At 70.8% G+C, this 84,497-nt stretch carries 81 protein-coding genes and 2 pseudogenes (1 of these 83 running past the window's edge); 42 read left to right on the top strand and 41 right to left on the bottom strand.

What is annotated here, in order from left to right; translation table 11 throughout:
- The 5 genes from AWQ71_RS30390 to dnaE form a co-directional block, all read right to left on the bottom strand.
- On the bottom strand, window positions 1-1,014 hold a 1,014-nt coding region (locus AWQ71_RS30390; RefSeq protein WP_157570667.1), incomplete at its 3' end, for a DUF222 domain-containing protein.
- A gap of 841 nt (window positions 1,015-1,855) precedes the next feature.
- Window positions 1,856-3,322 carry an MFS transporter gene (locus AWQ71_RS30385; RefSeq protein ID WP_067139392.1) on the bottom strand — a complete coding sequence of 489 codons (1,467 nt, stop codon included), beginning with the start codon at window positions 3,320-3,322 and terminating at the stop codon, window positions 1,856-1,858.
- Window positions 3,319-3,942: a TetR/AcrR family transcriptional regulator gene (locus tag AWQ71_RS30380; protein ID WP_067139389.1), complete on the bottom strand. Its 624-nt coding sequence runs from the start codon at window positions 3,940-3,942 to the stop codon at window positions 3,319-3,321. The genes AWQ71_RS30385 and AWQ71_RS30380 overlap by 4 nt, the downstream gene beginning before the upstream one ends.
- A 278-nt stretch (window positions 3,943-4,220) precedes the next feature.
- A complete protein-coding gene (locus AWQ71_RS30375; RefSeq protein WP_067139386.1) occupies window positions 4,221-4,541 on the bottom strand; it encodes a DUF6300 family protein in 321 nt (106 codons plus the stop codon).
- Entirely contained in the window at window positions 4,538-8,068 is a 3,531-nt protein-coding gene (dnaE, locus tag AWQ71_RS30370; RefSeq protein ID WP_281196319.1) for a DNA polymerase III subunit alpha, read from the bottom strand. The genes AWQ71_RS30375 and dnaE overlap by 4 nt, the downstream gene beginning before the upstream one ends.
- Window positions 8,069-8,196: 128 nt before the next feature.
- On the opposite strand from dnaE, the gene AWQ71_RS30365 reads away from it, so the two are divergent.
- A complete protein-coding gene (locus AWQ71_RS30365; RefSeq protein ID WP_067139381.1) occupies window positions 8,197-9,171 on the top strand; it encodes a LysR family transcriptional regulator in 975 nt (324 codons plus the stop codon).
- Between the two features lie 51 nt (window positions 9,172-9,222).
- Here the strand turns inward: AWQ71_RS30365 and AWQ71_RS30360 are convergent, their stop codons facing one another.
- The 3 genes from AWQ71_RS30360 to AWQ71_RS30350 all read right to left on the bottom strand — a co-directional run bounded on the left by AWQ71_RS30360 (window position 9,223) and on the right by AWQ71_RS30350 (window position 11,558).
- Entirely contained in the window at window positions 9,223-9,873 is a 651-nt protein-coding gene (locus AWQ71_RS30360; protein WP_067139378.1) for a response regulator, read from the bottom strand.
- Entirely contained in the window at window positions 9,870-11,135 is a 1,266-nt protein-coding gene (locus AWQ71_RS30355) for a sensor histidine kinase (RefSeq protein ID WP_245658604.1), read from the bottom strand. The genes AWQ71_RS30360 and AWQ71_RS30355 overlap by 4 nt, the downstream gene beginning before the upstream one ends.
- Window positions 11,136-11,198: 63 nt before the next feature.
- On the bottom strand, window positions 11,199-11,558 hold the full coding sequence (locus tag AWQ71_RS30350; RefSeq protein WP_067139373.1) for a hypothetical protein: 360 nt from the start codon (window positions 11,556-11,558) through the stop codon (window positions 11,199-11,201).
- A 534-nt stretch (window positions 11,559-12,092) separates the two neighbouring features.
- Here AWQ71_RS30350 and AWQ71_RS30345 point away from each other — a divergent pair.
- From AWQ71_RS30345 to bla, 3 genes are all read left to right on the top strand, one after another.
- The gene (locus AWQ71_RS30345; protein WP_084259451.1) at window positions 12,093-13,337 is read left to right on the top strand and encodes a glycosyltransferase; all 1,245 of its coding nucleotides are present in this window, start codon (window positions 12,093-12,095) and stop codon (window positions 13,335-13,337) included.
- Window positions 13,338-13,524: 187 nt separating this feature from the next.
- Window positions 13,525-15,675 carry an RNA polymerase recycling motor ATPase HelR gene (gene helR / locus AWQ71_RS30340; RefSeq protein WP_067139371.1) on the top strand — a complete coding sequence of 717 codons (2,151 nt, stop codon included), beginning with the start codon at window positions 13,525-13,527 and terminating at the stop codon, window positions 15,673-15,675.
- Window positions 15,672-16,544 (top strand): class A beta-lactamase, encoded by an 873-nt coding sequence (bla, locus tag AWQ71_RS30335; RefSeq protein WP_084259456.1) that lies wholly within the window; start codon window positions 15,672-15,674, stop codon window positions 16,542-16,544. Before helR ends, bla begins: the two co-directional genes overlap by 4 nt.
- 197 nt (window positions 16,545-16,741) lie before the next feature.
- Here bla and AWQ71_RS30330 read toward each other — a convergent pair whose 3' ends face one another.
- From AWQ71_RS30330 to AWQ71_RS30315, 4 genes are read right to left on the bottom strand one after another with little or no spacing between them, the layout of a single operon-like run.
- Window positions 16,742-17,380, bottom strand: a complete 639-nt coding sequence (locus tag AWQ71_RS30330) for an NAD(P)-dependent oxidoreductase (RefSeq protein WP_067139365.1) — start codon at window positions 17,378-17,380, stop codon at window positions 16,742-16,744.
- Window positions 17,377-17,739, bottom strand: coding sequence for a nuclear transport factor 2 family protein (locus AWQ71_RS30325; RefSeq protein WP_067139362.1), 363 nt, complete (start codon window positions 17,737-17,739; stop codon window positions 17,377-17,379). Before AWQ71_RS30325 ends, AWQ71_RS30330 begins: the two co-directional genes overlap by 4 nt.
- Window positions 17,739-19,199 carry a multicopper oxidase family protein gene (locus tag AWQ71_RS30320; protein ID WP_067139359.1) on the bottom strand — a complete coding sequence of 487 codons (1,461 nt, stop codon included), beginning with the start codon at window positions 19,197-19,199 and terminating at the stop codon, window positions 17,739-17,741. The genes AWQ71_RS30325 and AWQ71_RS30320 overlap by 1 nt, the downstream gene beginning before the upstream one ends.
- Window positions 19,196-19,543: a hypothetical protein gene (locus AWQ71_RS30315; protein WP_067139356.1), complete on the bottom strand. Its 348-nt coding sequence runs from the start codon at window positions 19,541-19,543 to the stop codon at window positions 19,196-19,198. The genes AWQ71_RS30320 and AWQ71_RS30315 overlap by 4 nt, the downstream gene beginning before the upstream one ends.
- A 275-nt stretch (window positions 19,544-19,818) precedes the next feature.
- Here AWQ71_RS30315 and AWQ71_RS30310 point away from each other — a divergent pair, with 275 nt between their 5' ends.
- From AWQ71_RS30310 to AWQ71_RS30280, 8 genes and pseudogenes are all read left to right on the top strand, one after another.
- Entirely contained in the window at window positions 19,819-20,964 is a 1,146-nt protein-coding gene (locus AWQ71_RS30310) for a sensor histidine kinase (protein ID WP_067139352.1), read from the top strand.
- Window positions 20,961-21,635 (top strand): response regulator, encoded by a 675-nt coding sequence (locus AWQ71_RS30305; protein WP_067139349.1) that lies wholly within the window; start codon window positions 20,961-20,963, stop codon window positions 21,633-21,635. Before AWQ71_RS30310 ends, AWQ71_RS30305 begins: the two co-directional genes overlap by 4 nt.
- 76 nt (window positions 21,636-21,711) lie before the next feature.
- Window positions 21,712-22,284, top strand: coding sequence for a TetR/AcrR family transcriptional regulator (locus AWQ71_RS30300; RefSeq protein ID WP_067139348.1), 573 nt, complete (start codon window positions 21,712-21,714; stop codon window positions 22,282-22,284).
- A 113-nt stretch (window positions 22,285-22,397) separates the two neighbouring features.
- Window positions 22,398-23,573, top strand: a complete 1,176-nt coding sequence (locus AWQ71_RS30295) for an acyl-CoA dehydrogenase family protein (protein ID WP_067139345.1) — start codon at window positions 22,398-22,400, stop codon at window positions 23,571-23,573.
- A 622-nt stretch (window positions 23,574-24,195) separates the two neighbouring features.
- Window positions 24,196-25,158, top strand: coding sequence for an alpha/beta hydrolase (locus AWQ71_RS30290; protein WP_067139343.1), 963 nt, complete (start codon window positions 24,196-24,198; stop codon window positions 25,156-25,158).
- A gap of 174 nt (window positions 25,159-25,332) precedes the next feature.
- Window positions 25,333-26,145 (top strand): AAC(3) family N-acetyltransferase, encoded by an 813-nt coding sequence (locus AWQ71_RS30285; protein ID WP_067139340.1) that lies wholly within the window; start codon window positions 25,333-25,335, stop codon window positions 26,143-26,145.
- Window positions 26,146-26,197: 52 nt separating this feature from the next.
- Window positions 26,198-26,365: pseudogene (locus AWQ71_RS44930) on the top strand (transposase); the annotation flags it as partial.
- Between the two features lie 168 nt (window positions 26,366-26,533).
- A complete protein-coding gene (locus AWQ71_RS30280; protein WP_067139337.1) occupies window positions 26,534-26,911 on the top strand; it encodes a nuclear transport factor 2 family protein in 378 nt (125 codons plus the stop codon).
- Window positions 26,912-27,056: 145 nt separating this feature from the next.
- On the opposite strand, the gene AWQ71_RS30275 is transcribed toward AWQ71_RS30280, so the two are convergent.
- Entirely contained in the window at window positions 27,057-27,602 is a 546-nt protein-coding gene (locus AWQ71_RS30275) for a MarR family winged helix-turn-helix transcriptional regulator (protein ID WP_084259449.1), read from the bottom strand.
- Window positions 27,603-27,651: 49 nt separating this feature from the next.
- On the opposite strand from AWQ71_RS30275, the gene AWQ71_RS30270 reads away from it, so the two are divergent.
- The 3 genes and pseudogenes from AWQ71_RS30270 (at window position 27,652) to AWQ71_RS30260 (ending at window position 29,956) form a co-directional block, all read left to right on the top strand.
- A complete protein-coding gene (locus tag AWQ71_RS30270) occupies window positions 27,652-28,524 on the top strand; it encodes a pirin family protein (protein WP_369407225.1) in 873 nt (290 codons plus the stop codon).
- Window positions 28,482-28,958, top strand: a pseudogene (locus AWQ71_RS30265) (GNAT family N-acetyltransferase); the annotation flags it as partial. The gene AWQ71_RS30270 and the pseudogene AWQ71_RS30265, both read left to right, overlap by 43 nt.
- Window positions 28,955-29,956 (top strand): pirin family protein, encoded by a 1,002-nt coding sequence (locus tag AWQ71_RS30260; RefSeq protein ID WP_067139328.1) that lies wholly within the window; start codon window positions 28,955-28,957, stop codon window positions 29,954-29,956. The pseudogene AWQ71_RS30265 and the gene AWQ71_RS30260, both read left to right, overlap by 4 nt.
- 30 nt (window positions 29,957-29,986) lie before the next feature.
- Here AWQ71_RS30260 and AWQ71_RS30255 read toward each other — a convergent pair whose 3' ends face one another.
- Both AWQ71_RS30255 and AWQ71_RS30250 read right to left on the bottom strand, forming a co-directional pair.
- The gene (locus AWQ71_RS30255) at window positions 29,987-31,078 is read right to left on the bottom strand and encodes a sensor histidine kinase (RefSeq protein WP_169806671.1); all 1,092 of its coding nucleotides are present in this window, start codon (window positions 31,076-31,078) and stop codon (window positions 29,987-29,989) included.
- 172 nt (window positions 31,079-31,250) lie between these two features.
- On the bottom strand, window positions 31,251-31,919 hold the full coding sequence (locus AWQ71_RS30250) for a TetR/AcrR family transcriptional regulator (protein ID WP_067139322.1): 669 nt from the start codon (window positions 31,917-31,919) through the stop codon (window positions 31,251-31,253).
- A gap of 94 nt (window positions 31,920-32,013) precedes the next feature.
- On the opposite strand from AWQ71_RS30250, the gene AWQ71_RS30245 reads away from it, so the two are divergent.
- The gene (locus AWQ71_RS30245; protein ID WP_084259447.1) at window positions 32,014-33,531 is read left to right on the top strand and encodes an FAD-dependent monooxygenase; all 1,518 of its coding nucleotides are present in this window, start codon (window positions 32,014-32,016) and stop codon (window positions 33,529-33,531) included.
- Window positions 33,532-33,755: 224 nt separating this feature from the next.
- Here AWQ71_RS30245 and AWQ71_RS30240 read toward each other — a convergent pair whose 3' ends face one another.
- The 6 genes from AWQ71_RS30240 to AWQ71_RS30215 all read right to left on the bottom strand — a co-directional run bounded on the left by AWQ71_RS30240 (window position 33,756) and on the right by AWQ71_RS30215 (window position 40,511).
- Entirely contained in the window at window positions 33,756-35,123 is a 1,368-nt protein-coding gene (locus tag AWQ71_RS30240; protein ID WP_067139319.1) for an aldehyde dehydrogenase family protein, read from the bottom strand.
- Entirely contained in the window at window positions 35,123-36,214 is a 1,092-nt protein-coding gene (locus tag AWQ71_RS30235; RefSeq protein ID WP_067139316.1) for an AMP-binding protein, read from the bottom strand. Before AWQ71_RS30235 ends, AWQ71_RS30240 begins: the two co-directional genes overlap by 1 nt.
- Window positions 36,215-36,510: 296 nt before the next feature.
- Window positions 36,511-37,305, bottom strand: coding sequence for an inositol monophosphatase family protein (locus tag AWQ71_RS30230; RefSeq protein ID WP_067139313.1), 795 nt, complete (start codon window positions 37,303-37,305; stop codon window positions 36,511-36,513).
- 58 nt (window positions 37,306-37,363) lie between these two features.
- Window positions 37,364-38,566, bottom strand: a complete 1,203-nt coding sequence (locus AWQ71_RS30225) for an alpha/beta hydrolase family protein (protein WP_169806670.1) — start codon at window positions 38,564-38,566, stop codon at window positions 37,364-37,366.
- A 123-nt stretch (window positions 38,567-38,689) separates the two neighbouring features.
- Window positions 38,690-39,328, bottom strand: coding sequence for a response regulator (locus AWQ71_RS30220; protein WP_067139308.1), 639 nt, complete (start codon window positions 39,326-39,328; stop codon window positions 38,690-38,692).
- 43 nt (window positions 39,329-39,371) lie between these two features.
- Complete coding sequence (locus AWQ71_RS30215) at window positions 39,372-40,511, bottom strand: sensor histidine kinase (RefSeq protein WP_067139305.1); 1,140 nt, start codon at window positions 40,509-40,511, stop codon at window positions 39,372-39,374.
- A 141-nt stretch (window positions 40,512-40,652) separates the two neighbouring features.
- On the opposite strand from AWQ71_RS30215, the gene AWQ71_RS30210 reads away from it, so the two are divergent.
- On the top strand, window positions 40,653-41,195 hold the full coding sequence (locus tag AWQ71_RS30210) for a L,D-transpeptidase (protein ID WP_067139302.1): 543 nt from the start codon (window positions 40,653-40,655) through the stop codon (window positions 41,193-41,195).
- 40 nt (window positions 41,196-41,235) lie between these two features.
- Here the strand turns inward: AWQ71_RS30210 and AWQ71_RS30205 are convergent, their stop codons facing one another.
- Entirely contained in the window at window positions 41,236-41,772 is a 537-nt protein-coding gene (locus AWQ71_RS30205) for a TetR/AcrR family transcriptional regulator (protein WP_067139298.1), read from the bottom strand.
- Window positions 41,773-41,857: 85 nt separating this feature from the next.
- On the opposite strand from AWQ71_RS30205, the gene AWQ71_RS30200 reads away from it, so the two are divergent.
- The 3 genes from AWQ71_RS30200 (at window position 41,858) to AWQ71_RS30190 (ending at window position 44,957) form a co-directional block, all read left to right on the top strand.
- Complete coding sequence (locus AWQ71_RS30200; protein WP_067139295.1) at window positions 41,858-43,003, top strand: FAD-dependent monooxygenase; 1,146 nt, start codon at window positions 41,858-41,860, stop codon at window positions 43,001-43,003.
- 176 nt (window positions 43,004-43,179) lie between these two features.
- A complete protein-coding gene (locus tag AWQ71_RS30195; RefSeq protein WP_245658602.1) occupies window positions 43,180-43,698 on the top strand; it encodes a MarR family winged helix-turn-helix transcriptional regulator in 519 nt (172 codons plus the stop codon).
- On the top strand, window positions 43,695-44,957 hold the full coding sequence (locus AWQ71_RS30190) for an epoxide hydrolase family protein (RefSeq protein WP_157570664.1): 1,263 nt from the start codon (window positions 43,695-43,697) through the stop codon (window positions 44,955-44,957). Before AWQ71_RS30195 ends, AWQ71_RS30190 begins: the two co-directional genes overlap by 4 nt.
- Before the next feature lie 69 nt (window positions 44,958-45,026).
- Here AWQ71_RS30190 and AWQ71_RS30185 read toward each other — a convergent pair whose 3' ends face one another.
- Window positions 45,027-45,845 (bottom strand): dienelactone hydrolase family protein, encoded by an 819-nt coding sequence (locus AWQ71_RS30185; RefSeq protein ID WP_245658600.1) that lies wholly within the window; start codon window positions 45,843-45,845, stop codon window positions 45,027-45,029.
- A gap of 96 nt (window positions 45,846-45,941) precedes the next feature.
- Between AWQ71_RS30185 and AWQ71_RS30180 the strand changes: the two genes are divergently transcribed.
- Window positions 45,942-46,949 (top strand): GlxA family transcriptional regulator, encoded by a 1,008-nt coding sequence (locus AWQ71_RS30180; RefSeq protein WP_067139287.1) that lies wholly within the window; start codon window positions 45,942-45,944, stop codon window positions 46,947-46,949.
- Here the strand turns inward: AWQ71_RS30180 and AWQ71_RS30175 are convergent.
- The 3 genes from AWQ71_RS30175 to AWQ71_RS30165 form a co-directional block, all read right to left on the bottom strand.
- Entirely contained in the window at window positions 46,939-47,916 is a 978-nt protein-coding gene (locus AWQ71_RS30175; protein WP_067139282.1) for a zinc-binding dehydrogenase, read from the bottom strand. The genes AWQ71_RS30180 and AWQ71_RS30175 overlap by 11 nt on opposite strands.
- Before the next feature lie 62 nt (window positions 47,917-47,978).
- Entirely contained in the window at window positions 47,979-49,475 is a 1,497-nt protein-coding gene (locus AWQ71_RS30170; protein WP_067139279.1) for a DHA2 family efflux MFS transporter permease subunit, read from the bottom strand.
- Window positions 49,476-49,481: 6 nt separating this feature from the next.
- Entirely contained in the window at window positions 49,482-50,099 is a 618-nt protein-coding gene (locus tag AWQ71_RS30165) for an NADPH-dependent FMN reductase (RefSeq protein WP_067139433.1), read from the bottom strand.
- Window positions 50,100-50,203: 104 nt separating this feature from the next.
- Between AWQ71_RS30165 and AWQ71_RS30160 the strand changes: the two genes are divergently transcribed.
- Entirely contained in the window at window positions 50,204-50,911 is a 708-nt protein-coding gene (locus AWQ71_RS30160) for a TetR/AcrR family transcriptional regulator (protein ID WP_218002023.1), read from the top strand.
- A gap of 25 nt (window positions 50,912-50,936) precedes the next feature.
- Here the strand turns inward: AWQ71_RS30160 and AWQ71_RS30155 are convergent, their stop codons facing one another.
- Together AWQ71_RS30155 and AWQ71_RS30150 are read right to left on the bottom strand one after the other, a co-directional pair.
- Complete coding sequence (locus AWQ71_RS30155; protein ID WP_067139272.1) at window positions 50,937-51,380, bottom strand: glutaredoxin domain-containing protein; 444 nt, start codon at window positions 51,378-51,380, stop codon at window positions 50,937-50,939.
- A gap of 131 nt (window positions 51,381-51,511) precedes the next feature.
- Window positions 51,512-52,039, bottom strand: coding sequence for a hypothetical protein (locus AWQ71_RS30150; RefSeq protein ID WP_067139269.1), 528 nt, complete (start codon window positions 52,037-52,039; stop codon window positions 51,512-51,514).
- 111 nt (window positions 52,040-52,150) lie between these two features.
- Here AWQ71_RS30150 and AWQ71_RS30145 point away from each other — a divergent pair, with 111 nt between their 5' ends.
- Entirely contained in the window at window positions 52,151-55,471 is a 3,321-nt protein-coding gene (locus AWQ71_RS30145) for a WD40 repeat domain-containing serine/threonine protein kinase (protein ID WP_169806669.1), read from the top strand.
- Between the two features lie 19 nt (window positions 55,472-55,490).
- Here the strand turns inward: AWQ71_RS30145 and AWQ71_RS30140 are convergent, their stop codons facing one another.
- Window positions 55,491-56,447, bottom strand: a complete 957-nt coding sequence (locus AWQ71_RS30140) for a helix-turn-helix transcriptional regulator (RefSeq protein ID WP_067139263.1) — start codon at window positions 56,445-56,447, stop codon at window positions 55,491-55,493.
- 63 nt (window positions 56,448-56,510) lie between these two features.
- On the opposite strand from AWQ71_RS30140, the gene AWQ71_RS30135 reads away from it, so the two are divergent.
- A complete protein-coding gene (locus AWQ71_RS30135; RefSeq protein WP_067139260.1) occupies window positions 56,511-57,659 on the top strand; it encodes an epoxide hydrolase family protein in 1,149 nt (382 codons plus the stop codon).
- 70 nt (window positions 57,660-57,729) lie between these two features.
- Window positions 57,730-58,254, top strand: coding sequence for a zinc-binding dehydrogenase (locus tag AWQ71_RS30130; RefSeq protein ID WP_281196320.1), 525 nt, complete (start codon window positions 57,730-57,732; stop codon window positions 58,252-58,254).
- Between the two features lie 16 nt (window positions 58,255-58,270).
- Here the strand turns inward: AWQ71_RS30130 and AWQ71_RS30125 are convergent, their stop codons facing one another.
- Window positions 58,271-59,533 carry an MFS transporter gene (locus tag AWQ71_RS30125; RefSeq protein ID WP_084259445.1) on the bottom strand — a complete coding sequence of 421 codons (1,263 nt, stop codon included), beginning with the start codon at window positions 59,531-59,533 and terminating at the stop codon, window positions 58,271-58,273.
- 297 nt (window positions 59,534-59,830) lie between these two features.
- Between AWQ71_RS30125 and AWQ71_RS30120 the strand changes: the two genes are divergently transcribed.
- Together AWQ71_RS30120 and AWQ71_RS30115 are read left to right on the top strand one after the other, a co-directional pair.
- On the top strand, window positions 59,831-62,152 hold the full coding sequence (locus tag AWQ71_RS30120; protein ID WP_067139257.1) for an HAD-IC family P-type ATPase: 2,322 nt from the start codon (window positions 59,831-59,833) through the stop codon (window positions 62,150-62,152).
- A 49-nt stretch (window positions 62,153-62,201) separates the two neighbouring features.
- A complete protein-coding gene (locus AWQ71_RS30115) occupies window positions 62,202-62,948 on the top strand; it encodes an MBL fold metallo-hydrolase (RefSeq protein ID WP_067139254.1) in 747 nt (248 codons plus the stop codon).
- A gap of 31 nt (window positions 62,949-62,979) precedes the next feature.
- Here AWQ71_RS30115 and AWQ71_RS30110 read toward each other — a convergent pair whose 3' ends face one another.
- Window positions 62,980-63,606, bottom strand: a complete 627-nt coding sequence (locus AWQ71_RS30110; protein WP_067139251.1) for a TetR/AcrR family transcriptional regulator — start codon at window positions 63,604-63,606, stop codon at window positions 62,980-62,982.
- Window positions 63,607-63,791: 185 nt separating this feature from the next.
- Between AWQ71_RS30110 and AWQ71_RS30105 the strand changes: the two genes are divergently transcribed.
- The 3 genes from AWQ71_RS30105 to AWQ71_RS30095 all read left to right on the top strand — a co-directional run bounded on the left by AWQ71_RS30105 (window position 63,792) and on the right by AWQ71_RS30095 (window position 66,124).
- Window positions 63,792-65,000: a cytochrome P450 gene (locus AWQ71_RS30105; RefSeq protein ID WP_067139248.1), complete on the top strand. Its 1,209-nt coding sequence runs from the start codon at window positions 63,792-63,794 to the stop codon at window positions 64,998-65,000.
- A 37-nt stretch (window positions 65,001-65,037) separates the two neighbouring features.
- Complete coding sequence (locus AWQ71_RS30100) at window positions 65,038-65,232, top strand: ferredoxin (RefSeq protein ID WP_067139245.1); 195 nt, start codon at window positions 65,038-65,040, stop codon at window positions 65,230-65,232.
- A 277-nt stretch (window positions 65,233-65,509) separates the two neighbouring features.
- Complete coding sequence (locus AWQ71_RS30095; protein WP_067139243.1) at window positions 65,510-66,124, top strand: MBL fold metallo-hydrolase; 615 nt, start codon at window positions 65,510-65,512, stop codon at window positions 66,122-66,124.
- Window positions 66,125-66,151: 27 nt separating this feature from the next.
- On the opposite strand, the gene AWQ71_RS30090 is transcribed toward AWQ71_RS30095, so the two are convergent.
- The 4 genes from AWQ71_RS30090 to AWQ71_RS30075 all read right to left on the bottom strand — a co-directional run bounded on the left by AWQ71_RS30090 (window position 66,152) and on the right by AWQ71_RS30075 (window position 68,589).
- Window positions 66,152-66,532, bottom strand: coding sequence for a hypothetical protein (locus tag AWQ71_RS30090; RefSeq protein WP_218002022.1), 381 nt, complete (start codon window positions 66,530-66,532; stop codon window positions 66,152-66,154).
- A complete protein-coding gene (locus AWQ71_RS30085) occupies window positions 66,529-67,083 on the bottom strand; it encodes a MarR family winged helix-turn-helix transcriptional regulator (RefSeq protein WP_067139240.1) in 555 nt (184 codons plus the stop codon). The genes AWQ71_RS30090 and AWQ71_RS30085 overlap by 4 nt, the downstream gene beginning before the upstream one ends.
- 244 nt (window positions 67,084-67,327) lie before the next feature.
- Window positions 67,328-67,984, bottom strand: a complete 657-nt coding sequence (locus AWQ71_RS30080; protein ID WP_067139236.1) for a TetR/AcrR family transcriptional regulator — start codon at window positions 67,982-67,984, stop codon at window positions 67,328-67,330.
- Window positions 67,981-68,589, bottom strand: a complete 609-nt coding sequence (locus AWQ71_RS30075) for an NADPH-dependent FMN reductase (protein ID WP_067139233.1) — start codon at window positions 68,587-68,589, stop codon at window positions 67,981-67,983. The genes AWQ71_RS30080 and AWQ71_RS30075 overlap by 4 nt, the downstream gene beginning before the upstream one ends.
- Before the next feature lie 107 nt (window positions 68,590-68,696).
- Here AWQ71_RS30075 and AWQ71_RS30070 point away from each other — a divergent pair, with 107 nt between their 5' ends.
- On the top strand, window positions 68,697-69,878 hold the full coding sequence (locus AWQ71_RS30070) for an MFS transporter (protein ID WP_067139230.1): 1,182 nt from the start codon (window positions 68,697-68,699) through the stop codon (window positions 69,876-69,878).
- A gap of 298 nt (window positions 69,879-70,176) precedes the next feature.
- Here AWQ71_RS30070 and AWQ71_RS30065 read toward each other — a convergent pair whose 3' ends face one another.
- Both AWQ71_RS30065 and AWQ71_RS30060 read right to left on the bottom strand, forming a co-directional pair.
- Window positions 70,177-70,620 (bottom strand): YybH family protein, encoded by a 444-nt coding sequence (locus tag AWQ71_RS30065; protein WP_067139227.1) that lies wholly within the window; start codon window positions 70,618-70,620, stop codon window positions 70,177-70,179.
- Window positions 70,621-70,824: 204 nt separating this feature from the next.
- Window positions 70,825-71,370 (bottom strand): TetR/AcrR family transcriptional regulator, encoded by a 546-nt coding sequence (locus AWQ71_RS30060; protein ID WP_067139225.1) that lies wholly within the window; start codon window positions 71,368-71,370, stop codon window positions 70,825-70,827.
- A gap of 86 nt (window positions 71,371-71,456) precedes the next feature.
- Between AWQ71_RS30060 and AWQ71_RS30055 the strand changes: the two genes are divergently transcribed.
- Together AWQ71_RS30055 and AWQ71_RS30050 are read left to right on the top strand one after the other, a co-directional pair.
- Window positions 71,457-71,861, top strand: coding sequence for a nuclear transport factor 2 family protein (locus AWQ71_RS30055; RefSeq protein WP_218002021.1), 405 nt, complete (start codon window positions 71,457-71,459; stop codon window positions 71,859-71,861).
- 178 nt (window positions 71,862-72,039) lie between these two features.
- Window positions 72,040-72,276, top strand: a complete 237-nt coding sequence (locus AWQ71_RS30050) for a hypothetical protein (RefSeq protein WP_067139222.1) — start codon at window positions 72,040-72,042, stop codon at window positions 72,274-72,276.
- Between the two features lie 60 nt (window positions 72,277-72,336).
- Here AWQ71_RS30050 and AWQ71_RS30045 read toward each other — a convergent pair whose 3' ends face one another.
- The gene (locus AWQ71_RS30045) at window positions 72,337-73,170 is read right to left on the bottom strand and encodes a class I SAM-dependent methyltransferase (protein ID WP_067139220.1); all 834 of its coding nucleotides are present in this window, start codon (window positions 73,168-73,170) and stop codon (window positions 72,337-72,339) included.
- Between the two features lie 47 nt (window positions 73,171-73,217).
- On the opposite strand from AWQ71_RS30045, the gene AWQ71_RS30040 reads away from it, so the two are divergent.
- A complete protein-coding gene (locus tag AWQ71_RS30040) occupies window positions 73,218-73,808 on the top strand; it encodes a helix-turn-helix domain-containing protein (RefSeq protein ID WP_067139217.1) in 591 nt (196 codons plus the stop codon).
- A 100-nt stretch (window positions 73,809-73,908) separates the two neighbouring features.
- Here AWQ71_RS30040 and AWQ71_RS30035 read toward each other — a convergent pair whose 3' ends face one another.
- Window positions 73,909-74,646, bottom strand: coding sequence for a FadR/GntR family transcriptional regulator (locus tag AWQ71_RS30035; RefSeq protein WP_067139214.1), 738 nt, complete (start codon window positions 74,644-74,646; stop codon window positions 73,909-73,911).
- A gap of 141 nt (window positions 74,647-74,787) precedes the next feature.
- On the opposite strand from AWQ71_RS30035, the gene AWQ71_RS30030 reads away from it, so the two are divergent.
- The 6 genes from AWQ71_RS30030 to AWQ71_RS30005 are packed head-to-tail and all read left to right on the top strand — an operon-like array spanning window position 74,788 to window position 81,069.
- Window positions 74,788-75,291 carry a gluconokinase gene (locus AWQ71_RS30030; RefSeq protein WP_067139211.1) on the top strand — a complete coding sequence of 168 codons (504 nt, stop codon included), beginning with the start codon at window positions 74,788-74,790 and terminating at the stop codon, window positions 75,289-75,291.
- Window positions 75,288-76,466, top strand: coding sequence for an ABC transporter ATP-binding protein (locus AWQ71_RS30025; protein WP_067139208.1), 1,179 nt, complete (start codon window positions 75,288-75,290; stop codon window positions 76,464-76,466). Before AWQ71_RS30030 ends, AWQ71_RS30025 begins: the two co-directional genes overlap by 4 nt.
- Window positions 76,463-77,620 (top strand): polyamine ABC transporter substrate-binding protein, encoded by a 1,158-nt coding sequence (locus tag AWQ71_RS30020; protein ID WP_067139205.1) that lies wholly within the window; start codon window positions 76,463-76,465, stop codon window positions 77,618-77,620. Before AWQ71_RS30025 ends, AWQ71_RS30020 begins: the two co-directional genes overlap by 4 nt.
- Complete coding sequence (locus AWQ71_RS30015) at window positions 77,617-78,552, top strand: ABC transporter permease (protein WP_084259443.1); 936 nt, start codon at window positions 77,617-77,619, stop codon at window positions 78,550-78,552. The genes AWQ71_RS30020 and AWQ71_RS30015 overlap by 4 nt, the downstream gene beginning before the upstream one ends.
- Window positions 78,549-79,394 carry an ABC transporter permease gene (locus AWQ71_RS30010; protein WP_067139203.1) on the top strand — a complete coding sequence of 282 codons (846 nt, stop codon included), beginning with the start codon at window positions 78,549-78,551 and terminating at the stop codon, window positions 79,392-79,394. The genes AWQ71_RS30015 and AWQ71_RS30010 overlap by 4 nt, the downstream gene beginning before the upstream one ends.
- Before the next feature lie 46 nt (window positions 79,395-79,440).
- On the top strand, window positions 79,441-81,069 hold the full coding sequence (locus tag AWQ71_RS30005) for an amidohydrolase (protein WP_067139200.1): 1,629 nt from the start codon (window positions 79,441-79,443) through the stop codon (window positions 81,067-81,069).
- Window positions 81,070-81,085: 16 nt separating this feature from the next.
- On the opposite strand, the gene AWQ71_RS30000 is transcribed toward AWQ71_RS30005, so the two are convergent.
- The gene (locus AWQ71_RS30000; RefSeq protein ID WP_067139197.1) at window positions 81,086-82,543 is read right to left on the bottom strand and encodes an aminotransferase-like domain-containing protein; all 1,458 of its coding nucleotides are present in this window, start codon (window positions 82,541-82,543) and stop codon (window positions 81,086-81,088) included.
- An 85-nt stretch (window positions 82,544-82,628) separates the two neighbouring features.
- Between AWQ71_RS30000 and AWQ71_RS29995 the strand changes: the two genes are divergently transcribed.
- Both AWQ71_RS29995 and AWQ71_RS29990 read left to right on the top strand, forming a co-directional pair.
- Entirely contained in the window at window positions 82,629-83,489 is an 861-nt protein-coding gene (locus AWQ71_RS29995) for an SCO6745 family protein (protein ID WP_067139194.1), read from the top strand.
- Window positions 83,486-84,277, top strand: a complete 792-nt coding sequence (locus tag AWQ71_RS29990; RefSeq protein WP_067139192.1) for a crotonase/enoyl-CoA hydratase family protein — start codon at window positions 83,486-83,488, stop codon at window positions 84,275-84,277. The genes AWQ71_RS29995 and AWQ71_RS29990 overlap by 4 nt, the downstream gene beginning before the upstream one ends.
- Window positions 84,278-84,347: 70 nt before the next feature.
- On the opposite strand, the gene AWQ71_RS29985 is transcribed toward AWQ71_RS29990, so the two are convergent.
- Window positions 84,348-84,497, bottom strand: the 3' portion of a protein-coding gene (locus AWQ71_RS29985) for a hypothetical protein (RefSeq protein ID WP_067139189.1). The gene runs 93 nt beyond the window's last position; only the last 150 of its 243 coding nucleotides appear in the window; its start codon lies off the right edge, out of view; it ends in the stop codon at window positions 84,348-84,350.

Below are 84,497 nucleotides of genomic sequence, written 5' to 3'. Positions count from 1 at the left end.
GTCCAGCACCGCACGCAGATACCGCCCCGCACGCGCGATCTCCGCAGGAGTCGCCTGATCCGCCAGCCCCACCAGAATCGGCTCCGCCAACGCCGCCTGCGCATCCGTCAACCGCGCGGTCGCCGAACAGATCGCCGTCACCGCACCCTCAGCCAGGCTCCCCTGCGCGAACCGCGCCCGCACCGTCGGCAGGCGGGCAAGCTCGGTCGCCAACGCCAGCACCCGGCCCGCCCCGGCCACACTCATCCCCGCCGCACCCCGCAACCACGACCGCGTCGAGGCATGACCAGCCCGCCTGGCCTCACCCGCGGCATGCACCCGCTCCACCCGCACCGCGATCGCCGAAATCAGCCGGTCCCGCGCGAACAGCAGATCCTCCGCCTCCGCCAGACACACCCCCGGCGCGTCCGGCACCACCCCCACCGCCAACGCCGACGCGACCTGCCGCACCTGCGCCACCAACGGCCACGACACCCGACCCACGTGGAAAGCGTCATCGCCAGGAGTGGACCCTTCCCGCTCGAAGGTTCCATCCCCGGCCATGGACGCAGACCCGGCAGAGAACGGGTCCGCGTCGGACGGGTCGGCGTCGGACGGGTCGGGGCCGGACGGGTCCGCGTCAGACGGGTCGGGGTCGGAAGCTGCACGGGGAGATTCGTCACCGTCGCCTGACACGGTCGGGGGGTGAGCCTCGGACACCGGAACCGACTCACCCACCGGCGATTCCGCCTCAGCTGGCGGTTTTACCGAAGCCGCGTCCGGACCCAGGTGGCCGAGGAACGGCGGCACGGTTTTTGTCGAGGTCGCGCTATTCGCCGTTGAATTGCTTCCTTTTGCCGCATTGGGGAGAAAGTCGTCAATCGTAAATATGGCGGCGCTACGGGGCGTTTCGCCTGTTTGGGCTGGTCCGGGGGTTGTGGCGCGCTCCCACCAGTCGGCATCACAAGGGCGGGACTCGTCGCGACCCGACAACCCCTCCGGAAAGAACCCGGCGGGCTCGAACAGCTGAGTCATGCCCACCCCCGATCGCGATTAGAACGCCTGTATGAATAATGCCAAAGGCGGCCGCGTTAATCAAGTCGAATTCGCAAAGAATTTCGAGGAAAATATCGAGCTATATGTCAGGAAAAATCGGACAGCGATGCCGCCTCCGCGCCTAGTTGGTGCCCAGTTGATGCCTATTTGGTACTTATTGAGTGCCTATCTAGAGCATTTATCTGGCGTCCAGTTATGGTATTTATCTGTATCCAGTTCCGCGCCAGCGCGGGTTTGCCCTATTTCGTAAGGGTGTGTCGAAATCGAGCTCTCACCACGGCCGGCATGATCGCCGCAGTCCCTGCGCGTGACTGAACGGGTTCGCGTACGCGAGACGGATGACGACGAAGGCAACCGGCTGCCGCGCATCGTCACACCGTACGGCGACGGCATCGGCGTTGGTGGTGACCTGGCAGCGAGCGCAAATAGTGCCGTTGTCAGCCCAGGGCATGGCCACCAGCCGGACCGCCAAGGCCGCCTTCACCGGCGAAGATCGGGCCGCGATTTCGCCGGCGAAGACCAGGTCCGCGATCGGGGTCCGCGATGTTGTCCATAACTTCAACACCGCCGGATTCGACTCGCAAAGATGCCGGCCGCTACCCCGGCCACGGCAGCGAGGCCTGTTCGAACAGGAGTGGCCCACTTGCCGCGAGCCGGTAATCGCATGGCCGGGAGACGGATTCCAACACTGCTCGCCGCAGGTGCCGGAATCCACCACTCCGGCACCGGCGGCTGGGGCGGGCCGAGGTCAAAGGAAGTATGTGCGGCATGACAGATCGGCTCATCCCGGCGCGGATGGCGCACAGCTTCCGACAGCCGGCTACGGCTCGGCGGCCACGCCCGGGCTCGTCGCCGCGGTCTGCTCGGGGTGCCGCGCATTGGGCGTCTGCTGAGCGGGCAGCAGCAGGGCGGGCAGCAGTCCGAGGACGGCGACCGCGGCCGATGCCAGCAGTGCGGGTTGGGCCGTGAGGGCGGTCGCGGCCAGAGCCCTGAGCGGTGGGGAGCTCGCGGCCTCGAGCGTGTCCGCCTGCATCAGGCCGGCGGCGACGGCGATACCGAGGGTGGGGCCGATGTTCATGGCGGTCTGCTTGAGCCCGCCGACGACTCCGGCGTACCCGGGAGGCGCGTCACCGACCACGGTCCCGGTGGCGGTGACCATGACAACGGCGAAGCCGACGCCCAGCAGGGCGAAGGCCACGCTACTCCCCGTCCAGGCGGTCGCCGAGGTGAGGCCGGGCAGAGCCACGATGCCGAGCGTGACCAGGACGGAGCCGACCACGGCGGTGCGGCGCGGCCCGTACCGCCGGAGTGCCGCACTGGCCAGGGGCGCCCCGAGGATCATGAGCACGGTCATCGGGAGGACCCGCAGGCCTGTCGCGAGCGGATCCAGCCCGAGCACGTCCTGGAACAGGAAGGTGGCGACGAACAGGGCTCCGAACATGCCGCCGGCGGTGAGGAGAAGGATCGCCATCGCGGCCGTCACCGGGACCGATCGTGCCACCTCGGGCGGCACGATCGGATGGGCGGCGCGGCGTTCGTGGGCGATCAGGAGCGCCGCGCCGACCGCGGTGCAGGCCAGGCCCGCCAGCGTCGGTCCGCCGGTCCAGCCGTGCGCGGGTACTCCGACGAGGGTGTACACCCCGATGGCGAGAACACCTGCGACCAGCGCCGCGCCTACGACATCGAGCCGCTGCGTGTGCTCGCGCGTCGCTTCACGGTGCTCCGGTGCTGCTGCTCGAACGGCGAGAGCGGCCGCGGCGATCGCCAGCGCGAAGGGAACGTTGATCACAAACACGCTGCGCCAGCCCAGGTGTGCCACCAGGACGCCGCCGAGGACCGGTCCGGCCGCGCTGGCCACGCCGATGGCGCTGGTACGGATGGCGACGGCGCCGCCGAGCCGCTCCGGCGGATAGGTCAGGCGCAGTATCGCCAGCGTCGCCGGTTGAAGGAGGGCGCCGAACACGCCCTGTGCGACGCGCAGGCCGATCATCCACCCGATGTTCGGCGCGAGCGCGATCCAGGCCGAGGTCCCCGCGAAGCCGAGCAGGCCGCACAGCAGCAGCCGCCGATGGCCGTACCGGTCGCCGAGGCGCCCGGCGATGACCAGCAGCGCGGCCACGGCGAGCAGGTAGCCGGTGCTGGTCCACTGCATCTGCGCCACGCTCGCGCCGAGGTCGCGTTGCGCGCTGGGCTGGGTCAGGATCAGGACGGTGCCGTCGAGAGCGACCAACATCGCGCCCCCGGCGCTGACCATCAGGGCCAGGCGCCGCCGTACGGTGCTGTTCACGTGTCCGCTCCGCCCAGATGGGCGTCGATGATCGCGGTGACGAGCTCGTCGAGCCGGTCGTCGGCCTGCGCCGAGTCGTCGCCCAGCGCGAGTCCGACGCTGCCCCACCCCCACAGCTGGGCGAGGCCGTGCACATTCGTCCACAGCGCGACCGCGGTCACCTCCGCCGGCACGTCCCCGGGCCCGCTCTCCCGCTTCCGGGACCGGGAGATGAGATCCACGATCCGGCCGAACAGAGGCATGCTCGCCTCCCGCAGCTGCGGCTGACCGGCCGCGAGCGCCTGTCCGCGCAGGAGGTCGTGCCGGAACATCAGCTCGAACATGCCGGGACGTTCCTGCGCGTATCGCACGTACGCACCGGCCAGCGCCCGCAGCTGTGCCACCGGTGACGGCGCGTCGCCGGCTGCCTTCGCGAACCGCTCCGCGAGGTCGGCGAACCCGCGGCGGGCGATCGCCGAAAGCAACGCCTGATGGGTGGGAAAGTACCGGCGCGGAGCCCCGTGGGACACTCCCGCCCGGCGAGCGATCTCTCGCAATCCCACCGACGAAACACCCTCGGTCAGCACGATTTCCACGCCGACATCGACAAGCCGCTTCTGAAGAGAGCCCTCCGATTGCATAGACAGTGTCTACCACCGTCGGTAGACACTGTCTACCGCACGGCAGGGGCGGCAGGCGTGCACATCGGCACCAGTGATGGATCGACGAACAGGCCCGGCACCAGGGCGGAGACCACCGGGGCTGGGACGGCGACGATGTGGCGGCCGCACACGCACTCGCCGACGAACCTGAAGATCAGGAGCCTGCCGGATGAGCGGGCATGGCGAGGGAGGAATCCGGCCCTTCATCTCGCACGTCCCGCAGCTGGAGCTGGACGACTTGGCCGCGAAGCTGAGGGTCACAGCTCGCCGCGGTACCAGGCCTCTGCCTCGGCGTCCAGCGCGTCCTCGTCCGGTTTGGGCGGCCTTGCCCGGTCGATCCAGCGGAGCAGGCCTGGCGCGAGCTGGGCGAGGTTCTCCGGCCGCACGGTTCCGTGGACGGCGAAGTACGCGACGATCGGGCCGGCGAGGGGATCGGCCGCGTCGCAGCGGGCGCACAGGAGGACGTCGCTGACGCCCCGGACCTGGATTCCCCACGCGTTCGTCCAGGTGTGGGGCAGGCGGAGGACGGCGAGGACGCTGTCGGTACGGCAGCGCGGGCAGGCCCAGTCGCGGGTCATGCGCCACCGATCGCGTCCGCGCCGAGCAGCGCCTTGACGTCGCCGTAGAACGCCGGTTCCGGAGCGACCCGGAAGGGCTGGAGGTTCACCAGCACGCTCGCGGCGCCGTGGCGCAGCAGCCGCACGTGTACGGGCGCCCGGCCGGGGTGGGTGGTGAGGATGTGCCGGAACTCCCGGACGAGCCGCAGGTTCAGCCGGGTCTCCTGGATCGAGATCACCACGGCGGGCTCGGTGTCGGCCCGGGAGGCGTCGAGGACGGTGATCTCCTCGCCGTAGACGCTCATCGTCTCGTCGCGTACGTTGATCCGGCCCCGTACGGAGATCACCCGGTCCTGGGCCAGCGTGTCGCCGTAGAGGATGTAGGTCTTGGGGAAGATCAGGCACTCGACGGCGGCGTCGTGGTCCTCGAGGGTGACGATCGCCCACGGGTTGCCCTGCTTGGTGACCTTGCGTTGCAGGCCGGAGACGATGCCGCTGACCCGGGTCACTCCGTCCTGCCGACCGGAGGCCAGCAGGTCGGCGATCGTGGTGTCGCGGTTGGCGCCCAGGACGTGTTCGGCGCCGTCGAGCGGGTGGCTGGAGACGTACAGGCCGAGCATCTCGCGCTCGAAGGCGAGAAGGGTGGCCTTGTCCCACTCGCCCTGCGGGATCGCGATCGAGAAGGCGCCTCGCTGGCTCGGCCCGCCGAACAGCGAGTCCTGGCCGTGGGCCTCGTTCCGTTTGACGTCGATGACCGCGTCGACGGCCTGCTCGTGCACCGCGACCAGGGCCTTGCGGTGATGCCCCAGGCTGTCGAACGCGCCGGCCTTGGACAGTGACTCGATGACGCGTTTGTTGCAGACGGCGGCGGGGACCTTGGCGAGGAAGTCGTTGAAGTCCGCGTACGAGCCCTCGGCCTCGCGGGTGGCGACGACGGCGTCCACGACTCCGGCTCCGACGTTGCGCACCGCGCCCAGGCCGAACCGGATGTCGGAGCCGACAGCGGCGAAGTCCAGCTGGCTGGCGTTGACGTCCGGGGGCAGCACCCGGATGCCCAGGCGCCGGCAGTCGGACAGGTAGACGGCCATCTTGTCCTTGTCGTCGCCGACCGACGTGAGCAGCGCGGCCAGGTACTCCTGGGGATGGTTGGCCTTCAGGTACGCGGTCCAGTAGGAGACCAGGCCGTACCCGGCGGTGTGCGACTTGTTGAAGCCGTAGCCGCTGAAGGGCACCAGTACGTCCCAGACCGCCTTGATCGCCTCGTCGGAGTAGCCGTGTTCGCGCATCCCGGCGGAGAAACGGCCCCACTCGGCGTCCAGGACCTCCTTCTTCTTCTTGCCCATGGCGCGACGCAGCATGTCGGCGGCGCCGAGGGAGTACCCGGCGAGCTGCTGGGCGATGGCCATGACCTGCTCCTGGAAGACGACCAGGTGGTAGGTGTCGCCCAGGATGGGGTCGAGCGCCTCCGCGAGTTCGGGGTGGATCGGTTCGACCGGCTGCTTGCCGGTCTTGCGCAGGGCGTAGTTGGTGTGGGCGTTCATCTCCATCGGTCCGGGCCGGTACAGCGCGTTCACCGCGGCGATGTCGGTGAACGTGGTGGGTTGCATGAGTTTCAGCAGGACCCGCATGCCGCCGCCGTCCAGCTGGAAGACCCCGAGCGTGTCGCCGCGCGCCAGCAGCTCGTACGTCGTGGCGTCGTCGAGCGGAACGTCGAGGATGTCGATGTCGACGCCTTTGTTGGCGCGGACGTTGGCGATCGCGTCGCCGATGACGGTGAGGTTGCGCAGACCGAGGAAGTCCATCTTCAGCAGGCCCATGTCCTCGGCCTGGGTGAAGGGGAAGCCGGTGATGATCGGGCCGTCGACTTTGGGCCTGGCCAGCGGGATCACGTCGATCAGGGGCTCACTGGAGAGGATCACGCCGGCGGCGTGGACGCCGGTGCCGCGAGTGAGGCCCTCGAGGCCAGCCGCGGTGTCGACCACCCGCCGGCTGTCCGGGTCCTGCTCGTACATCTGGCGCAGCTCGGCCGCCTCGCCGTGGCGGGGGTGGCGCTCGTCGTGGATGGCGGCGAGCGGGATCTCCTTGCCGCCGACCGCGGCGGGGAAGGCTTTGGTGATGCGGTCCCCCACGGCGTACGGCAGGCCCAGGACGCGGCAGGAGTCCTTGATCGCGGCCTTGGCCTTGATGGTGCTGAAGGTGACGATCTGGCAGACGCGGTCCGCGCCGTATTTACGGGTGACGTAGTCGATCATCTCGTCGCGCCGCCGGTCGTCGAAGTCGAGGTCGACGTCCGGCATGGTGACGCGTTCGGGGTTGAGGAAGCGTTCGAAGATCAGCTTGTGCTCGATCGGGTCGAGCTGGGTGATCCCCGTGCAGTAGGCGACGATCGAGCCGGTGGCCGAGCCGCGCCCCGGGCCCAGGCCGATGCCCTGCTCGCGGGCGTGCCGGCAGATGTCGGCGACCACCAGGAAGTAGCCGGGAAAACCCATGGCGTCGATGACCGACAGTTCGTAGTCGATGCGGTCGAGCACCTCCTGGGACAGCCCGCCGCCGTAGCGGCGGCGGGCCCCCTCGAGGGTCTGCTCGCGCAGCCAGCTCGACTCGCTCTCCCCTTCGGGGACGGGGAAGCGGGGCGTCAGATCCCGATGGGCGAAGACCTCGCCGTAGTCGCCGATCCGCTCGGCGATCAGCAGCGTGTTGTCGCAGGCGCCCGGCACCTCGCCGTCCCACAGCGCGCGCATCTCCTCGGCGGGCTTGATGTAGTAGCCGCTGCCGCCGAACCGGAAGCGGTCGGCGTCGGCGATCCGCTTGCCGGTGCCGACGCACAGCAGCGCGTCGTGCGCCTGGGCCTGGCTCTCGGTGACGTAGTGCGAGTCGTTGGTGGCCAGGGGCGGCAGGCCGAGCTCCTTGCCGAGCCTGAGCAACTCGTCGCGCACCCGGCGCTCGATGGCGAGGCCGTGATCCATCAGCTCCAGGAAGTAGTTGTCCTTCCCGAAGATGTCGCGGTAGCGCGCGGCGGCCTCGACCGCCTTGCCGTACTGGCCGAGCCGCAGCCGGGTCTGCACCTCCCCCGACGGGCAGCCGGTCGTGGCGATGATGCCCCGGCCGTGCTCGGCGAGCAGTTCGTCGTCCATACGCGGATATTTCTGGACATGGCCTTCCAGCCAGGCCCGGGACTGGAGACGGAACAGGTTGCGCAGGCCCTCGGCGTCGGCGGCCCACATCGTCATGTGCGTATAGAGGCCTCGCCCGGAGACGTCCCCGCCTTCGCCGGTCTCGTCGTTCGACCGGCGCAACGCGAGGTTGTCGCTGTAGTACACCGGCTGCCGATGGTGGCGCGAGGCCGGAGCGACATAGCTCTCGATGCCGATGATCGGTTTGATCCCCGCCGTGCGCGCCGCCTGATAGAACTCGTACGCGCCGTGCACGTTGCCGTGGTCGCTCATCGCCACGGCGGGCATCCCCTGCCGGGACACCTCGTCCATCAGCAGGCCGACCTTGGCGGCGCCGTCGAGCATGCTGTACTCGGTGTGCACGTGGAGATGCACGAAGGATCCCACCGAAATCCACGCCTCCTGGTTGTAGGCTCGCCCGCGACCCGAGCGTTCAATCCGAGCATTCGACCCGAGAGCAGGAGCGGTTGTCCAACAATCGACACGCCGACAATCCCCAACCGTTGGTTGTAGATGAGGCGGGGACGGATCTCGATCTCGGCACCGTCCGGGCGTTCGTCGCCGTCACCGAGGACCGATACTTCGGCGAGGTCGCGGCCCGGCTGGGCATCAGCCAACAGGCCGTTTCCAAGCGGATCGCGAAGCTTGAGGCCGACCTCGGCGTGAGGTTGCTCGTCCGCTCACGCAACGGAGCCGATCTCACCGAGGACGGCAGGGCTTTCCTCGCACACGCGCGCGCCCTCGTCGGCATCGCCGACCAGGCACTTGACGCGCTGCGGAGCCGGCGCCGCGCGCTCCGGGTGGACGTACTGGACACCCGGCTGTCCTCCGTCGATCTGATCCGGGCGTTCCACCAGACCGTCAAGGACGCGGACATCGAGGTCATCACGTCCAACGGGCTCAGATCCGCGCGCCGCGCGCTCGTTCACGGGTCCGTAGACGCCGCCGTCGCCCGCGTCACCGGGCCCCTGGAGGACGACCTCCGGCACGTGCCGGCGTGCCTTGAGCCGCTGCATCTGCTGGTCGGCCGCGACCACCCCCTCGCCGACCGGCGGGCGGTGGAGATGGCACAACTGTCCGGATCGACCGTGTGGATGCCCGGCAACGTCCCCGGCAGTGAGTGGGCCGAGTTCTACTGCTCCCTGGGGGCCGAGTTCGACATCCGGCTCGACACCTCAGGGCCGGATTTCGGCTGGGAGTACTACGTCGAGGGGATCGGCTCCGGCGAACACATAGGTTTCGTGGGTGAACGGATGCGGGTTCCCTGGCATCCGCGGACCGTTCAGATCCCGATCGTCGACCCCGCGCCGGCGTACCCGTCCTCGCTGGTCTACCACCGGCAGAACCGGCACCCCGCGCTGGCCCCGTTCATCAGCTTCGTCGTGAACGATTTCCGGCCGTTCGACCCGCGACGCCAGTGGCTGCCCGAGCCCGACCGTGCCGCCTTCGCCGCGGCTTCCGCGCCCCGACAGGGCTGACAACGCACCCGATCAAACGATGATCGAATCGATCAGATCTGCCCGGATGATTCACGGACGCTCGGGAGCACCGAGCAGGCCGCGGTTGTACCCCTCCGCAACCGCGGCCGCACGGTCGTTCACGCCGAGCTTCGCGTAGATGTTGAGCAGGTGTGTCTTGACCGTGGCCTCGGTGATGAACAGCCGGGCGGCGGCCTCCCGGTTGGTGTGGCCGGCCGCGACCAGGCGCAGCACCTCCAGCTCGCGCTGACTCAACGGGCCGGTCGAGGGCGCCGGGGCGCGCAGCCGGCTCATCAGGCGGGCGGCGACCGATGGCGAGAGCGCGACCTCGCCGCGGGCGGCCGAGCGCACGGCGCGCAGCAGCTCGTCCCGCGGCGCGTCCTTGAGCAGGTAACCGGTGGCGCCGGCCTCGATCGCGGGCAGCACGTGGCTGTCCGTGTCGTAGGTGGTCAGCACCAGCACCCGGGCCGGTACACCGCGCCGGGTCAGCTCGCCGATCGCGGTGACGCCGTCCATGCCGGCCATCCGCAGGTCCATCAGGATCACGTCCGGCCCGAGCGCCTCGGCCAGCCGGACCGCCTCGGCCCCGTCCGCCGCCTCGCCGACCACGGTGAACTCGGGGTCGCGGGCGAACATGCTGATCAGCCCGTCCCGTACCACCGGGTGGTCGTCGGCGATGAGCAGCTTGATCGGGTCACTCACGAACGCACCTCCGGCGCCTCGGCGGGCAGGCAGGCCGAGATCCCGGTCCCACCCCCCACCTCCGATTCGATCTGCAAGGTCCCCGACAACGCCGCGATCCGCTGCCGCATCGCCACCAACCCGAAGCCTCCGTCGCCCTCGCCCCGGGCGGTCGGGTCGAAGCCGCGGCCGTCATCGCGGACGTCGAGGGCCACCTGCCGGTCCATGTAGGAAAGCGTGAGACCGACGCGGGTGACGGTGCCGGCATGCTTGGCGACGTTGGCCAAGGCCTCTTGGGCGGTCCGCAACAGGGCGACCTCGGCGTCCGGGCGCATCGTGCGGGTTTCGCCGGTGACGGTGACCTGGGCCGGGATGCTGTGGCGGGCCGACCACTTGACCGCCACCTCGGTGATGGCGTCGGCCAGGCGGCCGGTCTCCAGTGGCTCCGGGCGCAACTCGTTCACCGAGCGCCGCGCCTCGGTCAGGCTCTCCCGCGCCAGCGCGGTCGCCGCCGCGTGGTGCCGGCGCCACGCGGCCGGGTCGTCGGCCGCGTGCTCGGCCGCCTGCAACTGGGTGACGATGCCGGTCAGGCCCTGGGCCAGCGTGTCGTGGATCTCCCGAGCCATCCGAGCCCGCTCGTCCAGGACGCCGGCCGCGCGGGCCTGCTCGATCAACCGTTCCTGCAGCGTCGTGTTTTCGGCCAGCGCCGCGGCCAACCGCGCGTTGGCCTCGCGGGCCTCGCGCAGCGCCGCCTCCCGGGAGTCGTAGTACCGCGCGCCGATCTCGCCCATCCAGGCCAGCAGGCACATCGGCGCGATGTTGACGACCAGGACCGCCAGGTACTCGACGCGGCCGACCCAGGAGCCGGTGTCCAGGCCGGCCGACTGAGCCGTGCCGGCCACCACCGCGGCGCCGGCGATGAAGTACAGCTCGCGCGGCCAGCCGATGATCCAGAACGCGTAGACGTACAGCGCCGGCGTGTAGAAGCCGAACCACGGGTCACGCAGGACCATGACCAGCCCGAACAGGATCAGGCCGGCCAGGAAGACGCCCATCACGCCGATCCGGCCGCGCCACTCCGGGCGCAGTGTGAAGAGCACCAGGCTCCACAGCGCGGCCGCCGCGCAGAGCGCGAGGTCGACGGCGAGGGAGCCCGGCCGGTTGTGCTTGAAGGCGATGGTCAGGGCGGCCATGACGGCCAGCAGCACGTACGGGGCCACGGTGACCACGGGCTGGAACCGCTGGTTCCAGCCCGCCGACCCGGCCATCCGCCAATTCTGCATCGCGCACCTACTTCCGGCGGAACAATCTAGCCGCCACCACGGCCGCCCCGGCCGGCACCGCACTCACGGCCGGACCGCCGGGCGCCGGTTGATCTGCACGACCACGGGCAGCAGGAGCAGTCCGCAGACACCCTGCTCGAGCTTGAACCAGAACGGGAACATACCGGGCAGCGTGATGATCACCACGATCGCGACCAGCATGATCGCGGTGACGATGCGCAGCCGCAGCACCATCCGGCGGTCGCCGCGAGCCGCCCGGACCGCGAAGAACAGCGTGAGCAGCGAGCCGGCGGCGACGATGGTGCCGCGGACCCAGACCGCTTCGGTGACCATCGTCGCGTCGTGCCGAAACACGATCATCGCCACCAGTGTCAGCAGGCTGACCGCGGCGTACCCGCTGATCAGCCAGACCACATTGCGCATGTTCGGTTTGCCTCCGTCTCGTTGTTCGCTGACAGGAATCAGCGTCGCAACGGAGGCACCACACGCGGATCGCCCGATCTCCCGAGCGGGCGGTGGAATCGGCCGCTCGCTCACATGGTGGAGCGACTCCACCGATCGGTTGAGTCGCGGGCGTGGAAGCAGGTCACGAACCTCGTCGGCGAGCTGCCACGACAGGCCGTGGGCGTCGGGCGACGGGCCGGAAGAAGACGTGTCCGGCTGGGGCGCCGCTCGGCCTCGCACACGTTCGCCACGAGCACGACCGCCGGCTTGCTTGGCGGGAAACCCTCTTACACCGACGGCACCGGCGTACGCGGGGTGCCCTCGCGTCGTGAAGAGGATGTCCGCCCGGAGCGGGCGATGAAGGGAAAGGGGAACAACCGCGCCTTTCCACTCTCAACGTATAGCGCACCGGGGGGCTTGCGGCAAGACCCCGGTCGTGCCGCAGAATCGTCGGCCGAGACCAGAACCTGGTCGCTGGCCGAGGCCAGAAGCTGCGGAATCGGGGGATGCCGAATGCGTGTGTTGTTGTCGACGTATGGGTCGCGCGGGGACGTCGAACCTCTGGTGGGGCTCGCCGTGCGCTTGCGGGAGCTCGGCGCGGAGGTGCGGGTGTGCGCGCCACCGGACGAGGACTTCGCGCAACGACTGGCGGGTGTCGGTGTGCCGATGGTGCCGGTCGGCCGGTCGGCGCGCGCACTGACGACCGCGCCGCCGCCGTCGCCGTCGCCGGCGGACCTGCCCCGGCGCGCGGCCGAGTTGATCGCCGGCCAGTTCGACGCGGTCACCGCGGCGGCCGAGGGATGTGACGCGCTGGTGGCGACCGGGATGATGCCCGCCGCGGCCGGCGCGCTGTCGGTGGCCGAGAAACTGGGCATCCGCTCCGTGTCCGTGACCTTCCAGCAGCTCACCCTGCCGTCGCCGGACCGCGCGCCGCTGGCGTATCCGGGCCGGTCGTTCCCGCCGGAGGTGACCGACAACCGGGCGCTGTGGGACCTGGACGCCCAGAGCATCAACGCGCTGTTCGGTGCGGCGCTCAACACGAACCGGGCGTCGATCGGCCTGCCCCCGGTGGAGAACGTCCGCGACTACGTCATCGGCGGCCGGCCGTGGCTGGCGACGGACCCGATCCTGGATCCGTGGCAGGAGACGCCGGACTTCGACGTCGTCCAGACCGGCGCGTGGATCCTGCCGGACGAGCGCCCGCTCCCGGCCGAGTTGGTGGCGTTCCTGGACGCCGGCACACCACCGGTGTACGTGGGCTTCGGCAGCATGCCCATGCGCTCGTCGGCAGACGTCGCCGAGGTGGCCGTCGAGGCGATCCGCGCGCAGGGGCGCCGCGTGCTCGTCGGGCGTGGCTGGGCGGAGCTTGCCCTGATCGACGGCCGGGACGACTGCTTCGTCGTCGGCGAGGTCAACCATCAGGCACTGTTCCGCCGGGTGGCCGCCGTCGTGCACCACGGCGGCGCGGGCACCACGACGACCGCCGCCCGGGCCGGCGCGCCTCAGGTGGTGGTACCGCAGGCGGCGGACCAGCCGTACTGGGCCGGCCGGGTGGCCGAGCTGGGCGTCGGCGCGGCCCACGAGGGTCCGGCTCCGACCGTCGAGTCCCTGTCGGCCGCGCTCAAAGCGGCCCTGACCCCCGAGACCCGGGCACGGGCGGCCGCCGTGGCCGGCACGATCCGCGCCGACGGGGCGACGGTGGCCGCGAAGCTGCTGCTCGACGTGGTCACCGGTGAACGGCCGCCGGTGTCCGCGTGAACCACGTGGGACAGCCGAGCCAGGACCCAGAACGAGAATCTGCGAACCCTGGCGACCTGAACCGGCAACGACCACCGGGTCCAGTCAGGCGGAGCGTTGCTCGTCGTGACCACCCGGTTCGGCACACCGGTTCGGACGCCTTGGAACGCGTAATGGTCGCCAGCGACCTTTGATCGGAGCTAATGACGTGAACCGCGTGACCACCAGCGCGTTCGACCTTCCCGACCGCCTCTCCCGCAAGGCCGACCCGACGCTGATCGCCGACGATGAGCGGCACTTCGCGGCCATCGCGGAGAGCCTCGAGCGGTCGATCATCGACCTGTCCGACCGCCTCGATGCCGAGCGCAAGGCGCCCGGCGGCAAGGGCCGGCAGGCGTTGGACCGGGACTTGGAGATCCACCGGCTGACCGCCCGCCTGCGCACATTGCGTCGCTTCGGTCTGGACCTGTGCCTCGGGCGCATGGTCGGCGCGGACGACGCCGAGCCCGTGTACGTCGGACGGCTCGGCCTCACGGACAGCACGGGTCGCCGGCTGCTGCTCGACTGGCGCTCCCCCGCGGCCGAGCCGTTCTTCGGAGCCACCCACGCCAACCCGATGGGGCTGGCGAGCCGCCGCAGGTATCGCTGGACCCGCGGCCGGATCGGCGACTACTGGGACGAGGTGTTCACCTCGGACGGGTTCGAAGGGCACGCCGCGCTCGACGACCAGTCCGCCTTCATCGCCAGCCTGGGCAGCCACCGGTCCGCGCGGATGCGCGACGTGCTCGGCACCATCCAGGCCGACCAGGACGCCATCATCCGCGCGGGATCCCGCGGCGCTCTCGTCGTCGACGGCGGTCCGGGCACGGGGAAGACCGTCGTCGCTCTGCACCGCTCCGCCTACCTCCTCTACTCCGACCCCCGCCTCGGTCACCGACGGGGCGGCGTGCTGTTCGTCGGCCCGCACCAGCCCTACCTGGCCTACGTCGCCGACGTCCTCCCCAGCCTCGGCGAGGAGGGCGTGCAGACCTGCACCCTGCGGGACCTCGTCCCCGAGGGAACCGCGGCCGCGATCGAGGCCGACCCGGACGTGGCCCGCCTGAAATCGTCCGCGGACCTGGTGAAGGCGATCGAGCCGGCCGTCAGGTTCTACGAGAACCCGCCCACCACGGGGATGACGGTCACGACCCCCTGGTCCGACATCCGGCTGAGCGCCGACGACTGGGCCGAGGCGTTCCAAGCGCCGGAACCCGGCACTCCGCACAACGAGGCGCGCGACCAGATCTGGGAGGAACTGCTCACGATCCTGATGGACAAGCACGATGACGACGAAGCACCGGCCGACCTGCTCCGCAGGTCGCTGGTGCGGAACCGGGAGCTGCTCACGACCTTCAACCGCGCATGGCCGCTGATCGAAGCGGCCGACCTCGTCGGAGACCTGTGGTCGGTGCCCGCCTACCTGCGGCTGTGCGCTCCCTGGCTCGGCCCCGACGACGTTCGGAAGCTGCAGCGCGAGGACGCCCAGGCCTGGACGGTGTCCGACCTGCCGCTGCTGGACGCGGCACGCCAGCGGCTCGGCGACCCGGAGGCGTCACGACGCAAGCGCCGGCAGGAAGCCGCTCTCGCCGCCCAACGCGAGCGCATGGCCCAGGTCGTCGAGAACCTGATCGAGGCCGATGACGACGGGGAAGGCCTCGTGACGCAGCTGCGCCGAGAGGACCTCCAGCGAAATCTGGTCGACGAGTCCGAGCTGCCCACCCTCACCCCGGACCTGCTCGCCGGTCCGTTCGCGCACATCGTCGTGGACGAGGCTCAGGAGCTCACCGACGCGGAGTGGCAGATGCTGCTGCTCCGCTGCCCGTCCCGGAGTTTCACCATCGTCGGGGACCGTGCCCAGGCCAGGCACGGGTTCACCGAATCGTGGCAGGAGCGGCTCGAGCGGGTCGGGCTGGACCGGATCGGCCTGGCCTCCCTGAGCGTCAACTACCGGACGCCGGAAGAGGTCATGGCGGAGGCCGAGCCGGTCATCCGGGCCGCGCTCCCGGACGCCAACGTGCCGACGTCCATCCGCAGCAGTGGCGTCCCCGTCGTCCACGGGTCCGCCTCGGAGCTGAGCTCGATCCTCGACGCCTGGATCGCCGAACATGCCGACGGGATCGCCTGTGTCATCGGCGATCCCACGTTCCGGGAGACGTCCCGTGTCCGGTCGCTGACCCCGGAGCTGTCGAAGGGGCTCGAGTTCGACCTGGTCGTCCTCATCGACCCGGAGAAGTTCGGCGAGGGCATCGAAGGAGCGGTCGACCGCTATGTCGCGATGACCCGAGCGACCCAGCGACTCGTCATCCTCACGAGCTCCTGACGTCGGCCGGACGAACGAACACCCGCTCCTGGCGTCCCGCCCCCTCCGGCTCCGACCTGGACAAGACTCTGCAGGAACTCGAGAAGTCCTATAACGGGCGTATCGGCGCGGTGGGCATCGACCTGGGGACCGGCAAGACGGTCGGCTACCGGGCCGACGAGCGCTTCCCGTTCAACTCCATGTTCAAGGTGTTCGCGTGCGCGGCAGTGCTGCACAAAGCACGCACCAGCGCCCCCGGGCTGATGGACAAGGTGGTTCGCTGGAAGCCTGCCGACATGGCCGAGCTGACCGAGAACTCCCCCGAGACCACCGAATACACCGACACCGGCATGACACCTGCGCAGCTGTGCCGCGCCGGGATCACCAAATCCGACGGCTTCGCGGGCAACACTCTGCTGAAGCAGATCGGCGGACCGGGCGGGCTGACCGAGTTCTTCCGTGCCACCGGTGACCGGACGAGCCGCCTGGACCGGCCGGAGCCCACGCTGACCCAGTGGAAGCCCGGTGAAGAGCGCGACACCAGCACCCCCGCGGCGGCCGCACAGACCTTCACCAAGCTCACCACCGGCAAGACCCTCCACCCCCGCGACCGAGAGCGGTTGGTCGGGTGGCTGAGGGCCAACCTCACCGGCGACAACCGGATCCGGGCGGGGCTCCCCAAGGACTGGACGATCGGTGACAAGACCGGAACCGGCGGCGCGAGCAACTACGGCACCGCCAACGACCTGGCGATCGTCTGGGCACCCGGATCGAACGCGCCGATCATCCTGTCGGTGTTCACCAACCGCAACGTCAACAACACTCCGAACGATGACACGGTGATCGCCTCCACCGCGACCGCGCTGGCCAAGGCCCTCGGCAGGCTGTGAGCGACCATCAGATCTGACGCGTCCGCCGTCGCCGGCACGGCCGGCGCGCGGTCAGAACCGGTAGCGGAGAATGCGCGCGCCCTGCCGGGACAAGGCTGTACTGCGGGCGGTGAGACGGGTCAGCGCCCGAAGCGGTTGTGGGAACCGGGCTACTTCCGGCGCGCGGGTGAGCGCCAGGGTCGCTCGCCCCATGTGCGTCAGGGACCGCTGTGTGGCCGGGCGTTCCCGCCGCAGACGTTGACGGCCACGCGGTACAGGCCGTCGTCCTGGGCGATGTCCAGGAGCGCGGTGGCCACGTCCGCCCGGGTCAGCGCACGCGGTTTGGCCAGCAGGCCGCGGTTGACCAGCACGGAGCCGGTGGCGGGCCGGTCGGTGAGCCTGGTCAGCCGGGAGACGGTCCAGTCCAGGCCGCTCGCGGCGACGGCCTGTTCCAGGTCGCGGGCGTCGGCGTACTGGGTGGCCAGCAGGCGGCGCAGCAGCCCCATCAGCAGGTACGGCCGCCGGGCGACGATCGGGTACGGCGTGGTGACGACCAGCCGCCGTGCCCCGGTCTCGGCCATGGCCTGAATGACGGTGCGGGTCGCCTGGGCCGCCCGGTGCGGGTCGTGGCTGTCACCGCCGTTGATGATGGAGATCACCACGTCGGCGCCCGCGACGGCGGTGCGCATCTTGTCGGGGTCGCGGCCGTCGCCCTCGACGACGGTGTGCGGTTCCACGTTCTCGGGCAGCGCGGCGGCGTTCCTGGTGCACGCGGTGACGCGGTGGCCGCGGCGCAGCGCCTCGGCCAGGACGTGGCGGCCGGTGCGTCCCGTGGAGCCGATGAGGGTGACGTTCACGTGCTCACCGTCCGGGTGATCGAGTCGACCCGGAGGACCCGCCCGTCCGCGGCGAACTGGGCGAACAGGTAAGCCTCGATCTGCAGGGCCTGGCCCTTCCTGGTCAGAACGGCCATGGAGTATCGGGCGGCGGCCCGGTCGCCGTCGAGCAGCGTTTCGTGCACCTGGATTTCCAGTTCGCGGGCGTTCTTGCGCGCCGGACCGGTGTGGTCGATCAGCCGTTGGCGGTCGAGGGCGATCCCGTCGTTGCGGTACTCGATCTCAGGCGCGTAGTAGCGGTCGACGATCGCGGCCGGATCCTCCGAGCTGAAGGCCAGCTCATGCGGCAGGCGGGTCAGGAAGGCGTGGAAGTCGGGCATCAGACGACCTCGAACGTGCTCATCATGGCCATGTCCTCGTGTTCGAGATTGTGGCAGTGCAGGACGTACCGGCCCCGGTAGCCGGTGAAACGGGTGATGATCTCCACGGTCTGCGCCTCCCGCAATTCGACGGTGTCCTTCCACTCGGGCGGTCCGCTGGGGCGCTCGCCGCCGACCGACAGCACCTGGAAGGGCGCCAGGTGCAGGTGCACGGGGTGGGCGACGTCGCTGGTCAGCCGCCAGATCTCGATGTCACCGAGCTTCGGCCGGGCGTCGACGCGACGCACGTCGAAGGGCATGCCGTTGATCAGCCAGCCGGTGTGACCGTGCATGTTGCCGCTGTTGAACTCGAAGTCCCGGGTCACCGCGGCCCGGTCCGGGTCGAGGCGTTCAACGCGCGACAGCGTCGCCGGCACGGCCGAGTCGTCCCGGGCGTCGCGCTCGACGGTGAAGCGCATCACGCGGGCCTGGGGCCCTTCATCCGCGAGGTTGCGCAGCTCGACGTGGTCGCCCACCCGGTAGGCGGCGAAGTCGACCACCGCCTCCACGCGCTCGCCCGGCGCCAGCCGTATCCGATCGACGGTCTGGGGTGCGGCCAGCAGCCCGCCGTCCCCGGCGATCCGCACCAGCTTGCCACCGGGCGACAGGGCCAGCTCGTACGTGCGCGCGTTGGAACCGTTGAGAAACCGCAGCCGGTAGCGGGCGCGGTCCACCCCGAGCTGTGGCCAAGGCGCGCCGTTGACCAGGATGACGTCGCCGAACACGCCGCCCATGAACGCCTCCCGGGCGCCGGGCCCGTCCTGCCGGGCCGGGTACGGCATGGTGCCGTCAGGGGCGAAGGAGCGGTCGCAGATCATCAGCGGCACGTCCCGCTCGCCCGACGGGAGCGGCAGCGCCTTCTCCTCGTCGTCGTCGATCAGGAAGAACCCGGCCAGCCCGCGCCATACCTGCGGCCCCGTGTAGTCCATGCGGTGATCGTGGTACCACAGCGTGGCCGCCCGCTGCTCCAACGGGAAGACGTAGTCGCGGTGGGCGCCCGGCTGGACCAGGTCGGTCGGATAGCCGTCGGATTCCGGCGGGGTGTGGCCGCCGTGCAGGTGGGTCACGGTCGGCGCGCCCAGGTTGTTGGCGACGCGGACGACGGTCCGGCGGCCGCTGCGCGCCCGGATGGTGGGGCCGGGGAACTGCCCGTCGTACCCCCAGATCGGGGTGCGCAGGCCGGGCAGGATCTCCACCTCCGCCGTCCGCTGGACGAGCTCGTAGTAATCGGTGGTCGTGTCCGTCTTGTGCGGCTTGGCCACTGTGGGCAGTGGGAGCGGCACCGTGTACGGCGTGGGCAGCGGCGCGCTGCTCGCCAGGAGCCGGGGCAGCGGGGTGCGGCCCAGCAGCGAGCAGCCCGAGACGCTCAGCGCCGCGCCCACGCCGAGCAGCCGCAGCGCCTGCCGTCTGGTCACCGTCATGCCGACGCCGTCTTGGCACGGCCGACGGACCAGACCTGGTTGAGCCGGACCAGGCTCACCCCGAACATCAGCACGCCGAGCGGGACGTGGAAGGCCTTCATGTGGGCCATACCCAGGGCTACCTGGACCACCGTCATCGCCAGCATGCCGACGGCGGGCAGGATGGAGCTCCGCTGCCGCGTCAGCAGCGCGGCGACCAGGTGCAGCAGCACGGTGACCACCACGCCGATGGCCGTGGCGCTGTGCGCCGTCCGGCCGCCGGGTGTGGACAGCAGCAGCCCCGCGGTGACGGCCTGGACCAGCACGGCGACGGTCTGCGCGAGGAGCGCGATACGCAGGAACATGGTTTTCCTTACGGGTAGGGGGTTGGCGACGGAGGCGATCGTGACGATCCGCACGAAAGCGGTCAGCGCTCTCAGGGGGCGCGGGGTGTCCTGACGGGGGCTCTCATAGCTCGAAATCGTCGTCGAGCCGCCGCGCGGGGGCGTCCCACGCCGGGAGTGACTGCCGCTACCACGCCGGGGGTGATCTGCCGCGCCCATATACGCCGTGGGGAGTATCCCGGAGATACCACACCGCATGGATGAACAGATTTCCGCTTCGACCGTATGGTGCGGAGGTGCGGTTTGATCTGAAAGGGCACGCGACCGTGCCCGACGCCGTCCTCGGGCTGGTTCTGGCGGTCGTGTTCAGTGCCGGCGCCGCGACGGTGCCCGGCATCGGCCCATTAAGTTACGCGGTCATCGCCGTCGGATGTCTCGCGCTTGCCGTACGCCGCCGGGCGCCGACCCTGGTGCTGCTCGTCACCACGGCGTGCATGCTCGCCTACACGGTCGGCGCCGACCCCGCTCAGGCGGCCGCTTTCCCCGTCATGATCGCCGTTTACACCGCCGTCAGGCACGGGCGCCGGCACGCCGCCGTGATCTCCGCGATCGCCGGCCTCGTGTTCCTCGCCGGCTCACTGGCGGCATCGCTGACCGCCGACGCGACGCAGCCCGCCCAGGCGCTTGTGGAACGGACGATCCTGCTGATGGGCTGGTTCCTGGCCGCCGGCGTGAGCGGCACCGTGAGCCGGCACCGGCAGGCCTACCTGGAGCAGGCCGAACAGCGGGCCGCCGAGGCCGAGCGCACCCGGGAGGCGACCGCGCTGCGCCGTGCCGGGGAGGAGCGGCTGCGCATCGCCCGCGAGCTGCACGACTCGCTCACCCACAGCATCTCGGTCATCAAGGTGCAGGCCGGTGTGGCCGTCCACCTCGCGCGTAAACGCGGCGAGGAGGTGCCCGAAGCGCTGCTGGCCATTCAGGAGGCCAGCGCCGATGCCATGCGGGAGCTGCGTGCCACCCTCGAGGTGCTGCGCGACGCCGACGATCCGGCGGGCAGCGGCCTGGACCGCGTGGACGACCTGGTCGCCCGGGTCGGCGCGGCAGGACTGCCCACCACGGTGACGGTCACCGGCCCGGCCCGCGCGCTGCCCGCCCACGTGGAGCGCGCCGCGTACCGCATCATCCAGGAGGCGCTGACCAACGCCTCCCGTCACGCCGGCCCCGCCACCGCCACGGTGACCCTCGCCTACGGCGGGCGGGAGCTGACGGTTCAGATCGACGACGACGGCCTGGCCTCGCCGTCCGATCCGCCCACCCCCGGCAACGGCCTGACCGGCATGCGCGAGCGCGTCACCGCGCTCGGCGGCAGCCTGCACGCCCACCCTCGCCCGCATGGCGGGTTCACCGTTCGCGCCGACCTCCCCACCGAGGACCTCTCGTGATCCGCATCCTCCTGGTCGACGACCAGCCCCTCATCCGCGCCGGCTTCCGCGCACTGCTGGAGGCCGAAGACGGCTTCGAGGTGGTCGGCGAGGCAGCAGACGGAGCGTCGGGACTGGCCCTGATCCGCGAACGGCTGCCCGACGTCGCCCTCATCGACGTGCAGATGCCCGGCATGAACGGCATCGAGGCGACCGGGCGGATCGCCGCCGACCCGAGCCTGTCCGGCGTCCACGTGATCATCCTGACCAACTACGGGATGGACGAGTACGTCTACGAGGCGTTGCGCGCCGGCGCCACCGGGTTCCTGGTGAAGGACACCGAGCCGGCCGACCTCCTGCACGGGATCCGGGTGGCCGCCCGCGGGGAGGCGCTGCTGTCGCCGGCCATCACGCGCCGCCTCATCGCCGAGTTCGTCGCTCGCCGTCCGCAGCCGGCTCCGTCGGGGGCGAGCCTGCTCACCGAGCGCGAGCGCGAGGTGACCGCGCTGGCCGCGCACGGGATGTCCAACGACGAGATCGCCGCCCATCTGGTGATCAGCCCGTCCACGGCCAAGACCCACGTCAGCCGCGCCATGACCAAGCTGCACGCTCGCGACCGCGCCCAGCTTGTCGTCTTCGCCTACCAGTCCGGTCTGGTCAGCGCGGACGACGCACCTCCCAGGAGGAGCTGACCCCCGTCGACGGCGGGCCCGGTACGGCGGGAGCGGTGGGCGGGGAGCATGCGACGCCTGTGACTAGGCTGAGTTCATGCCGTCGACCCGCCGTACCGCCCGACAGTCCGACCTGCTTGAGCGCCTGGTCGCGCTGCTCACCGCGGAGGGGTTCGCATCGTTCACCCTGGACGACCTGGCCGAGCGGCTCCGCTGCTCGAAGACGACGCTGTACCAGCTCGCCGGCAGCAAGCAGGACCTGGTCAAGGAGGCGGTCAAGCACTACTTCCGCGGCGCGGCCGAGGAGATCGAGAAGCGGGTGGCGGCGACCACCGCCCCCGCGGACCGGGTGCTGGTCTACCTGGAGACCGTCGCCGAGCAGTTGCGCCCGCTGTCGCGGCGGTTCCTCGACGACATGGCGGACTTCCGGCCCGCGCGCGAAGTCTACGAGGCCAACACCCGGCTGGCCGCCGACCGGGTCAGGCAACTGATCGCCGAAGGCGTCGCGGCCGGGGTCTTCCGGGAGGTGCACGCCGCGTTCGTCGGCGAGGTCGCGGCCGCCACGATGCGGCAGATCCAGCAGGGCGAGGTGGGCGCGCGCACCGGGCTGAGCGACTCCGAGGCCTACGCGCAATTGGCGTCGCTGATCGTGTACGCCGTCTCCTCCTGAGCCAGTCCGCTTATATTGGCATCTGTCCCTTTGTTTCCGCTCTTGGCGGGCGGTGAACGTACTGTTATTGATACTGTCGTACTCTCATCAGTATCGTTCTTGTGGAGGCTCCGATGCCCGCCACCCGTACCCTTCCGACCCGCGAAGCCGCCGATCTCATCGATCTGACTCGCGCGCTCGCGAGCAAGGAGCTCGCCCCCCGCGCGGCCGAGGCGGAGAGCGAGGAGCGGTTCCCCCGGGACGTCTTCCTCACGCTGGGTCGTGCCGGACTGCTCGGACTGCCCTACCCCGAGGAGTACGGCGGGGGTGCCCAGCCGTACGAGGTCTACCTCCAGGTTCTCGAGGAGATCGCGACCGTCTGGTCGAGCGTCGCGGTCGGCGTCTCGGTGCACGCGCTCTCCTGCTACGGCCTGGCCGCCTACGGAACCGAGGAGCAGCGGCGGGAGTGGCTTCCCGACATGCTCGGCGGCGAACTGCTGGGCGCGTACTGCCTGTCCGAGCCGCACGCCGGCTCCGACCCGGCGGCGATGCGCACCCGCGCCGTCCGGGACGGCGACCACTACGTGCTCAACGGCGCGAAGGCGTGGACCACGCACGGCGGGCACGCGGACTTCTACACCGTGATGGCGCGCACCTCGGACCACCGCACGCGGGGCATCTCGTGCTTCCTCATCCCGGCGGACACGCCCGGCCTGACCGCCGCCCCGCCCGAGCGGAAGATGGGCCTGACCGGCTCGACCACCGCCACCATGCACCTGGAGGACGTCCGCGTCCCCGTGCACCGCAGGATCGGCGAGGAGGGTCAGGGCCTGGCGATCGCACTCTCCTCGCTGGACTCCGGCCGGCTCGGCATCGCCGCCGTCGCCACCGGGCTGGCGCAGGGCGCCCTGGACCACGCGGTGCGCTACGCCCAGGAGCGCGAGACCTTCGGAAAGCCGATCATCGAACACCAGGGGCTGGCGTTCGTGCTGGCCGACATGGCGGCGGCGGTCGAGTCCGCCCGCGCCACCACCCTGGCCGCCGCCCGGCTGAGGGACCACGGGCTGCCGTTCACCGCCGAGGCGTCCGTGGCCAAGCTCGTCGCGACCGACAACGCGATGAAGGTGACCACCGACGCCGTGCAGGTGCTCGGGGGCTACGGCTACACGCGTGACTTCCCCGTCGAGCGGTACATGCGCGAGGCCAAGGTGATGCAGATCTTCGAGGGCACCAACCAGATCCAGCGCATGGTCATCAGCCGGACGCTCACCCGCCCCGGGAGGGGTGGCATCACCGTGGTCGGCGAGTAGCCCAACGGGTTCCCCGTCACCGACGACCCGCTCGCCCACCTGTCCCCGCTCCGGTACGACCACGTCATCTTCCTGGGCCGCCACGCCTTCACCCGGCCGCCGGCACCGGGCCTGCGGCAGCCGCGCGACCCGCACAGCGACGTCGAGGCGGACGACAGCGGGGACGGGTAGCCGCGGTTCGTGCAGTCGAAAGGGGCGTCCGAAGCTACCTGTATGGCTTCGGACGCCCCTTTGCGCTGACCGGAGTCCGGCCCCGGCCTCGGAGGAGACCAGCGCCGCAATGAGTCACGATCCGGTGGTAGCGCGCCGGGATCTCCGCGTCGGGCAGGCCCGAGGCGCGCAGTGCCTGGAGCAGCTCCTCCATGACCAGCCGGGAGCCGGTGCCGCCTGACGCGTAGCGTCCCCAGATCGCCTCCTCGGTCGACCAACGCCTTCGGCCTGCCATCTCGCCCCTCTCACTGCTCCTCGTCAGGGCTCAGGCTAACCCTTGCACTTGCCGATGCACGCGGTGCGTGCATAATGAGGACGCATGCTTTCGGGAGACTGCACGACCTGCGCGACGCCCGACGTGCATGACCACCACGACACACCCGGCCGCCGGCCGGGGAGGGGAGAAGGAGACATGAGCGAGCCCACCGCTACGACACGGCCGCCGGAGCCGGACTGGTCGGCGATAACAGCCGAGGAACTGATCGCCTACCGCGACGCGGAGAACCGCTTCCGAGCCTCCAGCGCGGCGCGGGCGATCACCGGGGATCCGGATCCCGGTGCCGCGATCGACTGGCAGGAGGTGGCGCTGCCCGACCGCGACCTCCCGGTCCGGGTGTACCGGCCCGCCGCCGAGAACCGCGCCAGGGAGGCCGCCCCGGCCGAGCTACCCCTCCTGCTCCACGTACACGGAGGCAGCTTCGTGGGCACGGCGGTGCAGTGCGACTGGACCAACAGCCACCTCGCCGCCCGGCTGCCCGCCGTCGTCGTCTCGGTCGAGCACCGCCTCCTCGATGCGGCAACCCCGCTGTCGGCGGCCGCCGACGACGCCTGGGACGTGCTCCGGCACGTGGTGGAGCACGCCGCGCAGTGGGGCATCGACCCCACGCGCACGGCCGTGTTCGGCGAGAGCTGCGGTGCGCTGATCAGCGCGCTGGCTGCCATACGGGCCAGGGAGGCCGGCCTGCGGCTCAAGGCGCAGGTGCTGGTCAACCCCGCCGTCGATGTGACCGAGACGATGTTCGACCACGCCTCGATCGCCGAGTACGGCTACAGCCCGACCCGGGCGGTGCCGCTGCTGCGGCTGTTCCAGCGGCTCGCGGTTCCGCCGGGAACCGACGCCAGGAAATTCTCGCCGCTGTACGCGGACGACCTGGGCGGGCTGGCCCCGGCACTCGTGGTGGTGCCGACCCACGACGCGGTGGCCGATCACGGCCGCCGTTACGCCGAACGACTGCGGGCCGCCGGGACATCCGCGCGGCTGACCGAATACCCCGGAGCGAGGCATGCGTTCCTCTCCATGCCGGGCGTGGAACCGCAGGCCGAGACCGCCCGGGCGGAGATCCTCGAGTTCCTCCGCGCGGCCCTGGCAGGGTGACGGAGAAACGATGCACACCACCACTCTCGGGCCTGTCGGCCCGGTGGTCTCCCGGCTCGGCCTCGGCTGCATGAGCATGACCGGCACCCACTGCCCCGCCGACCCGCACGAGGCCGCGGCCACCTTGCTGGAAGCCCCCCGAACGCGCCGATCTCACGATGGGAGATGCCGAGTATGACGACGACGAAGCCGAGGACCGGTGGGCTCACCGCAGCCGAACTGGTGGAGGGCTGGCGCGAGGTTGGGGTCGAGGAAGGCATGGCCCTGATCGTGCACTCTTCGCTGTCCAGCCTTGGCCACGTCGAAGGCGGCGCGGCGACCGTGGTCGAAAGCCTGCGTACCGCAGTCGGACCCGCAGGGACGATCGTGACGCCCACCTTCACCTGGCAGGTCACCGACCCCGACCCCGACCATGCCGGCATGCCCAGCGCCGCGGTACGCGAACGACGTGCGGCGGTGCCGATCTTCGATGTTGACCTGCCGTCCAGCATGGGCGCGATACCCGAGGCTTTGCGCTCCCTGCCCGGCAGCGTGCGCAGTCCGCACCCTCAGGCATCCGTGGCTGCCGTCGGTGCTGATGCCGCCACCATCGCGGGTCGCCAGACGCTGGGATTCGCCGTCGGCCGTACATCGCCGTTCGGCCGTCTGCACGACATCGGCGGCTACATCCTGCTCATCGGCGTCGGCCACAATCGCAACACGTTCCTGCACTACGCCGAGGCCTTGACGCCCCGCCCCCGCCTGAAGGTACGCCGCTTTCCGATGGACATCGACGGCGAACGAGTCTGGCTGGAGACACTCGACGTCGGTAACGACAATGACACGCACTTCCCCACCGTCGGCCACGAGTTCGAAGAGCACGCTGGCATCCTCGAGGTCATGGTCGGTGACGCTCCCTGCCGCTTGATCCCCGTACAACCCTTCGTGTCCTTTGCTGTCCCCCGCCTCACCGAACTACTCGCCCTGGACGCCGGGCAACAGGCATAGGCAACAGGCTGCCTGCCGAGGCAGGCCCTACCCGGCGAGGTGCCCTGAGGCAGTGACCGCTCGTTCCGGAACCACCGGCTCAACGTGTGAAACATGCGGCGCCCATGTCCGCAGGTATCTGTCGGGCGGCCATTTCTGGTCACCGTCCTCCTTCGCTGCCTCCTGCGTACGCGCGCCGTTGAGCAGGGTCAAGGAGTACATCGAAAGCCAGAAGCGTCCGGACCAGCGTTCGGAGGTTCAAAACCCCAGGCCGGAAGCGAAAACGTGCTGGGCAGCGAGGCACGCTGCCGAGGACGCGGCCTGGCCCAATCCCCCCGGGGGGCTGTGGTGATCATTCCTGACCCAATATCCGCTGTGTCTGGGCGACGTGCATTTGTAGGATCCGTGTATGACGGACGAGAACGAGCGGGCCGTGCAAGCGGCCATCGATGGTGAGTTGCGGCTTCTCGATCCTGAGGTGCGCGCTTCCCCGGCCCTTGTTCGGGACCTTCTGGATCCGGAGTTCACCGAAATCGGAGCCTCCGGACGCTGGTGGGACGCGGAGTCGATCCTCACGGTGACGAGTGCGGGAACGGTGTCTCCCGAGTCCCCGGTCAAGGTCAGCAAGATGTCGGGGGTCGTGCTGGCCCCGGGGATCGTTCACCTGACGTACTTTGCTGACCATCAGGGGCGCCGGGCATGGCGGAGCTCTCTGTGGCGCCTGACGGAGACCGGCTGGCGCGTCTACTTTCATCAGGGCACTTTGGCCGGCCGCTTTGAGCAGTGATGTCCCCCAGACCGAGAGTCCCAGGGTTTCGGGCGCGCTGAACTCATCGCCGTGTCCGTGGCCCATGTAGCGGGTGACCCAGACCCGGCGCCGGGCAGGGCCGGTCGGGCGATGTCGGCGTCGACCCCAGGGCCTGCGGTCCCTGTCAGCCGACGTCGCCCTCGGGGGTGGCGTCCGTATCGTCGAGGCGGTCGAGGATCCGGGTGCTCAGCCGTTCGAGCAGGGCGACCTCCTCGCGGCTGAGCCCGTCGAAGAAGAACCGTCGCACCACGCCGACGTGACCGGGCGCGGCGGTGGTGATGGCCTGGCGCCCCTTCTCGGTGAGCACGATGAACGCGCCGCGCCCGTCCTCGGAGCACTCCTCACGGTCGACCAGGCCGCGGCGCCGCATCCGGGTCAGGTGATGCGACAGGCGGCTCTGCTCCCACTGCAACGCCCATTGCAGCTCGTACGGCCGGAGCCGCGCCTCGGGGGTGTCGGTGAGGTGGACGAGCACCTCGTAGTCGGCGAGGGACAGGCCCGAATCGAGCTGGAGCTGGCGGTTGAGTGCCGCCGCCAGCCGGCCCTGCATGCTCAGGTAGGCCCGCCAGGCGCGCTGCTCGTCGGCGTCCAGCCAGCGCGCGGCGCGCCCGGGGGCCGCCCCATCGGAGGGACCGGGCAAGGAGGGGCCGGGCAGGGAGGGACCGTCCATGCCGCTCACCCTATCCAGAACGGATGACACGTCATGCGGTTGGAAATAAATGACGCGTCATGTACGTTGCGGGGCGAGTGTAGATGACAGATCATCTACGGAGCCGGACCCGCGTCCGGCCCTTCGGGCGAGACCTCCGGAAGGGGATCCCATGACCAGGATCACGCCGACCCCGCGGGTGGACGTCCACCGCGCGGACGAGCGGTTCACCACCGCCACCACGTGGTTGGATTCCCACCACTCCTTCTCCTTCGGCCGGCACCACGACTCCGGCAACACCCACCACGGCGTGCTGCTGGTCAACAACGACGACCGCGTCCTCCCCGGCACCGGGTTCGACACCCACCCGCACCAGGACATGGAGATCGTCACCTGGGTCATGGAGGGTTCCCTGGTCCACCAGGACTCGACCGGCCACTCCGGCGTGATCTACCCCGGCCTGGCGCAGCGGATGAGCGCGGGCACCGGCATCCTGCACTCGGAGAAGAACGACTCCTGGCGACTGCGGGGTGGCGCGGCGCACGACGAGCCGGTGCACTTCGTCCAGATGTGGGTCGTCCCCGACGAGCCCGGGATCACGCCCGGCTACGAGCAGCTCGAGATCGAGGCCGAGCTGCTGTCCGGCGGCCTGGTGCCGGTGGCGTCCGGGATGGACAAGCACGACGGCCTCTCCGCCATCCGGATCAAGAACCGGTACGCCGCGCTCTACGCCGCGCGACTGCGGCCGGAGCAGAGCGTCGAGCTGCCCGAGGCCCCGTTCCTGCACCTGTTCGTGCCGCGCGGCACGGTCACCCTTGAGGGTGCGGGCACGCTCGGCCCCGGCGACGCCGTACGGTTCACCGCGACCGGCGGACAGCGGGTGACCGCGGTCGAGCCCGCCGAGATCCTGGTGTGGGAGATGCACGCCACGATCGCCGCCTGAGGGCCACGGCGCTGAGAGTCCGTTCTGTACACACCCGGGATATCGTGGGCGATCCGGGCGCCCGTCGAAGGAGCCGAGACGTTATGGAACACACCGAACCACGGGTCGTCGACGACCCGGAGGCCGACCGGTTCGAGATCACCGTGGAGGGGAAGGTCGTCGGCTTCGCCGACTACCGGCGCCACGGATCGCAGATCTCGTTCCCTCACACCGAGATCGACCCCGCGTACGGCGGCCGCGGCCTCGGCTCGACGCTCGTCCGGGGCGCGTTGGACGCGTCCCGGGCCGCCGGGCTGTCGGTCCTGCCGTACTGCCCGTTCGTCCGTGACTACATCGCCCGGCACCCCGGCTATCTCGACCTGGTGCCGGCCGACCGGCGCGAGCGCTTCTCCCTCCCCGCGGGTCCGGACGACAGCGACGGAGAGCCGGCGTGACCTCTCTGCCGACTCCCGAGGCGTACGAGTGTGAGGAGGCGACGGCGGCCGAGCCGGAGAGTGTGCTCCTCGCCGGACACGACGTCCCGCTCGGCCGCTACACGACGGTGCGGCGGCTGCTGCCGCAGCGGCCGCGCCGGATGGTGGGGGCCTGGTGCTTCGCCGACCACTTCGGCCCGGACGACGTACGCGACCGTCCGGGCATGCAGGTGCCGCCGCACCCGCACACCGGGCTGCAGACGGTCACCTGGTTGGCCGAGGGAGAGATCCTGCACCGTGACAGCCTGGGCAACGCCCAGACGATCGTGCCCGGCCAGCTCAACCTGATGACGGCGGGACACGGCATCGCGCACTCCGAGCAGACGCCGCCGGAGCATCCGGCGGTCATGCACGGCCTGCAGCTCTGGGTGGCGCTGCCGGAGGAGGCCAGGCACGGCGCGGCACGGTTCGAGCATCACGCCGCGCTGCCGGCGCTGCGCGAGGGCGACGTCACGGTGACCGTCGTGGTGGGCGAGATCGGGTCGCTCCGCTCCCCCGCGCTGGTGCACACGCCGCTGCTCGGCGCCGAGGTGCTGTTCCACGGCCCCGGCCGGCACCGGCTGCCGGTCGATCCGTCGTTCGAGACCGCCGTGCTCGTCATGTCCGGCGCGGCGCGCGTCGCGGGCGTGCCGCTCTCCCCCGGCGCTCTGCTGTACCTCGGGGAGGGCCGCTCCGAGCTGGTGGTGGAGGCCGACGCGCCCGCGCGGCTGTTCCTGCTCGGCGGCGAGCCGTTCGAGGAGCCGCTGGTCATGTGGTGGAACTTCGTGGGGCGGTCGCACGACGAGATCGTGCGGGCGCGTGACGACTGGATGCGGGACGCCGGCTTCGACGGGGGCGGCCACCCGGCCACCCGCTTCGGCATGGTCGGCTCCTGTGAGGAGGGGCCGCTCCCGGCGCCCGAGATGCCCACCGTACGGCTGAAGGCCCGCGACCGGCACGGCCGCGTCCAGGCCGGATAGGCCGTTTCGGCGCCCCAGCCGCCTCCCCGGTCAGGAGGAGAGCGGCTGGGCGGGACGCTCCGGAACGCCGGCGGCGGCGGTCGTCAGGGGAAGGCGCAGCACGAAGCGCGCCCCTCGCGGGGAGTCCTCGATGGCGAGGGATCCGTGGTTGGCCATGGCGGCCTCCCGGCTGAAGGCGAGGCCGAGCCCGCTGCCGCCGGGGTCACGGCGGCGCCCGTCCGCCAGCCGGACGAAGGGTTCGAAGACCCGCTCGCGGTCCTCGAGCGCGATGCCGTCACCGTCGTCGTGCACCACGACCACGGCCTGATCGCCCGCGCGTTCCACCTCGACATCCACCTGGGTGCGCGCGTGCCGCTGCGCGTTGGCCAGCAGGTTCCCCACGGCCCCGGTGACGGCCAGCCTGGTGGCGAAGGCGGTCGGGTCGCCACTGGCGTGGAGTCGCACCTGCATGCCCTGGGATCGGACCGCGATCTCCTCCCGCACCAGCTCGGTCAGGTCGAGCGGCTCGGGAGCCGCCGAACCGGTGTTTTTCACCTTCGTGTACGCGAGCAGTTCATCGATGATCACCTGGAACCGCTCGGCGCTGCGCAGGGCGGCGCGCAGCGTCTCGTGCGGGTCGACCTCGTCGGGATAGTCGAGCGCCTCCTCGATCTGGGCGCGCAGCGCGGTGACGGGTGACCGGAGTTCGTGGGAGACCAGGGAGGCGAACCGACGCTGGTTGGTCATGACCTCCTCCAACCGCTCGAACAGCTTGTTGGAGGAGCGGGCGAGCCGCGCGATCTCGTCGTCGCCGCGCGCCTGAGGCAGCCGCCGCAGGCTCAGGTCACTGGTCGTGAGGTCGATCCGCTTCGTGATCGCCTTGAGGGGGTGGAGGATCCGGCCGACCACCATCCAGGTGATCCATGCGGCGGCGGCCGCCACGAACAGGACGCCCGCGGCGATCCACGCCACGGTGAGCGGCTGCGTTCCTTGCGGGACAGGCCCGTGCGTGCTGCCGCGGGCCACGAAGTCGATGGCCGCGCCGCCCGTGATGAGAACCACCAGGAACAGCGCTCCGACGACGAGGGTGTACCGGCCCTGGATGGAGCTGGGCAATGGCAGGTGCGGCCTTCGCGATCTCATGGCGGTCTCCCCTCTGACCTCCGGCACCATCAAAGCGACAAACCTTACGAAAACCCCTGACTAATCCCAACCCTGGTCAAAGAACGTCAAGCATTATCAAAGTCTGACTAGTTCATTACCTTCCGATGACTTGACGTCCGATCTCCACGCGCTGACGGCCGGTCCGCCGGCGTCATCCGCTGTGACCGCTTTTCGCCGTCGCCTCCAGGCCCTGGATCAGCATGTCCAGGGCCTGCTCGAAGTCCGCCGCCGGGTTCACGTCGCCCTGCGTCGTCCAGCCCAGCAGCCTGCTGAAGTGCGGCAGCCGGGCCGGGTCGAGCCGCCGGATGTAGACCCCGACCTGTTCCTCGCCCGCGTGCGCCCCGGGGGCGCCGGTGAAGCCGGCCGTCGCCAGCAGCAGCGCTCCGTACACCAGCCCGTTGATCGCCCCGAGCGCGCGCCAGGCGCCCCGCTCGTCGAACCCGGCCTGGAACAGCGCCCCGACCAGACCGTCCATCGCCCCCATGGCCCGCGGCGAGGTCGGATTGGACCGGTCGGTGGCCAGCGCCAGCGGCACCACCGGATGGAGGCTGAAGACGCGGTGCATGCTCAGCGCGGTCGCTCGCACCTGCTCCGGCCAGGGCAGGGCCGGGTCGGGCGGCTCGACCTGCTCGAACACGCGCTCAACGATGCCGTCGACGAGATCCGCCTTGTTGGAGACGTGATTGTAGAGCGACATCGCCTCGACGCCGAGCGTCTTGGCCAGGCGCCGCATGGACAGTCCCTCCAGGCCCTCTCTGTCGGCCAGATCGAGGGCCGCGTCGAGAACCTTCTCCCTGTTCAGCGACTCGCGCCGTGCCATCAAGCCGTCCTTTCCTCCCTGATCGTTTGACAAAGCTTACGCCGTACGTGTTCTACTTACGGTGTAAGCATACGGCGTAAGTAGAGGAGTCGGAATGACCGACGTGATCGTCGTGGGCGGCGGCCCGGTCGGCCTGCTGCTGGCCTGCGAACTGACCCTGGCCGGGGCCGGCGTACTGGTCCTGGAGGCGGCCTCGGGCGAGGAACGCAGAACCCGCAGCCTGGGCCTGCGCTCCCTCAACGCCCGCACCCTGCGGTCGCTCGCCCTGCGCGGGCTGGTCGAGCCGCTGGCCGAGGCGCAGCGGGCGATGTTCGAGGAGCTGGGCCGGCGTCGCGAGTCCGGAGCCGACCTGAAGGACGCGCCGCCAGCCCAGGCCGACGTGGTCGCCTTCATGGCCGAGGTGGCCCAGAAAGGCATGATCCGAGGGCACTTCAGCGGGCTTCCGCTGCTGGAGCCGGGCGGGGGTGCCGACTACCTCATGCTCAAGCAGCACCAGCTCGAAGGCGTACTGGCCGCACGGGCCGCCGAGCTCGGGGTCACGGTCCGCCACAACTGCCGGGTGACCGACGTGACGCAGGACGAGAACGGCGTCGCCGCCATGCTCGCCGACGGGCAGGTGGTCCGCGGGGCATACCTGGTCGGGTGCGACGGCGGGCGGAGCGTGGTGCGCAAGCGATCCGCTTTCGCCTTCTCCGGAACGCCCGCGACCATGACGGGACGGACGGCGGTGGCCGCGTTGGCCGACTCCGGCGCGATCACCTCGTCCTTGCGCGGTCAGGGCGGGCTGGTGAACCTGTCGCTGGTGCCGGGCGAGATCGCCACCATCGAGTTCGACGGCGGGCCGGGCGAGCGGGACGCGCCGATGACGGCCGGGGAACTGCAGGGAAGCCTGCGGCGCGTGACCGGCGTCGACGTGGTCGTCACCCGGCTGGAGGCCGGGATCCGCTACAGCGACAACACCCGGCACGCCGACACCTACCGCAAGGACAGGGTGCTGCTGGCCGGAGACGCGGCGCACGTCCACTCGCCCATCGGCGGGCAGGGGCTCAACCTCGGCCTGCAGGACGCGGTCAACCTGGGCTGGAAACTCGGGCTGGTGGCGCGCGGGCTGGCCCCCGACAGCCTGCTGGACACCTATACCGCCGAGCGGCACCCCGTGGCCGCCCGGGTGCTGCGCAACACCCGGGCGCAGGTGGCGCTCATGCGGACGGGAGCCCAGGTGGACGCGTTGCGTGAGGTGCTGACCGAGGTGCTGGAGCTGCCGGACGCCAGGCGGTACTTCTCGGCGATGGTCGAGGGCACGGACGTGGACTACGCGCCCGACGCCGCCGAGCCCTTGGTCGGCCGCTTCGTCCCGCCATCGGCGACGCCGCCGGAGGCGTCGAGCGGAGGACTGCTCGCCGACGGCCGGGGGCTGCTCGTCGGACCGCCCGGTCAGGACTGGCCCGGCGGGGTCGTGGCGGGGCATCGGGATCGCGTACGTGCGGCCCCCATCGAGGGCGCGCCGGACGCGGGCGCTCTGCTCGTACGGCCCGACGGGTACGTGGCCTGGGCCGGCGGGCGCGACGGTCTGGGCGAGGCGCTCGCCACCTGGTTCGGTCCGGCGAGGTGACCCCGGGGCCGATCACGTCAAGAGACGCCTGAGGTACGCGGGTTCCCCGCCCAGGCTTCCGGACCAAGCGTTGCTCGACCTCAACCTCGAGGGCGAACGACCAGCCACCACCTCGCCACCTCGGCCTTCCCCTGCCGGAGCGCGTCGGTCAGCGGTGGCGACGGACAGTTCCGTGGCGGTCTCCCTGGGCTGGGCACCGCGCCGACCCGCGTCAAGGCCGAGACTCAGTCGCGGATCACGGCCTTGGTGCGCATCAGGAACTCGCCCAGGTACGCGTCGTGCGGGACGCCCAGCGCCATCCAGTACGTCGGGTGGTCGCCGATGTACAGGTTCTTGATCGTCGGGTCGGCGAGGAGGTCGTCCAGCAGGCGCTCGTCCTTGGTCACGGCGGTGAGGACCAGGCTGTCACGGAACACGGCGGACCAGGCCGCACGCGTCCAGGGGGCCACCCACACGCACGGGAAGGCCAGTTCGATGCCCGCCTGCTCGGAGAAGGGACTGTCGAGCAGGTGGACGGCCGGGCGGAGCACGGCACTGCCGTCGGGCAGTTCGTCCACCTCCGCTTCAAGAACGGCGGTCGTACCCTCGGCCTTGGATCGGAGGTAGCTCTCGATCTTCTTCGCGGCCGGCAGGGAGTACGCCGTGAGCACGGCCTTGTCGTCCTCCGGCGGCAGGCTGGGAATCACCCCCAGCCGTGCGGCGATCGCCTCGGCGAGCGGAGCCGGGTCGCCCTCGACGAAGACCGCGGTGGTGTTTATGCAGGCCGCGCCGCCCTCGTGGCTGATCGAGTCGACGATCATGTCGAGGTGGTCGCGCCAGTCGCAGTCCGCGGTGATCAGGATCTTCGACCGGCCGGGCCCGTTCGGTAGGACCGTCGGGTCCGCGGCGTACTTGTCGATGACTTCCTGCCCGCCGTACACCATGGCCAGGTCGGCCTGGCGCAGGATCTCGTCGGCCGCCTCGTGGTCGGTGGGCAGGAGCACGATCTGGTCCGCTCCGAACCCGGACGCCCGCAGCGCGGAGATCAGCCGGTACGGCGTCAGCGCCTCGCGCCGCGAAGGCCGTACCGCGACCCGGAAGCCGAGTGCGAGAGCCTCCAGCCAGATGCTGTGCACGCCGGGGTGGTTGCCCGCCGCATGGACGGCGAAGACGTCCCCGCGCCGGATCCAGACCGCGGTGCCGTCCCGGGCCTTCGGGTCGCGCCAGTCGTGCACCGCGCCGACGGGCCGGGCCTGCTGCGCGCTCCCGAACGCTCCGGCGGCGCTGTCGGCGATGGCCCGCACCGCCCCCCGCACGACGGGCAGCGGCGTGCCGGCCACCCGGCTGACCGTGTACTGGTAGTCGGTTGCGGACAGGCCGTCGACCACTCCCGTGGCGAACAGCTCGCCCGCCTCGGCCAGCGCGGCCAGGCGCTCCTCCAGGCGGAGCGTGTCGGCCTTGCGCATTGCGGACATGGCGCGGGTCACGAACAGCTTGGGTACGAGGCTGAGCTCGACCAGCGGATTGCCCGCCACGTCGGGGACGACCAGCCGGTTGCGCGCCCGGTAGGCGCCGTGGGGGCCCAGCGCGTCGATGTGGATCGGATCGGTCATCAGTACACCCCCTCGATGACGGCCTCGTCCTCGAACTGGGTCACCGGGGAGACATCGGCCACGGAGTCACCGGTCTGGCCGGCCGGCGGTTCGACCCGGGTGGCGATGTCGCGCTCCAGGTTGTTGGGCAGCAGCATGTTCTTGCTGACGTGGTTCATCACGACCTGTCCGCGCTCGCCGTACTTGACGGTGCGGCCGGTCTCGGGGTCCACGACGCGGAAGGTGATGAACGGGGAGGGCGGGTCGAAGACGCACGCGTCATCGTCCTCCGGGCGGATGCGCTCGAATATGCCGCCTCCGAGCATCGTGCTTCCGTAGATGCCGTGGAGCCTGACCGCGGGGAACACTTCGGTCATGTACAGGAAGCGGGTGTCGGCGTCCATGTGGGTCCCGGCCCAGACGATGCCCTTGACCTTCTCGTTGATCAGATTCACCAGGTCGTCACGGCCCGCGAGCCGCTCCAGGAGCGGTGGCGTGGTGATGATGACGCCGATGTCCTGGGTTTGCAGCACGAACGCCGCCTGGTCGATGAGGTGCTCGGCGTAGGCCGTCGCCTCCTCGGCTTTGCCCGCGGCGATGACCTTCTTCACCCAGCGCGGGTCCATGTCCAGGTAGAAGGTGATGCCGCCGCGCCTGGTGGCCAGCGCTCTCGGCATCTCACCGGCGAGGTGCGGCCCGCTCGGCATGATGGAGAGCCAGTCGACGTCGCGCGGGAACTCTGCGGCGTCCAGGTGGGCGTTCATCCAGTCCGTGCTGCGGGACCACCAGTCCCGCAGGACCACCACGCGCTTCGGCGAGCCTGTGGTGCCGCCGCTCTCGTACACGCCCACGACGTCCGGATTCGGGCCGTAGCCCTGCGGGATCAGGTCCTCTGCGCGGACATCGCGCAGGTCGTTGACGATGTTCGGGAAGAGGGCCAGGTCGTCCAGGGTCTGGACATTCGTACGCGGGTCGAAGTCCAGTGTCTTCGCGCGCTCCAGCCAATAGGCGGAGCCCGTTTCGGGGTTGAAGTGCCATTCCATCGCGGCACGGACGAACGCGTCGGGGTCCGGCCGTGCGTCGAGTGGAAGATCCAGCATGTTGTCGGTCATCGTGCCGCACCCTTCCTGGCCGCGTTCCACGGCCAAGGTCTGCGGAATTGCCTGCCTTCAGTAGGTGTGCACCAGCCAATTCGTGGCGATCGGTGGACACCGTAACCGTCACAGCTACCCGGATCGGGGGGAGCATGTCACGACCCGCCCTCTGGGTTGGCGACGGTCGTCGACAACGGAAAAGGATCAGTCGTGAAGGAGATGGACGGTTCCCTGCGGACGGGCGTCTCCCGGGGCGGTCCCCGGCGGACGGGGTCGCCGTCACCGCCGCGCACGCCCTGGCCGGTGTCGGTGGGTCAGGTCAGCAGAAGCGAGCGCACGGTGTTCCAGCAGGTCTGGTCTGCGGCGTTGAGCAAGCCGGGGCGCGGGTCCCCGGGCCGGTAGGGGCTGCCGTCCGGACGGCGGGCGACACCGCCCGCCTCGGTCAGCAGCAGCACGCCGGGCGCGTGATCCCAGGGCAGGGTCCGCCGGAACAGGACGAAGTCCTGGTCGCCGTCCAGAAGCCGTGGATAGTCCACGCCCGCGCAGGCGGTGCCCGGCCCCAGGGTGGCGAATCGGGGTGCTGCCGCCTCGACCCGTGCCCTCGCCCGCGGATCGAGGAACCTGGTCAATACCGCCCCGTGCAGCTTCGCCGGATCGACGGGGGCCGGTTCCCGGCGCACCCGGACTCCGTCGCGCCAGGTCCCCGCCCCCTTTTCGGCGACGTATACGCGGCCTTCGGTGGGGCGCACGATCCACGCCGCGACGGTCTCCCCTCCTCGCACCAACGCCGCCATCACCGCGTACTCGGGGCGGCCCGCGACGAAGTTCGAGGTCCCGTCCAACGGGTCGACCAGCCAGGCCGCCGGCGCCTCCCGCAGCGCCGTGACGAGTCCGGCGTCGTCGGACGCGGCCTCCTCACCGACGACCGGGGCATCCAGCACGCCGCGCAGCCGACGGCTGATCAATTCCTCGGCTTCACGGTCAGCCACGGTGCTCACCTCACCGGGAGACTTCTCCGCGACCTCTCCTTCGGCCAGCGCCCGAAACCGGGGAAGGATCGCGACTTCGGCGGCCTCGAGGAGGATCTCGGTCACCTGATTGATCCACATGGACGACGACGTTAGCGCCCGCCTGCTTGAGGGAGCCGAGGCTCCCAACGTCCCGACGCTACGGAATGAGTGTGACCTCGGGGAACCTCGGCGACGGGCCGTCCAGCAGGTGGCCCCTGCCCCGCAGGTGCAGGTCGAAGAAGGCCAACGGGTAGGCCCGCTGAACGGCCTCGCCGCGCTTGGGGGCGAGCGTGCCGATCTGCTCGGCGAGCTGGGCGGGCGTCCACTTCAGCAGTGCCGCCGCCTGCGGGGCGATCATTTCCAGGTCGCCGTAGGAGGCGTGCTCGACCCCTTCTGTCCTGATGTTGAGCTTCCAGCCCTTCAGATTCGACCAGAACGTGGCCAGGTCGGGGAGCTGGTCGCGGACGGCCTTGGTGGCGGTCATCAGCATGTACGGCCGGGCCAGCCCCGCGGTGACGACCGGGCCCGCCGCCGGGCCGTCCATGGCCAGCCCGGCCTTGATCCGCCGGTCCTCGAACATGGCGGACGCGACCGTGGGCCCGCCGGCCGAGTAGCCGAACATGCCGACCCGGCTCAGGTCGAGCAGGCCGCGCAGCCCCTTGGGGAGCTTGCGGTGGTCGGCGTCGGGGTTGCCGCCGCGGTCGAGCACCGTGAGCTGGTCCAGAACGAAGCGGGTGTCGGCGATGCGCTGCTCGTAGATCACCCAGCCGGTCCCGGCGCCGTCGTGAACGGGGCCCACCACCCGGCCGTCGGGGAACTCCACCAGGCCGTCGTAGGTGTGGTCGATTGTGGCCACCACGTATCCCCGGCTGGCCAGTTCCTCGACCACCACGGTGTTGGCCGAGCGGAAGGAGTCGTTGCCCGGGGAGTACAGCACAACGGGCAACCGGCCCTCGCGCCGGTCGGCGGGAGCGCCCTCGTGCCCGTGGGTCTGCGGCAGCAGGACGGCTCCCGGAGGCAGGCCCACCTGGCGCAGGTACTGGGCCGCTGCCTTGGGCGGCAGCCAGGGCGCGACCGGGTACGTGGCGACCTTCCTGGCCGGGTAGGTCAGGCTGATCATCAGCTCGCGGTCGTGGCCGGCGCCCGCGAACGGGTCCTTCCTTGAGCGGTCGACCAGATGCAGGGACACCGTGCCGAGCGGGGAGGGGCCCGTCGGCGCCGGAAGGGTCAGCTGGGGCGGGGCGGCGGCCTGGGGCCGAGCCTGGGTCGTGAACTGCGTCTTGGCCTCGGCGGCAGTCGGTACGGTCAGCGACGCGACGGCCAGGAGGGCGGCGGCGCACACCACTCGCGGGGAGATCACACGCACTCCTTCTGATCATTGGAAGTGGGAGTGCTCCGAAGCTAGTGACCCGCCCCGGCCAAGGTCGTCTACCCCAGGGCTCATTTCGCGCCGGGGGGCTACGCCTTCCGGCCGATGCCGGGTTCAGCGCACGGCGACCAGCCCGCTGCGGTAGGCGATGATCACCAGGTGCACACGGTCGCGGGCGCCGAGCTTGGCCAGGAGATGCCTGACGTGGGTCTTGGCCGTACCCGGCCCGATGTGCAGTCGCTCGGCGATCTCGTCGTTGGACAGGCCCTCGGCGACCAGTGCGAGCACCTCCCGCTCGCGCGTGGTAATGCCCTCCAGCGGCTCAGGGTGAGCGCGGCCGGCGAACTCCTTGATCAGCCGCCGTGTGATGCCTGGGGAGAGCAGCGCGTCGCCCGCCGAGACGACCCTGATCGCCGCCAGCAGGTCCCTAGCGGGGGTGTCCTTGAGCAGGAATCCGCTGGCACCGCCGCGCAGCGCCGCGTACACGTACTCGTCCAGGTCGAAGGTGGTGAGGATGAGCACCTTCGTGTCACTGGACGAGGTGATCAGGCGGGTGGCCTCCAGGCCGTCCATGCCGGGCATCCGGATGTCCATGAGCACGACGTCCGGCGCCTGCGCGCGGGCCACTTTGACGGCCTCCAGGCCGGTGCCTGCCTCGCCGACGACGGTCAGGTCCTTGGCGGTGTCCACGATGCCGCACAACCCCGCGCGCACGAGGGTCTGGTCGTCGGCGACCACCACGCGGACGGTCATGCCGCGCGCCCGGGGACGGCGAGGGCGGCGGTCAGGCTGAGGTTCATGCCGGGTGCTCCGTGGCGGGAAGGGTGGCGGTGACGCGGAAGCCACGTCCGGGCAGGGGCGCCGCGTGGAACGCGCCGCCGTACAGGTGCACGCGCTCACGCATGCCGACCAGGCCGTGTCCGAGGTGCGGACCACCGGCCTCCGGGGAGCCGACGCCGTCATCGGCGACCTCGATGGAGAGCTCGTCCGGCCCGTAGCACAGGGTCACCCTGGCCGAGCCGGTGGCGGCGTGCTTCACCACGTTGGTGAGGGCCTCCTGCACGATCCGGTACGCCGAAAGGTCGATCCCGGGAGGCAGCGCGCGGGGCGGCCCGGTGATGGTGAGCTCCACCCGGACTCCCGCCCCGGCGATCTGCTCCAGGAGCCGGTCGAGGTCGGCCAGCCCGGGCGCGGGCGCGAGATCGGGCCCTTCGCTCCGGTCCTCCTCGCGGAGCACACCAAGCAGCCGCCGCATCTCGGCCAGGCTCTGGCGCCCCGTGGTCTCGATGGCCGTGAGCGCGGCCCGCGCTTCCTGCGGCCTGTCGTCGATCACCAGGGCGCCGAATCCCGCCTGTACGGTGACCACGCTCATGCCGTGCGCGACGACATCGTGCAGTTCGCGGGCGATGCGCATCCGCTCGTCGGTGACACTCTGCCTGGCCAGGCTGGCCTGGTTACGCAGCAACTCCCCGAGGTGGCGGCGATGCATGCCCACGGTGTACCCGACGGTCCAGACCGTGGTGAACAGCAGCACGGAGATCACCGGAGGCCCGCCGATGCGCGGGAAACCGGGAATCCCGGTCGCCACGGCGGCGACCAGCGACATCCCGAGCGTGACGAAGGCGGTGCGCGGGCGGCAGATGGCCGCCACCGCGTACAAGACGTAGGCCACGGACAGGATCCCCAAGATGATCGCCCCGCGCTCGACCAGCTCCGCCGCGACCAGCCCGGCCAGGGCGAGCCCGAACGCGACGATAGGCCGCGGACGGCGCAGCGCGATCGGCAACGCCGACACGACCACGCCCACGGGAACCACCGCGAACCGCTCGGCTCCCCTGACCTCATTGGCCAGCAACAGGAAGACGGGGAGCGCGTAAGTTACGGCGGCGAGCCGATCCAGAGCCAGCCAGTGCCCCGGCCGGACTCGCCGGATCATCAGCGGAAGCGGGCCTTGATGCCCCTCGACATGCACGGCCCAAGGGTAGGCACAGTGCCCCCGGCAGTCACGGACCTCGTCCGACCTGTCCACTAGAGGGCGGAATACTCTGGTTTGGGTAGAGAGCGACGGTGATCAGAAGTGGTCTGCCAACGCCAAGTCTCACGCTCACACGTTCGTGACGCCGCCCGGCTCGCACTGGCCGGCGCACTGGCGGCCGCCCTGACGCTGGGCACCGGTCCCGCCCGGGCGGCCTCAGCGGGCCATGTCTCGACGCTCGACGCGGCGACACACCAGATGACCGTCACGGACGACGGCCGCACTGTGATGACCTTCACCGCGGGCTTCGGAAAGCCCGGCTTCCGTACGCCGACCGGAACCTTCCACGTGCTCGACAAGGACGCGGCTGTCAGGATGACCTCGTGCAGCGCGAACATCACCTGCGATCGGCATGATCCCAACTATTACGACCTCGTGGCCCACTGGGCGGTGCGCCTGACCGACTCCGGCCTGTTCGTCCACGCGGCGCCCTGGGATCCCGCCATCGGCCAGGTCGACAGCTCCCACGGCTGCATCCACCTGAGCACGGAAGACGCCCGCCGCTTCTACGACTTCAGCCGGGCCGGCGACACGGTGATCATCAAGAACACCGGCGGCCTCACCGGCGGCCCGAGCGGTCCGTAACGCCCCTTCAGCGAGAGGCCGATGCGCGGGCGTTGTGGTTTCACTCGGTGAGATAGCGCTGGATCATGGGACTCAGCCAGGCGATGAGCTCTTCCTCCGATGCCGCCACCATCGGCGGGAATTTCAGGATGTAGCGCGACAGGGCCAGGCCCAGCAGTTGCGAGGCGACCAGGGAGGCCCGCAGGGGAGCGCGCTCCGGATCGCCGGTCAGGCCGATCACGAGCGGCATGACCTGGCCGCCGAAGATCGTCCGCATGCGTTCGGCGGCGGCCTCGTTCGTCACGCCGGTGCGGAGCAGGACCTGCAGCCCTTCGTCGGCCTCCCACTTGCGCAGGAAGTGGCGGACCAGGCCGGCGCCGGCCTGGTCCGGCGCCAGCTCGGGCAGTTCCAGGTCGAATTCGGCCGCGGCGGCGAACAGCTTCTCCTTGGTGCCGAAGTAGCGCATCACCATGGCCGGGTCGATCCGCGCGTCGGCGGCGATGGCCCTGATGGTGGCCTTGTCGTAGCCGTCGGCGGCGAAGCGTTCGCGGGCCGCGGCCAGGATCACAGCCTTGGTCTCGGCGGAGGATCTCCTCATGTCAACAATTGTAGGCCAACATCTGTTGACTACGCCAGCGCCGCAGCCTACGTTAATGCCAACAGCCGTTGACCAAGGAGGCGACATGAACGCCGAAGTGCTCATCGCCGGAGCCGGACCCGCCGGGCTCACCGCCGCGATCGTCCTGGCCCAGCGCGGCAGGCAGGTCATGATCGTGGACGCACAGGCAGACGGTGCCAACACCTCCCGCGCCGCCGTCGTGCACGCACGCACCCTGGAGGTGCTGGAGCCGTACGACGTCGCCCACCGGCTGGCCGCGCACGGCATCCACACCCCGGTCTTCACCATCCGCGACCGCGACAAGGTGCTGGTGCCGGTGCCCTTCGACGACCTTCCCACCGCCTACCCCTACACCCTGATGATCTCCCAGGCCGACACCGAGGCCCACCTGTTGGCCCGCCTGCAAGAGCTCGGCGGCAAGGTGATCAGGCCGGCCCGGGTGACCGGCATCGAGCAGGACGCCGACGGCGTCACCGCCACCCTGGACGACGGTCGGCACATCCGCGCCGCCTACCTGATCGGCGCCGACGGCCTGAACAGCACGATCCGCCAGAGCGCCGGGATCGGCTTCACCGGCGGCACCTACGCCGAGTCGTTCGTCCTGGCCGACGTCCGCCTGTCCGGCGGAGTGCCACAGAACGAGGTCATCCTGTACTTTTCTCCCGCCGGACTGGTCGTCCTCGCCCCGCTGCCCGGCGGCCTGCACCGCATCGTCGCCACCGTGGACGAGGCCCCCGAGCAGCCCGGCATCCCCTTCGTGCAGCACCTGCTCGACACCCGCGGCCCCGAGGCCGACCCCGCGCGGGTGCAGGAGCTGATCTGGAGCTCGCGCTTCCGGGTCCACCACCGCATCGCCGACACCTACCGCCAGGGCCGCCTCCTGCTGGCCGGCGACGCCGCCCATGTCCACTCGCCCGCCGGCGGCCAGGGCATGAACCTGGGCATCGACGACGCCGTACAGCTGGGCGAGGCGCTGGCCCGGGTGCTCGACGGCGAACCGGACAGTCTGCTCGACTCCTACGCCGCCACCCGCCGCCCGCAGGCCGAGCAGGTGGTCGCCCTCGCCGGGCGGCTCACTGCGCTGGCCACCGCCGCCGCCGGCCGCCGCGTCCTGCGCAACCTCGTCCTCGCCCTGGCGGGCCGCATCCCCGCCGTCCGCACCCGGCTGGCCTGGCAGTTGTCCGGCCTGAACAGACGGCACGCCTCGTGAACGCCGAACGACCGCGGCTACCTGCTGTTCGCCGCCGAGACCGGCACCTGGCGGGACCCCTTCCCCACGTCCATCCCCGCACTGGACGGGCTGAAGGCCGTCGCCGCCGGGGTCGGCGCTTTTCCGGCCGCTATTTGTATCAGTAACTTAATTAAGTTACTGATACAGTTCGGCGCGTGTCCGAATTCGCCGAGTTGCGCATCGCCGACCTGACCCATGTGCTCGAGGACTTCACCCGGATGCACATCCGGCTGCCGTCGGAGCGCCGGTTGAGCTTCACGACGCTGTCCGTGCTCCACACGCTGGCAGGCAGCGGCCCGAAGCGGCTCACCGAACTGGCCGGCAACGAACAGGTCACGCAGTCGGCGATCACGCAGATCGTCACCAAGCTGGAGCGCGAGGGCCTGGTGGAGCGCCACCCGGACCCGTCGGACGGCCGGGCGGTCCTCGTCCACGTCACCGCGGCGGGCGCCGCGATCGTGGACGGGCGCCGCGCCGAACGCATCGCCCGGCTCTCAGAGCTGGCCGACCGGCTGACGCCGGCGGAGCGGGCGTCCATCGCGGCCGCCCTCCCGGCCCTGGCCCGGATGGTCGAACTGCACGGGCGGCCGGCCGGTGAGCACGACGCCGCTGTGCCGGAGGTCGCGGGGTCCGGCACGGACACGCCGCGCGAGAGTACGAGGAGACGACGATGAGCCATGTGACAAGCCGTGTGAGCACCCCGCCCGCCGGGGCCCGGCCGTTCCCGCTGGAACCCGCGCCGATCCATGTGCCCGACGAGGTGCTGACGGATCTGCGGCGGCGCCTGGAGCTGACCCGCCTGCCGGACGACGTCGGCAACGACGACTGGCACTACGGCGTGAACGCCGCCTACCTGCGCGAACTCGTCGACTACTGGCGAGACGGGTACGACTGGCGCGCGGCCGAGGCCGAGATCAACGCCTACGAGCACTACCACGTCGAGGTCGACGGCGTGCCGGTGCACTTCATGCGCAAGCCCGGGGTCGGCCCCGCCCCCACTCCCCTGATCCTCACGCACGGCTGGCCGTGGACGTTCTGGCACTGGTCCAAGGTCGTCGGCCCGCTGGCCGACCCCGGCGCGTACGGCGGCGACCCCGCCGAGGCGTTCGACGTGATCGTGCCGTCGTTCCCGGGATTCGGGTTCTCCACCCCGCTGCCGAACAACCCGGACATGAACTTCTGGAAGGTCGCCGACCTCTGGCACACGCTGATGACCCGGATCCTCGGCCACGACACGTACGGCGCGGCCGGCTGCGACGTCGGCGCCATGGTCACCGGCCAGCTCGGGCACAAGTACGCCCACGCGCTGCACGCCGTCCACATCGGCTCCGGCCAGAAGCTCACCCTGTTCAATGGCGACCGGGCCTGGGACCTCAGCGGCGGCCGCCCCATCCCGGACGGCCTGCCCGCCGACGTCCACGCGCAGGTCGTCGCCCTGGACAGGCGCTTCGCCGTCCATCTCGCCGCGCACGTGCTCGCCCCGAGCACGCTCGCGCACGGGCTGTCGGACTCACCCGCCGGGATGCTCGCCTGGATCCTCGAACGCTGGGTGAAGTGGAGCGACAACGGCGGCGACATCGAAACCGTCTTCACCAAGGACGACCTGCTCACCCACGCCATGATCTTCTGGGTGACCAACTCGATCGGCACCTCGATCCGCACCTACGCGAACAACAACCGCTACCCGTGGGCCCCGTCCCACGACCGGTGGCCGGTCGTCGAGGCGCCCACGGGCATCACCTTCGTGAGCTATGAGAACCCGCCCGGCGTACGCACCGACCAGCGGGTGCGGCACTTCCTCGACAGCGACCGGGGGGCCTGGTACAACCTCGTCAACCCCACCGTCCACGACCACGGCGGCCACTTCATCCCCTGGGAGATCCCCGGAGAATGGGTCGACGACCTGCGGCGTACCTTCCGCGGTCGGCGATAGCGCGCGGGGGCGGATCGGCGCCGAACCGGCCGGCCTGGGCCTGGACCAGCTGGAGGCCGGACTCGCGCGTCACCCTCTGAGCCGCTCCTTGAGGAAAGCGATGATCTCATCACGGGCGCGCACCGTCGGGTGACCCTGCTCGTCCACGAGATGTGCCGTAGTCACGCTGTGCGCGCACCCGACGACGTCGCGGAAGAAGGGTGGAGGGTTCGTGTTCGCCACGTCGGCGGGGAGCACGCGGCCGTCGAACGCTTCTCCGAGCAGCTTTCGGTAGGCCGCGAACCGCCGGCCCGTGCACCACCTGTCGTTGTCGAAGCGGTAGGCGAGCACCTTCAACCCGTCTCGTTCGACACGTTCGGCGAGGGCGACCGCGTCGTCGTCTCCGATCTCCAGCCCTCCGGGGTCGTCGAGCGGCAGCGAGGGATGGTTGACGACCGGGGCGATGACGGCCGGTTCGAGTGCCATGGTCAGCGCGAAGTTGCCGGTGAAACACAGTCCGACCGCGCCGACGCCCGGCCCACCGCACTCCGCGTGCGCGATGCGCGCGAGGCCGCGCAGCCACGCCGCGACAGGGCTGGTGCCGCCCCCGGCGAACGCGCGGAACTCGGCGCTGACGCATGCGCGCCGGACGATGTCCTCGCCTGCCTCGGTGGTCGGGTAGGCGCCGTCGACGCCGAAGAGAGAGGGCAGATACACGGAGAAGCCGGCATCGCGTACCCAGCGCGCCAACCGTGCGACGTCGGGGCTGATGCCCGGCATCTCGGGCATCAGGATGACGCCGGGTCCTGTCCCGGCGACGTACACGGTTTTGCTGACGTCGTCGACGCTGACGACTCTCCGGGAGAAGTCGTCCAAGGGGTCGTCACGCCGCGTTCGCATCGTTGTCATGGTCGAGAGTGTGCTGGGACACTGTCCCCACGAGAAGTGGCGATATCGCCATATGGAGCGGCAATATCGCCACTCCCGCGGGGAGCCGGAGGAACCATGAAACCGCTGCGCCTGGGCGTGCTGGCGTATCCCGGCTGCTTCGCCTCGGAGGTGTTCGGGATCCCCGACCTGCTGTCCATGGCCGATCACATCGCGGCGGCGCACGGGTCGGATCGACCGCCGCACGAGGTGTCCGTCGTCTCGCCCCGGCGGCGGGTGGTCGCGTCCGGCGGCCGGGCCATCGAGGCCACGGCCGTGCGCCCCGTCGACGTCCTGATCGTGCCGGGTTTCGAGCTTTCGCCCAGGCTCGATCTCGACGCGACGCTCGCGAATCTGAGGCCCGAAGTGGCGTCGATCCGGTCGCAGGCCGCCTCCGGCATCGCCGTCGTGTCGATCTGTGTCGGCGCCTTCCTCGTCGCCGAGGCCGGCCTGCTCGACGGGCGCGAGGCGACCACGTCCTGGCTGTTCGCGGACCGGCTCGCCCGTCGATACGCCGACGTGAAGGTGCGCCCCGAGCGCCTCGTGGTCACCGATCGCGGTGTGACGACGACCGCCGCCTTCAGTGCCATGTACGATTTCGCGCTCCAGTTGATCCGTGAGCACGATGGCCCCCGCGTCGCCCGCAGCACCGCACGCATCGCGCTCGTCGACGACGCACGCTCCACCCAGGCTCCCTACGTCGACCTGGCGCTGATGCCCGCCGTCGGCCGTGAGTTCTCACTCGCGGTGAAGCGGTGGCTCGACCAGAATCTCGGGGCTCGCTACGACCTGTCCGTCCTCGCCGAAGCGTTTCACGTGAGTACGCGAACCATGCTCCGCCGCTTCGGTGAGGAGGCCGGGCAGACGCCGCTGGCGTACCTGCAATCCGCTCGGGTCCGCCGGGCGCGTCATCTGCTGGAGACGACCGACCGGACCGTCGCGCGTATCGCCGCCGACCTCGGATACGCGGACCCGAGCACCTTCAGTGCCATCTTCGCCCGGCGCACGGGCCAGCGGCCGCGGGACTACCGCGCCACGTTCCGCCGGCCCGCTCACGTTCGCGAAGCGGGCCACGCTACGGGATAAGAACGATCTTTCCCGCCGTGCGGCGGTTCTCCAGGTCGGCGTGTGCGTCACCGGCGCGGCTGAGGGGATAGCGGGTGATCAGCGGTTGGAGCACACCGTCGGCGGCTGCTCGGATCGCGCGGTCCTGCAGTGCGTAGATGGTGCCGGCGCGCTCCAGCATCTGCGGGCCGATCGCCCATATGACGGTGCCGGCGTGCTCGATGATGTCGTCGGTGGTGATCTGGGTGGCGGTTCCCGAGGACCAGCCGTGCAGCAGGAACCTCCCGCCAGGGGCGAGCAGGTCGAATGCTTGGCGGCCCGCGGCTCCTCCGACGCCGTCGAACACGATGCTGAACCCGCTGCCCCCGAGGGCGTCGCGCACCGCGTCCGGCCAGTGCGGGTCGCGGTAGTCAACGGCGATGTCGGCGCCGAGGGACAGGGCTCGCCGCACCTTCTCCGGCCCGCCGGCCACGCCGACGACGGTGACGCCCCGGTGGTGGAGAGCCTGCACGAGCAGGGCGCCGATGCCACCGGCCGCCGAGGTGACCAGCGCGACGTCTCCGGGCTTGGCGTCCGCGCAGTCGAGAATCCCGAGCGCGGTCGAGCCCGTGGTGATCATCGCTACCGCGGCTTCCGCCGTCAGATGGTCGGGGATGTGGTGAAGGGCGTCGACCCGGGCCACCGCCTGTTCGGCGTAGCCGCCATACGATTCGAGCCCGCCGACCACCCGGCGGCCCAGCCAGCTCTTGTCGGTGTCCGGGCCCAGCGCGCTCACGACACCCGCCACCTCACCCCCCAGAACGACGGGCAGTTCGGGAGCGGCATGAGGTCCCACTCCGCGGCCGGCCCGCAACGTCGTCTCGATGAAGTGGACGCCGCCGGCGTGCACGTCGATTCGGACCTGCCCCTCGCCGGGAACCGGTGGAGCGATCTGCTCATACTGAAGGTTGCCGGCGGGCCCGAACTCGTGAAGCCTGACTGCGTACATGGATGATGCGCCTTTCTGTGGAGAGTGGTCGGCGAATCCGCATTCGCCAGTGCGCCGTTCGGTCACCGGCCCTCAGCCGGCGCTGTGTTCGCTCGGGATCGACGGGTGCGGATCTGGGCCGGGGTCTCCGGCGCCGAGGTCGATCCGCCGACGGAACGCCGCCGGCGCGGCAGCAGCAGCGCGGGTACGCCCGCCAGGGCCAGCAGCATCACCGCCCACCAGTAGGTGTGCTGGAAGGCGGCGGCCCGCTGACTCGGGTCCGTAGTGCCGGCCACGTTCGACGCCAGGACCACCGACATCAGCGCCACCCCTGTCGATATGCCGATCTGGGAGGCGATGTTGAGGGTGGTGCTGCCGGAGGGAACGTCGTCGGGGGCCAGTGTGCGGGTCGCTGTCGCGTTGGCCGGCATCATCACCATGCCGACGCCGGCGCCCATCACCAGCATCGCCGCACACAACCGCCAGTAGGGCGTGTCCGGTCCGAGCTGAGCGCCGAACAGGGACAGCCCGAGCACGCTGACCACGATGCCGGAGACGATGGTCACCCTGGGAGACGCCTTGTCGATCCGCCGCGTGGCGATCTGCATCGAGGCTCCCACGGCGAGGGCCAGCGGAATGCCCAGCAGCCCCGACTCTGTCGCGGTGAGTGCCCGTGCCGTCTGGTAGTACATGGGCGTCAGCAGCATGGAGCCGAAGTAGCCGGCCGGGAACAGTGTCAGCGTGGCAAAGCCGGCGGCGAAGGTACGGTCACGGAACAGACGCAGGTGCAGAAGCGGATGACGGGCGGTCAGGCCGCGCGCGACGAATCCGGCGATCAACAGCACGCCCGCGAAGGCGGGCAGCAGCGCTCCCGGGGTCATGACGTCGCCACGCTCGCCGCCGGTGGACAGGCCGTAGATCAGCAGCGCCAGCCCCGGTGACAGCATCAGCAGACCCGGCACGTCCAATCGGCGCGTCTGCCGCGTCACATCGCCCGGCAGCAGTCGTGCCGCGAGTACCAGCGCGACCACGCCGACCGGCAGGTTGATCAGGAAGATCCAGCGCCAGGACACGGCGTCGATCAGCCAGCCGCCCAGGACGGGTCCGCTCACCGGCCCGATCAGGACCGGGACGCCGAGCACGGCCATCGCCCGGCCCATGCGCTCCCGGTCGGCGGCACGGATGACCATCGCCATGCCGACCGGCATCAGCAGGCCACCGCCGAGCCCCTGCACCACTCGGAACAGCACCAGAGTCTCGACATTCCATGACAGCGCCGCCGCCGCGGAGCCGCCGGCGAAAAGGGCCAAGGCGGTGAGGTAGGTGCGCTTGGCGCCGAAGCGACCCATGGCCCACGCTGCCACGGGGATCACGGCGCCGAGGGCGAGCGTATAGCCGGTCGCCACCCACTGGATGGTCGCGAGGGGCGCGCCGAACGCCGTCGCCAGCGGATGAACGGCGACGTTGACGATGGTTACGTCGAGCACGGCCATGATCGAGCCGATGACCACGACCGTGAGGGTGCGGGCGAGAACCGGGGAAGATCCAGCGGTCCGTACGGATCCGGTGACGGTGTCCATCACCGGTCACCCGCCGTATGGGTGGGCGGCACGGGCGGTGCGCAGCGCGCGTCCCCACCACAACAACTGGTCGACCATGTTCTTGGCGGCGCCCTCGCATACCGCCGTGTCGCGTGGCCTGCCGTCCTCTCCCAGACCCGACCAGGGGCCGTGCAGGCTGACGGCGTCGCGTACGGTCATCGCGTGCAGCTCGGCGAAGACCTGCCGGAGCTGCTCGACGGCGCGAAGCCCGCCGCCAAGCCCGCCGTAGGACACGAAGCCGATCGGCTTCGCCTGCCACTGCGTGTAGTGCCAGTCGATGAGGTTCTTCAACGAGGCCGGGAAGCTGTGGTTGTACTCAGGCGTGATGACGACGAACGCCTCGCCGGCGGCCAGCCGTGGGCTGACGTCGGCGAGTACCGCCCGGGTTTCCGGGGCGGGGGCGGGAAGGCCGTCCCATCCGGGCATGGCCACGGGAAGGTCCAGGTCGGCGACGTCGATGACGTCCAGTTCGACATCGGTGCGGTGGCTCACGTGTCGGATGAACCATTCGGCGACCGACGGGCCGGCGCGGCCGCCGCGGGCGCTTCCGATGATGACGGCGACCCGGAGTGCGGGGTCGTTCGAAGGCGCGGAGTCAGGCATCACGGTCTCCCCGGTTCTCTCGTTCATTGCCACGTTTCGCGGCACGCCGGGTAACATACAACGAGCGTTGCAAAAGTGAAAACGATGGTTGTAATTTCTGGCGTATGGGAGATGAAGCGATGACCGGCACGGGCTCCGGCCCCAGGGACAGGACAAGGACGGCCCAGCCGCGGCGCGGCCGGGCGGACAAGGCGACGGCGATTGTGCAGGCCGCGTGCCAGGTCTTCGGACGGGACGGCTACTCCCGAGCCGGCATCGACGCGATCGCCGCCCAGGCCGGCGTCTCGACGCGCACCATCTACAACCACTTCCCGGGCGGGAAGGCGGAGTTGTTCCGCTCCGTCATGCGGTGGAGCTCGGAGCGCGTCCGGGACGAGCAGCTCGCGCAACTGCGCAGGTATCTGGATCTGGAGCGCCCGCCGCATCCCGCCGACCTCGAACGTGACCTGCTCGCCTTGGCCCGCGCCTGGGTTGGCCTGATGACGGACTTCCGCGACCACTTCGCCCTGGTGCGGCACATCTACGCGGAAGCCGGGCACATCCCGGCCGATGTCCTGGACGCCTGGCAGGAGACCGGACCGCGCGCGGTGGGCGGCGAGGTGACCTCAACCATGGCCGCGTTGGACGAACTCGGCCTGATCGACGTCCACGGCGACCCGGCCCAGGCCACCGTTCATTTCATGGCGTTGATCTCCGCCGAGATCACGCAACGGTCCTACTGGGGGGTCAGCCCGCTCCCGCAGGAGGAGGCCGACCGGCTGACCGCCGCCGGAGTACGGGTGTTCCTGCGGGCGTACGGCTCCGCAGGCTGACGTGGCGCCGGCTCGCCGCGCTCGTTCAGAACCGGCTCCTGTCGGGAAGCTGCCCGCGCACCCATCCAGGATCGGGGTTGACGTACGGCCGGCCCGCCAGCACCACGGTCGGCACCGTCTCATCGCCGCCGGTGGCGGCCCGCACCGCCGCCGCACCCGCCGGGTCACGCCAGATGTTGACCCAATTCAGTCGGCGGGCGTCGCGGCCCAACCGCATCCGCAGCCGCAGGCAGTACTTGCAGCCCGGCCGCCAGTAGACGATCGGCCGGCCGTCGACCGCGCTGCGGCGTTGCGCCTCAACCGCGCCGATCGACCTCGGGAACACCAGCGGCGAGTACAGTCCGGCGAGCAGCACGAACAGCAGCAGCGACACCGCGGCGGCGACCGGGGACCCCGCGGCGATTCGCGCGGCCGCAACGAGTACGCCGACGACCACGAAGAACATCGGCAAGATCCATGCGCGCGCCACGATGCCACAGGCTATCGGAGGCGCCGCGAGGCTTCTCGGCCGTACTCCGACGATCGACGGTGGCGGGCGGGCGCCGGGGACCGTCCGCGGTTCGGCGGCGACGGTTCGCGGTCGCCGCCCACGGGCATCGGCTACCCCCACACGGCCTTGGCGAGGATGGCGCCCAGCCCCGGCGTCTTCCAGTGGTCGACGACGAGCACCTTCTTGGCCTTCACGTACCAGAGGCGCTGGGTGTAGGAGGCGACGTTCAGCTTGCGGCCGTCGCAGGACACCTTCCACTCGGTGAACAGCGCCTGCTGCCCGGTCCCGAACGCCGCCTTCGAGGTCTTGACCCGGGTGGCCTGCCCGCTGAAGTACTTCTTCATCGGCACGCACTCGGTCACGCCGCTGCTGGGGTGGTAGGGCTGGTCAGCCCGGTACGAGCTGCCCTCGGAGGCGTACTTGACGTGCCCGGGGCCGCCCAGCAGGAAGCTCTTGCACTCAGCGGCCTGAGGAGGGCAGGTCCCGGTGATGACGCGCAGGCCGCCCCCCTCCTTCTTGATGTGCCACTGGATGGGGACCTGGATGGTGAACCCGTGGAACGTCACCGGCTTGGTGGCGACCTGGGCGGACGAACCGGTCAGGGCGAGGGAAGCGCTGAGCGCGACAGTCAGGATCATGGGCGGTGATCCTAGGCTGATCATGCTCAGCGTCGTCAAGGGTCTTGGAATGTGCGAAAAAGCACCCCTGTTTCACAAAACTCTCTGAGCGATCTTGGCATCCAATGTCCCGTGGAAATTCTCGTTCCGGGCGATCCCCAGCGGTTGGGCGGATACTGGCTCGCCGGCCGGCTGGGCGCCGGCGGCCAGGGGGTGGTCTACGAGGGCTACGCCGAGGACGGCACCCGCGTGGCCATCAAGGTGCTGCACGGTGATCAGGCGGCGCAGCTGGCCAAGGAGGCCGCGGCCGCGCAGCGGGTCTCCTCGTTCTGCACGGCACAGGTGATCGAGGCGAACCTGGAGGGGCCCAGGCCCTACCTGGTCAGCGAGTACGTTCCCGGGCCCAGCCTGCGCAGGGCGGTCGCGGACGGGCGCAGATTCCACGGCGGTGACCTGCACCGGTTGGCGACGGCCGTGGCCACCGCGCTGACCGCGATCCACGACGCGGGCGTGGTGCACCGCGACCTCAAACCGGACAACGTGCTGCTCGGCCCCGACGGGCCACGCGTCATCGACTTCGGCATCGCCAGGACCGCCGAGATGTCGTTGACCGCGACAGGAATGGTGACCGGTACTCCCACGTACATGGCGCCCGAGGTGTTCAGCGGGCAGCGGGCGGGCGCGCCCGCCGACGTGTTCGCCTGGGGCGGCATCGTGCTGTTCGCGGCGACCGGGGACGACCCGTTCCAGGCGGAGAGCCTGGGCGGGGTGATGCACCAGGTCCTGTCGTCCAGCCCCGACCTGAGCGTGCTGCCCGAGTCCCTTCGGTCGCTGGCCGCCGCCGCGTTCATGAAGGACCCGCGGGAACGCCCGTCCGCACGGCAGCTCCTGCTCGCGCTGGTCAGCGGCGGCGACGGCAGGGTCGACACCGGGCGGCTGCTCGCCCGGGGCAACCTGGCCGCCGCCCAGATGACCGGGGCCGACGACGACCCGGCGCTCGGCACGCTGGCGGAGCAGTCGTACGAGCTGCTCGGCCCGGCCGAGCGCGAGCTGGCGCCGGAGGTGTTCCTGCGGCTGGTCACGGTGGGCGAGCGCGACGAACTGTCGGCGCGGCACGCCGACCTGTCCGAGCTGGTGGAGGACCGGCCGCTGCCGGAGGTGTCGGCGATCACCAGGATCCTGGAGGTGTTCGCGTACCTGCTGGTCAGGGACGGCGAGGAGATCTGGCTGGCTCACCCCGCGCTGCCGCTGGCCTGGCCCCGCCTGCGCCGCTGGGTCGACGCCAACCGTGACGGGCTGAGCGTGCACGGGCAGATCCTGACCGCCGCCAAGCGGTGGGCGGTCGGCGGGAACAGAGACGGCGACCTGTTCCAGGGCACCTCCCTGGAGAGCGCGCTCCAGTGGGCGGCCACCTCGCGAAAGAACATCACGCTCTCCCCGGCCGAGCGCGACTTCCTGGAGTCGTCGGCGCGACTGACCAGACGCCGGGCCAGGCAGACCAGGCTGGTGTCGCTGAGCCTGGCCGGCCTCCTGGTCATCGCGGTGGCGGCGGGTGGGCTGGCCGTATGGCAGGGCGCGGTCGCCGACTCCCGGGCCGAGCTGCTCGCGGCGCAGCTGAACACGTCGGAGTCGATCCGCCTGGCCGCGCTCGCCGACACGACCAGGCGTACGGACCCGCGCCTGGGCATGCTGCTCAGTGTGGCGGCCTGGCGGCTGCAGGCCACGCCGCAGGCCAGGGCGGCGCTGAACGCCTCGCTGGCCCAGCGCGAGCGGGACATGTTCCGCGACCCGTACGGATCGAGCCTGGCGGAGCTGAGTGCCGACGGGCGCACGCTGGTGAGCGTCGGCAACGGCCAGGCACGGCTGTGGGACGTACGCAGTGGCAGGCAGATCGCGTCGATCCCCGATCTCAGGCTCGACGGTGGCCGGCTGACGGAGATCCAGCTGTCGCCCTCCGGTCGCACGCTCATCGGCTTCAACAGCACCCACGCCGGAGCCTGGGACACCCGTTCCGGGAAACTCGTCGACTCGTGGGCGTACCGCCGCCCGGCCTATCTGACCAGCGGTTGGATCGCGGCCATCAGGAAGAACGAGGGCGCCGCGGCGCTCGTCGACTCCTCGCGGCGGGTGAAGGGCAAGAACGGCATCGTGAGCCCCGACGGCACCTGGCACGTCGCGTACGACCTGTTCCTGACGATGACCAACCTCAAAGAGGGCTGGTCCGAAGACTTCGGCAAGGGCACCTACAACAGAGGTGAGCCGAGCTTCAGCGGAAACGGCCGGTTGCTGGCCACGCTGTCGCGGAATGACGTCCAGTTCTGGCGGCTGCCCGACTTCCACCTGCTCGCCAAGGCCGCGGTCCTGGGCGACGGCGACCTGGGGATGACGCCGACCGGCGGCGCCTTCGACGGCTCGACCTTCCGGTATCTCATCGGTGATCAGGTCTTCTCCGTGGACGTCTCCGACCTGATGGCGTCGCGTGAGGGGCCGCCGGAGGAGGAGCCCGTGGACCGGGCGACGTTCAGCAAAGACGGCCGGTACCTGATGGTCACCGGCGACGAGCGATCCGCCACGGTCCGCGCGGTCGCCACGGGGAAGACGACGGTCACCATGCCCGCCCCGGACGCCTTCGACTTCAGCGGTGACGGCCGGCTGGCGGCCATAGCCGGCGGCCAGGTCAAGGTGACGGACCTGGCCACGGGCAAGGCGCTGGCCGCCTTCGCGGCAGGGAAAGGGAGCCCCCTGCCGTTCTTCAGCCCGGACGGGACCAGGCTCGCGATCGTGCGGAGTTCCACCGTCGAGCTCTGGGACTGGCGCTCGGGCCGCAGGCTGTGGCAGGCGGCGGTCCCGGCGCCTGCGGCGGTGGCGTTCTCACCCGACGGGCGGCGGATGGCCGTCACCGGACGAGACCAGCGGCTCCTGGACCTGGCCACCGGCGAACAGATCGGCCGGCCCTTCGGTGACGCGGGTGGCCTCGAGGTGTGGTTCACTCGCTCGGGCAAAATGCTGGCCGTGTTCGACGACAGGGGACGTTTCACCCGCTGGGACACCGGCAGCCACGCGGTCGTCGGGGTCCCGACGCGGAACGTCTTCGGGGGCGATGCCGTGTACTCGCCCGTCGAAGACCTCATCGCGCTGCCGGATGACAAGGGCAGGGCGCTGCTGCTGGACCCGGTGTCCGGCAGCCTGCTGGGCCGTTCCGCCGACACCGGCGGGGGGCTCGACCCCGAGATCGGCATACTCTGGTCCGTGGCCTTCACTCCCGACGGGACCGAACTGCTCACCGCGGACAGCTCCGCCAGGATCAGACGGTTCCCCGTGGCCGCGCCGGCCATGGCCGCGGCGGTCTGCGCCAAAGCAGGACGGTCGCTGACGACCCAGGAGTGGGCCCGCTTCGTTTCCGCGCTCCCGTACCGGGAGATCTGCCCGTCCACGATCGCGCGCGTGCCGTGACGCCGTTCGTCCTGATGAATCAGGACGTGGCGGCGGTGTAGCGGGCGGCGAGGGTGCGCAGGTGGGCGACCAGCTCGGGCGGCTCGGTGACGACGAAGTCGGCGTTCAGCAGTCCCAGGTGGACGGCCAGGGTCTCGACGGTGTCGGCTCCGGTGTGCAGGACGCAGGTGCCCGCGTCGACGGCTTCGACGGTGCCGACCGCCGCGCTGATCCGGTCCGCCACGACCTCGGCGGGCGCGTGAACCGTGACCCGCGCCCGGTAGCGCCAGGCGGCGGCGGAGACCCGGCCCGAGACATAGTCCGCCACGTCGCCGTCGGGGAGGTCGCGGGGCGTGAAGCGGGGCCCGGTCGGCACGCGCGGTGTGAGGCGGTCCACCCGGAAGGTGCGCCAGCCGGCGCGGTCCAGGTCGAAGGCCAGCAGGTACCAGCGGCGTCCCCAGGTGACCAGCCGGTACGGCTCGACCTCGCGACGGACGGCGTCGCCCGCGTGGGTGGTGTAGTCGAAACGGAGCCGCTCGTGCGCGCGGCACGCGGCGGCGAGGGCGGTGAGGACGTCCGGGGCCACCGCCGGTCCCGGCCGGTCGCTCGGCACCGGCACGGTGTAGGTCTGCAGCGTGTTGACCCGGTGCCGCAGCCGGGACGGCATGACCTGCCGCAGCTTCGCCAGCGCGCGCAGCGACGCCTCGGCGTTCCCCGCGACGCCGCCGGCGGCGGTGCGCAGCCCGACCGCGACCGCGACGGCCTCCTCGTCGTCCAGCAGCAGCGGCGGCATCGACGCGCCCGCGCCGAGCCGATAGCCGCCCGCCGAGCCGCGCGTGGCCAGGACCGGGTAGCCCAGCGTCCGCAGCCGCTCGACGTCGGTGCGGACCGTGCGGCCGCTCACGCCGAGCCGTTCGGCCAGTTCGCCGCCCGTCCAGTCGCGGGGAGTCTGCAGGAGGGCGAGCAGGCGCAGCAGCCGCGCCGAGGTTTCCAACATAGATCCCAGCATGCCGCACCTTTAGGAACGAACCTCTCCTAAAGGACCGGCATAGTCGCCGTCATGAGCGAAATCCGCGAGTTCCGCATCGACGTCCCGCAGGCCGACCTTGACGACCTGGCCGACCGCCTGGCCCGCACCCGCTTCGCCGAGGAGCTGCCGTACGAGGAGGTGACCGACGGCGTGCAGCGCGGCCCGATCCAGCCTGGCTGGGAGTACGGCGTGCCGGGCTCATTCGCCCGCGACCTGGTGGCGCGCTGGCGCGACGACTTCGACTGGCGGGCCCAGGAGGCCAGGCTCAACTCCTTCCCCCAGTTCACGACGGAGATCGACGGGCAGACCGTCCACTTCGTGCACGTCCGCTCCCCCCATCCCGACGCGGTCCCGCTCGTGCTCACCCACGGCTGGCCCAACACCTTCGTGGAGTACCTGGACCTGGTCGGCCCCCTCACCGATCCCGCCGCGCACGGCGGGGACCCGGCCGACGCCTTCCACGTGGTGATCCCGTCGCTGCCCGGGTTCGGCTTCTCGGGCCACACCCGTACGAAGGGCTGGGACGCGGCCCGTGTCGCGGACGCGTGGGCCGAGCTGATGCGGCGGCTCGGTTACGAGCGGTTCGCCGCCCACGGCAACGACGCGGGCGCGATCGTCAGCCCCGAGATCGGCCGCCGCCACGCCGACCGCGTGCTGGGCGTGCACGTCAACCAGATCTTCTCGTTCCCCTCCGGCGACCCCGCCGAGCTGTCCGGCCTCACCCCCGAGGAGCAGGGGTATCTGCAGTTCCTCGGCGGCTTCGTCGACCACGCGATCCACGACCGCGCCCAGCAGGCGCAGCCGCAGACCCTCGCGCACGCCCTGGCCGACTCCCCCGCCGGTCAGCTCGCCTGGATCGGCCAGCTCCTGGCCGGGGTGCCCGACCCCGACGTCATCCTGATCAACGCCACCATCTACTGGCTCACCAACACCTCGGCGTCCTCGGCGCGCTTCTACTACGAGAACCACCACGCCGAGCGCGTGACCGAGCCGACGACCTTCCCCATGGGCCTGGCCTCGTTCGCGTACGACTTCCGGCCGCTGCGGCGCTTCGCCGAACGCGACCACAAGAACATCGTGTCCTGGAACGAGTACGACCGCGGCAGCCACTGGGCCGCCCACGACGCCGCCGACCTGCTGGTCGACGACCTGCGCGGCTTCTTCCGCCGGTTCCGCTGACGTCCCCCGAGGGGCGGCGGGCGCACCGCCCCGGCGATCAGTCGCGGTCGATCAGGCTCGTGGCCATCCGCTGGACGGAGCGGGTGAAGCGGCCGGCGGGGTCGGCCGATTCGCGGTGCAACTGGCGGCCCTGGGCGGCGCCCACGTCATCGCCTCGGTCGGCTCGCCGGCCCGCGCCGGCGGCCTGGCCGAGCTGGGCGCTCACGAGGTGGTCGTCGGCCTGGAGGGCGTCGACCGCCCGGTCGACCTCATCCTCGACAGCGTGGGCGGGCCGCAGCTCGCCGCCGCGTGGGAGCTGCTCGCACCCGGCGGGGGCGTGCAGAACATCGGCTGGGCCTCCGACGAGCCGGCGGTGTTCGCGCCATACTCGCTGTTCTCCGTCGGCCCGGCCAAGACGATGAGCACGTTCGGCGACATCCACGAGGTGGGCCCGGACCTGGCCACCCTGCTGGCGTTCGTGGCAGCCGGGAGGCTCTCCCCCGAGGTCGACTGGCGCGGCTCCTGGGAGCGCGTCACCGAGGCCGCGCACGCGCTCCTGGATCGGCGCGTCGCGGGCAAGGCGGTCTTGGACGTGGAACCCGCCGCGGCCGCCTGACCGCACCGCGCCCCGCTTACAGGGACACCCGCTCCCCGATCGGCGCCGCCGCGATCTGGGGGCGAAGGCTGCCCAGCCGGACGAGTAGCAGCAGCGCCGCCAGCCCGACCGTCACCGGAGCGACGAGGAAGGCCGTCACGGCGCCGAAGCGGTCCACGAGTTGACCGGCCGCCAGGGACCCCACGGCGATGCCGAGGCCGTTGGCCCCGATGACCCAGGTGAAGGCCTCGGTGCGTACGCCGTCGGGGACCAGGCTCTCGATGATCGTGAAGCCGGTGATCATCACGGGTGCGATGACGAACCCGGCCAGCGCCGCGGCGCCGTACAGGAGTGGGACGGTCTCCGCGAAGGTGAACGCGAGGATCGCGACGGCCAGCAGGGGCAGGCCGCTCACCAGCCTGACCCGCGTGCTCACCGACCAGCTGACGGCCCCGTAGAGGAACCCGCCCACGGCGCTGGCCGCCCCGAGCGTGCCGTAGACGGCCCCGGCCAGTCCGGGCCGGCCCAGCTCGGCGGTCAGCGAGGTCACGCCGACCTGGAGGCTGCCGAACACCGAGCCCATGGCGAGGAAGGCGGCGGCCACCACGGCGACGCCGCGCAGACTGAGGACGCCACCGGTGGAGCGTACGCGGGCCGGGCGCGGCTCGGGCGCGGCCGTACGGACGGCGGCGAACAGCAGCGTGCCCACGACGCTCAGGGCGAGGGCGACGACCAGCGCCACCACCGGCGAGAACGCGGTCGCCAGACCCACGAGCAGCACGGGGGCGAAGGTGAAGGACAGCTCGTCGGTGATGGACTCGACGGCGAAGGCGGTGTTGAGGGTGGGGGCGCCGTCCAGGCGGTGCGCCCACCGGGCCCTGACCATCGCCGCGATCTGCGGCGCCGACCCTCCGACGAGCCCGGCGGCGATCACGAGCAGCGGAAGGGAGGCGTGCGCGGAAGCCAGGATCAGCAGCGCGCCGAGCGCCAGCGCGTGGACGGCGGTCTGCGGCACCAGGACGCGCGCCTGCCCGTGCCGGTCGGCGAGCCGCCCGGTCTGCGGTCCGGCGAGAGCCTGCGCGACGGCGGCCGCGGCGGCGGCGACGCCGGCCGCGCCGTACGAGCCGGTGGACCACCGTACGAGCAACAGAACGCCCATCTGCACCATCGCGAAGGGCAGGCGGGCGATGAGCGCGGGCGCCAGGAACCGCCAGGCTCCCGGTGTCGCCAGCACGTTCAGGTAGGACTTCATGGTCTCCGTCCATGTGGTGACGGAGAGCCCGGAGGAGCTCACCGTCATGGTGGGCTTCGACCGGGGTTGTTACCGACGCTGCAGGGGTCGGCCGCCGAGCGGTCTTTCTATGGCGGAATGTCCCTTGTGCTGGGGAACATTCCATTCCGGACGATATCAGTGGTCGCCCAGCGACGCGGACGCCCGCGTGACGCCCGGATCACCGCGCGGCCGAGTATGGCATGAAGCACATCGCGGTCGGACAAATCTGCCGAACCTGGGCAGATCGTGGCGGAACCTGATCGTCTCCGTGCCCGAATTCCTCGCCGGTCTCCTAGCCTTGAGTTCTGCCGAATTCAGAGGCCTATGGGGGATCGATTGGACGGGCTCACGTCAGCGCAGGTCGCCACGTCGAAACGCAACGACGTGCCGCGCAGGTCCAGCCGATCCTTCGGCGCGATCATCAGAGCCAATGTTTTCACCCTGTTCAACCTGGTGATCGCCGTTCTCTGGCTGCTCATCATGATCTTCGGAGAGTGGCAGGACGGCCTGTTCGGCCTGGTCATCGTGGCCAACTCGCTGATCGGCATCGTGCAGGAGCTCCGCGCCAAACGCACCCTCGACCGCCTGGCCGTGGTCAACGAGGCCCCGGTCAGAGTACGCAGGGACGGCGCCGAGCGGGAGATCGAGCCGCGTGACATCGTGCTCGGCGACCTCATCCTGCTCGGGCCGGGAGACCGGCTGCTGGTGGACGGCGAGGTCGTCGCGTCCGAGGGGCTGGAGGTCGACGAGTCGCTGCTGAACGGCGAAGCCGACCCCATGCACAAGGAGCCGGGCGACCGGGTGCTGTCGGGCAGCTTCGTCGTCGCGGGCTCGGGCGCGTTCACCGCCACCAAGGTCGGCGCGGACGCCTACGCCGCCCGGCTGACCGCCGAGGCCAGCAAGTTCACCCTGGCCAGCTCGGAGCTGCGCGACGGCGTCGCCCGCTTCATCAAATACATCACCTGGCTGGTCGTCCCCATCGGCGCGCTGCTGATCTACAGCCAGGTCAACCACCACGCCGACTTCGGCACCGCGATCACCGGCGCCGTGGCCGGCATCGTCACCATGATCCCCGAAGGGCTGGTGCTGATGACCAGCATCGCCTTCGCCGTCGGCGTCGTCCGCCTGGGCCGCCGCAAGTGCCTGGTGCAGGAACTCCCCGCCATCGAGGGCCTGGCCAGGGTGGACGTCCTGTGCCTGGACAAGACCGGCACCCTCACCGCGGGCGGCATGGACCTCGGCGCGGTGCTGCCCCTGCGCGACGACGCGCCGGTCGAGGACGCCCTGGCCGCGCTCGCCAACGTCGACCCGCGACCGAATCCCACCGCCCAGGCCATCCAGGCCCGCTACCCCTCGGCCCCGCCCGGCTGGGCGGCCGGGCAGCGGGTGCCCTTCTCCTCCGCCCGGAAGTGGAGCGGCGCCGACTTCGACGGCCACGGCGCGTGGCTCCTCGGCGCGCCGGACGTCCTCATCGACCCCGACAGCCCCGCGTACGCCAGGGCGAGCGACCTCGCCGCCGCCGGCGCCCGCGTGCTCGCCCTCTGCCGCGCGCCCGGCCTGGACGGCCAGGACGCCGAGGCCGTCGCGCTCGTCACGCTCACGCAGCGCCTGCGCCCCGACGCCCGGGAAACGCTGGCCTACTTCGCCAAGCAGGGCGTCACCGTCAAGGTCATTTCCGGCGACAACCCGCAGGCGGTCTCCGCCATCGCCACCGATCTCGGCATCCCCGGCGGCGACCGGGCGGTCGACTCGCGCACCCTCCCCGAGGACGACCCCGACAAGCTCGCCGAGATCCTCGACTCCAACACGGTCTTCGGACGGGTCACCCCGCACCAGAAGCGGATGTTCGTCGGCGCGCTCCAGTCGCGCGGCCACGTGGTGGCGATGACCGGCGACGGGGTCAACGACGTGCTGGCGCTCAAGGACGCCGACCTCGGCATCGCGATGGGCGCGGGCAGCCCCGCCACCAAGGCGGTCGCGCAGGTGGTCCTCCTGGAGAACCGCTTCGCCACCCTCCCCCACCTGGTCGGCGAGGGACGCCGGGTGCTGGCCAACATCGAGCGTGTCTCGAACCTGTTCCTCACCAAGACCTTCTACGCGATCACGCTGTCGCTGCTCACCGTGGTGACCGGGCTGGCCTTCCCGTTCGCGCCGCGGCACTCCACCCTCGTCAACGCGCTCACCATCGGCGTCCCCGCCTTCTTCCTCGCGCTGGCGCCCACGATCCAGCGGGCCCGGCCGGGGTTCGTGCCCAGGGTGCTGCGCTTCGCCATACCGGCGGGTGTGGCGTGCGCGGCCGCGGTGCTCGCGTCCTTCTGGACCGCGCACATCCCCGACTCCACGCTGGCGCAGGACCGGACGTCCGCCGTCATCACCCTGTTCCTGGTCACCTGGTGGGTGCTCGTGATGGTCGTACGCCCCGGGACCGCCTGGCGGCTGGGGCTGGTCGCGGTCATGGCGGCGCTCTTCGTGGTCGCCCTCGCCGTGCCGTACGTGCGCGACTTCTTCGCCTTCGACTTCGACGGCCTGTACGACATCCTGATCTCCGTCGGCATCGGCGCCGTCGGCGCCGTGGTCATCAGCCTCGCCGTCAAACTCACGCCGCCCCTGGCCCGGACCGACAAGTCATCCGTTTCGGCCGGTTGAGCGGGCGGCGCCGTCGGCCGTGCCGGTGGGAAGCTGGCATCCTGTACGGATGCGACAAGTGACCGTTCTCGGCAGTTGTGGCGCATTTCCCGAGCCGGGACGTGCCTGCAGCGGGTTCGCGGTGGACTGGGACGGTTACCGTCTGCTGCTCGATCTCGGCTACGCCACGCTGCCACGGCTCCTCGCGCACTGGCCGGACGGCGCGGTGGACGCTGTCGTCGTCACCCATGAGCACCCTGACCACTGCGTCGACCTGCACGGGTTGTTCCGGATGCGGTTCTACGGCGACCCCGGTGGGCGGCGGTTGCCGTTGTACTGCCCGCCGGGCGTGCTCGACCGGATCAGCGGCCTGGAGCCCGACGTGGACCTCCACGCCGTCTTCGATGTGCGTCCGCTGCCCGGCAGCCACCAGGTTGGGCCGTTCGCCCTCACCGGATTGCCGCTGCCGCACTACGTGCCCAACGTCGGCATCCGCGTAGAGGCCGATGGGGTCGTCCTGGCCTACACCGGCGACACCGGCCCCGTCCCCGCGCTCGCCGAGCTGGGCCGCGACGCCGACCTTTTCATCGTCGAGGCCACCGACCGCGAAGGCGAGACCGAGCGCCCCACCCGCAATCTGCTGGCCTCCACGGAGGCCGGTCACTGGGCCCGCCGCGCCGGCGCCCGCCAGCTGATGCTCACCCACTTCTGGCCGGGCAACGACCGAGCCGCCTCCGTGGCCGCGGCGCGGAGGGAGTTCGGCGGTGAGGTGCTGGCGGCCGACGAAGGACTCGCCGTCCCCCTCGGGCGAAACTGATCAGAGCTACGACCTGCCCGAGCAGGGCTCGTCAGACGTGCCAGGCGCTTGACGGACGGGACGACAGCGGAACCGCGGGCGGCAGGGGGCTGGCCGCCTCGGGAGACATGGCGTCGAGGATGAGCGCCAGATAGCGGCGCCAGCCGTCGGCGTCCGGGTCCATCGTGCCCAGCACGCCGATGAGCATGACCATGGCCCGGAAGATGTCCTCGGGGACGAGATCGCCCCGGATGACGCCGGCCTCTTGCCCCCGGCGGGCGAGCAGGGTGAGCGGCTCGAAGAACCGGGCCGCGACGTCGGTGGTGACGGCCCCGAGGTTGGCGGCGGTGGCCACGATGTTGCGTTCGCGGACGGCCAGGGAGAGGGCGGCCTCCAGCACGGCGGCCAGCGCCCGTCGCGGGTCGTCGTCGCCCAGGCCCTTCTCGATGGCGGGGGCGATCTGTTCGGAGAACGCCTGGTCCAGGGCCGCCCGGAGCAGGGCCGCCTTGTCGGGGAAATGGCGGTAGAGCGTGGCGTTGCCGACGCCGGCACGGCGGGCGACCTCGTCGAGTTGGGCCTCCGGGCCGCGTTCGGCGTAGACCTGTCGCGCGGCTCGCACGATCTTCTCGAAGTTGCGTGCCGCGTCGGCGCGGAGGGGTTTGGGGGCGTCGATGGCCACGAAATCAGGATAGCAAACCGAGAGTCAACTCTCGATTAGGGGTAGCATCTTGACGTGAGTCATGTGAGAGTTGACTCTCTATTACAGGAAATCACCTGTCACAGCGTGCGCACGAACAGCTTCGGAGCGTGATCAAAACCTGTCTGTCGTCAGGCGGCCAACCATTCACCGGAGGGGAATTCCGAATGAGCGTTGAGGAGCAGGTCCTGCACTACCCGATCCCGAATGACGCGGCGCTGGACCCGCCCGCGGAATGGGAGCGGCTCCGCAGCACGTGCCCGGTGGCCCACGTGACGCTGCCGAGCGGCGACCGCGCGACACTGCTGACCCGCTACGAGGACGTCAAGCAGGTGCTCGCCGACCCGCGCTTCACCCGCCAGCTCACCGCGCCTGACGCGGCCCGGCTATCGGCCGAGGGTGGGTTGTTCAACAACGAGATGTCGCAGATCATCCCCGACGGAGGCGAGGAGCACCAGCGCTGGCGGCGCCTGGTCGTCAAGTGGTTCACGGCCAGGCGCATGGCCGCCATGCGGCCCGCGATGACCCGGATCGCCGAAGACCTGATCGACGACATGGTCAAGCGTGGCGCACCCGGCGACCTCAGGGCCGACTTCGGCTTCCCGCTGCCGGTCTACGTCATCTGCGACATGCTCGGCGTGCCCGCCGCCGACCGCGACCGGTTCTCGTACTGGTCGGACACCCTGCTCAACCTCACCCGCTACAAGAAGGCCGAGACCGAGGCCGCCCAGGGTGAGTTCTTCCAGTACATGTCCGACCATGTCACGGCCAGGCGCCGCCAGTTGGGCGACGACCTGCTGAGCGAGCTGATCGCGGTGGGCGGCCCCGAAGACGGCGGCCTGACCGACCTCCAGATCCTGGTCACCGGCATGGCGCTGCTGGTGGCCGGACACGAGACCACCGCCAACATGATCGGCAAGATGGTCTCGATGCTGCTGGCCGACCGCGACCGGTGGGAGCGGCTGCTGGCCGACCCGTCGCTGATCCGCACGACGGTGGAGGAATCGCTGCGCTTCGACGCCAACTCCGGCTTCGGCCTGCCCCGCTACCTCCCCGAGGAGACCGAGGTCAGCGGCACGGTCCTGCCCCGCGGCACCACCGTGGTGTGCAGCATGGCCGCCGCCAACCGCGACGAGAGCGCCTTCGAGGCCGCCGACCAGATGGACCTGAGCCGCAGCCCGAACCCGCACCTGGCCTTCGGCGCCGGGGCTCACTCCTGCCTGGGGCAGGCGCTGGCCCGCACCGAACTGCAGGTCGTCCTGGAAGTGCTCCTGCGCAAGCTCCCGACCCTGGAACTGGCCGTGCCGGTCGAGGAACTGGAGCCGGTGGAGGGCCTGGCCGTCGGCGGCCTGCGCACCGTCCCGGTCCGCTGGTGAGCCGCCGCCGTACCCGTCCGACTGAGAGGAACCCGAGGTGAAGGTCACCGTCGACGAAGACAAGTGCTGCGGCGCCGGCCAGTGCGTGCTGCTCGCGCCGGAGGTGTTCGACCAGCGCGACGACGACGGCATCGTCACCCTGCTCGACCCCGAGCCCGGCGCGGACCGGCACGCCGCCGTCCGCGAGGCCGCCGCCGTCTGCCCCACGTCCGCCATCGAGCTGATCGAGTAGGTGTGACGAGAAGCCCGTAGACCTGCTGTGACGAGGCCGGTCGGGCGGCGAAGACCGGCCATCAGTCGATCTTGAGTGCCGTTGACGCAGCCCGCCGCCTCGCCACTTCGCGTACCGGCATTTCGCATGCCGAAACGTGAACCGTTGAGGGCCCAAGTCAGGCATGTCAGGTGCGACCTGCCGATCTCTCCGCCGCGGAACAGGTACGAGACGGCCCAGGGCCGCCGGGCGATGATTATGTTGGCGTCGCCGCCGAGGCCGCCGATAGGGTGATCCGGTGAGACTGACGCATTTCGGGCACGCCTGTGTGCGCGTCCAGGACGGCGACCGGGCGCTGGTGATCGATCCGGGCACCTTCTCCGACGCGGAGGCGGCGCTGCGCGGAGCCACGGCCGTGCTCATCTCCCACGAGCACCCCGACCACGTCGACATCGAGGCACTCAAGGCCGCCCGGGCGACCAACCCCGCGCTGACCGTCCACACCCATGCGGCGCTGGCCGCCGAGCTCGGCGAGGGAGCGGTCGCGGTCGCCTCGGGCGAGACCTTCACCGCCGCCGGCTTCACTGTGAAGGCCGTGGGCGGCGTACACGCTGAGGTCATCGACGGACTGCCCGGCTGCCCGAACCTCGGGTTCATCGCGGACGGCCTCTACCACCCGGGAGACTCCCTATTCGTCCCCACCGACGAGGTCGATACCCTGCTGATCCCGGCGGCCGGCCCCTGGCTGAAGATCGGCGAGGCCATCACCTTCGTCCGAGGCGTCCGGCCCGCCCGCGCGTTCCCGATCCACGACATCCAGCTCAGCAAGATCGGTCTGGAATATTTTGACGCGTGGCTTGAGGAAGAGACCGACTACGCCCGCATCCCGGTGGGCGATTCAGTCGATCTCTAGACCGCCGAGCTCGAGTGCCCTGTTACGTCACGGCTTGATGTGGGCCATCATCGACTGCCAGGGCGAGGCGTCGAACACCAGCATGATCGAGACGATCTTGCCGTTCTCCAGGCGGAAGTGCTCGGCCGTGCGCTGCGTGCCGGCCGGTGTCGCGGTGTGCACGTCATACACGAGGGTCGCCTCGGCTTCGCCGTACAGCTCACTGATGAGATCGACCCCGGTCACGATCGACACGAATCCCGGCAACGTCGCCAGATGCCCCGTCCGGTCGTCGGAGCTGATGAACGGACTCTGAAAATGGAACGGCTCTCCGAGGTGCGCCGCGGCCCCGGACGCGTCCCCGCGGAAGCGGGCCTCGTGATAGCCGCGTACGGCATGGCGGGTCTGCTCCTGAGCGGTCAGAGTCATGACTGTCCGTTCTGGCGAAGGTGGTCGGCGAGGCGCTGCTGGTTGGCGGCCATCCGCAGGCACAGATCTCGGAAGACGACCAGTTCTTCAGGGGTGAACCCCCGGAACATCGCCCGCATGGCGAGCTGTGACGGCTTGCGGAAGGCGTCGATCCACGCCTGCCCGGCGGGTGTGATCTCGGCCAGGACCGAACGGCGATCCTTCGGGTCGGGGACCCGGCGAACCAGCCCGTCACGCTCCAACGTGTCCACCAAGCCGGTGACGTTCCGCGAGCTGACCCCGCCGGCGCGGGCGAGCTCGCCGATGCTGATCCCCTGGTCGCTGCCGCTGAGCCGGATCAGCACGTCGAGAGCGCCCGCACTGACCCCTCTGCCCTCCGAGCCGTGGGCGCGCATGCGTTCAACGGCCTGATACGCGGTGCGGACGGCGGCGCTCGCCTCAAGGGCGAGCAGGTCCCCGTCACCACCGATGAACTGGGCCATCGCGGCCCTGGCCCGGGGGTCATAGAGGAAGCCGTCCGGGTCACGCTGAAAATTACCTACGTCCTTCATAGTAATTCTAGAGATTAGTACGTACTTCCAGATCTTGCCAACCGGTGCGCGGCACAGCGACGGTGTGCAGCACGTACCGCTCTGCGGCGACCGTCATGGCATGCTCCGCGAGCACGGCGCGCGGGCCGGCACAGTGCACGCCATCGCCGAGAGCTGATCAACCTCACTCCCCCTCCGGGGAGCCCGGCCACCCGTCGATCTGGAGGGTTCCGTCCCCCGCGCAGGTGCGCGAGGGCTTCCGGAGTCAGGGAGAACCGGGAGGAGATGCGGTGGCGTAGATGCGCAGAAAGGCGCGTACCCCGCCGGTGATGATCGCCCTGACCTTCTCTTCGGGGAGCGGGACGGCCCCGTAGAAGGTCTGCTGGTTGATGTCGGTGATGGTCAGGAGGGTGAGGTGGGCGGCGGCGCGATCGGCGTCGTCGATCTCCAGCAGGCCCTGGCCGGCGATCCGGCGCAGGTACGGCGCCAGGCGCAGGTGGCCGGTCTGCGGGCCGGCGTCTATCCATGCGCGCAGGATGGCCGGGGGGATGTGGGCGGCCTCCGCCTCGATGGTGCGCACGAGCGCGAAGTGGTCGGGGAAGGCGGTGACCGCCGCGACACGGTCGAGGGAGAAAGCGATCAGATCCTCCTCCAGATCGACGATCTTGTGGAGGTGACGGTCCATGATCTGCGCGATCGCGGCAGTGACCTCGTGGGCGCCTTCCAGCGCGACGGTCTCGAAGAGGTGCTGTTTGTCGGTGAAGTGGTTGTAGATCGTGCGCTTGGAGACACCGGCCTGGGCGGCGATCGTGTCGACGCCGGCGCGGGCGTAGCCGTCGCGACCGAACACTCTGCGGGCCGCGCGCATGATCGCCTGCCGCTTGTCCGGCCTGCCGTAGGGTTCGGTCTGGCGGCCGGTCATGGGCGTTCCTCCCGCAGGGAAACCACGTGGTGTCGATGCTGCTCCGGGCAGTTTACGAGTGTCCGGCAGGCCTTGCGGGCGAGCGCGTCGAGCAGCTCCCGCAGCAACTCGGCCGAGTGCGGATCGGTCACGACGTCGCCGATCAGGCGGGCGTCGCAGCCGAACACCACCACCTCGGGTTTGACGACCGTCTCGGCGCCGACGGCGGCCAGGATCTGGCGCAGGGCCAGTTGGGCGCGCACCGAGCCGAACGGACCCGGAGAGGCCCCCATGATGGCCACCGGCTTGCCGTGCAGCAGCCGGTCGGGCGCCGTGCTGATCCAGTCGATGGCGTTCTTCAGGGCGGCGGGCACCGAGGCGTTGTGCTCGGGAGTGGCGATCAGCAGCGCGTCGGCCGCGCCGACACGGGCGCGTAGCGCCGCGACCGGGGCGGGCGGCGTCGCGGTGTCGAGGTCCTGGCCGTAGAGAGGGAGCCGGCCGAGACCCTGGTGAATGTCGATCACGAGTCCGCCGGGGTTCAGCTTGCGGGCCGCGCACAGCAGGGCGGTGTTGAAGGAGCCGGCGCGCAGGCTGCCGGACAGGGCGAGAACGTTGAGCTCGTTCATCAGATACCTCCGAGGAAACCTCCGGCCTTCAGGCGGAGGAGGAATCGGACGACATCAAAGTAAACCAAGAAGTATAAGGCTTGCACTAGTGAGTGTACTTTGACGGAGTGAGCAACCGGACTTCTCCCACCGAACGTTTTTCCGTCCTGTGGCTGGCGCTACTGGCCACGCCGACCTCACTGAGCGCCAACACCACGACCACCGTCATCCCCGACCTGGCACGTGACCTGGGCGTATCCACCGCCGACGCGACCTGGGCCGCCACCGCCTTCGGCTGGGGCGCCGCCATCGGCACCCCGTTGGTCACCGGACTGCTGCGGCGCTACGGGCTCTACACCGCCGTAGTGGTGCACGCCGTCCTCGTCGCCGGCGGAACCTTGTTGGTGGTCACCGCTCCCGTGCTGTCAGTACTGCTCGCCGGGCGGACCGCGCAGGCCGTCGGCGGCGGTGGCCTGGTGACGGTCGCCATCGTGCTGGCCGGCACGTCCAGCCGGACGGGCGCCGTCAGCGCGGGCGTCGGCCTGGTCGGCGCTTTCGGTCCGCTGGCCGGCTCCACGCTGTCGGCGGTTTCCTGGCGCCTTCCGCTCTGTCTGTCACTCGCCGCGCTGCCGGCCGTGCCCGCCGTCCTGCGCCGTGCCCGCCTTCACTCCGGTGTCGGCGACACCTCGCGCACGGACATCCCGGGAATCGCCCTGGTGGTGGGACTCGTCAGCGCCCTGATCCTGCTCCCGCGCTCCGCGCCGCACGCATTGGTGGCCGCGGCAATGCTGGGCGCCCTGCTGATCTGGCACGTACGCCGCCACCCCGACGGATTCGTCCCGCGGCCGATCGTGCGGTCACGCGTGTTCCTCGCCGCGGCCGCGGCCGCGTGCGCACTGTCGACCTCCTACTTCGCGATCCTGTACACGGCACCGCGCACGATGGAGGAGCACTGGACCGTCGGCCACACCGGCATGGCGATGCTGGCCGGCCTCGCCGGCGGTTCCTTGGGCTCACTGCTGTTCACCCGGCGCACCACGCGAATCGGTACGCGGACGACGCAAGGAGTCTTGCTGATCAGTGGCGTACTGGCCGTGATCCTGTCCGTCCGCACTCCCTGGCCGCTGAGCGCCGCGGCGGCAGTCGCGTGTGCGGTGTTCGCAGCCACGGCGGCGATGGCCTGGTACGCGGCGCGCGTCGGCGCCCTGATGCCGGCCTCCTACCGGCAGGCCGCCGTGGGTCTGTTCACCCTGGCCTACCAGCTCGGTGGCGCCTTCGGCCCCGCGCTGGCCACCTTACTGATCATCTGAAGCACTCACCTCGCCGCCCTCTCGCCGGTCTCGTCCGGCAGGCTGCCGGCGTAAGCAGGAGGCAGGTTCTTGGGCAGTGAGAGCCCGCCTCCTGCTCGCAGCTGTGCCTCAACCCGAGGATGGGAGATCGCCATCGGCGGGGCGGTTGCATTGAGGCCAGAACCCGGACGGTCGCCGACGTTCTTGCCGTCGCCGGACGCGGCCAGGATCACCCAACGGGAAATTGCTTTCGCACCTTGACCGGATCGGGATGTCGGAAATCCTCATCTTCCGGGCAGGAGGATTTTCCCAGGAACAATCAGGCCGGATCGCCATCACCGTCCGGAGGGAACCAGGCTTGGAGGTTCTGCGGGTTGATCGGCAGTGAGATATGTTCGTGCGTGATCAGCCATCTGCCGCCCGACCGTCGGCAACAAACGGACGACCGAACCCAGATCGCGGTGTCGAGCCCGTTCTTGCGTTTGCCACTGTCCAGGTGAATCATGTGCGCGAACGCGACATCCGCGCTCGTCGCAATGGTCAGGTCGTGTGTCTCGAGTCCGATGGGGCCGTCGAATCCATCGAACCAGCGTACAAAGTTACGGCGAACCTCATCGAATCCCGCGAACTGGAGCGGGGGGACGACGTCGTAATAAACGATGTCGGGAGAATAGAGCTCCATGAGTCGATCGATGTCCTTTGTCTGACAGGCGGCGACTCGCCTCTCCAAGAGCGCCCTAACTTCAGCATCGCTCACAGTCATTACATCCTCCGTTCAGAGAATCCGGCCGCAACCGGCTCGCCCGGCGACGGTCCAGGTGGTCTCAACAGTCCGACAACGCAGCCCATCAAAATGTGAGGCGGCGCACCGGCCGCACAGCTCGGCGCGTCGGCTCGGACCACGCTGCAGGAGCCGGACAAGCCGCCACCAGGCGACCTCGACGACCAGGACCAGACCGACGAGCCGTCAGCCGGATGGGCGGAGTCCGGCGAACATGATGTCGAGGGTTCTTCGGCGCAGGTCGTGATCCCAGCCGCCCTGCAGGGCGCCCTGGCAGGCGCTGGTCAGCAGGGCCATTGTCTCGTCGAGGCGGATCTCCGGGCGGATCGCGCCGACGCCCTGTCCCCGCGCCAGCAACTCCCCCACCGCGTCACCGAGCGAGCCGAGCGGGCCGGTGATCGACACTTCCATGCCCTCGGCGGCGAGCAGGATCACGACCGTCCGGTTCGCCGCCGTACGCTCCACGAGTCGCGCAAAGAAATCGAACAGGGCGGTCGCCGGGTCTCCGTGCGCGATGAGATCCGCGGCGTCATCCGTGACCTGCTGCAGCAACCGCTTCATCAGCGCCCGCAAAAGGTCGGCCTTCGTGGGGAAGTGCCGGAACACGGTGCCGACCGCCACGCCCGCGCGCCGCGCCACCTCCTCTGTCGACGCGTGCGGCCCACCGTCGGCGAACACCTCCTCCGCCGCTGTCAGAATCCGTGCGCGGTTGCGTTGCGCGTCCGCGCGCATCGGCCGATCCTGCTCCCTGGACAAGATGAGTCACCACTCACTATCGTCGTTCATGAGTCGTCACTCATCTTAGGGAGTCGGGCGCCATGCAGATCACGCCACGGGAGATGTTCCAGCGGATGCGGCAGCAGTGGCTCAGTCATTCCACCGCACTGACCGGCGACGACCTGGCCGACGACGTGATCATCGAGACCCCTTTCGCTCGGCCTGGCGGGCCGACCAGGTTCGAAGGCAAACGGCAGTTCCTGGAGTTCGCGAATCCGCGGCGTGCCGCGTTCCCGGTCCGCTTCGACAGGTGCCGCGCCACCGCCGTCCACGACACGCAAGATCCGGAAACGATCATCGTGGAGTACGAGCTGACCGGCACATCGACGAAGACGAACCGGCAGTCCACGGCCGCTTTCATCGGAGTTCTCACGGTGCACGACGGCAAGGTCGTCCTCTGGCGCGAGTACCAGGACACCTTGGCCATCATGCAAGCCATCGGATAGGCGGCTCGCTGGACCCTCGCTTCGGCTCCTCCCAGCTCATCGAGCTGCCGTTCCCCAACCGGCGCGCTACCGCCGACCTGCTGATCGCCACCTATCTCAACCAGGTGCGGGTCCCGGCCCACGCGATGTTCGTGCTGGATACCTCAGGCTCGATGCGGGGTGACCGGCTCGAGGCGCTGTGGCAGGCGCTCGTCGCGCTGACCGGGGCGGACGCCCGCGCGGCTACGCCCTGGCGCGGCGGAGCGACCGCAAGCGCAGTGCGCACGAGGAACTGCTCGCCCGGATCGCGCTCCTGGACGCCCAGATGCGCAAGGTCGCCGACACGATCCACCGCGGTGACGAGCAGGCCCTGCGCGATCAGGGTCGTTTCCTCCAGGACCGGTTCGGCGGCTCGGACCTCGACCTCTCGATCTGACATCCTCCCCCTCTCATGAACGAACCCACTGCTAGACCGGCGGGAGAATCGAGCCCCGGTTCAGGGACGGCGGGCGGCCCAGGCGGTGCGGACGGCCCGCACGGTCAGGTCGCGGCGGTTCCGGAGGGAGGCGGGGTGGTCGTCCGCCAGCAGACGGTCGAGCGTGTCGAGGTCGTCGGCGGCCAGGCGGTCGCCGAGGGCGGAGCGGAACCTGTTCAGGACGGCGTGCCCGTAGCGCCGGGCGCTCGGCGACGCCGGGCCGGCCTCGGCGGTGAAGCTGTGCTGCGCGACCACGGCGAACCCGGCCGCCTCCAGGTGGGGCCGCCAGTCCGGGTGCGCGTTCCAGCCCGCCCGGGCCGCCGCCTCGTGGCAGCGCGCTTCCAGGCCGGGACGGCCCAGGCCGATGTCGTCGGGCAGGAAGCGCGGCAGGGCGTCCATCTCGATGACCGCCAGCAGGCCGCCGGGGTTCAGCGCCGCGCGGATGTCGCGGAGCACCCGGTCCGGGTCGGCGACATGGTGCAGCGACGACGCCGCCCAGGCGACGTCGAGAGCGCCGATCGGAGGCCAGCCGGCGTCCAGATCGGCCCGCACGACGCTCAGCCGATCACCCACCCCCTGCTCGTACGCCGCCGCGCGGAGGCGGTCGAGCATCACCGGCGACTGGTCGATCGCGACGATCTCCGCCACCGTGAAGGCCCGGGCCAGCGCCAGGCCGCCGGCTCCGGTGCCGGCACCCACGTCGGCGACCTTCCGCGGCGCCTCGGGGGCGTGCCGTCGGACCCAGTCGGTCACCTCGTCCAGGTACGAGCTGAACACCTGCGCGTCCAGGTCGAGCATGTCCGCCAGTCCGGACTCGTCGGGGTGCGCGTGATGGTGATGAGCGTGCTGTTTCATGGCTTCACGCTAAGCGTCCCATGCGCCCAAGACATACAGTCTTGCCTATGGAGCAAGAATTCGACCTGGACGGCGTGGTGCGGCAGCGCATCCGCGGTCTGCGACTGGCGCGCGGCTGGTCGTTGGACGCCCTCGCCGCACGCTGCCATCTCAGCCCGTCCAACCTGAGCCGCATCGAGACCGGGCACCGCAGGATCGCCCTCGACCAGCTGGTCCCCATCGCCCGGGCCCTGGACACCACGCTCGACCAGCTCGTCGAGTCCGCCGACGACGAGGACGTGGTGATCCGGCCGCATCCGTGTCACACCCCCGGGATGACGAGCTGGCTCCTGTCCCGCGAACGCTCCCTCAACGGCGTGACCGTGGCGAAGATGCGCATCACCCCCGACCGGCCCATGGACGCCGAGCACCTCAAGGTGCATCCCGGACGCGAGTGGTTCACCGTGCTGTCCGGCACGGCCCTCCTGCGTCTGGGCGAGCGCACGATCCTGGTCCAGGCGGGCGACGCCGCCGAGTTCTCGACCATGACCCCGCACGCCATCGGCGCCCACGAGGGCCCCGTCGAGATCCTCACCATCCTCGACCACAACGGAGAGCGCACCCACCTGCACGCCACCGGCGACGCTTCACACCCGTGAGCGGACGCCGCGCGAATCTCGGGTCCGGCTTTCGGCCATCGGGCCGCTCCCCCGCAGGCCACCGGCGACCCGAGAGGCGCGAGCCGCAACACGGCGCCGGCTAGGCCATGCCGAGGCCCGTGTTCAGCGACATGGCCTCGATCGACTCCAGGACGATCGCCCGCATCGCCGTCTCGGCCTCGCGCGACTGCCCGAGCTGTACGGCCTCGGCCACGTCGCCGTGCAGCCGGATCGCGGCGGTCTCCGGCTCGGCGGGCATCAGGTTGTGATGGGTGCGGCCGGCCAGGACCTCGGCCACGACCTGGGCCAGACTGGAGAACATCTCGTTGCCGGACGCCTCCAGGATCGTGCGATGGAAGGTGATGTCGTGCTCCAGGTAGGCGTCGAGGTCGCCGCGTTTCGCCGTCACCGACATGCCGATCACGGCGGACGTGAGCGTGCCGCACTGCTCCGGGGTGCAGCGGGTCGCCGCGAGTGAGGCGGCGACCGGCTCGATGCCGCAGCGAAGCTGGCTCAGGGATTCGAGCTGGGCCATGCGGTCGGGGCCGGCCAGCCGCCAGCGGATGATCCGCGGGTCGAACAGGTTCCACTGCGAGCGCGGCAGCACGGTGACGCCGATGCGCCGCCGGCTCGCCACGAGCTGCATCGACTCCAGCACGCGCACGGCTTCGCGCATGACCGTGCGCGACACCCCGAGGCTCTCCTCGAGCCGCTCGATCCGCAACACCTCGCCCTCGGGGGTCTCTCCGGAGACGATCGCCGGCCCGAGCTGGTCGAGCACGCGATCGTGCAGCCCTCCGGAGCGGTCGCTCGGCTGTCTGTCCGGCACGCCGGGCATGCGTCCGCCTCTCATAAGTATGCTTTTTTCCCTGATGTCTTGCCTTGGATCATACTTTTACTTCAAGATGCTCAGACATCATCTCATCGGGGACCAGATCACGTGAGTTCTTCATTTTTCGTAGCACCTTTGGTTGTCGTCATGGGCGTGACAGGTGCCGGCAAGACGACCGTGGGACGCGCCCTCGCCGAGGCGCTCGGCTCCGACTACGCCGACGCCGACGCGTTCCACAGCGAGGACAACGTCGCCAAGATGAGCGCCGGCGAGCCGCTCGACGATGCCGACCGCGGGCCCTGGCTGCGGGCGGTCGGCGACTGGCTCGCCGCACGCGACACGGCCGGCGGCGTGGTGTCCTGCTCGGCGCTCAAGCGGACCTACCGCGACGCCCTGCGCGAGCGCGGCCCGGGCGTGTGGTTCCTCCACCTGGCCGGCCCCCCGGACGTCGCGGCCGCCCGGGTCGGCGAGCGTGAGGGGCACTTCATGCCGGTCTCCCTGGTCACCGCGCAGTACGCCGCGCTCGAACCGCTCACGAACGACGAACCCGGGCTCACCGTCGAGTTCGTCCTGCCCCCGGAGCAGATCGTCGAGCGGGCGCTGCGCGCCCTCGCCGAAATCCAGGCCGAATCCTCCAAGGAGGTCATATGAGCAGCTCCGCCACCCGGCACGCCGTCACATCCGCGGGCCGGGCGGGCGCCGGTGACGGGACCGGCTCCGTCGATCTCCGTTCGGTCCGCAAGTCCTTCGGCGGTGTGACCGTCGTCCAGGACCTCGACCTGTCGGTGAACCCCGGGGAGTTCCTCTCCCTGCTCGGCCCCTCAGGATGCGGCAAAACGACCACGCTGCGCATGCTCGCCGGCTTCGAGCAGCCCGACAGCGGTGAGGTCCTCATCTCGGGCGCCGCCGTGCAGCACCTGCCGCCGCACAAGCGCGACGTCAACACCGTGTTCCAGTCCTACGCCCTCTTTCCGCACATGACCGTCGCGGCGAACATCGCGTACGGGCTGCGCCAGCGGCGCGGGATCGATCGGGCGGAGATCCGGTCCCGGGTGTCCGAGGCGCTCGACATGGTGCAGATGACGCGTTTCGCCGACCGCAAGCCGAACCGGCTGTCCGGGGGCCAGCAGCAGCGCGTCGCGCTCGCCCGCGCCCTGGTCAACCGGCCCAGCGTGCTGCTCCTCGACGAGCCGCTCGCCGCCCTCGACCGCAAGCTCCGCGAGGACATGCAGGTCGAGCTCAAGCTCCTGCAGAACCGCCTCGGCACGACGTTCGTCTTCGTCACCCACGACCAGGAGGAAGCTCTGTCGATGAGCGACCGGGTCGCGGTGATGCTGAACGGCCGGATCGAGCAGATCGCCGACCCCTACACCGTGTACGAGCGGCCGGCCACGGCGTTCGTCGCCGGATTCATCGGCCAGCAGAACTTCTTCGACGGCACCGTCGCCGACGGAGGCCGCGTGATCGAGATCGACGGTGGAACGGTCCTTCTCGCCGAACCGGTGACGACGCCGGGCTCCGGAGCCGCCGCGGTGCGCGTCGCCGTACGGCCCGAGGCCGTCGCCGTGACCGAGGCGGCGCCGACCGAGCCTGACGGCTCGGCCAACGCCCTGCCCGGCACGGTCGCCGCGGTCTCCCTGCTCGGCGACGTCCTGCAGTACGTCGTCCACGCCGACGCGGGCCACGAACTGCTGGCCCGCGTGCCGCGCCGCCAGGCCGGCCGCCTCGCCGAGGGCGCCCGGGTCCGGTGCTCCTGGGCCCCCTCCGACGTCCACGTCTTCCCCGCCGAAGCCACACCCCGTGCCCCGATTGGAAGCGCCAAGTGAACCACCACGACCACACTCCCCGCCTTCTCGCACCCGCGGCGCGGGTCGCCGGTCTCCCCCGCCGCACCTTCCTCGCCGGGCTCGCCGCCGCTGCCAGCGTGCCTCTGCTCGCCGCCTGCGGCGGCTCGAAGGGCTCGGGCGGCTCCGGCTCGGCCGCCGCCGAACTGCGCGCCTACTCCTGGAGCGCGTACGACGACCCGAAGGTGCTGGCGGACTTCGCCGCGAAGTACGGCCCCAAGGTGCTCGTCGACTCCTACAGCTCCAATGAGGAGATGATCGCGAAGCTGGCGGCGGCCAAGGGGACGAGCGGCTACGACATCGTCATCCCGACCGGCGTCTTCGTCCCGCAGATGGCGGCGAACGGCCTGCTTCAGGAGCTCGACCACGCCAAGCTGCCCAATCTCGCCAACCTGGACAAGGCGTTCCAGAACCAGGAATGGGACCAGGGCAACAAGTACACCGTGACGAAGTACTGGGGAACCACCGGCTTCGTCTACGACACCAGGGTCGTCAAGCGCGACCTGAAGACCTGGGACGACTTCTTCGACGCCGCCCAGAAGGAGGCCAGCGGCAAGACTTCGCTGGTCGACGACCCGGGCGAGATCTGCGCCATGCTGTGCTTCGCCCGAGGGTGGCACCAGAGCACGACCGACAAGGCCCAGCTCGACCAGATCGAGACGTTCCTCGTCGACACCCTCGCCCGGCACATCGCCGCGTTCGACTCCTCGCCCGGCAGCAGCGCGATCCCGCAGGGCACGCACGCCCTCATGCACTGCTGGAACGGCGACGCCCGGCGCGGCATCCTCGCGAGCGGCGACCAGGACCGCTGGAAGTGGGTCCTTCCCGGCCCGAAGACCAACCTCTGGATGGACAACTGGGCGATCGTGAAGGGCAGCGCGAACGCCGACGCCGCGCACGAGCTCATCAACTACGTGCTCGACCCGGCCGTGGCGGTCAAGCAGGTGGACTTCGTCGGCTACGGCAGCGGCGTCACCGGCAGCGAGGAGGAGGCGAAGAAGCTCAAGCTCGGCCTGATCGACATGATCTTCCCGTCCGCCGAGCAGCTCACCACGATGTACACCGGCGTCATCAACGAGGGCCAGGAGCGGCGGATGGCCATCGTCAACAGGATGAAGGCCAAGGCCGGCGCATGAGCTCCGACCGCCGCGGTCCGCGCGCGGCGTGGCGAGCGGCCCCGTCGGGGCTGCTCACCACGCCCGCCCTGGCGTGGATCGCCCTGTTCTTCGTGGCCCCGGTCGGGCTGGTGTTCTGGTATTCCCTCGGCCGCAAGCCGGGGCTGTACCAGACCCACGCCAACGACGTGCTGACGCTGGACCGCTACCGGGAGGCGCTCGGCGACACGTTCCTGACCAGCTTCGCCGGGACCCTGCGCATCGGCCTGGCCGGCACCGCGCTCTGCCTGGCGATCGGCCTGCCCTTCGCGTACTGGCTGGCGGTCAAGGTGCGGCCGCACCGGCGCTTCGTCGTGCTGGCCCTGGTGCTCGTGCCGTTCTGGACCAACTTCCTGATCCGCACGATCGGGTGGCAGGTCGTGCTGTCGCCCGAGGGGTTCGCCTCCCACGCGATGCAGAGCCTCGGGCTGATCGACACGCCGTTCTCGATGCTGTTCACCCGGGGCGCGGTGCTGCTGGGCGTCGTCTACAACTACCTGCCCATGATGATCCTCCCGCTGTACGTCGCCCTTGACCGGGTCGACGGCTCGCTGCGCGAGGCGAGCAAGGACCTCGGCGCCAACCGGTGGCGTACGGCGCTGCAGGTCACGCTGCCGCTGGCCCGGCCGGGCATCGCCGCCGGGCTGCTGCTCGTGTTCATCCCGTTGATGGGCGACTACGTCACGGCGGCCGTCCTCGGCGGCGCGCGCGGCAACATGGTCGGCCAGCTCGTCGCCAGCCAGTTCCAGCAGGCGCAGAACTGGGCGCTCGGCTCCGCGATGGCGGTCGTGCTGATCGTCGTCATCGCCCTGACGATCCTCGCCACGGCCGCGGCCGGCGCGGCCTGCACCTGGCTGCTCACCCACCGGCGGCGGCGCGAGCTCGCCGGGATCGCGGAAGGGAGCCCCGCATGAGAGCGCGGCCGATCGTGGACCGGGTCCTGAGCGTGTGGGGCCTGCTTGTGATCGCGTTCCTCTTCACGCCGATCGCCGTCATCGTCGTCTACTCCTTCAACCGAGGACGGCTGCTGGCGTCCTGGGAGGGGTTCGGCTTCGACGCGTACGCCGCGGCGCTGTCCAACGACGACATCCTCTCCGCCGTGTCCGTGTCGGTGCGCGCGGCGGCGGGTGCGGCCCTGATCGCCGTCGTGCTCGGCACCCTGTCCGGGTACGCGCTGGCCCGCCACCCGGGCGGGCGGATCGGGCGGCTGGTCACCGCGCTGCTGGCGCTGGTCCTGGTGACGCCGGAGATCGTCTCCGGTGTGGCGCTGCTCCCGTGGTTCGTCTCGCTGGGGGTGGACCACGACCTGACCCTGTTCAACAGTGGCTGGGTCCGCCTCGTGGTCGCCCACTCGCTGTTCGCGACGGCGGTGGTGACGTTCCTCGTCCGCGCCCGGATGCAGGGCATGGACTCCTCGCTGGAGGAGGCGGCGGCCGACCTGTACACCCCTCCCATGCGCCGCTTCCGCCTGGTCACCCTGCCGCTGCTGCTGCCGTCCGTGCTGGCCGGGGCGCTGATGGCGTTCACGCTGAGCCTCGACAACACGATCATCTCGGCGTTCGTGCAGGTCTCCGGCTCGACGCCGTGGCCGGTGTACGTGTTCAGCGCGGTGCGCGCGGGACTGCGCCCCGAGCTGGCGGCGATGTCGGCGGTGATGCTGCTGCTGACCCTGGCCGCGCTCGCCGCCATGGCGCTGGTGCTGCGGCGTGCCGGCGGCTCCAAGGAGGCGGTCGACGCCCTGTCCGGCGTCCGCTGATCCTTTCCCAGCCCTATCCTCCGCAGAAAGCGAGATGTGTACCCCGATGGCGGGAAACCTGTTGATCCGCAACGCCCACCTGCCGCTGGCCGACCGGGAGGCCGCGTCCTGGTCGATCCGTGTCTCCGGCGGCCGGATCGCCGAGGTCGTCCCGGTGGACGCCGGAGTTCCCGAGGTCCCGGCCGGCACGGAGACGGTGGACGCGGAGGGACGCTCCGTCCTGCCCGCCTTCGCCGACTCCCACGTCCACGTGCCCGAGTCCGGCGTCGAGCTGCTGCGTTGCGACCTCACCTCCTGCGAGAGCCGGGACGAGGTGCTGCGCGCGGTCGCCGACTACGCCCGCGCCCACCCGGGTGAGGAGTGGATCCTCGGCCGCGGCTGGGCGCTGCCCCACTTCGCCGAGCGTCCTCCGACCCGGCAGGAGCTCGACGCCGTCTGCGGCGGGCGTCCCGTCTACCTGGCGAACCGCGACGGACACAGCGCCTGGGTCAGCACGGCGGCGCTCGACCGGGTGGCGCCCGAGCTGCTGCGGAACCCGCCGCCCGGCGGCCGGGTGGACCGCGACGCCGACGGCACGCCCACCGGGCTGCTGCACGAGTCGGCCATGCAGCTCGTCTCCGACCTGGTCCCGCCGGTGGGCGCGGAGGACCTGCGGCGCGGCCTGCTGGAGGCGCAGCGGCGGATGTTCTCCTACGGCGTGACGTCGTGGCAGGACGCCATCGTCGGGCCGTTCGTCCCCACGACCGACATCTACGACGTCTACCGGCGGGCCGCCGCCGACGGCAGCCTGCGCGCCCGGGTCACCGGCGCGCTGTGGTGGCCGCGCGACGCCTCGGAGGGCACGCTCGCCGAGCTGGTCGAGCAGCGGCGCGGCTGCCCGCCGGACTCCCGGTTCGCCTGCACCGCCATCAAGATCATGTACGACGGGGTGTGCGAGACCCACACGGCCGCGCTCTCGCGCCCGTACGTCGGCGTGGCGGGCGCGGGAACCGGGCTGACCTTCTTCGACCACGCCGACCTGGGCCGGGCGGTGCCGGAGATGGACGCCGCCGGGTTCGACCTGCACTTCCACGCCATCGGCGACCGCGCGGTCAGCGAATGCCTCGACCTGGTGGAGGCGGCGCACCGCGCCAACGGCCCGCGCGACCGGCGGCACCAGCTCGCGCACCTGCAGATCGCGGACGACCGCAGCGTGGCGCGCATGGCCGCGCTCGACGTCATCGCGAACGTCCAGCCGTACTGGGCCCAGGCCGACCCGCAGATGCTCGACATGACGATCCCGTACCTGCCGGGCGAGCTGGCGGCGCTGCAGTACCGCTTCGGCACGATGGAGAAGGCGGGCGTGCGGGTGGCTTTCGGCAGCGACTGGCCGGTGAGCACACCGAACCCGATGGACTGGATCCACGTCGCGGTCAACCGGAGCCACCCGGGCGAGCCGGACGCCCCTCTGTTCGCGCCGGAGGAGGCGATGAGCCTGCGCACGGCGCTGCGGGCCGCCACGGCGGGCTCCGCGTACGCGCTGCGCCGCGAACACGAGGCGGGCACGCTGGAGCCGGGCGCCCGCGCGGACGTCGTGATCCTGGACCGCCGTCTCGACGAGACCGCGCTCGACGAGATCAGCCGGGTCCGGGTGGACCTGACGCTGGTCGACGGCGAGTCCGTCTGGACGCGCTGACCACGCCGAAGCGGTTTCACCGGCTCGCGGCGAGCCGCCGGGTGTGCTCCTCCCAGGCCGCGACGAGCCGGTCCACCGCCGACTCCAGCGTCCGCGGCGACTCGGCGAAGGACAGCCGGACGCCGTCGTGGTGGCCGCCGTCGACGCAGGCGGTGGCCCCGGAGGCCACGATCACCCCGTAGCGCGCGGCCAGGTGGGTGAAGGTCTCGCTCTCGGTGACCGGCAGGACGGCCCACGCCGACAACCCGGCCCGCGGGCCGCCGACCCGCCAGGCGGGGAGCTGGCGTGCCAGCAGTTCCAGCAGCAGATCGCGGCGGTCACGCAGCGCCGCGCGCAGCCCCTCCCTCCAGCCGGCGTCGGCGGCCGGGAGCAGGCGGGCCGCGATGATCTGGGCGGGGACGCCCGGGGCGAGATCGCTCGCCGACCGCAGCCGCAGCAGGTGGTCGCGCAGCGGGGCCGGCGCGCGGACCCAGCCGACGCGCAGGCCCGCCCATAACATCTTCGACAGGGAGCCGATCGCGATCACCGAGTCGTCCGCCGCCGCCAGGGGCGCCGCCGGCCGTCCGTCCGGGTCGAGGTCCAGCCCGGCCTGGGAGAGGTCCTCCACGATGAGCGCGCCGTGCCGCCGTGCCGTGCGGAGGAGCGAGTCGCGGCGGGCGGCGCCGAGGAACGCGCCGGTCGGGTCGTGCCCGGCCGAGTCCACGTAGACCAGCGGTTCGCGCGCCTGCGCGGCCGCCCGCTCCACCGCGTGCGCGTCCACGCCGAGCGGGTCCACCGGCACCCCGACGAGGCGGCCGCCGCGCGCCGCCGCGACCGCCGAGAACCCCGGATGCGCCGGACAGCCCGCGATCACCGTACGCCCGGGGGCGACGAGCGCGGCGACCACCAGGGACAGGGCGTGCCGGGCGCCGGAGGTGACGATGAGCTGCTCGGCCGTGGTCGGCAGGCCGAGCCCGGTGAGGTGGTCGGCGAGCGCGGCGCGCAGCTCGGGCAGCCCCGCCGGGTGCAGGCCGTGCCTGTACGACGCGAGGTCGGGCGAGCCCTGCGGGAGCAGGCCGCCCTCGACATTTGGCAGGTGGTCCACCCCGGCGGGCACCGACAGGGACAAATCGATGACATCGCCGGAGTGGGCCGAGCCGTCGTGGGCCAGCCTGCGCCGCAGGAGCGCGGAGGCGGCGTTCTCCACCGGGGCCTGGGTCCACGCGGGTCGCGGGCGAACGTAGGTGCCCGCCCCCTGGCGGCGCTCCACGAGACCTGCGTCGGCCAGCTCGTCGTAGGCGCGGACGAGCGTGCCGCGGCTGACACCGAGCGCGTCGGCGAGGGGCCGCTCGGCCGGCAGGCGGGTCCGGGCGCCGACCAGCCGCCGCTCCATCGCCTCCGCGAGGGCCGCGGCGATCCGCCGGTAGCGGGGGCCGCTCCGCTCCCGCCACCCATCGAGGGCGATCCGCACCCACCATCGGAAATCCTGGTCCATTGTCCAAAATTGGCACTGTTATCCGAGTCCGGCAACGTACAGGCTGGTCGGCGCCGCGTACCCGCGCGGCTGGAAGGAGACGTCCATGGGTCCGAGCCCCACGCTCGCCCGCCGGTTCTGGGAGGCGATCGAGCCGATCCACGCCGTCGCCTACTTCACCCCGGAGCCGGCCGAGGCCGCCGCGGCCGTCGGCCTGCGCGGCTGGTGGATGGGCTACTTCGCCGGACGGCTCGCCCCGGTCGGAGCGGTGGACGCGGCCACCGGGGCGGCGCTGTCCTTCGCCTTCTCACCGGCGAAGGTGGCGCGGGCTGTGCCGGACGCGTGGGCTCTGGCCGACCCGGGCACGGTGCTCGCCACCCGCCTCGAGGCGGTGCGCGCCGCCGTCGCGCGCGTCCTGCCGCCCGTCGGCGGCGAGGAGCTCGGACGCCTGGTCGAGCTGCTCGAACGCGCCGTCGCCGGGTGCGGCTTCGAGGGGCGGGCCCTGGCCGCCGCCTGGTCGCGGGTGCCGCGCCCCGCCGACCTGGTCGGACGGCTCTGGCTCGCCGCCACGGTCCTGCGCGAGCACCGCGGCGACGGTCACGTCGTCGCGGTGGTCCACGCCGGACTCACCGGCATCGAGGCCGGCCTCACCCATGTGGCGACCGGGAACGTCTCCAGGGAGCTGATCCAGAAGAGCCGGGGCTGGACCGACCCCGAATGGGACGAGGCCCGGCGCCGGCTGGTGGCCCGCGGGCTGCTGGATCGCGACTCCCGGCTCACCAAGACCGGCGGCGCCCTGCGGCGCGAGATCGAGAGCGCCACCGACAGGCTGGCCGCCGGACCCGTCACCACGCTCGGGGAGACCGGCGTCGAGGAGGCCATCCGGCTGGCCGCGCCGATCAGCCGGTACCTCGTCGACACCCGCGTCATCCCCGTGCCCAACCCGATCGGAGCGCCTCGCCCATGACACCGCCGACAACGCCGACCACCGTTCTGGCTTCCCGTGAGGGCGGCGTGACCACGATCACGATCGACCGCCCGGACAAGCTCAACGCGTTGAACTACGCCACCATCGACGCGCTGATGAGTGTCCTCGACCAGGTCGAGGCCGACGAGGAGACCCGGGCCGTGATCCTCACGGGATCGGGACGGCGCGCTTTCAGCGCGGGCGCCGACATCGGCGACCTCGCCGCCAGCATCGCCGGAGGCGTCGACCAGGCGCTCCGTGACGTCGTACGCAGGGGGCAGGGACTCACCCGCAGGATCGAGACCTTCCCCAAGCCGATCATCGTCGCGGTCAACGGCCTCGCCTACGGCGGCGGCTGCGAGATCACCGAGGCGGCGCCGCTCGCCGTCGCCGCCGAGCACGCCACCTTCGCCAAGCCGGAGATCACGCTGGGCTTCCCGCCGCCGTTCGGCGGTTCGCAGCGGCTCCCCCGCCTCGCCGGGCGCAAGCGCGCCCTGGAGATGATCCTCACCGGCGACCCCATCGACGCGCGGCGCGCGTACGAGCTGGGGCTGGTCAACCGGGTCGTCCCGGCCGACGACCTGATCGGCGCGGCGCGGGAGCTGGCGGAGCGGATTCTCCGCCACGCCCCCTCGGCGGTGAGCGCGTGCCTGGCCGCGGTGACGCGGGGCGTCAACGTGCCGATCGACGAGGGCCTCGCCGTCGAGGCGTCCTGGTTCGCGGTCACCGTGCCCACGGACGGCGTGGCCTTGGGACTGCGCCGCTTCCTCGACCGGCCACGCGGATAGCCGACGCCGATAAGAAGTGGCGGCTTTCCGCAGGTCAGGACCGTAGGCTGCTGGCCTGTGACGCGCGATTTCAGGTCGGGAAGCGGTCTACCCGGAGCACCGCGACCTCGCCCTGTGGGTCGAGCACGACGTAGGTCGCCGAGATGCCTTTGTAGTCCCAGACGTACATGTTGCTGGTTGAGCTGAGTTTGCGGCCGTTGCCGGGGGTCAGCCGGAGGAC

It is taken from the genome of Microtetraspora malaysiensis (assembly GCF_001528665.1).
In the GTDB taxonomy this organism is placed as follows: domain Bacteria; phylum Actinomycetota; class Actinomycetes; order Streptosporangiales; family Streptosporangiaceae; genus Microtetraspora_A; species Microtetraspora_A malaysiensis.
The sequence above is the reverse complement of the archived record's forward strand: the minus strand, read 5'-3'. Positions and strand labels throughout refer to the sequence as shown.

Excerpts from the sequence above, each read along its gene's own strand:
- AWQ71_RS30380 (WP_067139389.1), bottom strand. The coding sequence starts at position 3,942 with ATGCAATCGGAGGGCTCTCTTCAGAAGCGGCTTGTCGATGTCGGCGTG.
- AWQ71_RS30375 (WP_067139386.1), bottom strand. The coding sequence starts at position 4,541 with ATGACCCGCGACTGGGCCTGCCCGCGCTGCCGTACCGACAGCGTCCTC.
- AWQ71_RS30355 (WP_245658604.1), bottom strand. The coding sequence starts at position 11,135 with ATGCAGAATTGGCGGATGGCCGGGTCGGCGGGCTGGAACCAGCGGTTC.
- AWQ71_RS30350 (WP_067139373.1), bottom strand. The coding sequence starts at position 11,558 with ATGCGCAATGTGGTCTGGCTGATCAGCGGGTACGCCGCGGTCAGCCTG.
- AWQ71_RS30345 (WP_084259451.1), top strand. The coding sequence starts at position 12,093 with ATGCGTGTGTTGTTGTCGACGTATGGGTCGCGCGGGGACGTCGAACCT.
- AWQ71_RS30325 (WP_067139362.1), bottom strand. The coding sequence starts at position 17,739 with ATGCCCGACTTCCACGCCTTCCTGACCCGCCTGCCGCATGAGCTGGCC.
- AWQ71_RS30320 (WP_067139359.1), bottom strand. The coding sequence starts at position 19,199 with ATGACGGTGACCAGACGGCAGGCGCTGCGGCTGCTCGGCGTGGGCGCG.
- AWQ71_RS30315 (WP_067139356.1), bottom strand. The coding sequence starts at position 19,543 with ATGTTCCTGCGTATCGCGCTCCTCGCGCAGACCGTCGCCGTGCTGGTC.
- AWQ71_RS30300 (WP_067139348.1), top strand. The coding sequence starts at position 21,712 with ATGCCGTCGACCCGCCGTACCGCCCGACAGTCCGACCTGCTTGAGCGC.
- AWQ71_RS30295 (WP_067139345.1), top strand. The coding sequence starts at position 22,398 with ATGCCCGCCACCCGTACCCTTCCGACCCGCGAAGCCGCCGATCTCATC.
- AWQ71_RS30290 (WP_067139343.1), top strand. The coding sequence starts at position 24,196 with ATGAGCGAGCCCACCGCTACGACACGGCCGCCGGAGCCGGACTGGTCG.
- AWQ71_RS30285 (WP_067139340.1), top strand. The coding sequence starts at position 25,333 with ATGACGACGACGAAGCCGAGGACCGGTGGGCTCACCGCAGCCGAACTG.
- AWQ71_RS30280 (WP_067139337.1), top strand. The coding sequence starts at position 26,534 with ATGACGGACGAGAACGAGCGGGCCGTGCAAGCGGCCATCGATGGTGAG.
- AWQ71_RS30275 (WP_084259449.1), bottom strand. The coding sequence starts at position 27,602 with ATGGACGGTCCCTCCCTGCCCGGCCCCTCCTTGCCCGGTCCCTCCGAT.
- AWQ71_RS30270 (WP_369407225.1), top strand. The coding sequence starts at position 27,652 with ATGACGCGTCATGTACGTTGCGGGGCGAGTGTAGATGACAGATCATCT.
- AWQ71_RS30255 (WP_169806671.1), bottom strand. The coding sequence starts at position 31,078 with ATGAGATCGCGAAGGCCGCACCTGCCATTGCCCAGCTCCATCCAGGGC.
- AWQ71_RS30250 (WP_067139322.1), bottom strand. The coding sequence starts at position 31,919 with ATGGCACGGCGCGAGTCGCTGAACAGGGAGAAGGTTCTCGACGCGGCC.
- AWQ71_RS30245 (WP_084259447.1), top strand. The coding sequence starts at position 32,014 with ATGACCGACGTGATCGTCGTGGGCGGCGGCCCGGTCGGCCTGCTGCTG.
- AWQ71_RS30240 (WP_067139319.1), bottom strand. The coding sequence starts at position 35,123 with ATGACCGATCCGATCCACATCGACGCGCTGGGCCCCCACGGCGCCTAC.
- AWQ71_RS30235 (WP_067139316.1), bottom strand. The coding sequence starts at position 36,214 with ATGACCGACAACATGCTGGATCTTCCACTCGACGCACGGCCGGACCCC.
- AWQ71_RS30230 (WP_067139313.1), bottom strand. The coding sequence starts at position 37,305 with ATGTGGATCAATCAGGTGACCGAGATCCTCCTCGAGGCCGCCGAAGTC.
- AWQ71_RS30220 (WP_067139308.1), bottom strand. The coding sequence starts at position 39,328 with ATGACCGTCCGCGTGGTGGTCGCCGACGACCAGACCCTCGTGCGCGCG.
- AWQ71_RS30215 (WP_067139305.1), bottom strand. The coding sequence starts at position 40,511 with ATGATCCGGCGAGTCCGGCCGGGGCACTGGCTGGCTCTGGATCGGCTC.
- AWQ71_RS30205 (WP_067139298.1), bottom strand. The coding sequence starts at position 41,772 with ATGAGGAGATCCTCCGCCGAGACCAAGGCTGTGATCCTGGCCGCGGCC.
- AWQ71_RS30200 (WP_067139295.1), top strand. The coding sequence starts at position 41,858 with ATGAACGCCGAAGTGCTCATCGCCGGAGCCGGACCCGCCGGGCTCACC.
- AWQ71_RS30190 (WP_157570664.1), top strand. The coding sequence starts at position 43,695 with ATGAGCCATGTGACAAGCCGTGTGAGCACCCCGCCCGCCGGGGCCCGG.
- AWQ71_RS30185 (WP_245658600.1), bottom strand. The coding sequence starts at position 45,845 with ATGACAACGATGCGAACGCGGCGTGACGACCCCTTGGACGACTTCTCC.
- AWQ71_RS30180 (WP_067139287.1), top strand. The coding sequence starts at position 45,942 with ATGAAACCGCTGCGCCTGGGCGTGCTGGCGTATCCCGGCTGCTTCGCC.
- AWQ71_RS30175 (WP_067139282.1), bottom strand. The coding sequence starts at position 47,916 with ATGTACGCAGTCAGGCTTCACGAGTTCGGGCCCGCCGGCAACCTTCAG.
- AWQ71_RS30170 (WP_067139279.1), bottom strand. The coding sequence starts at position 49,475 with ATGGACACCGTCACCGGATCCGTACGGACCGCTGGATCTTCCCCGGTT.
- AWQ71_RS30165 (WP_067139433.1), bottom strand. The coding sequence starts at position 50,099 with ATGCCTGACTCCGCGCCTTCGAACGACCCCGCACTCCGGGTCGCCGTC.
- AWQ71_RS30160 (WP_218002023.1), top strand. The coding sequence starts at position 50,204 with ATGGGAGATGAAGCGATGACCGGCACGGGCTCCGGCCCCAGGGACAGG.
- AWQ71_RS30150 (WP_067139269.1), bottom strand. The coding sequence starts at position 52,039 with ATGATCCTGACTGTCGCGCTCAGCGCTTCCCTCGCCCTGACCGGTTCG.
- AWQ71_RS30140 (WP_067139263.1), bottom strand. The coding sequence starts at position 56,447 with ATGTTGGAAACCTCGGCGCGGCTGCTGCGCCTGCTCGCCCTCCTGCAG.
- AWQ71_RS30135 (WP_067139260.1), top strand. The coding sequence starts at position 56,511 with ATGAGCGAAATCCGCGAGTTCCGCATCGACGTCCCGCAGGCCGACCTT.
- AWQ71_RS30125 (WP_084259445.1), bottom strand. The coding sequence starts at position 59,533 with ATGACGGTGAGCTCCTCCGGGCTCTCCGTCACCACATGGACGGAGACC.
- AWQ71_RS30120 (WP_067139257.1), top strand. The coding sequence starts at position 59,831 with ATGGGGGATCGATTGGACGGGCTCACGTCAGCGCAGGTCGCCACGTCG.
- AWQ71_RS30115 (WP_067139254.1), top strand. The coding sequence starts at position 62,202 with ATGCGACAAGTGACCGTTCTCGGCAGTTGTGGCGCATTTCCCGAGCCG.
- AWQ71_RS30105 (WP_067139248.1), top strand. The coding sequence starts at position 63,792 with ATGAGCGTTGAGGAGCAGGTCCTGCACTACCCGATCCCGAATGACGCG.
- AWQ71_RS30090 (WP_218002022.1), bottom strand. The coding sequence starts at position 66,532 with ATGACTCTGACCGCTCAGGAGCAGACCCGCCATGCCGTACGCGGCTAT.
- AWQ71_RS30085 (WP_067139240.1), bottom strand. The coding sequence starts at position 67,083 with ATGAAGGACGTAGGTAATTTTCAGCGTGACCCGGACGGCTTCCTCTAT.
- AWQ71_RS30080 (WP_067139236.1), bottom strand. The coding sequence starts at position 67,984 with ATGACCGGCCGCCAGACCGAACCCTACGGCAGGCCGGACAAGCGGCAG.
- AWQ71_RS30075 (WP_067139233.1), bottom strand. The coding sequence starts at position 68,589 with ATGAACGAGCTCAACGTTCTCGCCCTGTCCGGCAGCCTGCGCGCCGGC.
- AWQ71_RS30065 (WP_067139227.1), bottom strand. The coding sequence starts at position 70,620 with ATGACTGTGAGCGATGCTGAAGTTAGGGCGCTCTTGGAGAGGCGAGTC.
- AWQ71_RS30060 (WP_067139225.1), bottom strand. The coding sequence starts at position 71,370 with ATGCGCGCGGACGCGCAACGCAACCGCGCACGGATTCTGACAGCGGCG.
- AWQ71_RS30055 (WP_218002021.1), top strand. The coding sequence starts at position 71,457 with ATGCAGATCACGCCACGGGAGATGTTCCAGCGGATGCGGCAGCAGTGG.
- AWQ71_RS30045 (WP_067139220.1), bottom strand. The coding sequence starts at position 73,170 with ATGAAACAGCACGCTCATCACCATCACGCGCACCCCGACGAGTCCGGA.
- AWQ71_RS30040 (WP_067139217.1), top strand. The coding sequence starts at position 73,218 with ATGGAGCAAGAATTCGACCTGGACGGCGTGGTGCGGCAGCGCATCCGC.
- AWQ71_RS30035 (WP_067139214.1), bottom strand. The coding sequence starts at position 74,646 with ATGCCCGGCGTGCCGGACAGACAGCCGAGCGACCGCTCCGGAGGGCTG.
- AWQ71_RS30030 (WP_067139211.1), top strand. The coding sequence starts at position 74,788 with ATGGGCGTGACAGGTGCCGGCAAGACGACCGTGGGACGCGCCCTCGCC.
- AWQ71_RS30025 (WP_067139208.1), top strand. The coding sequence starts at position 75,288 with ATGAGCAGCTCCGCCACCCGGCACGCCGTCACATCCGCGGGCCGGGCG.
- AWQ71_RS30015 (WP_084259443.1), top strand. The coding sequence starts at position 77,617 with ATGAGCTCCGACCGCCGCGGTCCGCGCGCGGCGTGGCGAGCGGCCCCG.
- AWQ71_RS30010 (WP_067139203.1), top strand. The coding sequence starts at position 78,549 with ATGAGAGCGCGGCCGATCGTGGACCGGGTCCTGAGCGTGTGGGGCCTG.
- AWQ71_RS30005 (WP_067139200.1), top strand. The coding sequence starts at position 79,441 with ATGGCGGGAAACCTGTTGATCCGCAACGCCCACCTGCCGCTGGCCGAC.
- AWQ71_RS30000 (WP_067139197.1), bottom strand. The coding sequence starts at position 82,543 with ATGGACCAGGATTTCCGATGGTGGGTGCGGATCGCCCTCGATGGGTGG.
- AWQ71_RS29995 (WP_067139194.1), top strand. The coding sequence starts at position 82,629 with ATGGGTCCGAGCCCCACGCTCGCCCGCCGGTTCTGGGAGGCGATCGAG.
- AWQ71_RS29990 (WP_067139192.1), top strand. The coding sequence starts at position 83,486 with ATGACACCGCCGACAACGCCGACCACCGTTCTGGCTTCCCGTGAGGGC.